99 protein-coding genes, 1 tRNA gene and 5 pseudogenes (1 of these 105 running past the window's edge) are annotated in these 115,343 nt (G+C 65.4%); 70 read left to right on the top strand and 35 right to left on the bottom strand.

Features of this window, described 5'->3' with window-relative positions:
• A protein-coding gene (locus tag DIE15_RS03725; RefSeq protein ID WP_124832418.1) for an LLM class oxidoreductase crosses the window boundary here: on the bottom strand, positions 1-63 show its start. 897 nt of this gene lie to the left of the window's left edge; the window shows 63 of its 960 coding nt (coding positions 1-63); the start codon lies at positions 61-63; its stop codon lies off the left edge, out of view.
• A 1,200-nt stretch (positions 64-1,263) separates the two neighbouring features.
• Here DIE15_RS03725 and DIE15_RS03715 point away from each other — a divergent pair.
• The 4 genes from DIE15_RS03715 (at position 1,264) to DIE15_RS03700 (ending at position 4,853) form a co-directional block, all read left to right on the top strand.
• Positions 1,264-2,160 (top strand): NAD-dependent protein deacetylase, encoded by an 897-nt coding sequence (locus DIE15_RS03715; RefSeq protein ID WP_124832417.1) that lies wholly within the window; start codon positions 1,264-1,266, stop codon positions 2,158-2,160.
• Positions 2,157-2,798 (top strand): DUF938 domain-containing protein, encoded by a 642-nt coding sequence (locus tag DIE15_RS03710; protein ID WP_124832416.1) that lies wholly within the window; start codon positions 2,157-2,159, stop codon positions 2,796-2,798. The genes DIE15_RS03715 and DIE15_RS03710 overlap by 4 nt, the downstream gene beginning before the upstream one ends.
• A 97-nt stretch (positions 2,799-2,895) precedes the next feature.
• Positions 2,896-4,308, top strand: coding sequence for an NADP-dependent phosphogluconate dehydrogenase (gndA, locus tag DIE15_RS03705; RefSeq protein ID WP_124832415.1), 1,413 nt, complete (start codon positions 2,896-2,898; stop codon positions 4,306-4,308).
• Between the two features lie 200 nt (positions 4,309-4,508).
• A complete protein-coding gene (locus DIE15_RS03700; RefSeq protein ID WP_057923968.1) occupies positions 4,509-4,853 on the top strand; it encodes a DUF4148 domain-containing protein in 345 nt (114 codons plus the stop codon).
• A 114-nt stretch (positions 4,854-4,967) separates the two neighbouring features.
• Here DIE15_RS03700 and DIE15_RS03695 read toward each other — a convergent pair whose 3' ends face one another.
• Entirely contained in the window at positions 4,968-5,288 is a 321-nt protein-coding gene (locus DIE15_RS03695; RefSeq protein WP_124832414.1) for a hypothetical protein, read from the bottom strand.
• A 424-nt stretch (positions 5,289-5,712) separates the two neighbouring features.
• On the opposite strand from DIE15_RS03695, the gene DIE15_RS03690 reads away from it, so the two are divergent.
• A complete protein-coding gene (locus tag DIE15_RS03690; protein WP_124832413.1) occupies positions 5,713-6,447 on the top strand; it encodes a peptidoglycan DD-metalloendopeptidase family protein in 735 nt (244 codons plus the stop codon).
• Between the two features lie 51 nt (positions 6,448-6,498).
• Here the strand turns inward: DIE15_RS03690 and DIE15_RS03685 are convergent, their stop codons facing one another.
• Complete coding sequence (locus tag DIE15_RS03685; RefSeq protein ID WP_057924147.1) at positions 6,499-7,137, bottom strand: Pr6Pr family membrane protein; 639 nt, start codon at positions 7,135-7,137, stop codon at positions 6,499-6,501.
• A gap of 226 nt (positions 7,138-7,363) precedes the next feature.
• Between DIE15_RS03685 and DIE15_RS03680 the strand changes: the two genes are divergently transcribed.
• From DIE15_RS03680 to DIE15_RS03655, 5 genes are all read left to right on the top strand, one after another.
• Complete coding sequence (locus DIE15_RS03680; RefSeq protein WP_057923965.1) at positions 7,364-7,900, top strand: cytochrome b; 537 nt, start codon at positions 7,364-7,366, stop codon at positions 7,898-7,900.
• A gap of 156 nt (positions 7,901-8,056) precedes the next feature.
• Positions 8,057-8,425 (top strand): DUF2946 domain-containing protein, encoded by a 369-nt coding sequence (locus tag DIE15_RS03675; protein WP_057923964.1) that lies wholly within the window; start codon positions 8,057-8,059, stop codon positions 8,423-8,425.
• Between the two features lie 83 nt (positions 8,426-8,508).
• Positions 8,509-10,641 carry a TonB-dependent copper receptor gene (locus DIE15_RS03665; protein WP_124832412.1) on the top strand — a complete coding sequence of 711 codons (2,133 nt, stop codon included), beginning with the start codon at positions 8,509-8,511 and terminating at the stop codon, positions 10,639-10,641.
• 230 nt (positions 10,642-10,871) lie between these two features.
• Positions 10,872-11,966 (top strand): triacylglycerol lipase, encoded by a 1,095-nt coding sequence (locus DIE15_RS03660; protein WP_124832411.1) that lies wholly within the window; start codon positions 10,872-10,874, stop codon positions 11,964-11,966.
• 3 nt (positions 11,967-11,969) lie between these two features.
• On the top strand, positions 11,970-13,004 hold the full coding sequence (locus DIE15_RS03655; RefSeq protein WP_124832410.1) for a lipase secretion chaperone: 1,035 nt from the start codon (positions 11,970-11,972) through the stop codon (positions 13,002-13,004).
• A gap of 9 nt (positions 13,005-13,013) precedes the next feature.
• Here the strand turns inward: DIE15_RS03655 and DIE15_RS03650 are convergent, their stop codons facing one another.
• Positions 13,014-14,537: a PLP-dependent aminotransferase family protein gene (locus DIE15_RS03650; protein WP_124832409.1), complete on the bottom strand. Its 1,524-nt coding sequence runs from the start codon at positions 14,535-14,537 to the stop codon at positions 13,014-13,016.
• A 108-nt stretch (positions 14,538-14,645) separates the two neighbouring features.
• Between DIE15_RS03650 and DIE15_RS03645 the strand changes: the two genes are divergently transcribed.
• From DIE15_RS03645 to DIE15_RS03630, 4 genes are all read left to right on the top strand, one after another.
• The gene (locus DIE15_RS03645) at positions 14,646-15,737 is read left to right on the top strand and encodes an ABC transporter ATP-binding protein (RefSeq protein WP_057923959.1); all 1,092 of its coding nucleotides are present in this window, start codon (positions 14,646-14,648) and stop codon (positions 15,735-15,737) included.
• Positions 15,738-15,813: 76 nt separating this feature from the next.
• Complete coding sequence (locus DIE15_RS03640; protein WP_057923958.1) at positions 15,814-16,860, top strand: ABC transporter substrate-binding protein; 1,047 nt, start codon at positions 15,814-15,816, stop codon at positions 16,858-16,860.
• 102 nt (positions 16,861-16,962) lie between these two features.
• Positions 16,963-18,222 (top strand): ABC transporter permease, encoded by a 1,260-nt coding sequence (locus tag DIE15_RS03635; RefSeq protein WP_185734373.1) that lies wholly within the window; start codon positions 16,963-16,965, stop codon positions 18,220-18,222.
• Between the two features lie 46 nt (positions 18,223-18,268).
• On the top strand, positions 18,269-19,105 hold the full coding sequence (locus DIE15_RS03630; protein ID WP_124832407.1) for an ABC transporter permease: 837 nt from the start codon (positions 18,269-18,271) through the stop codon (positions 19,103-19,105).
• A 90-nt stretch (positions 19,106-19,195) separates the two neighbouring features.
• Here the strand turns inward: DIE15_RS03630 and DIE15_RS03625 are convergent, their stop codons facing one another.
• Positions 19,196-20,935 carry a protease pro-enzyme activation domain-containing protein gene (locus DIE15_RS03625; RefSeq protein WP_124832406.1) on the bottom strand — a complete coding sequence of 580 codons (1,740 nt, stop codon included), beginning with the start codon at positions 20,933-20,935 and terminating at the stop codon, positions 19,196-19,198.
• Positions 20,936-21,814: 879 nt separating this feature from the next.
• Here DIE15_RS03625 and DIE15_RS03615 point away from each other — a divergent pair.
• From DIE15_RS03615 to DIE15_RS03575, 9 genes are all read left to right on the top strand, one after another.
• On the top strand, positions 21,815-24,328 hold the full coding sequence (locus DIE15_RS03615; RefSeq protein WP_260428175.1) for a type VI secretion system Vgr family protein: 2,514 nt from the start codon (positions 21,815-21,817) through the stop codon (positions 24,326-24,328).
• 3 nt (positions 24,329-24,331) lie between these two features.
• Entirely contained in the window at positions 24,332-26,278 is a 1,947-nt protein-coding gene (locus tag DIE15_RS03610) for a DUF3274 domain-containing protein (RefSeq protein ID WP_124832405.1), read from the top strand.
• Entirely contained in the window at positions 26,278-27,000 is a 723-nt protein-coding gene (locus DIE15_RS03605) for a hypothetical protein (RefSeq protein ID WP_124832544.1), read from the top strand. The genes DIE15_RS03610 and DIE15_RS03605 overlap by 1 nt, the downstream gene beginning before the upstream one ends.
• Before the next feature lies 1 nt (position 27,001).
• On the top strand, positions 27,002-27,424 hold the full coding sequence (locus tag DIE15_RS37460; RefSeq protein WP_260428174.1) for a hypothetical protein: 423 nt from the start codon (positions 27,002-27,004) through the stop codon (positions 27,422-27,424).
• Between the two features lie 369 nt (positions 27,425-27,793).
• On the top strand, positions 27,794-28,051 hold the full coding sequence (locus DIE15_RS03595; RefSeq protein ID WP_124832404.1) for a PAAR domain-containing protein: 258 nt from the start codon (positions 27,794-27,796) through the stop codon (positions 28,049-28,051).
• On the top strand, positions 28,048-29,454 hold the full coding sequence (locus tag DIE15_RS03590) for a hypothetical protein (RefSeq protein ID WP_124832403.1): 1,407 nt from the start codon (positions 28,048-28,050) through the stop codon (positions 29,452-29,454). The genes DIE15_RS03595 and DIE15_RS03590 overlap by 4 nt, the downstream gene beginning before the upstream one ends.
• Before the next feature lie 216 nt (positions 29,455-29,670).
• Positions 29,671-29,994 (top strand): helix-turn-helix transcriptional regulator, encoded by a 324-nt coding sequence (locus DIE15_RS03585; protein ID WP_124832402.1) that lies wholly within the window; start codon positions 29,671-29,673, stop codon positions 29,992-29,994.
• Positions 29,994-30,425: an SRPBCC domain-containing protein gene (locus DIE15_RS03580; protein ID WP_057923956.1), complete on the top strand. Its 432-nt coding sequence runs from the start codon at positions 29,994-29,996 to the stop codon at positions 30,423-30,425. The genes DIE15_RS03585 and DIE15_RS03580 overlap by 1 nt, the downstream gene beginning before the upstream one ends.
• A complete protein-coding gene (locus DIE15_RS03575) occupies positions 30,422-30,862 on the top strand; it encodes a DUF1801 domain-containing protein (RefSeq protein WP_057923955.1) in 441 nt (146 codons plus the stop codon). Before DIE15_RS03580 ends, DIE15_RS03575 begins: the two co-directional genes overlap by 4 nt.
• 169 nt (positions 30,863-31,031) lie before the next feature.
• Here the strand turns inward: DIE15_RS03575 and acnA are convergent, their stop codons facing one another.
• From acnA to DIE15_RS03550, 5 genes are all read right to left on the bottom strand, one after another.
• Positions 31,032-33,749, bottom strand: coding sequence for an aconitate hydratase AcnA (gene acnA / locus DIE15_RS03570; RefSeq protein ID WP_057923954.1), 2,718 nt, complete (start codon positions 33,747-33,749; stop codon positions 31,032-31,034).
• A 52-nt stretch (positions 33,750-33,801) separates the two neighbouring features.
• Positions 33,802-35,253, bottom strand: coding sequence for a bifunctional 2-methylcitrate dehydratase/aconitate hydratase (locus DIE15_RS03565; RefSeq protein ID WP_124832401.1), 1,452 nt, complete (start codon positions 35,251-35,253; stop codon positions 33,802-33,804).
• Positions 35,254-35,277: 24 nt separating this feature from the next.
• Positions 35,278-35,790, bottom strand: a complete 513-nt coding sequence (locus DIE15_RS03560) for a hypothetical protein (RefSeq protein WP_057923952.1) — start codon at positions 35,788-35,790, stop codon at positions 35,278-35,280.
• Positions 35,791-36,020: 230 nt separating this feature from the next.
• The gene (locus DIE15_RS03555) at positions 36,021-37,028 is read right to left on the bottom strand and encodes a CoA ester lyase (RefSeq protein ID WP_057923951.1); all 1,008 of its coding nucleotides are present in this window, start codon (positions 37,026-37,028) and stop codon (positions 36,021-36,023) included.
• A gap of 182 nt (positions 37,029-37,210) precedes the next feature.
• Entirely contained in the window at positions 37,211-38,197 is a 987-nt protein-coding gene (locus tag DIE15_RS03550) for a malate dehydrogenase (protein ID WP_014899969.1), read from the bottom strand.
• Between the two features lie 288 nt (positions 38,198-38,485).
• Here DIE15_RS03550 and DIE15_RS03545 point away from each other — a divergent pair, with 288 nt between their 5' ends.
• The 7 genes from DIE15_RS03545 to gltA all read left to right on the top strand — a co-directional run bounded on the left by DIE15_RS03545 (position 38,486) and on the right by gltA (position 44,407).
• Positions 38,486-39,310, top strand: coding sequence for a GntR family transcriptional regulator (locus DIE15_RS03545; RefSeq protein WP_082664540.1), 825 nt, complete (start codon positions 38,486-38,488; stop codon positions 39,308-39,310).
• 170 nt (positions 39,311-39,480) lie between these two features.
• Entirely contained in the window at positions 39,481-39,897 is a 417-nt protein-coding gene (gene sdhC, locus DIE15_RS03540; protein ID WP_012365678.1) for a succinate dehydrogenase, cytochrome b556 subunit, read from the top strand.
• A gap of 4 nt (positions 39,898-39,901) precedes the next feature.
• Complete coding sequence (gene sdhD, locus DIE15_RS03535) at positions 39,902-40,270, top strand: succinate dehydrogenase, hydrophobic membrane anchor protein (protein ID WP_006399546.1); 369 nt, start codon at positions 39,902-39,904, stop codon at positions 40,268-40,270.
• Between the two features lie 3 nt (positions 40,271-40,273).
• The gene (sdhA, locus tag DIE15_RS03530) at positions 40,274-42,049 is read left to right on the top strand and encodes a succinate dehydrogenase flavoprotein subunit (protein ID WP_124832400.1); all 1,776 of its coding nucleotides are present in this window, start codon (positions 40,274-40,276) and stop codon (positions 42,047-42,049) included.
• A 21-nt stretch (positions 42,050-42,070) separates the two neighbouring features.
• Positions 42,071-42,772: a succinate dehydrogenase iron-sulfur subunit gene (locus tag DIE15_RS03525; RefSeq protein ID WP_038570896.1), complete on the top strand. Its 702-nt coding sequence runs from the start codon at positions 42,071-42,073 to the stop codon at positions 42,770-42,772.
• A 7-nt stretch (positions 42,773-42,779) separates the two neighbouring features.
• Positions 42,780-43,052: a succinate dehydrogenase assembly factor 2 gene (locus DIE15_RS03520; RefSeq protein ID WP_057923949.1), complete on the top strand. Its 273-nt coding sequence runs from the start codon at positions 42,780-42,782 to the stop codon at positions 43,050-43,052.
• Between the two features lie 53 nt (positions 43,053-43,105).
• Entirely contained in the window at positions 43,106-44,407 is a 1,302-nt protein-coding gene (gene gltA / locus DIE15_RS03515) for a citrate synthase (RefSeq protein ID WP_050011289.1), read from the top strand.
• Between the two features lie 90 nt (positions 44,408-44,497).
• Here the strand turns inward: gltA and DIE15_RS03510 are convergent, their stop codons facing one another.
• The gene (locus DIE15_RS03510) at positions 44,498-45,475 is read right to left on the bottom strand and encodes an AraC family transcriptional regulator (protein WP_124832399.1); all 978 of its coding nucleotides are present in this window, start codon (positions 45,473-45,475) and stop codon (positions 44,498-44,500) included.
• 74 nt (positions 45,476-45,549) lie between these two features.
• Between DIE15_RS03510 and DIE15_RS03505 the strand changes: the two genes are divergently transcribed.
• The 5 genes from DIE15_RS03505 (at position 45,550) to DIE15_RS03485 (ending at position 50,527) form a co-directional block, all read left to right on the top strand.
• Positions 45,550-45,939, top strand: a complete 390-nt coding sequence (locus DIE15_RS03505) for a VOC family protein (RefSeq protein WP_057923948.1) — start codon at positions 45,550-45,552, stop codon at positions 45,937-45,939.
• Positions 45,940-46,049: 110 nt separating this feature from the next.
• Positions 46,050-47,303, top strand: a complete 1,254-nt coding sequence (locus tag DIE15_RS03500) for a DUF1479 domain-containing protein (protein ID WP_124832398.1) — start codon at positions 46,050-46,052, stop codon at positions 47,301-47,303.
• 227 nt (positions 47,304-47,530) lie between these two features.
• Complete coding sequence (locus DIE15_RS03495) at positions 47,531-48,289, top strand: dimethylarginine dimethylaminohydrolase family protein (RefSeq protein ID WP_124832397.1); 759 nt, start codon at positions 47,531-47,533, stop codon at positions 48,287-48,289.
• Positions 48,290-48,390: 101 nt separating this feature from the next.
• Positions 48,391-48,855 carry an Lrp/AsnC family transcriptional regulator gene (locus DIE15_RS03490; protein WP_124659964.1) on the top strand — a complete coding sequence of 155 codons (465 nt, stop codon included), beginning with the start codon at positions 48,391-48,393 and terminating at the stop codon, positions 48,853-48,855.
• 139 nt (positions 48,856-48,994) lie between these two features.
• The gene (locus DIE15_RS03485; protein ID WP_124832396.1) at positions 48,995-50,527 is read left to right on the top strand and encodes an amino acid permease; all 1,533 of its coding nucleotides are present in this window, start codon (positions 48,995-48,997) and stop codon (positions 50,525-50,527) included.
• Between the two features lie 197 nt (positions 50,528-50,724).
• On the opposite strand, the gene DIE15_RS03475 is transcribed toward DIE15_RS03485, so the two are convergent.
• Positions 50,725-51,450, bottom strand: a complete 726-nt coding sequence (locus DIE15_RS03475) for a glutathione S-transferase (RefSeq protein WP_124832395.1) — start codon at positions 51,448-51,450, stop codon at positions 50,725-50,727.
• A 129-nt stretch (positions 51,451-51,579) separates the two neighbouring features.
• Positions 51,580-51,912 carry a cupin domain-containing protein gene (locus DIE15_RS03470; RefSeq protein WP_124832543.1) on the bottom strand — a complete coding sequence of 111 codons (333 nt, stop codon included), beginning with the start codon at positions 51,910-51,912 and terminating at the stop codon, positions 51,580-51,582.
• A gap of 277 nt (positions 51,913-52,189) precedes the next feature.
• Between DIE15_RS03470 and leuC the strand changes: the two genes are divergently transcribed.
• The 18 genes from leuC to DIE15_RS03375 all read left to right on the top strand — a co-directional run bounded on the left by leuC (position 52,190) and on the right by DIE15_RS03375 (position 70,945).
• Positions 52,190-53,599, top strand: a complete 1,410-nt coding sequence (gene leuC, locus DIE15_RS03465) for a 3-isopropylmalate dehydratase large subunit (protein ID WP_057923944.1) — start codon at positions 52,190-52,192, stop codon at positions 53,597-53,599.
• A 3-nt stretch (positions 53,600-53,602) separates the two neighbouring features.
• The gene (locus tag DIE15_RS03460) at positions 53,603-53,749 is read left to right on the top strand and encodes an entericidin A/B family lipoprotein (protein WP_057923943.1); all 147 of its coding nucleotides are present in this window, start codon (positions 53,603-53,605) and stop codon (positions 53,747-53,749) included.
• A gap of 65 nt (positions 53,750-53,814) precedes the next feature.
• Positions 53,815-54,465, top strand: a complete 651-nt coding sequence (gene leuD / locus DIE15_RS03455) for a 3-isopropylmalate dehydratase small subunit (RefSeq protein ID WP_057923942.1) — start codon at positions 53,815-53,817, stop codon at positions 54,463-54,465.
• Between the two features lie 78 nt (positions 54,466-54,543).
• Entirely contained in the window at positions 54,544-55,611 is a 1,068-nt protein-coding gene (gene leuB / locus DIE15_RS03450) for a 3-isopropylmalate dehydrogenase (protein ID WP_057923941.1), read from the top strand.
• Between the two features lie 120 nt (positions 55,612-55,731).
• Complete coding sequence (locus DIE15_RS37455; RefSeq protein ID WP_124628490.1) at positions 55,732-55,851, top strand: 3-isopropylmalate dehydrogenase; 120 nt, start codon at positions 55,732-55,734, stop codon at positions 55,849-55,851.
• An 82-nt stretch (positions 55,852-55,933) separates the two neighbouring features.
• A complete protein-coding gene (gene asd / locus DIE15_RS03440) occupies positions 55,934-57,055 on the top strand; it encodes an aspartate-semialdehyde dehydrogenase (RefSeq protein WP_057923940.1) in 1,122 nt (373 codons plus the stop codon).
• A 549-nt stretch (positions 57,056-57,604) separates the two neighbouring features.
• Complete coding sequence (locus DIE15_RS03435; protein WP_124832394.1) at positions 57,605-59,653, top strand: FimV/HubP family polar landmark protein; 2,049 nt, start codon at positions 57,605-57,607, stop codon at positions 59,651-59,653.
• The gene (gene truA, locus DIE15_RS03430; RefSeq protein ID WP_185734358.1) at positions 59,653-60,465 is read left to right on the top strand and encodes a tRNA pseudouridine(38-40) synthase TruA; all 813 of its coding nucleotides are present in this window, start codon (positions 59,653-59,655) and stop codon (positions 60,463-60,465) included. Before DIE15_RS03435 ends, truA begins: the two co-directional genes overlap by 1 nt.
• The gene (locus tag DIE15_RS03425) at positions 60,462-61,163 is read left to right on the top strand and encodes a phosphoribosylanthranilate isomerase (RefSeq protein ID WP_124832392.1); all 702 of its coding nucleotides are present in this window, start codon (positions 60,462-60,464) and stop codon (positions 61,161-61,163) included. The genes truA and DIE15_RS03425 overlap by 4 nt, the downstream gene beginning before the upstream one ends.
• A 55-nt stretch (positions 61,164-61,218) precedes the next feature.
• A complete protein-coding gene (gene trpB / locus DIE15_RS03420; protein WP_124832391.1) occupies positions 61,219-62,412 on the top strand; it encodes a tryptophan synthase subunit beta in 1,194 nt (397 codons plus the stop codon).
• Positions 62,413-62,421: 9 nt separating this feature from the next.
• Positions 62,422-63,273, top strand: a complete 852-nt coding sequence (locus DIE15_RS03415; RefSeq protein WP_124832390.1) for a site-specific DNA-methyltransferase — start codon at positions 62,422-62,424, stop codon at positions 63,271-63,273.
• An 85-nt stretch (positions 63,274-63,358) separates the two neighbouring features.
• Positions 63,359-64,174: a tryptophan synthase subunit alpha gene (trpA, locus tag DIE15_RS03410; protein ID WP_057923934.1), complete on the top strand. Its 816-nt coding sequence runs from the start codon at positions 63,359-63,361 to the stop codon at positions 64,172-64,174.
• A gap of 64 nt (positions 64,175-64,238) precedes the next feature.
• On the top strand, positions 64,239-65,111 hold the full coding sequence (gene accD / locus DIE15_RS03405; protein WP_057923933.1) for an acetyl-CoA carboxylase, carboxyltransferase subunit beta: 873 nt from the start codon (positions 64,239-64,241) through the stop codon (positions 65,109-65,111).
• Between the two features lie 101 nt (positions 65,112-65,212).
• Complete coding sequence (folC, locus tag DIE15_RS03400; protein WP_124832389.1) at positions 65,213-66,523, top strand: bifunctional tetrahydrofolate synthase/dihydrofolate synthase; 1,311 nt, start codon at positions 65,213-65,215, stop codon at positions 66,521-66,523.
• A gap of 29 nt (positions 66,524-66,552) precedes the next feature.
• Positions 66,553-67,410 (top strand): SPOR domain-containing protein, encoded by an 858-nt coding sequence (locus DIE15_RS03395; RefSeq protein ID WP_124832388.1) that lies wholly within the window; start codon positions 66,553-66,555, stop codon positions 67,408-67,410.
• Positions 67,411-67,416: 6 nt separating this feature from the next.
• Positions 67,417-67,911 carry a CvpA family protein gene (locus DIE15_RS03390; protein ID WP_057923930.1) on the top strand — a complete coding sequence of 165 codons (495 nt, stop codon included), beginning with the start codon at positions 67,417-67,419 and terminating at the stop codon, positions 67,909-67,911.
• Between the two features lie 52 nt (positions 67,912-67,963).
• Complete coding sequence (gene purF / locus DIE15_RS03385) at positions 67,964-69,496, top strand: amidophosphoribosyltransferase (RefSeq protein ID WP_057923929.1); 1,533 nt, start codon at positions 67,964-67,966, stop codon at positions 69,494-69,496.
• Between the two features lie 255 nt (positions 69,497-69,751).
• Entirely contained in the window at positions 69,752-70,945 is a 1,194-nt protein-coding gene (locus tag DIE15_RS03375) for an O-succinylhomoserine sulfhydrylase (protein ID WP_124832387.1), read from the top strand.
• 97 nt (positions 70,946-71,042) lie between these two features.
• On the opposite strand, the gene DIE15_RS03370 is transcribed toward DIE15_RS03375, so the two are convergent.
• The 3 genes from DIE15_RS03370 to DIE15_RS03360 are packed head-to-tail and all read right to left on the bottom strand — an operon-like array spanning position 71,043 to position 74,144.
• Complete coding sequence (locus DIE15_RS03370; protein ID WP_057923928.1) at positions 71,043-72,011, bottom strand: NAD-dependent epimerase/dehydratase family protein; 969 nt, start codon at positions 72,009-72,011, stop codon at positions 71,043-71,045.
• Positions 71,998-73,044 carry a GDP-mannose 4,6-dehydratase gene (gene gmd, locus DIE15_RS03365; protein WP_057923927.1) on the bottom strand — a complete coding sequence of 349 codons (1,047 nt, stop codon included), beginning with the start codon at positions 73,042-73,044 and terminating at the stop codon, positions 71,998-72,000. Before gmd ends, DIE15_RS03370 begins: the two co-directional genes overlap by 14 nt.
• 35 nt (positions 73,045-73,079) lie before the next feature.
• Positions 73,080-74,144: an acyltransferase gene (locus DIE15_RS03360; RefSeq protein ID WP_124832386.1), complete on the bottom strand. Its 1,065-nt coding sequence runs from the start codon at positions 74,142-74,144 to the stop codon at positions 73,080-73,082.
• Positions 74,145-74,636: 492 nt separating this feature from the next.
• Between DIE15_RS03360 and DIE15_RS03355 the strand changes: the two genes are divergently transcribed.
• From DIE15_RS03355 to DIE15_RS03345, 3 genes are read left to right on the top strand one after another with little or no spacing between them, the layout of a single operon-like run.
• A complete protein-coding gene (locus tag DIE15_RS03355) occupies positions 74,637-76,829 on the top strand; it encodes a hypothetical protein (RefSeq protein ID WP_185734371.1) in 2,193 nt (730 codons plus the stop codon).
• 19 nt (positions 76,830-76,848) lie between these two features.
• Positions 76,849-78,315, top strand: a complete 1,467-nt coding sequence (locus tag DIE15_RS03350; RefSeq protein WP_057924139.1) for a flippase — start codon at positions 76,849-76,851, stop codon at positions 78,313-78,315.
• Positions 78,312-80,777 (top strand): glycosyltransferase family 4 protein, encoded by a 2,466-nt coding sequence (locus DIE15_RS03345; protein ID WP_185734356.1) that lies wholly within the window; start codon positions 78,312-78,314, stop codon positions 80,775-80,777. Before DIE15_RS03350 ends, DIE15_RS03345 begins: the two co-directional genes overlap by 4 nt.
• Before the next feature lie 513 nt (positions 80,778-81,290).
• On the opposite strand, the gene DIE15_RS03340 is transcribed toward DIE15_RS03345, so the two are convergent.
• Positions 81,291-82,466: an acyltransferase gene (locus DIE15_RS03340; protein WP_124832383.1), complete on the bottom strand. Its 1,176-nt coding sequence runs from the start codon at positions 82,464-82,466 to the stop codon at positions 81,291-81,293.
• 214 nt (positions 82,467-82,680) lie between these two features.
• Between DIE15_RS03340 and DIE15_RS36845 the strand changes: the two genes are divergently transcribed.
• Together DIE15_RS36845 and galU are read left to right on the top strand one after the other, a co-directional pair.
• Positions 82,681-82,824 (top strand): hypothetical protein, encoded by a 144-nt coding sequence (locus DIE15_RS36845; RefSeq protein WP_006479318.1) that lies wholly within the window; start codon positions 82,681-82,683, stop codon positions 82,822-82,824.
• Positions 82,825-83,053: 229 nt separating this feature from the next.
• Complete coding sequence (gene galU / locus DIE15_RS03335; protein WP_011548079.1) at positions 83,054-83,941, top strand: UTP--glucose-1-phosphate uridylyltransferase GalU; 888 nt, start codon at positions 83,054-83,056, stop codon at positions 83,939-83,941.
• Between the two features lie 519 nt (positions 83,942-84,460).
• Here the strand turns inward: galU and DIE15_RS03330 are convergent.
• Positions 84,461-85,579, bottom strand: a complete 1,119-nt coding sequence (locus DIE15_RS03330; protein ID WP_057923921.1) for an acyltransferase — start codon at positions 85,577-85,579, stop codon at positions 84,461-84,463.
• 258 nt (positions 85,580-85,837) lie between these two features.
• Between DIE15_RS03330 and DIE15_RS03320 the strand changes: the two genes are divergently transcribed.
• Positions 85,838-86,287: an HU family DNA-binding protein gene (locus tag DIE15_RS03320; RefSeq protein ID WP_011548077.1), complete on the top strand. Its 450-nt coding sequence runs from the start codon at positions 85,838-85,840 to the stop codon at positions 86,285-86,287.
• Positions 86,288-86,543: 256 nt separating this feature from the next.
• Positions 86,544-87,347 (top strand): aminoglycoside adenylyltransferase family protein, encoded by an 804-nt coding sequence (locus DIE15_RS03315; RefSeq protein ID WP_124832382.1) that lies wholly within the window; start codon positions 86,544-86,546, stop codon positions 87,345-87,347.
• 137 nt (positions 87,348-87,484) lie between these two features.
• On the opposite strand, the gene DIE15_RS03310 is transcribed toward DIE15_RS03315, so the two are convergent.
• The 4 genes from DIE15_RS03310 to DIE15_RS03295 all read right to left on the bottom strand — a co-directional run bounded on the left by DIE15_RS03310 (position 87,485) and on the right by DIE15_RS03295 (position 90,839).
• On the bottom strand, positions 87,485-87,958 hold the full coding sequence (locus tag DIE15_RS03310) for a VOC family protein (RefSeq protein WP_057923919.1): 474 nt from the start codon (positions 87,956-87,958) through the stop codon (positions 87,485-87,487).
• Between the two features lie 371 nt (positions 87,959-88,329).
• Positions 88,330-89,487: a porin gene (locus DIE15_RS03305; protein WP_057923918.1), complete on the bottom strand. Its 1,158-nt coding sequence runs from the start codon at positions 89,485-89,487 to the stop codon at positions 88,330-88,332.
• Between the two features lie 85 nt (positions 89,488-89,572).
• Complete coding sequence (locus DIE15_RS03300) at positions 89,573-89,815, bottom strand: hypothetical protein (protein ID WP_124832381.1); 243 nt, start codon at positions 89,813-89,815, stop codon at positions 89,573-89,575.
• Positions 89,816-89,906: 91 nt separating this feature from the next.
• Entirely contained in the window at positions 89,907-90,839 is a 933-nt protein-coding gene (locus tag DIE15_RS03295; RefSeq protein WP_124832380.1) for a YihY/virulence factor BrkB family protein, read from the bottom strand.
• Between the two features lie 138 nt (positions 90,840-90,977).
• Here DIE15_RS03295 and fdnG point away from each other — a divergent pair, with 138 nt between their 5' ends.
• The 8 genes from fdnG (at position 90,978) to DIE15_RS03250 (ending at position 101,201) form a co-directional block, all read left to right on the top strand.
• Positions 90,978-94,049 (top strand): formate dehydrogenase-N subunit alpha, encoded by a 3,072-nt coding sequence (gene fdnG / locus DIE15_RS03285; RefSeq protein WP_148095684.1) that lies wholly within the window; start codon positions 90,978-90,980, stop codon positions 94,047-94,049.
• A 10-nt stretch (positions 94,050-94,059) separates the two neighbouring features.
• Positions 94,060-94,974: a formate dehydrogenase subunit beta gene (gene fdxH / locus DIE15_RS03280; RefSeq protein WP_057923914.1), complete on the top strand. Its 915-nt coding sequence runs from the start codon at positions 94,060-94,062 to the stop codon at positions 94,972-94,974.
• A complete protein-coding gene (locus tag DIE15_RS03275; protein ID WP_057923913.1) occupies positions 94,971-95,597 on the top strand; it encodes a formate dehydrogenase subunit gamma in 627 nt (208 codons plus the stop codon). Before fdxH ends, DIE15_RS03275 begins: the two co-directional genes overlap by 4 nt.
• Positions 95,598-95,707: 110 nt before the next feature.
• Complete coding sequence (fdhE, locus tag DIE15_RS03270) at positions 95,708-96,643, top strand: formate dehydrogenase accessory protein FdhE (protein WP_173938472.1); 936 nt, start codon at positions 95,708-95,710, stop codon at positions 96,641-96,643.
• 75 nt (positions 96,644-96,718) lie between these two features.
• Positions 96,719-98,158 carry an L-seryl-tRNA(Sec) selenium transferase gene (gene selA, locus DIE15_RS03265; RefSeq protein WP_124832378.1) on the top strand — a complete coding sequence of 480 codons (1,440 nt, stop codon included), beginning with the start codon at positions 96,719-96,721 and terminating at the stop codon, positions 98,156-98,158.
• Positions 98,155-100,080: a selenocysteine-specific translation elongation factor gene (gene selB, locus DIE15_RS03260; protein WP_124832377.1), complete on the top strand. Its 1,926-nt coding sequence runs from the start codon at positions 98,155-98,157 to the stop codon at positions 100,078-100,080. Before selA ends, selB begins: the two co-directional genes overlap by 4 nt.
• Positions 100,081-100,120: 40 nt before the next feature.
• Positions 100,121-100,216, top strand: a tRNA-Sec gene (locus DIE15_RS03255).
• A 127-nt stretch (positions 100,217-100,343) separates the two neighbouring features.
• On the top strand, positions 100,344-101,201 hold the full coding sequence (locus DIE15_RS03250; RefSeq protein WP_311771958.1) for a phage integrase central domain-containing protein: 858 nt from the start codon (positions 100,344-100,346) through the stop codon (positions 101,199-101,201).
• On the opposite strand, the pseudogene DIE15_RS03245 reads toward DIE15_RS03250, so the two are convergent.
• A pseudogene (locus DIE15_RS03245) lies at positions 101,119-101,553 on the bottom strand (ParB/Srx family N-terminal domain-containing protein); the annotation flags it as partial. The gene DIE15_RS03250 and the pseudogene DIE15_RS03245 sit on opposite strands and share 83 nt — an antisense overlap.
• Positions 101,554-101,682: 129 nt before the next feature.
• Entirely contained in the window at positions 101,683-102,516 is an 834-nt protein-coding gene (locus tag DIE15_RS03240; protein WP_124832376.1) for a DUF932 domain-containing protein, read from the bottom strand.
• A 451-nt stretch (positions 102,517-102,967) separates the two neighbouring features.
• Between DIE15_RS03240 and DIE15_RS03235 the strand changes: the two genes are divergently transcribed.
• On the top strand, positions 102,968-103,246 hold the full coding sequence (locus DIE15_RS03235) for an HU family DNA-binding protein (RefSeq protein WP_124832375.1): 279 nt from the start codon (positions 102,968-102,970) through the stop codon (positions 103,244-103,246).
• 403 nt (positions 103,247-103,649) lie between these two features.
• Here the strand turns inward: DIE15_RS03235 and DIE15_RS03230 are convergent, their stop codons facing one another.
• A complete protein-coding gene (locus tag DIE15_RS03230) occupies positions 103,650-105,263 on the bottom strand; it encodes an ATP-binding protein (RefSeq protein ID WP_124606204.1) in 1,614 nt (537 codons plus the stop codon).
• Between the two features lie 496 nt (positions 105,264-105,759).
• On the opposite strand from DIE15_RS03230, the gene DIE15_RS03225 reads away from it, so the two are divergent.
• Positions 105,760-105,972, top strand: coding sequence for a hypothetical protein (locus tag DIE15_RS03225; RefSeq protein ID WP_124606205.1), 213 nt, complete (start codon positions 105,760-105,762; stop codon positions 105,970-105,972).
• Here the strand turns inward: DIE15_RS03225 and DIE15_RS03220 are convergent.
• The 10 genes and pseudogenes from DIE15_RS03220 to DIE15_RS03175 all read right to left on the bottom strand — a co-directional run.
• Positions 105,963-106,265, bottom strand: a complete 303-nt coding sequence (locus tag DIE15_RS03220; protein ID WP_124606206.1) for a hydrogenase maturation factor — start codon at positions 106,263-106,265, stop codon at positions 105,963-105,965. The two genes, DIE15_RS03225 and DIE15_RS03220, sit on opposite strands and share 10 nt — an antisense overlap.
• 87 nt (positions 106,266-106,352) lie before the next feature.
• The gene (locus DIE15_RS03215; protein WP_124606207.1) at positions 106,353-106,754 is read right to left on the bottom strand and encodes an NUDIX hydrolase; all 402 of its coding nucleotides are present in this window, start codon (positions 106,752-106,754) and stop codon (positions 106,353-106,355) included.
• A gap of 101 nt (positions 106,755-106,855) precedes the next feature.
• Positions 106,856-108,772 (bottom strand): hypothetical protein, encoded by a 1,917-nt coding sequence (locus tag DIE15_RS03210; protein WP_124606208.1) that lies wholly within the window; start codon positions 108,770-108,772, stop codon positions 106,856-106,858.
• Entirely contained in the window at positions 108,765-109,805 is a 1,041-nt protein-coding gene (locus tag DIE15_RS03205) for an ATP-binding protein (RefSeq protein WP_124832374.1), read from the bottom strand. Before DIE15_RS03205 ends, DIE15_RS03210 begins: the two co-directional genes overlap by 8 nt.
• Positions 109,799-111,799, bottom strand: coding sequence for a hypothetical protein (locus DIE15_RS37450; protein WP_260426742.1), 2,001 nt, complete (start codon positions 111,797-111,799; stop codon positions 109,799-109,801). Before DIE15_RS37450 ends, DIE15_RS03205 begins: the two co-directional genes overlap by 7 nt.
• A 663-nt stretch (positions 111,800-112,462) precedes the next feature.
• Positions 112,463-112,936, bottom strand: a pseudogene (locus DIE15_RS03195) (PDDEXK nuclease domain-containing protein); the annotation flags it as partial.
• A 117-nt stretch (positions 112,937-113,053) separates the two neighbouring features.
• Positions 113,054-113,419, bottom strand: a pseudogene (locus DIE15_RS03190) (DUF4917 family protein); the annotation flags it as partial.
• A 364-nt stretch (positions 113,420-113,783) separates the two neighbouring features.
• Positions 113,784-114,124: pseudogene (locus tag DIE15_RS03185) on the bottom strand (transposase); the annotation flags it as partial.
• Positions 114,125-114,338: 214 nt separating this feature from the next.
• Complete coding sequence (locus tag DIE15_RS03180) at positions 114,339-115,073, bottom strand: ABC transporter substrate-binding protein (RefSeq protein WP_124606210.1); 735 nt, start codon at positions 115,071-115,073, stop codon at positions 114,339-114,341.
• A gap of 44 nt (positions 115,074-115,117) precedes the next feature.
• Positions 115,118-115,343: pseudogene (locus DIE15_RS03175) on the bottom strand (GntR family transcriptional regulator); the annotation flags it as partial.

The following is a 115,343-nucleotide window of genomic DNA, read 5'->3' as shown; positions in this document are numbered from 1 at the left end:
CAGTCGCTCGGCCGAGAAGACGCGATGCGCGACGTCGGCGTGGTCGGAGGTGGGCAGGGTCATGTCCATTCCTTGAAGACGGGGCGAAGCGGGCGGGCGCCGTACCGTGTCCGGATGCTAACGTGTCTGCGCGATGCTTGCGGCGCACGGCAAGCAATGGACGGCAAAATCGGCGGGCCGGCATGATCGGCGTCCTCCGCCATCGGGCAAGGCACGAGACGGCGCTCGAGATGTGCGGGCAGCACGCGCAGGCTCGACGAGCGCGTTCGAACTGCATGCTTGCACGGCCAGCGTCGGGCGATTGTAAGCGGATCGTCGGCGTCGAGCATGCGCCAACGTACCGCCGCCGCACGCGTCACATTCGTGCAACACCGGCGTCGCGGCCAGCCGCCGTCGATCGCGCGAGCCGTTTCCCGTCGTTTCACTTTCGAAACATTCACGCGGGTCCTTCGCCGCGCGATTCGGGTCAGGGCCGTTTCCCGGCCCGTGTGGCCTTGCCCTGCGAAGCATGGTGCGCTCCTTGCATGTCTGTATGCGCCGTGAGCGCGATCGCCGCCGCAGCAGGAATCAGGCAATCGCTTCAGTGGGTCGGACGCATCGAGGACGGGGACAAGAGAATGAGAACAGACCGAATCGCAACGTATCGTGTTGCAAATATGAATCGCCGACCTGCCTGTGAATTCGCTTCGCCGCTGATTGCGGTGACATGAGTGCGCGGCTTTCCGTTCCATCCGAACAAAGCGGGTTCGTTCTGAACGACGACGTGCAGGCGTGACGCACGAGGCCGGCCGGTGTCGGTCGGCCGTCGGGGATGAACTGCAGGTGCACGCAGATTGACAACCATGACTTCCGGATCGTCAGGCCGACGCGCGAAGCGCGCGCACGCCGCACGCGACGCGTGCGTGTGCGTGCCGCACGCGGTGCAGCGCGGCGCTCGGACGAACCTTGGCCGGCCCGGACGGGCAGGCCGGCGGCGCGGCGATCCGCGCGATCCCCGCAATTCGAAGGTGTAGTCCAGGGGAAAGGTCCGCCGGCCGCGCCGCGGCGGATCCGACGACATTGTGCTGTCAGTTGATCCACTACCCCGATGGATCAATTGTTGAAGCGCCCATCGCCATGTGGTCGATGGGCGTCTTTTTTTGCTGCGCCGATATCGCGTGCGGACCGCCGGCTCGATCGCCCGGCGTTCTGTATCATGTGCTGGCGCGCTGGCCGCCCGTGTGGCCGCACGACTGCCACCGCGCCCGATCACACGCCGCCAACATGAACGACACCGCCTTGCACGACTCCTCATCCGCCGGCATCGATCCGGCCGCGCTCGATGCGCTGCACACGTTCGTCGAGCGCCATCCGCGGCTGCTCGTGCTGACCGGTGCGGGCATCAGCACCGATTCCGGCATTCCCGGCTATCGCGACCGCAACGGCCAATGGATGCGCTCGCCGCCGATCCAGCTGCACGAATTCCTCGGCTCCGACGCGGCGCGCCGACGCTACTGGGCGCGCAGCATGATCGGCTGGCCCGTGGTCGGCCATGCGCAGCCGAACCGCTCGCACGTCGCGCTTGCGCGGCTCGGCGGCACCGGCCGGATCGAGCGCCTCGTCACGCAGAACGTCGACGGCCTGCATCAGCGCGCGGGCAGCGACGACGTGATCGAACTGCATGGCGGCATCAACGGCGTCACGTGCCTCGATTGCGGCGCGCATCACGCACGCGCGACGATCCAGGCCGTGCTCGAAACGGATAACCCCGAACTGCTGGGCGCGCAGGCGGAGCCGGCCGCCGACGGCGACGCGCATCTCGAATGGGCCGCGCTCGACACGTTCCGCATTCCGGCCTGCCCGGCCTGCGGCGGGCTGCTGAAGCCGGCCGTGGTGTTCTTCGGCGAGAACGTGCCGCGCGAACGCGTCGCGCTGGCGTCGCAGGCGCTCGATGCGGCCGATGCGCTGCTGGTCGTCGGCTCGTCGCTGATGGTGTATTCCGGCTACCGTTTCTGCGTGTGGGCCCAGGCGCAGCACAAGCCGGTCGCGGCACTCAATCTCGGCCATACGCGCGCCGATCCGATGCTGACGCTGAAGGTCGAGGCGCCGTGCGCACCCGCGCTCGATGCGCTCACCGCACGGCTGGGTCTTCGCGGCAACACGACGGAGCTTGCATCTTGACCGGCACGACACCTTCGCCCGATCCGTCCGCGCGGCTGTCGGCGCCTGCGGCCGAGTGCAATCGCGGACCGATCCTCGACGTGCTGCGCCGCGTGCTGCCGGCCAGCGGCAGCGTGCTCGAGATCGCGAGCGGCACCGGGCAGCACGCGGTCCATTTCGCGCAGGCGCTGCCGGGCCTGCACTGGCAGCCGAGCGATCCCGACGCGCATGCACGCCGCTCGATTTCCGCGTGGGTCGCGCATGCCGGCCTCGCGAACCTGGCCGAGCCGCTGGCGTTCGACGTGCGCGACGCATCGTGGCCGGCCGCGGCACTCGATGCGATCGTCTGCATCAACATGATTCATATCTCGCCGTGGGCATGCACCGACGCGCTGTTCGACGGCGCGTCGCGCGTGCTGCGACCGGGCGGCGTGCTGTTCCTGTACGGCCCGTACCGCCGCGCAGGCCGGCACACGGCGCCGTCCAACGAAGCCTTCGACCAGCAATTGCGCAGCCGCGACCCGTCATGGGGCGTGCGCGATCTCGAAGCGGTCGTCGCGCTGGGCCTCGACTGCGGGCTCGACTGCATCGAAGTGGTCGAGATGCCTGCCAACAACCTGAGCGTCGTGTTCCGGCGCCTGCCGCACGCGGAGCAATGACACGCCCGCGCGCATCGCGGCCGGGTTTCCACTATCCTTTCGCCTGTGCGCGCGGCCCGGCTCGGGTCGCGCCCTGTTTTTTCCGGAGAATTGACTAATGGGCAAACAAGCAATCGGTGTGATCGGGCTCGCGGTGATGGGCCGCAATCTCGCACTCAATATCGAGAGCCGCGGTTACGCGGTGTCGGTGTACAACCGCAGCCGCGAGAAAACCGACGAACTGATCGCCGAATTCCCCGGCCGCAATCTGGTGCCGACCTATACGCTCGAGGAGTTCGTCGCGTCGCTCGAAACGCCGCGCCGGATCCTGATGATGGTGAAGGCCGGCGAAGCGACCGATGCGACGATCGCATCGCTCAAGCCGCTGCTCGAGAAGGGCGACGTGCTGATCGACGGCGGCAATACGCATTTCACCGACACGATCCGCCGCAACCAGGAACTCGCGCAATCGGGCCTGCACTTCATCGGCACCGGCGTGTCGGGCGGCGAAGAGGGCGCGTTGCGCGGCCCGTCGATCATGCCCGGCGGCCAGCGTGACGCGTACGACCTGGTCGAGCCGATCCTCAAGCAGATCGCCGCGAAGGCGCCGTCGGACGGCGAGCCGTGCGTCGCGTACATGGGCCCCGACGGTGCCGGCCACTACGTGAAGATGGTCCACAACGGGATCGAATACGGCGACATGCAGCTGATCGCCGAGAGCTATGCGGTGCTGAAGGACGTCGCGGGCCTGACCAACGACGAACTCGGCGCGGTATACACCGAGTGGAATCAGGGCGAGCTCGACAGCTACCTGATCGAGATCACGTCGAAGATCTTCGGCAAGAAGGACGACGAGACCGGCAAGCACCTCGTCGACGTGATCCTCGATCGCGCCGCGCAGAAGGGCACCGGCAAGTGGACGAGCCAGAACGCGCTGGATCTGGGCGTGCCGCTGCCGCTCATCACCGAGTCGGTGTTCGCACGCGTGCTGTCGTCGCTGAAGACCGAGCGCGTCGCGGCCAGCAAGATCCTGTCGGGCCCGGCCGCCGCGCCGTTCGACGGCGATCGTGCCGCGTTCATCGAAGCGGTGCGCCGCGCGCTGTACCTGAGCAAGGTGATCTCGTACGCGCAGGGCTTCGCGCAGTTGCGCATGGCGTCCGAAGAGTACGGCTGGAGTCTCGATCTCGGGACGATCGCGAAGATCTTCCGCGCGGGCTGCATCATCCGCGCGCGTTTCCTGCAGAAGATCACGGACGCGTACGCGAAGGATCCAGCGCTCGCAAACCTGCTGCTCGACCCGTACTTCAAGGACATCGCCGCGAACTACCAGGCATCGCTGCGCGACGTCGTGGTGGCCGCGGTGAAGGCAGGCGTGCCGGTGCCGGCGTTCGCGTCGGCGGTCGCATACTTCGACAGCTACCGTTCCGAGCGTCTGCCGGCGAACCTCGTGCAGGCGCAGCGAGACTTCTTCGGCGCGCACACGTTCGAGCGTACCGACAAGCCGGGCAGCTTCCACGCGAACTGGTCGTAACCGGCCGGCGAGGCGGCATTGTTGCGAAATTCTATTCTTTAAGTAGGGTTTTTCGTTTCCGGATTCCGGAATTGTTGGCTCCGCGGAAACAGTGTTTTCGTTCTTTCATGGTTTTCCCTAGGTGATCTCGGGACTAAACTTTGTTCCATCGCTGCAGACATGGTGTGTGCGGCGGAGCAAAAAAAATCCCGGAGGTAATCATGAAATCGCTGATCGCAACGTTCGCTGCAGCTGCCGTTCTCGCCGTTCCCGCCGTGTCGTTTGCCCAACAGAACGCGCCCGTCACCCGTGCGCAGGTGAAGGCCGAACTGGCCACCCTGCAACAGGCTGGCTACAAGCTGGGCAGCGACCGTACCGACTACCCGGCAGGCATCCAGGCAGCTGAAGCCCGTGTGAACCCGCAACAAAACCTCGCCGCTGCCGACACGAGCGGCTACGGTGCGCAACCGGTCGCCCAGCAAGAGTCGGGTGCCCCGGCAGTCGCCAAGACCGGCTGGCAAGTGAAGCGCGTGTCGGATGGCGCACCGATCTACAAGGGTCGTTAATCGTTCTCGATCACGGGCCGCATACGCGGCCTGATCCGACCCCGCGCAGTACACGCAGCCCGTCGTTCCGCATCACGGCACGACGGGCTGTTTTCATTGGCGGCTTCCGCCGCGTCAATGCAGCGGCCGCGGGCCGCGGCCGATGTCCCGGAACAGCGCGTCGGTCGGCTCCAGCGCCTGCAGCCACGCCTCGTCGTAGCCGCTCAGCGTGTCGAGCGCGTCGCGCAGCCGTTCGATCGCGAGCACCGGCAGCTCGACGCTGTGCCGGGTAGCGCCGCTCAGGTGCGCGATGCTCGCGAGCTGGACGAGGGCGTCCGCGGCTTCGGCGACGTCGGTCGCGAACAGCAGGTGCCGGTTGAGCAACTCGACGAGGCCGCTGGAACCGGCGAAATCCTCGGCGTTGAGCTGCACGGAAAGAAAGGTCGCATTGTTCATTTTTTATCTCCTCGTTATCGCTGGATCGTGCGGTGCTTCTTCGAGTATAGGAGGCGGCTGGCAGCAGGGCGGTCGTTGGCGCGATACGGCCGGCTGCAGCGGTACGGCCGGCCGGAAGTCGGCCGGACGCCCGCGCGGCGCGGCTTGCGGCCCGCCGGCACCCGTCAGCGGCACCGCAAGATTGTTGCGGGATCGGGCGCCTGTCGCGGCCCTGACCGCGACAAATGGTATCTTTGACGACCGGGACGACGTGAAAAAGGTGCGAAAAAGGGGCCGGTGAGCCCGTTCGCATCGACGTTCCGCTATGGAAACTGACGGCCGCGAGAGCGGTCGGATACTGGTTGGTCCGGCCGTCCGGCCGGACATCGTGCGTCGCGCGCCGGAGGGCGGTGGGCGGCGCGACGACGCAAATCCGGGAGGACCCTTGAGAAAAACGATTCCGATCCACGAGGCGCTCGCGCGCTGGTTGCCGCAGGCGGCGTTCGTCGTCGCGGCCGCCGCGCTGACGGGCTGTACGATGACGCCGTGGACCGACAGCTGGCAGCCGGTGCGCCCGTCGACGCCAAGGTCGGCCGCGACGCCCGGCGTGATCGCCGGCTATTACCGCGTGAATCCGGGCGACACGCTCGCCGGCATCGCCGCCGCCTACGGGCAGCGCGTGCAGGACGTGGCCAGCTGGAACCACATGTCACCCAATGACGCCGTGTCGCCCGGCCAGGTGCTGCGCGTCGCGCCGCCGCCTGCCGCGACGTCGCTCGGGCAGCCGTCCGCCGCGGCCGCGCAACCCGGCTCGCTCGCATGGCCGGCCACGGGCATCGTCGCGACGCCGTTTTCGGCCGGCAAGACGCGCGGCATCGTGATCGCCGCGTCGGGCCCCGACCATTCGGTGCGGGCAGCGGCAAACGGGCGGGTGGTCTACGCCGGGGCCGGCGTCAAGGCGTACGGCCCGCTCGTGATCCTGAAGCACGACAACGGGCTCATCACGGCTTACGGGCACAACGGCAAACTGCTCGTCAACGAAGGCGATGCGGTGCGTGCGGGCCAGCCGGTCGCCGAGATGGGCACCGACGCGAGCGGCCGCGCGACGTTCGAGTTCGAAGTCCGTCAGAACGGCAAGGTCGTCGATCCGCTGAACTTCCTGCCGCGCAACGGCGGCTGACGCACCGCCGCGTCACGGCGTGTGCGCCTGATGGCGCACACGTTCCCGCCTTCAACCTTCCTTGAGCGCCGCGGTGCCGGACTGCCTCGCATGATTGCCGAGCCAGCGAATGCCGAGCGCGAGCCCTGCCGCGCCGAGCGCGATCAGCGAACACTGGATCGCGACCGGCAGGTACCCGTGCGGCCGCGGATCGACGAATGGATAGGGATACCAGTTCTCCACCGCGCCGCGTACGAGCGTATAGCCGAGATAGACGACCGGAAAGCCCAGCCACGCGAACGCGCTGCGCCACGGGATCGGCGAGCGCGGCTCCACGTACAGCCAGTCGCACAGCACCACGAGCGGCACGATCCGGTGCAGGACCCAGTTGTTGAGGGCCGGCGTGATGTGGCGCAGCGCATCGAGCCGTGCGAGCAGCAGTTCGTAGACGATCGCGGTGATCAGTACGTAGAGCACGGCGGCGCCGCGCATCGATTCGTAGCGGGCCGAGCCGGGGCGCGTGATGCGCGACAGCCCCGCGACCAGCATCGCAGCCGCATAAAGGCTGCTCAATTGCGTGAAGTAGCTGAGATAGTTGCCGAGATGAAAGGTCGGCATGCCCCAGTAGTCGGCGACGCTGTGCAGCGTGGTGGATACCGCGAGCAACGCGGCGATCAGCCGGTAGGCCGCAACGAAGAACGCTTTGCTCATGATGCCCGCGCAACGTCGCACCAAAGCTTCATCGTGCCACAGCCGCCGGCGCACGCGATGCGGATTTTCCATATGACGGCGCCGTGGTGCAGGGCTGTGCGGATTCTTCGGATATTTGATCCGGTCGCGCAATGCCGACCGCACGTGAAGCTACAATCGGGGCAGCCGCCGGGTACCGGCCAGCCGCGGCTGCCCCGCATACCACACGAGAAACACGAGACACCGCATGAAAAACATCCTCGCGAAACAGACGCGCTACAGCTCGCCTGCGATCTTCTTCCACTGGGCCGTCTTCCTGCTGGTGGCGCTGGCTTACCTGGCCATCGAGATTCGCGGACCGAAAGGCAGCGACAGTCGCGTGTTGTGGTCGAACGTCCACTACCTGGCAGGCACGTTCGTGCTGGTGCTCTCAGTGCTGCGCGTGTTGTGGCGGATGATCAGCCGCGTGCCGGAGCCCATTCCGCAGGCGACCATCCTGAAGTGGCTGTCGAAGCTCGCGCATTTCGCGCTGTATGTATTCATCATCGCCCAGCCGCTGCTCGGTATCATGATGATCAACATGGGCGGCAAGCCCGTGTCGCTCGACTGGATCGGCGTGTCGTTCACGTTGTTCGGCCCGGACACGGCGCTGCGACCGACGATCAAGGAAGCGCACGAACTGATCGGCAACGCGTTCTACTTCGTGATCGGCCTGCATGCGCTGGCCGCGCTTTACCACCACTTCGTCCGGCGCGACGACGTGCTGCGACGCATGGCGCCATGATCGCCGCGCACTGAAGGCGCGAAGCTGCCGGGGGCGCATGGTTGCGTTGACAACCATGCGCCCCCGGTCCGTTTACCGCGATACGCGACTGGCCATCGCGGCGAACATTCTGTACCATTTCGGCTGTTTTTACATTCCGCTTACGCGTCGCCGCGCATGCTGCACCGACATCGTCACCTGACCGCCTGGCTCGGCGTGTTCGCGATCTGGCTCGCGATCGCGGCGCCGCTGGTGTCGCAGTGGCGCATCGCACACGCGGCAACGCCCGACGCGATTGTCTGCAGTACCGAGCATGGCGCGCATCGTGCGCCCGATGCCGGCCATGCGCACGATCTCGCACTGCATCTCGATGCGTGCGGCTATTGCGGCTTTTTCGCGCATAGTCCCGCGATCGGCGGCGCGGTCGCCGCATCGTTCACCCCCGTCCCGGTCCATGACGTTTCCGCCGCCGCGCCGCATGTCGTCGCGGCGCGCGCCGACCGCTATCCGCGCGCGTATCCACGCGCACCGCCCGAGCGCGCCTGACGCGCTGTCTTCCGTTTCATTCATCGCCGATATCCGTGCGGCCTATCGAGGCCGCGCGGAGGGCGTCACTCGGGCTTTCGATCATGACCATTCTCTCTTTGCGCACGCCGAGGGCGTCGCGCCATTCCCGTGTGCGGCGCGTGCCGCGCATGCTGAAACTCACCGTTCCCGCGCTGGCCGTCAGCGCGATGACCGCGGCGGCTGCCTCGGCCGAATCCGCGCGGGCGGCCGGTGCGCCGACGGACGACGCGGCCGCGCTGCGGCCGCCCGTCGAAGTCGTCGCATCGCCGCTGACGACGCCGCTCGTCGTCGTCACGGATCCGAAGACGCCGCGCCAGCCGCTGCCGGCGAGCGACGGCGCGGACTACCTGAAGACGATTCCCGGCTTCACGTCGATCCGCAGCGGCGGGACGAACGGCGACCCCGTGCTGCGCGGGATGTTCGGATCACGGTTGAACATTCTCGCGAACGGGATGCCGACGCTCGGCGCGTGCCCGAACCGGATGGACGCGCCGACCTCGTATATCGCGCCGGAAAGCTACGACAAGGTCACGGTCGTGAAGGGCCCGCAGACCGTGCTGTACGGCCCCGGCGCATCCGCCGGCACCGTGCTGTTCGAGCGCGTGACGCCACGTTTCGAGCGCCCCGGCATGCGTTTCGACGGCAGCGTGGTCGGCGGGTCGTACGGCCGCAACGACCAGAACGTCGACGTGACGGCCGGCACGCCGGACGTCTATGGCCGTGTGATCGCGAACCACGCGCATGCACAGGACTACAAGGACGGCAACGGCAATACCGTGCCGTCGCAATGGGACAAGTGGAACGCCGACGCGGCGCTCGGCTGGACGCCCGACGATCACACGCGCGTCGAACTGACGGCGGGCGCCGGTGACGGTTATGCGCGCTACGCCGGGCGTGGGATGGACGGCGCGCATTTTCGCCGCGAGACGTTCGGCCTGTCGTTCGACAAGCGGCATCTCGGCGACGTGCTCGACCGGATCGAGGCGCGCGTGTACTACAACGAAGCCGATCACGTGATGGACAACTATACGTTGCGGCAGCCCGACCCGACCGGCCGCATGCCGATGCGGATGGCATCCGAGGTGCGGCGCCGCACGCTCGGCGCGCGGGCGGCCGCGACGTTCCGCTTCGGCGACGACTTCAAGCTCGTCACCGGTGTCGACACGCAGTCGAACCGGCTCGACGCGCGCTCGGCGATGGGGCGGCAGAACTACGGCGACCAGCCGTGGAACGCGCAGGCGACGATGTGGAATGCAGGCGCGTTCGGCGAGCTGACGTGGTACGCGAGCGATGCGTCGCGCGTGATCGGCGGCGCGCGGGTCGATTACGCAAGTGCCCGCGACAAGCGTGCGACGACGAGCGGGATGATGGCGAGCAAGCCGAATCCGACTTTCGACGACGATCGCGCGCGCGTGCTGCCGAGCGGCTTCGTGCGCTACGAGCGCGATCTCGCGTCGCTGCCGGTCACGTGGTACGCGGGGATCGGTCATGCGCAACGCTATCCGGACTACTGGGAGCTGTTCTCCGCGAAGCGCGGGCCGGCAGGGTCGATCAACGCGTTCTCGGCGGTGCAGCCGGAGAGGACCACGCAGCTCGACATTGGCGCGCAGTACAGGAGCGATCGGTTCGATGCATGGGTGTCGGCCTACGCAGGCTATGTGCAGGACTACATCCTGTTCGACTACGCGGCCGGGATGATGGGCCCGACCACGCAGGCGACCAACGTCAACGCGCAGGTCATGGGCGGCGAAGCCGGCGTGTCGTGGCGGCTGGTCGCGCCGCTGCGCGTCGAGACGTCGCTCGCCTATGCGTGGGGGCGCAACGCGACGAGCGGCGATCCGTTGCCGCAGATGCCGCCGCTCGAGGCGCGCTTCGGACTCGAATACACGCGCGGCGCATGGTCGGCCGGCGGCTTGTGGCGGGTCGTTGCGCCGCAGCATCGCTATGCACTGAACGAGGGCAACGTGGTCGGCAAGGACTTCGGCCCGAGCGCCGGGTTCGGCGTGCTGTCGCTGCATGCGCAGTACAACGTTGGCAAGAAAGTGCAGATCTCGGTCGGCGTCGACAACGTGCTGGACAAGGCCTATGCCGAGCACCTGAACCTCGCTGGCAACGCGGGCTTCGGTTATCCGGCGAACGCGCCGGTGATGGAGCCCGGCCGAACGGCATGGGTGCGCGTGAGCACGAAGCTGTAACGCGCGGCGCGTGTGCGATGCAGCATGCGCGCGCCCGAACGCGGCCCCCGCTCGAATGGGCGGGGCGCGTCAACCGATTAGAGAACCGTATCTAGTCAGGGCGCAAACGTTCGCGACTCGTGCTTCACTCCCGCATTCGACGCACACGGTGCTTGCGGCTGTCAGCGCCATACCGTGCGCGTCGATCCGATCTCATTCGCACCGGCAGCACAATAATCAGGAGAACATGCATGGCCAGATCGATGCGTTCCAGGGTGGTGGCAGGGGCAGTGGCATGCGCGATGAGCGTCGCGCCGTTCGCGGGGGCGACCGCGGTGATGACGCTCGCGACGACGCACGCGGCGATGGCGGCAACCGCGCCGGCGGACAACTACGCGGCGACGCGTTATCCGATCATCCTCGTGCACGGGCTCACCGGCACCGACAAGTACGCCGGCGTGCTCGAGTACTGGTACGGCATCCAGGAGGACCTTCAGCAGCACGGTGCGACGGTCTACGTCGCGAACCTGTCGGGGTTCCAGAGCGACGACGGCCCCAACGGACGCGGCGAACAGCTGCTCGCTTACGTGAAGACGGTGCTCGCCGCGACCGGTGCGACCAAGGTCAACCTGGTCGGTCACAGCCAGGGTGGCCTCACGTCGCGCTATGTCGCGGCCGTCGCGCCCGATCTCGTCGCATCGGTGACGACGATCGGCACGCCGCATCGCGGCTCGGAGTTCGCCGATTTCGTGCAGAGCGTGCTCGCCTACGACCCGACCGGCCTGTCGTCGTCCGTGATCGCTGCGTTCGTCCATGTGTTCGGCATCCTGACGAGCAGCAACAACAACACGAACCAGGACGCACTTGCCGCACTGAAGACGCTGACGACTTCCCAGGCCGCCACGTACAACCAGAACTATCCGAGTGCGGGCCTCGGCGCGCCGGGCAGTTGCCAGACGGGCGCGCCGACGGAGACCGTCGGCGGCAATACGCACCTGCTGTATTCGTGGGCCGGCATGGCGATCCAGCCGACTGTTTCCGCATTCGGCGTCACCGGTGCCGCGGACACCAGCACGCTTCCGCTGATCGACCCGGCGAACGCGCTCGACCTGTCGACGCTCGCGTTGCTAGGCACCGGCACGGTGATGATCAATCGCGGCTCGGGCCAGAACGACGGGCTCGTGTCGAAGTGCAGCGCACTGTACGGGAAGGTACTGAGCACGAACTACAAGTGGAACCATCTCGACGAGATCAACCAGTTGCTCGGCGTGCGTGGTGCGTATGCTGAAGACCCGGTCGCGGTGATCCGCACGCATGCGAACCGGCTGAAGCTCGCGGGCGTGTGATCGATGACGGCACGTGAAGGACGCGCGCCGCTCGCGCGGCGCGTCGCGATCTACGGTGCGGCAGGGCTGGCGGCGATCGCCGGCGTCGCGATCTGGAGCGGTGCGGCGTCGCATCGCGGTGCCGACGCGGCGCCCACGTCGACCGACGCTGCGGCGCTCGGCGGCGTGAGCGCCGCACCGCCGCCGGCCGCGTTGCCGGCGAGCGCGGGTTTACCGTCGTCGCTTGCCGGTTCCAGCGCACCGCGGCTGCCGCTCGATACCGGCAGCCATCTCGCGAAGTCGCGCGCGGTGCGCGATTTCTTCGACTACTGCCTGGCCGCGCAGAGCGACCTGAGCGCGACCGCGCTCGATGCGCTCGTCGTGCACGAGATCGCCGCGCAGCTCGACGGCACGGTGGCGCAGCCCGAGGCACTCGACGTCTGGCATCGATACCGTGCGTATCTCGACGCGCTCGCGAAGCTGCCGAACGCGGGCGCGGTCGACAAGTCCGACGTCGGCGCGCTGCAACTCGCGCTCGACCAGCGCGCGTCGATCGCGTACCGGACGCTCGGCGACTGGAGCCAGCCGTTCTTCGGCGCCGAGCAGTGGCGGCAGCGCTACGATCTTGCAAGGCTGAAGATTGCGCAGGACCGAACGCTGACGGATGCGCAGAAGGCGGAGCGGCTCGCGGCGCTCGCGCAGCAGATGCCGGCCGACGAACGCGCGGCACGGGAGAAGGCCGACCGGCAGCAGGCCGCGATCGACGAGATCGCGCAGTTGCAGAAGAGCAGGGCGATGCCCGACGCGATGCGCGCGCAACTGGCCCAGACACTGGGCCCCGAAGCCGCCGCGCGCGTCGCGCAGATGCAGCAGGACGACGCGTCGTGGCAGAGCCGCTACGCCGACTATGCGGCGCAGCGCGCGCAGATCGACGCGGCGGGGCTGTCGCCGCAGGATCGCGATGCGCAGATCGCCGCGCTGCGGCAGCGCATGTTCACGAAGCCCGGCGAAGCGGTGCGCGCGGCGTCGCTCGATCGCGGCGCGGGTGCCGCGCAATGACGCAAGCGGTCATGCCGCGCGCGTGAAGTGCCGTGGCAGATGCCGTTCGATGGTGGCTGCGAGCGTGTTGAACGCGGGGCTGATGCCTTCGTGCGCGACGCACGCATAGCCGAGCAGCAGCCCGCGCTGCGCGGTGTCCGGGCTGCTGTAGTAGCTGGTCAGCGGGCGCACGATCACGCCTGCGTCGAATGCGCTTTGCGTGACCGCGTGATCGTCGCACGTGTCGGGCAGGCCGAGCACCAGATGCAGGCCGGCCTCGTCGCCCATCACGGGCAGCGCGTCGCCGAAGCGCGCATGGATCGCGTCGATCAGCAGTTGCCGGCGCTCGCAATACAGCGTGCGCATCCGCCTGACGTGCGAAGTCAGGTGCCCGTCCATGATGAATTCGGCGAGCACGGCCTGCTGCATCAGCTGACCCTCCCGATACAGCTCCGACAGCCCGGTGCGGAACGTGTCGACCAGATGCTCGGGCACGACCATGTAGCCCATCCGCAGGCCCGGGAACAGCATCTTGCCGAGGCTGCCGACATAGATCACGCGGCCGCTGTCGTCGAGCCCCTGCAGCGACGCGAGCGGGCGGCTGCCGTAGCGAAATTCGCTGTCGTAGTCGTCTTCGATGATCCAGCAGCGGTGTTGCCGCGCGTACTCGAGCAGCATCCGGCGTCTCGCGAGGCTCATCACCATCCCGAGCGGATACTGGTGCGACGGCGTGACGAGCACGAGCCGCGGCGGATGCCGCATGTCGCTCGCACGCGGATCGAGCCCTTCCTGGTCGACCGGCACCGGCATGAGCGTGAGGCCGGTCGCCTGCAGTACGCTGCGCACACCCCAGTAGCACGGTTCCTCGACCCACGCGCGATCGCCGATGTCGGACAGCAGGCGCACCGCGAGATCGATCGACTGATGGATGCCGGTCGTGATGATCACCTGGTCCGGCGAGCATTTGACCGAGCGCGCGACGCGCAGGTAATCGGCGAGCGCGCGGCGCAGCGGCCGGTAGCCGCCGCCCGGCGCATAGGTCAGCAACTCCGGATTCGCTTCCTTCCACAGCCGCGCCTGCAGGCGGCTCCAGGTGCGGCTCGGGAATTCCGACACGTCCGGCACGCCCGGCATGAACGCGCCCCACTGGCGCCGCGACACGCCCGCATGCTCGATCAGTTGCCGTCCGCGCATCGACAGGCCGCCCTGCGCGTCCGCCAGCAGTGCCGCACCGACATCGGACGGCGGCGGCGCGACGCCCGGCACGCGGATCGCGGCGGCGTCCGGCCGGGTGTCGGCCACATAGGTGCCGCTGCCCGTCGTCGTCAGTACGTAGCCCTCAGCCGTCAGCTGGTCGTACACGTGCAGCACGGTATTGCGCGCGATCGACAGGTCGGCCGCCAGCGTGCGCGAGCTCGGCAGCTTTGTACCTGGCCCCAATTCCCCGGTGAGAATGGCTTGCTGCATCAGTTGCAGCAGTTGCCGGTACATCGGCTCGGACGAGCTGCGATCGAGACGGGCCGAGAGCCAGTCGGCGAGGATCACGGTATCCAAAGTGGTTCTACTTGGAATATTGAAATGGTTCCCTAGTATAGAACCGTGGGCGCCGTATAGTGGCTCGCATCTCAAAAACATTTGTCGCGCAGCAAGGGGACAGCCACGATGAAGTCCGATGATGTGATCGTCAGCTTTCGCGGCGTGCGGAAGACCTACGACGGCGAGACGCTGGTCGTCAAATCGCTCGACCTCGATATCCACCGAGGGGAATTCCTGACGCTGCTCGGGCCGTCCGGCTCGGGCAAGACCACCTGCCTGATGATGCTGGCGGGCTTCGAGTTTCCGACGGGCGGCGAGATCCGCCTCGACGGCGAGTTGCTGAATACCGTGCCGCCGCACAAGCGCAACATCGGCATGGTGTTCCAGAACTACGCGCTGTTTCCGCACCTGACGGTCGAGCAGAACGTCGCGTATCCGCTGACGGTGCGCAAGCTGTCGGCCGCCGAGCGCGCGGAGCGCGTCGCGCATGCGCTGAAGATGGTGCAGATGGAACGCTTCGCGAAGCGCTATCCGGCGCAGTTGTCGGGCGGCCAGCAGCAGCGTATCGCGCTCGCGCGTGCGCTTGTGTTCGAGCCGAAGCTCGTGCTGATGGACGAGCCGCTCGGCGCGCTCGACAAGCAGTTGCGCGAACACATGCAATACGAACTGAAGGCGCTGCACGAGAAGCTCGGCGTGACCTTCGTCTACGTGACGCACGACCAGGGCGAGGCGCTGACGATGTCCGATCGCGTCGCCGTGTTCGACAAGGGCATCGTGCAGCAGCTCGATACCGTCGACCGCCTGTACGAATCGCCGTGCAACGAATTCGTCGCGAACTTCATCGGCGACAGCAACCGGCTGCGCGGCACCATTGCGCGCGTCGACGGCGAATTCTGCGAATTCCGGCTCGACGACGGCACGCAGCTCGTCGGGCGCCGCATCGGCGACGTGGCCGAAGGCGCGCCGGCCGTCGCGTGCATCCGCCCCGAACGCATGAGTCTGGCGAACGGTCACGCAAACGGCACCGCCAACCGCGTGACCGGCGAGGCGCGCAGCCTGATCTATTTCGGCGATCACGTGCGCATGCGCTGCGCGCTGCCGGGCCAGGACGAATGCTTCGTGAAGGTGCCGCTCGGCACGGGCGCGCTCGACGCGTTCTCGCCCGGCGCACCGGTGTCGCTCGCATTCGCGCCCGAGCACCTGCGCGTGTTCGCCTGACGCAGGTTTTCCTGTTTTTCCGCAGCACGTCGTCAACAACAAAGCCCACTTCCACCACGAGAGGAGAGGAACCATCATGAACGGAGCAAGCTTTACCGCGCGTCGCACCGCGCTCGCACTGGCACTTGCAGTCGTCGGCGCATCGGCCTCGGCGGCCGAACTCACGGTCGTCAACTTCGGCGGCGCGAACGGCGACGCGCAGAAGGCCGCATTCAACCAGCCGTTCGAGAAGGCGACCGGCAACAAGGTCACGGCCGTCGAGTACAACGGCGAGCAGGCGAAAGTGAAGGCGATGGTCGAGGCGAAGCACGTCAACTGGGACGTGGTCGAAGTCGAATCGGGCGACCTCAACCGCGGCTGCGACGAAGGGCTGTACGAGAAGCTCGACTGGTCGAAGATCGCGAAGAAGTCCGACCTGATTCCCGAAGCGCCGCAGGTGTGCGGCGTCGGCTTCTTCGTGTGGTCGACCGCGCTGTCCTACAACGCGGACAAGCTGAAGACCGCGCCGACCGGCTGGGCCGACTTCTGGAACGTGAAGAAATTCCCGGGCAAGCGCGGGATGCGCAAGGGCGCGCGCTACAACCTCGAGTTCGCGCTGATGGCCGACGGCGTCCCGACGAAGGACGTGTACAAGGTGCTCGGCACGAAGGCCGGCCAGGATCGCGCGTTCAAGAAGCTCGACGAACTGAAGCCGTACATCCAGTGGTGGGAAGCGGGCGCGCAGCCGCCGCAGTTCCTGGTCGCCGGCGACGTCGTGATGTCGACCGCGTACAACGGCCGCATCGATGCCGCGCAGAAGGAAGGCAAGAACCTGAAGGTGGTGTGGAACGGCAGCATCTACGACCTCGACTACTGGGCCATTCCGAAGGGCTCGCCGAACAAGGCGCTGGCCGAGCAGTACATCGCGTACACGCTGACGCCGAAGCCGCAACAAGGGTATGCACAGCACATCGCGTACGGCCCGGCGAACGTCGCGGCGATCAAGTCGCTCGACGCGAAGACGCTCGCGAACCTGCCGAACTCGCCGGCGAACGGCAAGAACGCGGTGCTGGAGGACATCGGCTTCTGGACCGACCACAGCGACGAGCTCGAGCAGCGCTTCGCCGCGTGGGCGACGAAGTAATAGTCCGTCAGATGTCCTGATGCAACCTGCCGCGCGGCGCGTCGAACGCGTCGCGCGGCATTCCGCCGGATCGAGCCCGGCCGGAGAGAACCGTTGAACACGATGACGATCGCTCCTTCCTCGCCGTCGACAGCCGCGCTCAAGCGCGAACTGAAGGCTGCCGAGGCCCGCAAGCGCACGATGGCGTTGCTGTTGATCGCGCCGCTCGCGATCTTCCTGTTGCTCATTTTCGTCGTGCCGATCGGCACGCTGCTCACGCGCGCGGTGCAGAACCCCGAGATCGCGACCGCGCTGCCGAACACGATCGCCGCGCTGTCGGGCTGGGACCACAAGGCGCCCCCGGCCGACGCCGCGTATGTCGCGCTTGCGGCCGACATGACGAAGGTCGCCGACAGCGAGGCGATGGGCGCGCTCGCACGGCGCCTGAACACCGAGATTCCCGGCTACCGCTCGCTCGTCGCGAAGACGGCGCGTGCGATGCCGCTGAAGGGCGAGGACGGCGCCGCGGCGCTGACACCCGCGCAGACACGCACGAAACTGCTCGACCTCGATTCGCGCTGGGGCGACGTTGCGTACTGGCAGGCGATCGCGAAGAACGGCAGCCACGTGTCGCCGTTCTACCTGCTCGCCGCGCTCGACCACAAGCAGGACGGCTTCGGCCAGATCGTGCCGGCCGATCCAGACCAGTCGATCTATCTCGCGATCTTCGGCCGTACGTTCGTGATCGGCGTCGCGGTCACGCTGTTCGCGCTGCTGCTCGGTTACCCGCTCGCGTACTGGATCTCGACGCTGTCGGAGCGTCGCGCGAACCTCGTGATGATCCTGGTGCTGATCCCGTTCTGGACGTCGGTGCTGGTGCGCGTGGCCGCGTGGATCGTGCTCCTGCAAAGCGAGGGGCTGATCAACACGGCGCTGATCGGCAGCGGGCTGATCTCGCATCCGCTGACGCTGCTGTTCAACCGCGTCGGCGTGTACATCTCGATGACGCACATCCTGCTGCCGTTCATGATCCTGCCGCTCTACAGCGTGATGAAGTCGATCCCGCCGACCTACCAGCGTGCGGCCGTATCGCTCGGCAGCCATCCGTTCGCCGCGTTCTGGCGCGTGTACGTGCCGCAGACCTATCCGGGCGTCGGCGCGGGCGCGCTGCTCGTGTTCATCCTCGCGATCGGCTACTACATCACGCCCGCGCTGCTCGGCGGGCCGAACGACCAGATGGTCAGCTACTACGTCGCGTACTTCACGAACGTGACGATCAACTGGGGCATGGCGTGCGCGCTCGGCGGGCTGCTGCTCGCGGCGACGCTCGTGCTGTATGCGGTGTACGGGCGCTTCACGCGCACCAACGTGAGCCTCGGCTGAGCGCCCGGGCAGGAATACGCAACGAAACGGGAAGGGGATGCCGACCATGAAACTCGCCAGGCCGCTGTTCGCGCCGCACATGTCGTTCGTCGAACGCGCGTGGTATGTCGCGCTGCGCGTGCTCGTCGTGCTGACGCTGCTGTACCTGATCCTGCCGGTGCTCGCGATCGTGCCGCTGTCGTTTTCTTCGAGCACGTTCCTCGTCTATCCGATCCCGGGCTTCTCGACGCGCTGGTACGAGAACCTGATCGCGTCCGACGAGTGGCGGATGGCCGCGAAGAACAGCTTCATCGTCGCGCCGTCGGCGACGATCGTCGCGACCGTATTCGGCACGCTCGCCGCGATCGGCCTCACGAAGGCGGACTTCCGCGGCAAGGGCCTCCTGATGGCCGTGCTGCTGTCGCCGATGATCGTGCCCGTCGTCGTGGTCGGGGTCGGCATGTACCTGTTCTTCGCGCCGCTCGGGCTCGCGAACACCTACACGGGGCTGATCGCCGCGCATGCGGCGCTCGGCGTGCCGTTCGTCGTGACGACGGTCGCCGCGACGCTGCAGGGCTTCAACCAGAACCTGGTGCGTGCGAGCCTGTCGCTCGGCGCGAATCCCGTCACGACGTTCTTCCGCGTGACGCTGCCGGTGATCGCGCCGGGCGTGATGTCGGGCGCGCTGTTCGCGTTCGCGACGTCGTTCGACGAAGTCGTCGTCACGCTGTTCCTCGCGGGCGCGGACCAGACGACGCTGCCGCGCCAGATGTTCACCGGCATCCGCGAGAACATCAGCCCGACGATCGCCGCGCTCGCGACGATCCTGATCATCTTCTCGACGAGCCTGCTGCTCGCGCTCGAATGGCTGCGCGGACGCAACGCGCGACGCGCGGTGTCGTGACGCGGCACGGGCGGGACAGCCGTGCGGTATCCGATGCGCAAGCCGGCGCGCGCGAGGCCGTTGCCGCGCGCACCGGCGTTCACATCACGCTCAGAAGTCGCCCGTCTGGATCAGCTTGTTGAGGTTCGCGATGTTCAGGCTGCCGAAGCCGGTCGTCAGATCCCAGCCGGTGCCTGCGGTATAGCCATACCCCTGATAGCCGTTGTTTCCCGACACGACGTCATGGCGCACGAGCGACGGGTTCGACGGAATGTCGGCGTAGAACTTGCCGGCCGGGAAGCCGAGGCCCGTGCCGTTCGCCGCGAGCAGCCGTGCCCAGAAGCCCGTGAAGATCGGCGCGGCGAGGCTCGTGCCGCCGATCTGCTGCAACTGGCCGTAGTTGTAGATGTACGCGCCCGTGCTTTGCGCGGCATCGAACGACACGTCGGGCAACTGACGGTTGCTGCCCGACTGCCACGACGGCGCCGGCAGGATCGTGCTGACGCCGCCGCCCGTCGCCCACAGCTTGCCGTTGCCGTCGAGGCCTTCGTTCCATACCGTTTCGTTCGAGAACGCGCCCGCAGACGTGGTGTACAGCGTCGTGCCGCCGATCGCGAGCACGTGCGGCGAAGCGGCTGGCCACGACACTGTGTAGTTCGCACCGTCCGGATAGCCGCGGTTGTTGCACTCGTATACACCTTCGTCGCCGGACGACACCGAGAACGTCTGGCCTTGCGCGGCGGCCGTCGTGAAGATCTGCTCTTCGGCATCGATCGTGCCGTCCGTGTTCGCGTCGGTCTCGCACCAGCCGAGCGAAACGTTGATCACTTTAGCGGTGTTGTCCGACACCGCGCGGTTGAACGCCTGCGTGAGCCCGGTATTGCCGGCCGCGTTCAGGTCCGCCATGTAGAACATCAGCTTGCCGACCTGGCCGCCGGCCGAGCCGACGATCGACTGGCTGTCGAGATCCCATTCGCCCTGGCCGCTCTGGTCGTCGCTGTAGCTGCCGGTCGTGCCGGTGCCGTTGGTTTTCACGGTCTGGGTCGAGACCGTGCCGTAGCCGTTAGCCGACGTGAACTGCTTCAGGTCCTGCAGCGTCTGCGACACGCCGCCGATCGTGATGATGCCGACGGTCACGCCGGCAGCGGTCGGCACGCCGGTCGCGTTGTAGAGGCCCGGGAATTCCTTCGGATAGTGGCCCGTGGCCGTGCCGGCTGCGAGCGCCTGCGGCTTCGCGACGTTGCCGATGCGCAGCATCGGCCGTGCGTGCGCGACGTTCTGCAGCCCCAGCACCGAGCCGACGACGCCGCCGAGCGCATGCGGCACCTGCGCGGTCGATGCGTTCGCGAAGCCCGAGCGGCCCGCGTACTGGAAGTGCACGAGTGACGTGTTGAAGGCGGTCTTCACCGTGCCGGCCGTGCCGCGCGCGGACACCAGCAGACGGTTCGGCGCGACCTCGATGTTCACGAAGCCGCTCTTGCGCAGATAGTCGACGACCGAATTCACCTGCGCTTCGGTTGGCGCGTAGCTGGCGAGGAACTGCTCGTGCGTGAGGTACTGGCGGTAATGCGCGTTGCCGGGCCGGTTCACGTCGTGTGCGAGCTGCTTGAGCTGTGCGGCGTTGCGCAGCTTCAGGCTGATGACGACGTCGGTCGTCTCGCCGGCCGCGAGTTCGAGCGACGGCGCCGCGCTGCGCGCCATCAATTGCGGGCCGGTCAGAAAGGCCTTCGTGTGGGTGTCGACCCAGTCCGTCGTCGCATGCGCCGCGCCAGCGGCGAACACGAACGGGACCGCGCACGCAAGGCGGCGAGGCGACGGAAGGGGGAGGGCAAACCAGGCGTTCCTTTTCATCGGGAGTCCTTTTTAGGAGAGACGACGTTGCTGGAGCCCCCGGCCCTTGTGGGGCCGCGAGCGCAGACGAGCGTAGGGCGTCGGTGCCGTTCAGGCAGCTGCCAGTTTCCATAGCTGTCAGTTCTGACATGGGCGTGCGGCCAGGCGTGTAGCACGTGGCGCGCTGCGGCAGGCGGCGCGAATCCGCAAGGGAACCGGTTCGCGGCACGGTGGCAATGCGACGCTTACCGTTCGTATACGTGAGTCGCTCGTCGCTGCGACGGGAGGTGCGCGGAGACGGCTTGGACGATTGCGTACGCGCATGATTTGCGATCGGCCGCCGCCACATGCGGTGTCGCACTATGTGGTCAAACGAAGTGAGGTGGCCGGGGCGGGTGCGTGGATGCACGAAAAAGGCGCCGGCGGAGCCCGCGTGTTTCCCGAATTGTGGAACAGCGCGTCGTGCAGTCTTGCGGACGGCTTTCGATCACAAGTACGACGCCGCAAATTAGAGTAAATGCTCGAGTCAGAAGGGTGGGACGATCGCTGTCCGGGAGGGAAGCGAAGCTGCCGTGACGTGGCTACTCCTGCCTGGTGCGGCCGCAATGAAATGCGGTAGCGATCGGCTACGTCCGCTTTCCGCCATCGCTCAATTTGGATTGGACCGTCGGGCGCATCGGGCATGTCGCGCGGCGAAGAGCTATGCGACAGCAGCGTGGATTTAATCGAGCGAATCGGTAGCAGGGAAACGCCAAATCCATTTTTGCTCGATCGGGACGCGTTAGCGGATTCGGCTTCAAATCCCGGTTCCTGCCAATTTCAGATTCGTCCTATGGCGGCTTCGCCCCTTACCCGGTTAAAGTCGCGCGGCCTATTCCGCAAACGTTTTCGGAGGATTGATTGATCCCGAGCACGGCCAATTTCGATACACCCGCACGCGCGGGCATCAACATCCATCAGTTCTACAGCCTTGATCTCAAGGGCATGCCTGCCGCCGCGCTAGCGGATGTCTACGAGTTCGATGGGGTACGCGGGATCGGAGAGCCGACGAAGTACACGATCCAGTTCACGCATCCTCGTCATGACCTGTCACGCAGCGAATTCCTGAACCGGATAGGTGCGTTTGTGATCCAGCCGCCGCCGCGTGACCGATGGAGCCAGCCTGAAAGCGCACGTCGCGTGCAAGGCGTGGTAACTGGGTTCGCCCTCAAAGCGACCAACCGCGACCAGTCGTTGTACGAGATCGTGCTGGAATCGCGTCTGGCGCTGTTGCGCAATGCGGCCAAATGCCGGTTCTTTCTGGACAAGACCGTTCCCGAGATCATCGAGCAGATTCTGCGCGAGCATGAGTTCAACCAGATCTTCGCGCGCTTCGAATTTCAGCTGCACCGCACCTATCGCAAGCGCAGCTTCGTGATGCAATGGGGCGAGGACGACCTGGTGTTCATTACGCGCTTATGCAGACGCTCGGGTATCTGGTTCGTGTGCGAGGAAGGCGAGCATTGCGAGCAGGTGCGCTTCGGCGACGACTATGCGCACTACCGCCGCGATCCAGAGCGCCTGACGGTTGCGTACCGGCCGCACAGCGGGCTGGAAACTGGAGGCGTCGAGTCGGTCAGCGCGCTCGAAATGCACGCGAAGACGGTGCCCGCGACCTACGTCGTACGCATGTTCAACACCGAAACGGCGATTTCGGATCCGATCGAGGCGGTCAGCCCCATCCGGGATGACCGCACCACGTATGGTGAAGCATATATCTGGGGGATGCCGAACCAGAACGAGAGCGAGGCGAAGGAGGAGGCGCAACTGCGCCGCGAGGCCGCGCTGGCCGCACAGGTCGAGTATCGCGGCGAGTGCGACATGCTGGATCTCACGCCCGGCTCGGTGCTGAAACTGTCTAACCGGGAGTTGTCCGATGCAAGGCACGGGCTGGTTGTGGTGCGGGTGACGAGTAGCGCGACCCGGAAGAAGGCATATCACGTCAAGTTCGACGCGATTCCGTCCGATCGCCAGTATCGAATGCCGTTGATGGAAGAAACGTGGCCCAGGATCGACGGAGTCATCACCGGGACGATCGCGTCGTCGGGCGGCTGGAAAGACCCGTATCTGGATGGGCAGGGCGAATACATCGTCGATCTCCATATGGATCGCGACACGCGGGCGCCCGGTTTGCAAAGCTGTCCGATGCGGCTGGCGAAGCCATTCGCGGGTCCGAACCAAACCGGCTTTCACTTCGGGCTCGTCGAGGGGACGGTCGTTGGCGTGAGCTTCCTGTGGGGTTGCGTGGATCTGCCGTTCATCAGCCATGTGCTGCATACCGCTCAACACACGGATCCGATTGTCGCGGGCGACCCCTGGGGCACGCGCAACACGATCCGCACGCGCTCGAACAACACCGTCGAGTTGGACGACCGGGAGGGCAAGGAACACGTCAAGGTCGCGACCGAGCACGGCAAGACGCAACTCAATCTCGGCTATACGGTGGACCGGGACCAGCGACTGCGTGGCGACGGCTTCGAACTGCGCACCGACGATCGGGGGCACGTGCGTGCGGGTGGTGGCCTGCTGGTGTCGTCCGACAGGCAGGAGAAGGCAATCGGACCGTCGTCCGACATGCGGCCGATGACGAACCAGTTTGCGTTGACGCAGGCGCAGGCTCGGGGATTGACCGATGCCGCGGCCGTTGCGCATGCGGAGATCGCGGACCTGAAGTCGGAAAACGCGTGGCTGAAGGACGAACTCGCTAGCTTGAAGACCGCCGTGATTGCGCTGTCCGCGCCGAACGGCATAGGCCTGGCAACGCCGGATCGGGTGATGGTGTCGGCGGGTAAGGACGTGAGCGTCGGCACGTCGTCGCGGTTCAACGTGAATGCGCTTCGGAATGTCGCTATCGCAGCAGGCGAGGTGCTGTCGCTGTTTGCGCACAAGTTCGGCATCAAGCTCTATGCCGCGCGCGGCAAGGTTCAAATCCAGGCGCAGTCGGACGTGATGGAAATGGTTGCGCAAAAAGACATGCGAATCACCAGTGCCGACGGCACCACGACGGTCAATGCCGCCAACGGGGTCGTGCTCGGCGGTGGCGGCACCGCCTACATCAAGGTGCAGGGCGATAACGTCGAGATTGGCGGGGCCGGCTGCCTGATCCTCAAGATCATCGAAATTCAGAAGGAAGGGCCGGGTGCGCTGTCGCTGCCGCTACCGAAGTTCAACCAGATCGATGTCGCGAATGACGAGCGGTTCATTCTCAGCGACGACGTTACCGGTCGACCAGTCGCGAACCGACCGTACAAGATTCAGCTCGCTAGTGGACAGATTATCGAGGGCGTTACCAGCGACAAGGGGGAGACCTCGTTGAGCCGGCAGGATGTTGCGCGGGGGCTCAAGCTACTGCTCCAGAACAATAAGGATGCCTGATTCATGACCGACCAATCAAACCAACCGGACGGTATGGACGGCGAGGCAGATGCGCAGAAACCCTATCAGCACGACACCGCAACGCGCATCGTGCCGATGAAGCGCGATCATCTGGGGCAACCGTATTGGGAGTCGTATCACACTCCGAGCAGTTTCCAGGTGCGGGCGGAATGCAGGATCCCACCGCATATGCCCGGCGTCATCATTTTTGTGCATGGCGTTAATTCCACGGGGGAGTGGTATGACGCGGCGGAGCAGGCGTTGTGTGCCGGATTGAATGATCGTTTGCGCCGCACGGAAGAAACGAAGCTCGAAGCGAACTCGTATATCGTTGAAGGTTCCGATGGCCGTCCGATTCCTCGTCAGATTGATCCCACAAAGCCTGGGCATTCCCCGGTGATCCGCTTTTACTGGGGATATCGTGCGGCAAAAGGCGACGAGTACATATGGCGCATCCCAATGCGCAATCCGCGCGGCATTGATCTATGGGCGTGGGGGCCAGACTGCACGAACAGAGAAGACGGTCCCTGGTATTGGGGGGGCGGTCCTTTCCAGAACGGCACCAACAATCTGCAGCAATTGTGGAGCTACGAGGGATTTAGGCGTCACGTGCTCAAGTTCGACATGGAGTCGTTGAATACAGAGGCTGATCGCCAATTGCAAGACGCCCCTCCGCGCACATATTACGCGCACGCGGCTCAACGCCTGGCAGATTTGATTGACCGGATTCGCAACGAGTGTTCACGCGATACGGTGTCAGTGATGTCGCATAGCCAAGGGACGATGATCGCGCTGGCGGCGACCGCCTTATGCAAGACACGCGCGCCCGATGCAGTGTTCGTAATGAATTCGCCGTATGCCCTTGATGACAAGGTCACGGATGCCCTGGCCTGCGGCTCGGAGCGTCCGACTCCCGACGCGCGCGTCAACACCTTCCGGAATATTGCCAATCGGATCAAGCAGGACAAGCGCGAGATGGACGAGGAGCGAATGATGCAGCTTCAGTGCGGAGCGTCGGAAGATATGGATTTCTGGCGACCCGACAACCAGCGCAAGTCTGGCGTGCATGAGCGCGACAATCACGGTCGTCTTTATGTGTATTTCACGCCGCATGATCGCGTGATGGGCGCGGTGCCGCTGCAAAGTATCGGCTGGCAGGGCGTGGATGACAAATTGCTTCGTGAGTTGGGTGATACCGTGAAGCAGCGCATGCTGGCGCGCGGTACGCCGGTGGGCGACGCGCCGGGCGAGAAGAAGTTCGGTACGCTGCCGCCGACTCCCGACGACATGCTTGTGCCCGGAGCGAAGTCGACCGATTTTTGGAACGGCAACCGGAAAATTTTTACGCCCCTCGTGAAGCTGTGGGCGGTACCGCATCCCGACAAAACCGTGACGATCAATGCCGAGCAGGTGCCGAATCCGATCTCGCCGGAAGAAATGAAGTACTTCGAGATGTCTCGCCGGATTGCGCCTGAGATGGGAAAGTGGGACAAGAATCTGACCGATCCGAATCAAGGGCAATACGCTGATTCTGAATACCGCTACATGCGCTCTATTTTTCAGCCGTCGAAGACAGTTACTTCCGAGGAAATTTACACATCCAAGCGTACGACGCGAGTGGAAAATCAGGAAGAAATGCTGCAACGACTCGATACTTATCGCGCCGAGCCGACCAATCACAGCACGTTACCTGGGAATCAGGCATTCATGCGCCGAGTAGCAGCCTACGATCTGCCGATCGGCTTTTGTGATGCATATGAGAGACCGGCGTTCTGGACTGGTCTGATGAAATTTGCCGACTGGACGCAGGGTTATGACGATTACTTTGAAATTTGCGCTCTCCAAAGCATTGTAAAGCCGGCCTATATCGATTGGAACACGGTGGCTGAGGAGCAAAGCAAAGCCGAAGCTGAACAACTTCGGCAACAGCAATGGAAGGGGGGAACGTGATGAGGTACTCGATTATCATCATCGTGCTGGTAACCCTAATGTCAGGGTGCGTGGTGCAACAACGACAAGTATTTTCATTGGGTGATTTCCTTAGTGCGAAGGTGCTACCTTATGATTCGCCACCGCAGGTCATCTACAGAGTTGATAATCATCGTTTTGTGACGCTTGAGAACTATCGTGACTGTAACTATGGTCAAGCGTATTACAACGATACACATGCTGGTATAAAAACGGGTTTGGGCAGAGCAAGTATCGAAGATTACCAGGGGCGATTGATTAACGCCGATCCAACCGGGCAAAATCTGGCCTTTCCATCTGGTGCGCCCCCCCATCTTGGAACATCAGATCGTGGTGTTGACGTTGGATTGTTGTATTCCACGGACAGGGGGAGGACTTTCGCTGCCTTCGCCTATATGAGGCATAGTTTTGATCCGTTCGAGGATTCGAAGCGATATACAGTCGCGGTAACGAGGGATAAATTATTTGTTGCCCGGGTCGACTATGGCAATGAAACCGGCAGCGCTTATGTGAAAGAGTATCCGCTGGTTCATGAGATCGATTTGAGCAAGCCGTATCCATCAGGGATATACGGATCAACCTTTTCTACATCTAAACAACCGAATTACTTATATGGCGTCGTTACGCCCTCTGGCCAGGATCGAATCACGTGCGACACATCGATCAAGCCGACCAACCCAGATGCGCCGTTGGTGCCTCGGTGAAATGCAGACGCTGATGATAAACGCCATGACCATAATCGCACTGCTCGCCCTGATGCAAGGGTGCACCGCGCAGAGTCCGCAGCGTCCGGCCTTCGGGCTTGGAGATTTCATGAGTTCAGCACTCAAGGAGTTGCCGTATGACTCGCAGCCCCAAGTGATCTATCGGATTGACAATCACCGCTTTGTCACATTGGAGCGTTACCGCGATTGTTATCACGGGGAGTCGCACTACAATGACACTCGTGCCGGAATTCGAAAATTTTTAGGGCGAGGCATGTTTGAAAATTTCCAGGGGAGAATCATTAATGCCGATCCAGCCGGTGAGAATATTGTTTTACCTCTGGCCTATCCGGATGGATTGGTTTGTGGAAATGGTGAAAAAGGGTTGTGTGGTGCCGTTTTGGTATTCGACAGACGGTGGTAAGACTTTCGCCACGAAGGTCTACGCGGATCATAGTTTTATTCATTTGAAGACTCGAGGCGGTATACGTTCGCTTCAACGAAAGATAAGCTGTTTTTTGCTCAGGTCGATTATGGTAATGAAAATGGTAGCGCTTATGTGAAGGAATATCCGCTGATTCCGGGGGTTGATTTGAGTAGGCCGTATCCACCCGGGGTGCGCGGCTCAACGTTTTCTACATCTAAACGACCGAATTACTTATCTGGTGTCGTTACGCCCTCCGGCCAGGATCGAATCACCTGCGATGCATCGATCAAACCGACCAACCCGGATGCGCCTCTGGTGCCTCAATGAGGCGCGCCATTCATATCACCGTACATGCACCACACCATCATGAAGAACCCAATTTGTGTAGGCGATGCGACGACACACGGCGGCATCGTAAAGACCGCTTCATCGACGTTCGATCTTGACGGCCGCAAGGTGGCGCTGCTGCATGACGTCGTCTCGTGCCCGGAGCACGGTGACAACCCGATCATCGAATGCGCCGAGGGTTACAGTGAAGGCGGCCGAAAATGGGCTGTACACATGTGCCGATCGCAGTGCGGCAGCCAGGTGATCGCCAGCAGCATGGGGATGAAAATCGCATGAGCAGAGCATGGACCCTCTCGGGCGTCGAGGAGTATCAGTACGGCAAGCCGCCCTCGATCTGGTGGTGTGTGCTTGCCGTAGTGATCATTCAGACTGCGGGCATGCTCATCACGGTATTCAACTGGGAGCAGGGCAAACCGGTGATGTCCGAACCCTTCTTCGTGCGCGCGTTGTTGTTGCCTCTGCTGGTATCGGGGGTCGTATGCTCAGCGATCTATTCCGGCTATGAGGATTGGATCGAGCGGGTTGATTGGTGGAACTTCCTGTGTCGCAGCGAGCGGGCTGCATGGCGGCAATGGGCACAAGCTCACATGGTGATCGTCGATAGCATTGCGTTGACGCCCGAGCCCGAGTTGGGCGAACGTCTGCTGGGCCTGGAGGGGAGCGCGCCGATGAACCCCGGCAAAATCCTGCCTTTGCCGGATACGGAAGGTTCGACAGGTGTATCGCGGCTCGCGGTGGTATTGGAGCAATTGGTGAGCCCGTTCGCGGCGCGCCTCGCGCGTCATGCGTCGAGCGAGACGGTCGACGTGATCCTGCAATCCGCCGACAAGGACGATCTGACCGAGCTCCGAGCGGTCTGGAAGAAACTGAACCTGCCCGATCTCGTGCAGTTCGGATGGATGCCGTTCGATGCGAAGCAGGCGAATATCGAGACGTGGTTCGACGAGGAGTGCACGTCCGATTTCCGGCTATTGCTGGCCTGCCAGCTGCATGCGGATGGCATGGAGCCGGCCTGGTCGGAGGCCGCCGTGGCGATGTTGCTCACCTCGCCATGCGTAGCCGCGAGCCTCAAGGAAACGGTCCGGCCCCAGGCGCGCTTATTCCGCCCGATTGCGATGCCGTCCGATTCCGTGGCGGACGCGCTGGAAACGCTGCTGGCCTCGGAGCAGACGCCGCGCCGGCGCATCCGGCACGCATGGATGAGTGATCTTCCGTCCCGGGGCCGTCATGCAACGCTGGGCGCCATCAAGGATGTAGGGCTGGAGCTGCCGGCGCATGATGTCGATCGCGCGATCGGCAAACCAGGGCCGGTAAATGCGCTCTTGCTTCAGGCGCTCGCGGCGCAGATGGTGACGCATGGCCAGGGCGCGCAACTGGTTGCTTCAGCTGGCGCCCAAAAGGTGCGGCTGAACCTGGTTGGAACCGAGCTTGTGCCTGTGCCTCGTGTCGATGCGGGCTATGGGCGTGTGCTTAGCTTGTCTGTCACCGTGGGCGGGAGTTGTTGCCTGGGCGTGGTCATCGTCGCGTTGAGTGCCCTCAACGCATCCCAAGGATGGTTCTGGGCCTGTCTGGGCGGGTCCGTCTTGCTGTTTCTGATGCAGATGGGCGGCTCGTACTTGAGGCGTAACTTGGTGGAAGATGACTTTTTCCGACAACTGCGACGCATGGAAGCTCGATGATGAGGTCGCTTGATGCATGGCGTGGGATCGAGCGCGCGGCGATTGAATAAGAATTAGAACAAGTAGTGGATTCCCGATGGGCGGTGTGGGGTTTCTCTCAACCTTGCTGCAACCGGCTCCATCGCCACGATAGTGAACATCCGCGAAATTCCTCCTTGACGCGTGCCGCTCAGCCACTATCCTTCAATCCATAACCATCGGGTTATGAATTCAACCATGCAAAACGCTCACGACATGTTGTTCAGGACGCTTGCCGATCCGACGCGCCGCGCGCTCTTCGAGCGGCTATGCGAGGAGGGCGAGCTGACGGTTGCCGCGCTGACGACCCATGCAGGCGTGTCGCAGCCGGCGGTATCGAAGCATCTGGGCGTACTGAAGCAGGCCGGGCTCGTGAGCGATCGCCACGAAGGCCGGCAGACGCACTACAGCGCGCAGCCGCAGGCGCTGACTCCGTTGATCGACTGGACCAGCCAGATGGCCGGCTTCTGGCAGAACCGGTTCGACGCTCTCGAAGATCTGCTCAAAAGGATGGATCAGTAATGAACCAAGCCACCTCCGAAACGCGTACCGTCGTCGTCGAACGGGAACTGCCTCATCCGCCAGAGAAGATCTGGCGCGCGCTCACGCAACCGCACCTGATCGAGGCGTGGCTGATGAAGAGCGACTTCGAGCCCGTCGCGGGCCGCACATTCAGTTTCCGTGCGGACTGGGGTTCGGTCGACTGCGCGGTGCTGACGATCGAGCCGCAGCGCGTGCTGTCCTATACGTGGGCCGCTTATGGCCTGGAAAGCGTCGTCACCTGGACGCTCACGCCGACGCCGCGCGGCACGCTGTTGCGGATGGAGCAGGCCGGCTTCCGCGCGGATCAGGAACAGGCATACCGCGGTGCGCAGCACGGGTGGGCGCGGTTCTTCGAGTCGCTCGAACAGGTGCTGGCGCGGTCCGATGAAGACCAGGAGGGCCGGGCATGAGCGCATCCGGCCTGGAGCTGGCGCCGTCGGCCCGCATCGACGCGCTGATCGCGGGGATCGCCGACTGGCGCGGCAAGACGTTCGCCGAGCTGCGCGAGACGATCCTCGCCGTCGACGACGGCATCGTCGAGGAATGGAAATGGATGGGCAGCCCGGTGTGGGCATGTGACGGAATGATCGCGGTCGCGAACGCACACAAGGGCAAGGTGAAGTTGACGTTCATGCACGGCGCGAAGCTGCCCGATCCCGACCAACTGTTCAACGACGGTCTCGACGGCAACGCGCGGCGCGCGATCGATTTTTTCGAAGGCGACCGGATCGACAAGCGGGCGCTGAAGAGCCTCGTACGCGCGGCGATCGAATACAACCGCACGCATCTGAAGAAGAATGCGCGATCCGGTGCCGGCGCGAAGGCGCGCAGCAGCAAGGCGGTGTGACGCGCGAGCCGGAAGCCGGCGGATGACGTCCCACGCAAGCGGGGTGCCGCCGTGTGATCGGCACAACTACGCCCGCTAGGCAGGCAAAAAAAAGCCCGACACGAGGTCGGGCATCCAAATCGGCCGCAACCGCCGCGAGGCGGCTGCGGCACCTGCAAAAGCCGCGCGCTTACGCTGCGAGCAGCGAGCGCAGCACGAACGGCAGGATACCGCCGTGCTTGTAGTAGTCGACTTCGATCGGCGTATCGATGCGCAGCAGCACCGGCACGCGGGTCGTTTCGCCGTTCTTGCGGTTGATCACGAGCGTGACGTCCTGCTGCGGCTTGAAGTCGTCGCCGAGGCCTTCGATGTCGTAGGTCTCTTCGCCGGTGATGTCGAGCGACTGGATGCTGTCCGAGCCCTTGAACTGCAGCGGCAGCACGCCCATGCCGACCAGGTTCGAACGGTGGATCCGCTCGAAGCTGCGTGCGATCACGGCCTTCACGCCGAGCAGTTGCGTGCCCTTCGCGGCCCAGTCGCGCGACGAGCCCGTGCCGTACTCTTCGCCCGCGAACACGACGGTCGGCGTGTCGGCTGCGACGTACTGCATGGCCGCGTCGTAGATCGACTGCTGCTCGCCGCTCGGCTGGTGGATCGTCAGGCCGCCTTCGACGCGCGTGCCGTCTGCCTTCGCCGGGATCATCAGGTTCTTGATCCGGACGTTCGCGAACGTGCCGCGCATCATCACGTCGTGGTTGCCGCGGCGCGAGCCGTAGCTGTTGAAGTCGGCCTTCTGCACGCCGTTCTCCTTCAGCCACTTGCCAGCCGGCGAGTCTTCCTTGATCGAGCCTGCCGGGCTGATGTGGTCGGTCGTGACCGAGTCGCCGAAGATGCCGAGTGCGCGCGCGCCCTTGACGGTCGGGATTGCAGCGGCCGGCTCCATCGAGAAGTCGTTGCCGAAGAACGGCGGCTCCGCGATGTAGGTCGACTTCGGCCAGTCGTAGACCTGGCCCGTTTCGCCCTCGATCTTGCTCCAGAGGTCGCCCTTCTTGGTCAGCTTCGAGTAGTTGTCCTCGAACTTCTTCGGGTCCAGCGCGAACTTGAGCAGCGCGTGGATTTCCTCGCTCGTCGGCCAGATGTCGCCGAGGTAGATGTCGTAACCGTCCTTGCCCTTGCCGACCGGCTCGGTCATCAGGTCGCGCGTGATGTTGCCGGCGATCGCGTAGGCGACGACGAGCGGCGGCGACGCGAGGAAGTTCGCGCGGATGTTCGGGTGGATACGCGCTTCGAAGTTACGGTTGCCCGACAGCACGGCTGCAGCGACGATGTCGTTCTTCGTGATCGCTTCGTTCAGTTCCGGCGTCAGGTCGCCCGCGTTGCCGATACAGGTCGTGCAGCCGTAGGCGGCGACTTCGAAGCCGAGCTTCGCGAGGTAGGGCAGCAGGCCCGTCTTCGTCAGGTACTCGGTGACGATGCGCGATCCCGGCGCGAGCGACGTCTTGATGTGCGGCGCGACGGTCAGGCCGGCTTCGACGGCCTTCTTCGCGAGCAGGCCGGCGGCCAGCAGCACGCTCGGGTTCGACGTGTTCGTGCACGACGTGATCGCGGCGATCAGCACGTCGCCGTTCTTCACGTCGACGCCGTTGGTCGTCGTGTATTGCGTGCCCAGATCTTCCGCCTTCTTCGCGAAGCCGTTTTCCGCGACCGGCTTCGAGAACAGGTCGGTGAACGTCGACTTGACGTTGCCGATCTCGATGCGGTCCTGCGGGCGCTTCGGGCCGGCCAGCGACGGGGCGACCGTTGCCAGGTCGAGCGTCACCGTCTTCGTGTAGTCGATGTCGCCGGCCTTCGGAATGCCGAACAGCTTCTGTGCCTTGAAGTAGTTCTCGAATGCGGCGATTTCCGCCTTCGTGCGGCCCGTGCCTTCGAAGTAGTCGATCGTCTTTTCGTCGACCGGGAAGAAGCCCATCGTCGCGCCGTATTCCGGCGCCATGTTGCCGATCGTCGCGCGATCAGGCAGCGACAGCGACTTCGTGCCTTCGCCGAAGAATTCGACGAACTTGCCGACGACCTTTTCCTTGCGCAGCATTTCGGTGATCGTCAGCACCAGGTCGGTGGCCGTCACGCCTTCGCGCAGCTTGCCCTTCAGCTCGACGCCGACGACGTCCGGCGTCAGGAAGTACACCGGCTGGCCGAGCATGCCGGCTTCAGCCTCGATGCCGCCCACGCCCCAGCCGACCACGCCGATGCCGTTGATCATCGTCGTGTGGCTGTCCGTGCCGACGAGCGTATCCGGGTAGTACACCGTATCGCCGCCGTCCGCCTTCTTGTGGACGCCGCGCGCGAGATACTCGAGGTTCACCTGGTGGACGATGCCGACGCCCGGCGGCACGACCTTGAACGTGTCGAACGCCTGCATGCCCCACTTCATGAACTGGTAGCGTTCGTTGTTGCGCTGGAATTCCAGCTTCATGTTCAGGTCGAGCGCATCTTTCTGGCGGAAGTAGTCGATCTGGACCGAGTGGTCGACGACGAGATCGACCGGGACCAGCGGCTCGATCTTCTTCGGATTCTTGCCCGAACGCTCCGCGACACCGCGCATGGCCGCGATGTCGGCGAGCAGCGGCACGCCCGTGAAGTCCTGCAGCACGACGCGCGACACGACGAACGGAATCTCGTCGACGCGCTTGGCGGTCGGCTTCCAGTTCGCGAGCTGCTCGATGTGTTCTTCGGTGATCTTCTTGCCGTCGTAGTTGCGCAGGACGGACTCGAGCACGATACGGATCGACACCGGCAGGCGCTCGATCTTCGTCTTCAGTTCCTTGCCGAGCTGCGGCAGCGAGTAGAACTTGCCTTTGCCGGAACCGCTGTCGAATTCCTTGAGGGTCTTGTGGAGATTGTGGGCCATGGTGATTTTCCTGGGTTTAAGGCTAGGAAACAAAGAGTCCTGTATCTGACGGCTATATCACATACAGATCGACGTACTCATCGACCGGCATCGCTTCGAGCTTTGCCTGGTCCAGCGACACGTCGAGAATCGCTTGTTGCTGCTTGGCCGGAAAACGGCGGGCAAGGTTGGTCCGGAACTTGTCGACCAGGAGCGGGATGCCGTCCGCACGGCGTCGCTGATGGCCGATCGGGTATTCGACCGCCACTTCGGCAAGCTTCGACCCGTCCGCGAATTCGATCGTCAGCGCATTCGCGATCGATCGCCTGGCCGGGTCATGGTAATCCTTCGTGAACTGCGGATCCTCGACGCACACGGTTTTCGCGCGTAACGCGTCGATGCGCGGATCGGCGGCGATCGCGTCTTCGTAATCGGCCGCGGTCAGCCGGCCGAACAGCAGCGGCACGGCGACCATGTACTGGATGCAGTGGTCGCGGTCGGCCGGATTGGCGAGCGGGCCCTGCTTGTCGATGATGCGGATCGCGGCCGCGTGCGTGCGGATCGTGATCCGGCTGATGTCGTCGGCCGTGCGGCCCGCCGCGGCGAGCTGCGCGTGCAGCTGCAGCGCGGCCTCGGCGGCCGTCTGCGCATGGAATTCGGCGGGGAACGCGATCTTGAACAGCACGTTCTCCATCACGTACGTGCCGTACGGGCGCTGGAAGCGGAACGGCTGCCCGTTGAACAGCACGTCGTAGAAGCCCCAGGTTTTCGCGGTGAGCGCCGACGGGTAGCCCATTTCACCCGTTTTCGCGATCAGCGCGAGGCGCACCGCGCGGGACGTCGCGTCGCCTGCCGCCCACGACTTGCGCGAACCGGTGTTCGGCGCGTGGCGGTAGGTGCGCAGTGCGTGGCCGTCGACGAATGCGTTGGACACCGCGTTGATCAGTTCGTCGCGCGTGAGCCCGAGCAGGCGGCCGACGACGGCCGTCGATGCGACCTTCACGAGCAGCACGTGGTCGAGCCCGACCGCATTGAACGAATTCTCGAGCGCGAGGCAGCCCTGGATCTCGTGGGCCTGGATCATCGCGACGAGCACGTCGCGCATCGTGAGCGGCTTCCGGCCGGCCGCGACGGCCGTGCGAGAGAGCCAGTCGGCCGTCGCCAGGATCCCGCCGAGGTTGTCGGACGGATGCCCCCATTCGGCGGCGAGCCAGGTGTCGTTGAAGTCCAGCCAGCGGATCATCGCGCCGATGTCGAAGGCAGCCTGGACGGGATCGAGCTGGAAGGACGTGCCGGGCACCTTCGCACCGTTCGGCACGATCGTGCCGGACACGACGGGGCCGAGCAGCTTGGTGCAGGCAGGGTAGGACAGCGCCTCGAGTCCGCATCCGAGCGTGTCGATCAGGCAATGACGCGCCGTCTCCAGCGCAAGCGCGCTGTCGATGCCGGCGTTCAGCACGTAGTCGACGATATCGACGAGTACCGAATCCGGGGCAGGGCGGACGTTGGAGACCGGGGCGGACATCGAGGGGCCGAGGGGAACGGGCTTTTAGTTCGTTGCCGGCTTCAGTTCGTTCGATTGCGTCGGCGCTGCCGTGCCTTGTGCCATTTCCGTCGTCACGCATTCGTCCGCGAGGCGCTCGCCGCCGTTGGCGTCGGAGAACAGCATCGCCTTGCTCGGGATCACGACCAGCTTGAAGCCTGCTGCCGGATCGTAGAACGTGTCGGCACCCGTCGTCGTGGCCTGACGCGGCAGCTTGTAGTTCTTCTTCGCCCAGTGAACCGTGACGACCTGGTCGCGCTTCATGTCGCCGGCGAGGTCGAACGACAGGCCTTCCTTACAGGACCACTTGACCGCGCCGTCCGGTACCGGATCGACCTTGGCCGCTGCGCGTGCCTGCGCCTTCTTGCTGCGCGGGATGATGCGCTTGGCCGGCGCCGGGCGCTTGGCCGTCTTCTTCGCGGTCGTCGTGGCCGTACCCTGGGCAAACGCGCTCGGAGCCGACACCAGCATCGTGGCGGACAACGCGCCGATGGCGGTAGCGATCAGGAGTTTCTTCATGGAGTCAGAACCTTTCGATAATCAGTTGACAAGGGCCGGCAATCGAGCCTGCCGGCCGGTTTGAAACTGCACGCGCCCCGAAAGCGCGCAGCGGCCGCTATTTTCACCTATTTGGCCGCGTCCATATCAGGTTTTCAGGCTCCGTTACGTTTTTTGTCGTTTCGCAAACCTCTATCCGGTTCGCGCGTCGTCGAATGCATGAAACTCGTGTATCGGCCGGCGGCGCGCGCTTACGGCGCGCTGCCCGCGGTGTCCGGCCCGAACAGCGGCGCGGCCTCGGCTGGCACCGGCTGGCCGGTCGCCCGCGCGCGGCGCAGGACGGACCAGTAATAGCGGTAGCTCGCGCGGTCATGCAGTGTATCGCCGTGGCGCGTCGGGCCCCAGTCGGCGGCCTGCGCGGCCAGCAGGATCTCGGCGGCCAGTGCGACTTCATCGGTGCGCGGCGCGAATGCGTCGACGATCGGGCGGATCTGCGCGGGGTGGATGCTCCACATCCGCGTGAACGCGAACTCGTCGCGCGCACGGCGTGCGTCGCCGGCGACGACCGCCATGTCGCGCACCTCGGTCGTCACGTTGTGCGACGGCGTCTTGCCGTGCGCGTGGCAGGCCGCGGCGATTTCCAGCTTCGCGCGGCGCACGAGCGGGTGGTCGAACTGGCCGGGCGAGCGCATCGCCGCATCGGGAATCGCGCCGTGATGCGCGGACACGAAATCCATCAGCCCGAAGCTCAGCGTGCCGACCAGCGGCAGCGCGGCGAGGGCGGCCGCCTGTGCGAGCGCGCCGTGCGTCTCGACCAGCACGTCGACCGGGATCGGCTGCGCGAGGCCGAGCTCGCGGCGCGTGCCTTCGATGAACGCGACCATCTCGGCCGCGTCGGCGGCGCTCGCGATCTTCGGCAGCGTGACGTAGGCCGGTGCGCGCGCGGCGCGCAGCACGATGCGCACGTCGTCGCGCCAGTGGGGATGGGAAAAGTCGTGGATGCGGACGCCGACCCGCCCGAAGCGGTTTTCGGCGCTGCCGAGGAAGTCGGCGACGAGCTGCGCGTGCGCGGCTTCGTGGCCGACGGCCGCGCCGTCCTCGCAGTCGAGCGTGATGTCGAACACGGGGCCGAGTTCGGCCTGGAGCGCGAGCGACTTGCGCATCAGCTTTTCGCTGCCCGCGTAGTGATCGCAGCAGGGCAGGATCGCGGGCGGGGACGCCCCGTCGTACAGCACTTGTGCAGGAGTGAGCGCGGACATCTCTTCTACGTCAGGGAAGCGGGCAACGTGGAGAAAATCGGATTCGGGCGCGTTCTGGGCCGGCGCGCGACGGGCGCGGGGCGGCAAAACGTGCGCGGATCGGATCGGTCGGCCGGGCCGGCGGCATGCCGGCCCGGGCCGAAACCGGGCTGCGCGAGGGCCGCCCGGCAAGTGCGTGATGCTTAGTTCTTCAGCAGGTGGGCGACGCCGTCGCGCTCTTCGAGCAGCTCGGCCAGCGTGCCGTCCATCTTCTCGCGCGAGAACGCGTCGATTTCCAGGCCTTCGATGCGCTTGTACTCGCCGTTTTCGCACACGACCGGCACGCCGTAGATGATGTCTTCGGGGATGCCGTACGAGCCGTCCGACGGGATGCCCATCGTGACCCACTTGCCGTTCGTGCCGAGGACCCAGTCACGGACGTGGTCGATCGCCGCGTTGGCTGCCGACGCCGCCGACGACAGGCCGCGCGCTTCGATGATCGCCGCGCCGCGCTTGCCGACGGTCGGGATGAACGTGTCGCGGTTCCACACGTCGTCGTTGATCAGCTTCAGCAACGACTCGCCTTCGACGGTCGCGAAGCGGAAGTCGGGGTACATCGTCGGCGAGTGGTTGCCCCACACGGCGAGCTTCTCGATCGATGCGACCGGCTTGCCCGACTTTGCCGCGAGTTGCGACAGCGCGCGGTTGTGGTCGAGGCGCAGCATGGCCGTGAAGTTCTTCTTCGGCAGGTCCGGTGCCGACTTCATCGCGATGTACGCGTTGGTGTTCGCCGGGTTGCCGACGACCAGCACCTTCACGTCGCGGCTTGCGACTTCGTTCAGCGCAGCGCCCTGGACCGTGAAGATCTCTGCGTTCGCCGACAGCAGGTCCTTGCGCTCCATGCCCTTCGAGCGCGGACGTGCGCCGACCAGCAGTGCGACGTCTGCATCCTTGAATGCGACCTTCGGATCGTCGGTGATCACGACGCCCGCGAGCAGCGGGAACGCGCAATCGTCGAGTTCCATCACGACGCCTTTGACGGCGGCTTGGGCTTGCGGGAGGTCGAGCAGTTGCAGGATGACCGGCTGGTCCTTGCCGAGCAGGTCGCCGTTCGCGATGCGGAACAGCAGGGAGTAAGCGATTTGACCTGCGGCGCCGGTGACGGCAACGCGCTTTGCGGGCTTAGCCATTGAAAATCTCCAGGACGGGTGAAGCGGTGGACGCTAGGCAAAACGCCATTCTATGCGCGTTACGCGTAGCGTTGCATTGAAGCAGGGCGGAGGACTCGCGAAAGGCAGACGCGGTGAACCTGGAGACGGCCGTGGCACGTAGCCGGGGACGCGTTTTGCACCCGCGAACCCTTGCTCGCCCCGGAGTGTAGGAGCCGGCGGGCCCAAAGTCAAACGGTATCATATGTCTTATATAAGACAGATGTTTTGCTGAATTTGAGTGGACGGAAAAGCGCGGTTTGTGATGAAATGCGCGCCATGACATCGAACCAGGCGAACAACGCGAATCCGACCGGCGCAGGCGGCCCAGGGCAGCCGGGCGCGGGCGATTCCGCGCCGGCGCCTGCCGCTTCGCCGTCGCCGACCTTCAGTCCTTTATACCAGCAGATCAAGTCATTGATCACGCAGAGTCTCGAATCCGGTGAATGGAAGCCGGGCGAGATCATCCCGAGCGAAGTGGAGCTCGCGGCCCGTTACAAGGTCAGCCAGGGCACCGTTCGTAAGGCGATCGACGAACTGGCCGCCGAAAACCTCGTGGTCCGGCGGCAGGGCAAGGGTACGTTTGTTGCGACGCACAACGAGGATCGCGCGCAGTTCCGCTTCCTGCGCCTGCTGGCCGACGACGGTGCCGAGCATCCGCACGTGAGCCGCCTGCTCGAATGCCGGCGCCTGCGCGCGCCGGCCGAGATCGCGCGGCAGCTCGACCTGAAGCCGGCCGATCCGGTCGTGCAGGTGCGCCGCCTGCTGGAGTTCGAGAACGAAGTGACGGTGCTCGACGAGATCTGGCTGCCGGGCGCGATGTTCCGCGGGCTCACGTTCGAGCGGCTCAGCGAGTACAAGGGGCCGCTCTACGCGATGTTCGAGACGGAGTTCGGCACGCGGATGATCCGCGCGACGGAAAAGATTCGCGCGGTGGCGGCAGAGCCGGCGGTGGCCGACCTGCTGCACGTGCCGGCGGGTTTTCCGTTGCTGTCGGTCGAGCGCGTGTCCTATACATACGGAGACCGGCCGGTGGAAGTGCGACGCGGCTGGTATGTCACAACCGGGTATTACTATCAGAATGACTTGAGCTGACGACGTATCGGCACAAGCAGCGTGCATGCGCGTTTCACGCGTTCGCATAGCACGTATCGGGCCGCCTTTATTCTCGTTCGCGTAACGATCCAGAGCAGACTTTCGCTGCAGCGCGATATAAAAAGGCGCTAAAATTGCGGATTAGTGTGACAACATAGTAGGGGTCTAGCATGACTGACGCAGTAAGAAAGCCGAGGCCGGAATACCGGAACATCGGAATCGGCGACATCACGTTGAAATATCGCATGCCGCTGGCGGCGATATTGTCGATTCTCCACCGAGTCAGCGGCGCGCTGCTGTTCCTATTCCTGCCGTTCCTGCTGTTCCTCTTCGACCAGAGTCTCACCTCCGAGCTCAGCTTCGAAGTCTTCAAGGCTTTCCTCTCCAACATCGTCGTCAAGCTGATCGTCCTCGCGCTGTCCTGGGCGTTCCTCCACCATTTCTGCGCCGGCATTCGCCACCTGCTGATGGACGTCAACCACGACGCCGTCTCGAAGGAAGGCGGCAAGCGGACGGCCGTCGTCGTCTTTGTCGTCTCGATCGCGCTGACGATCGCCATGGCACTCAAACTGTTCGGAGCATTCTAAGAAAATGGCAGCCAACAACCGAATCGGCTCGAAGCGTCTCGTCGTCGGCGCTCACTACGGCCTGCGCGACTGGCTCGCGCAGCGCGTCACCGCCACGATCATGGCGGTCTACACGGTCATTCTGCTCGTCCTGTTCTTCGGCGCGCATGACTTCTCGTACGAAGGCTGGGCATCGATCTTCTCCGCGCAATGGATGAAGCTCGCAACCTTCGTGACGCTGCTTTCCCTCTTCTACCACGCATGGGTCGGCGTGCGCGACATCTGGATGGACTACGTGAAGCCCGTCGGTGTGCGCCTGCTGCTGCAATCGCTGACCATCGTCTGGCTGCTCGCATGTGCGGGCTACGCCGCGCAGATTCTCTGGAGAGTGTAAAGAATGGCTGCAATCAAAACTTCCCTGCCGCGCCGCAAGTTCGACGTGGTGATCGTCGGCGCGGGCGGCTCGGGCTTGCGCGCAGCGCTGCAACTGTCGCGTGCGGGCCTGTCGGTCGGCGTGCTGTCGAAGGTGTTCCCGACCCGTTCGCACACGGTGGCCGCACAGGGCGGCATCGGTGCATCGCTCGGCAACATGAGCGAAGACAACTGGCACTTCCACTTCTACGACACGATCAAGGGTTCCGACTGGCTCGGCGACCAGGACGCGATCGAGTTCATGTGCCGCGAAGCACCGAACGTCGTGTACGAACTGGAACACTTCGGCATGCCGTTCGACCGTAATGCGGACGGCACGATCTACCAGCGTCCGTTCGGCGGCCACACCGCGAACTACGGCGAGAAGCCGGTCCAGCGCGCTTGCGCGGCCGCCGACCGTACCGGTCACGCGCTGCTGCACACGCTGTACCAGCAGAACGTCGAAGCGAAGACGCAGTTCTTCGTCGAATGGATGGCGCTCGACCTGATCCGCGACGCGGAAGGCGACGTGCTCGGCGTGACGGCCCTCGAGATGGAGACGGGCGACGTCTACATCATGGAAGGCAAGACGACGCTGTTCGCGACGGGCGGTGCAGGCCGGATCTTCGCGGCATCGACCAACGCGTTCATCAACACCGGCGACGGCCTCGGCATGGCTGCGCGCTCGGGCATCGCGCTGCAGGACATGGAGTTCTGGCAGTTCCACCCGACCGGCGTGGCCGGCGCGGGTGTGCTGATCACCGAAGGCGTGCGCGGCGAAGGCGGTATCCTGCGCAACGCGAACGGCGAGCGCTTCATGGAACGCTACGCACCGACGCTGAAGGATCTGGCGCCGCGTGACTTCGTGTCGCGTTCGATGGACCAGGAAATCAAGGAAGGCCGCGGCGTGGGTCCGAACAAGGATCACGTGCTGCTCGACCTGTCGCACATCGGCGCCGAGACGATCATGAAGCGTCTGCCGTCGATCCGCGAAATCGCGCTGAAGTTCGCGAACGTCGACGCGATCAAGGAACCGATCCCGGTCGTCCCGACGATCCACTACCAGATGGGCGGCATCCCGACCAACATCCACGGTCAGGTCGTCGGCACGTCGCGCGGTCACAAGGATCCGGTCAACGGCTTCTACGCAGTGGGCGAATGCTCGTGCGTGTCCGTGCACGGCGCGAACCGCCTCGGCACGAACTCGCTGCTGGACCTCGTGGTGTTCGGCCGCGCAGCCGGCAACCACATCGTCGAGCACGTGAAGAACCAGAAGGAACACAAGCCGCTGCCGGCCGATGCAGGCGAATTCTCGCTGGCGCGCCTGGCGAAGCTCGAGAAGTCGAGCTCGGGCGAGTACACGCAGGACGTCGCGAACGACATCCGCTTGACGATGCAGAAGCACGCAGGCGTGTTCCGCACGTCGGCACTGCTGAAGGAAGGCGTCGACGAGATGGCCGGCCTGAAGGCCCGCGTGGAAAACATCCACCTGAAGGACAAGTCGAAGGTGTTCAACACCGCGCGCGTCGAAGCGCTCGAGCTGGAGAACCTGATCGAAGTGGCCCGCGCGACGATGGTGTCGGCGGAAGCGCGCAAGGAAAGCCGTGGCGCGCACGCCCACAGCGACTACGAACACCGCGACGACGACAACTGGCTGCGCCACACGCTGTGGTACAGCGAAGGCGATCGCCTCGACTACAAGCCGGTTCAAATGAAGCCGCTGACGGTCGACTCCGTGCCGCCGAAGCCGCGCACGTTCTAAGCCGAGTCAAAGGAATCCGAAATGGCAAAACGCATTTTTGAAGTCTACCGCTACGATCCGGACAAGGACGCGGCACCGCGCATGCAGACGTACGAGCTCGAGATCAAGCATGAACGCATGCTGCTCGACGCGCTGGTCAAGCTGAAGGCCGTGGACGAGACGCTGTCGTTCCGCCGTTCGTGCCGTGAAGGCGTGTGCGGTTCGGACGCGATGAACATCAACGGCAAGAACGGTCTCGCGTGCCTGACGAACCTGAACGACCTGCCGCAGAAGATCGTGCTGCGCCCGCTGCCGGGCCTGCCCGTCGTGCGCGACCTGATCGTCGACATGACGCACTTCTTCAACCAGTATCACTCGATCAAGCCGTACCTGATCAACGACGCGCCGCCGCCGGAGAAGGAACGCCTCCAGTCGCCGGAAGAGCGCGACGAGCTCGACGGCGTGTACGAGTGCATTCTGTGCGCGAGCTGCTCGACGTCGTGCCCGAGCTTCTGGTGGAACCCGGACAAGTTCGTCGGCCCGGCCGGCCTGCTGCAGGCTTACCGCTTCATCGCGGATAGCCGTGACACCGCCACCGGCGAGCGCCTCGACAACCTGGAAGACCCGTACCGTCTGTTCCGTTGCCATACGATCATGAACTGCGTCGACGTTTGCCCGAAGGGCCTGAACCCGACGAAGGCGATCGGCAAGATCAAGGAACTGATGGTTCGCCGCGCGGTTTAAAGTTCTGATGAGCGACGATTCGCATCAATCCGACCCGCACCGTCGCGCGCGCCTTCGCTGGCGCGCGCGGCGGGGTCTGCTGGAGAACGACATCGTATTCGAGCGTTTCTTCAGCAGATACGAGCATGACCTCACCGATGCAGACGTAGGCGCGTTGTCGCGCCTGCTCGATCTGAGCGACAACGACCTGATGGACTTGCTCCTCGCGCGCAAGGAACCAGAGGGCGACCTAGACAGCCCGGACATTCACCGGCTGTTGGAGATGCTGCGCAACGTGTAACGCGTTACGCCCGTTATCGAATCCCGTTTCTTTATTTCGATTGAGGATGTGCCATGACTCCGTCTGATGTTAAAGCCACGCTATCGTTCAGCGACAACTCGCCGAGCGTCGAAATGCCGATCTACAAGGGGACGATGGGCCCGGACGTGATCGACATCCGCAAGCTGTACGGCCAAACCGGCAAGTTCACTTACGACCCGGGCTTCATGTCGACGGCAGCTTGTAATTCGGCGATCACGTACATCGACGGCGACAAGGGCGAACTGCTGTACCGCGGCTATCCGATCGACAACCTCGCGCAGAACGCCGACTTCCTCGAGTCCTGCTACCTGCTGCTGAAGGGCGAGCTGCCGAATGCAGCGCAGAAGAAGGAATTCGTCGACACCGTCACGAAGCATACGATGGTGCACGAGCAGATGCACTTCTTCTTCCGCGGCTTCCGCCGCGACGCGCACCCGATGGCGGTGCTGGTGGCGGCCGTCGGCGCGCTGTCGGCGTTCTATCACGACTCGCTCGACATCAACGACCCGCGTCACCGCGAAGTGTCGGCGATCCGCATGATCGCGAAGCTGCCGACGCTCGTCGCGATGGCATACAAGTTCAGCATCGGCCAGCCGTTCGTTTATCCGAAGAACGAACTGTCGTACAGCGCGAACTTCATGCACATGATGTTCTCGAACCCGTGCGAAGAGTACAAGGTCAACGACGTGCTCGTCCGCGCACTCGACCGCATTCTGATCCTGCACGCCGACCACGAGCAGAACGCATCGACGTCGACGGTCCGCCTGGCCGGCTCGTCGGGCGCGAACCCGTTCGCGTGTATCGCTGCCGGTATCGCATGTCTGTGGGGCCCGGCGCACGGTGGTGCGAACGAAGCCGCGCTGAACATGCTCGAGCAGATCGGTTCGCCGGACAACATCCCCGAATTCATCAAGCAGGTGAAGGACAAGAATTCGGGCGTGAAGCTGATGGGCTTCGGTCACCGCGTGTACAAGAACTACGACCCGCGTGCGAAGCTGATGCGCGAAACGTGCTACGAAGTGCTGAACGAGCTGGGCCTGCACGACGACCCGCTGTTCAAGCTCGCGATGCAGCTCGAGAAGATCGCGCTGGAAGACGAATACTTCGTGTCGCGCAAGCTGTACCCGAACGTCGACTTCTACTCGGGTATCGTTCAGCGCGCGCTGGGCATCCCGACGTCGATGTTCACATGTATCTTCGCGATGGCACGTACGGTCGGCTGGATCGCACAGTGGAACGAAATGATTGCGGATCCGGAGCAGAAGATCGGCCGTCCGCGTCAGCTGTTCATCGGCGACACGCCGCGCGAAGCGAAGCCGCTCAACGCACGTTAAGTCGTGCGCGGCACGAGCGGCCGTCAGGCCGCTCGCGTCCGGCAATCGCAACGCCTCGACACCCCGGTGGGTTATCCCGCCGGGGTGTTTTCATTTGCGCGGCCCGGATTCGCCCGATCCGATGCGGCGTTCCAGCGACGGCGGCCGCGTATCGAGCGGCGGCGCGTCGGCATCGGGTGCGCGGCCGTGTTGCGCGAAGAACTGCCGGTATGCGCCGGGCGTCATCCCGCGCGCGGCGAGGAATTGGCGGTTGAAGTTCGCGGCGTTCGGAATGCCGCAGCGCGCGGCCACCGTCGCAATCGGCCAGTCGGTGCCGACCAGGTGGCGGCACGCATGCGCGAGCCGCAGCCGCTGCACGTAGCGGCCGACGCTTTCGCCGAGGTGCCGCACGAACAGCCGCTGCAGCGTGCGTTCGGACATGTGCGCGACGGCAGCGAGCGCGTCGATGCGCAGCGGCTCGTGGAAGTGCCGGTCGATCGCGTCGAGCACGCGATCGAGGCGCTCGGCCTCAGGCGCGACCGAGTCGGCCGATGGCGGCGTTGCGTCGGGCCGATCGTAGGCCTGCGCGGTCGCAAGCGGCTCGCCGCCGGCTTCCGCGAGATCGGCGAGCGTGTCGAGTGCGGCCGCGAGGCGCACGCGCGGCGATGAGTCGAGCAACTGCGGCAGTCGCGCGCGCATCGCGCGGGCCGTGTCCGCATCGAAGTGCAGGCCCGGCGCCGCGCGCCGCAGCAGCGAGCGCAACGATGCATACTCGGGGCAGCAGTCGGCCACGCGTCGCGCCCAGTCGCCATCGAACCAGACGACGAGCGCCACTTCGGGCGCCTCGCGATCGATGCGTGCGTTCGACGACCACGTATGCGGCAGGTTGGGCGGCACGAGCACCAGATCGTCGTCCGCGTAGCGGGCGACATGATCGCCGATGAAGCGCTGGCCGCGGCTGTTCAGCGTCAGCGTCAGTTCGTACTCGGGATGGCGATGCCATTCGAACGGAATGCGCGCGAGCTGGCGGTGGTACACGCGGATCGAACAGCCGGAGGCGAACGTCACGTGCTCGTACTGCGGTTTCATCGCTTGGCCTCCCGGTCCAGCGCGGCACCGCGCCGTGGCATGATCGTGATCGATCGTCACGACGGAGCGATGCCATGTTTTCACATGTTTGCGTAGGCGTCAGCGATACCGCGCGCGCGTACGACTTCTATGCGCCGCTGTTCGCGGAACTCGGACTGCGTCTGAAGTTCAGCGAACCGGACGGCTGGTCGGGCTGGATGCCTGCCGATACTGACCGACCGCTGTTTTTCTTCGGACGGCCGCTCGACGGCCGCGCGCCGGAACCGGGCAATGGCCATACGATCGCATTCGCCGCGCTGACGCGCGCGCAGGTCGACCGCTGCCATGCGCTTGCACGGCGGCAAGGCGGCACCTGTGAAGGGCCGCCGGGCCTGCGGCCTCACTATCATCCCGACTACTACGGCGCGTATTTTCGCGACCCGGACGGCAACAAGCTGTGCGTGGTCTGCCATCGTCCCGAGTAGCGAGTGGTTGTCAGGATTGTATCGATTCTTGACCGGATAGTGTCGATGGTAGCCGGGCGTCGGCCGTACGCTGAGTGCTCGTCACGACACGATTCAACGAGGAGACAGCGATGCACCTGACGATTGACGATCTGCCGGCCGCGATTTGCACGGCGAAAAGGGCGCTGCGCGCCGATCTGCCCGGTTACACGGCCACGTTTCGCGAGCTGGAGGGCGATATCGCGCGGCAGGTCGACGCGATCCGCCGCGCGCACGCGCACGGCCATGACGTGATTCCGGTGCTGCGGTTCGCGGATATTGCGAACGGCACCGTCGATCCGCAGGCGATGGCCTCGATCCGCACGCACGGTGCGGCGGTGATCCGCGGCGTGTTCGACGCGCAGCAGGCGCGCGACTGGAACGACGAGATCGGCGTCTACCTGGATACGAACCGCTTCGCCGAGCGGCTGGATGCGCGCGCCGAGGACCGCTACTTCGGCAACCTTGTGTCGGGCAAGCCGCAGATCTACGGCGTCTACTGGTCGAAGCCGCAGGTGGCCGCACGCCAGTCGCCGGCACTCACGCAGGCGCGCGTGTTCCTGAACCGTCTGTGGCGCCATGCGGACGGCGCGCGCAGGCATTTCGATCCGGACCAGGTGCCAGCCTACGCGGACCGGATCCGCCGCCGGCCGCCGGGCTCGACGTCGCTCGGGTTGTCGCCGCATGTGGACGGCGGTTCGGTCGAGCGCTGGCTCGGCGCGAATTTCCGGCAGGTCTATCGTCACGTGCTGGCCGGTCGCTGGCGCGATTACGACCCGTTCGACGCCGCGTTCCGCCCCGACGTCGAGGAAATTCCGTCGCCGGCTGTATGCTCGATGTTCCGCACGTTCCAGGGCTGGACCGCGCTGACGCCGCAAGGGCCCGGCGACGGCACGCTGCAGCTGATCCCGGTCGCGAACGCGATGGCGTACGTCGTGCTGCGCGCGCTGCAGGACGATGTCGCCGACGACGACCTGTGTGGCGCGCGCCCGGGCCGTGCGCTGTCGATCCTGCCCGAATGGCATGCGCTGCTGCTCGACGCGCTGGTGCCGATTCCGCACATGGAGCCGGGCGACGCGGTGTTCTGGCACGGCGACGTCGTGCACGCGGTCGAGGATGTGCATCGCGGCAGCGGCGACAGCAATGTGATGTACATCGCGGCCGCGCCCGGTTGCGCGAAGAACGGCGCATACCTGCAGCGCCAGCGGCTCGCGTTCCTGCGCGGCGACAGCCCGCCCGATTTCCCGGCCGATCATTTCGAGGTCGAATTCGACGGACGTGGAGGCGAGGGCGATCTCACGGCGCCTGGCCGGGCGCAAATGGGGTTCGAGCCCGTCGCTGCATGACGGTTGCCGCGGCCGTGTCGGCCGCTCCGGCACCCCGGGAGCGGCCGTTTGCAGCGCTTGCGCCGGCCGTTTGCCGAATCCGCTGCGTATCGCCTGCAATTCGACGCGATCGGCTGCGGGCGTGCCCGAAATCGACGCGAATTGCGCAATTTGGCTTCCGATAATGGTCCGGACACAACGCAGCTGGCCCGTGCACCGCGCGGGGCAGCGTGACCATGGAGGAGTCGATGCAATTCACGCAAGCGATCGTTCGCCGTCCCGCGCCGTCCTGCGGCGCGGGTCTCACCACCGCCACGCTCGGCGCGCCCGACTACGACAAGACGCTCACGCAGTTCCACGCATACTGCGGCGCGCTGCGCGGGCTCGGCGTCGAGCTGACCGAACTGCCGCCGCTGGACGCGTTCCCCGATTCGCATTTCGTCGAGGACGTCGCCGTCGTCACGCCCGAATTCGCGGTGATCACGCGCCCCGGAGCGCCCGCGCGGCGCGGCGAGACGGTGCACATCGAAGCGGCGCTCGGCGCGCATCGCGACCTGCTGCCGATGCAGGACGGCCGTCTCGACGGCGGCGACGTGATGCTGGTCGGCAAGCGCTTCTATATCGGCCTGACGGGCCGCACCGACGCCGAGGGCATCGCCGCGTTCGAATCGCTGGTGTCGCGCTACGGCTATTCGGTCGTGGCAGTGCCGGTGGGTGCCGGCCTGCATCTCAAGTCGGTCGTCAACGCGCTCGGCGACGACACGCTGCTCGTGACCGAGGCGCTGGCCGCGCATCCGGCGTTCGCCGACTATCGCCGGATCGCGATTTCGGCCGCCGACGAATACGCGGGCAACACGCTGCGCGTGAACGGTACGCTGATCACGCCGGCCGGCTATCCGCGCGTGCACGACGCGATCGGCACGCTCGGGCTGCCGCTGCACGTGATCGACACGAGCGAGTTCCGCAAGATGGACGGCGGCCTGACCTGCCTGTCGCTGCGGTTCTAGCCGATTGGCGCGCGGCCGCTTCGGCCGGATAATGTGGCCCCCGCGCGGAAAGGGACGAAACGCTCCGCGCACCAGCTACGACCCGACCGGAGCGAACGCGGATGACCGACAAGAAGATGCAGCTCGACAAGATCGATCTCCGGATCCTCGACATCCTGCGCACCGACGGACGGATTTCGTACCGGAAACTGTCGGAGCTTGTGAACCTCACGCCGCGCCCGTGCCAGGCGCGCGTGGAGCGGCTCGAGGCGCTCGGCGTGATCGAAGGCTACCGCGCGGTGATCAAGGCGCCGCGCGCGACCAAGCCGATCGTCGTGATCGCGCAGATCGTGCTGGCCGATCACGGGCGTTCGCAGGCGCCGTTCGAAGACGAGATGCGGACCAATCCGGCCGTGCTCGATTGCTGGCTCGTCAGCGGCACGTTCGATTTTCTCGTGCGGCTCGCGTGCGAGGATCTCGACGAATATCGGCGGATCGCGAACGTGTGGCTGGAAAGCCCGCGGTTCCGGATCGAGAAGATCGTGACGACGGCCGAGCTCCAGGCGATCAAGCGTAGCGTCGTCTGACGCCGCAGTGTGCGTCCGGGCCGCAGGCATCGAACGCGCGACCCGGCGGGCAGGACCGGTTTTCGATGCGAATAACCGGGCCGATCGATTGGTATTCCGAATCAATTCGAGCGGCCCGAATCCAATCAGGGTGAACACTATGGATGCTTTGCAAGCGGCAGGGGAGACACCCGCGCCGTCCGGGACGGCGCTCAAGCGCCGGCTGCAGAGCCGCCACATCGCGATGATCGCGATCGGCGGTTCGATCGGCACGGGGCTGTTCGTTGCATCGGGGGCGTCGGTCGCGCAGGCGGGGCCGGGTGGCGCGATCGCCGCGTATATCGCGATCGGGCTGATGGTCTATTTCGTCGTCACCGGGCTCGGCGAGATGGCCGCGCTGATGCCGGTGTCGGGTTCGTTCGCGATCTACGGCGAGAAATACGTCGACGCGGGCTTCGGTGTCGCGCTCGGCTGGACCTACTGGTACAGCTGGGCCGTGACGATCGCGATCGAACTGGTCGCCGGGCAGATCGTGATGCGCTACTGGTTCCCGACCGTGCCTGGCATCTGGTGGGGCGCGGGCTTCCTCGTGCTGATCTTCCTGCTGAATACGCTGTCGGTGCGCGGCTTTGGCGAATCGGAGTACTGGTTCTCGCTGATCAAGGTCGTCACCGTGGTCGCGTTCATCGCGGCCGGGCTGCTGATCGCGGCCGGCCTGATCGGGAACGGGCATCCGGTCGGCTTGCGCAACTTCAGGACCGACGACGCGCCGTTCGTCGGCGGCGTGCACGCGATGATGAGCGTCGCGCTGATCGCGGGCTTCTCGTTTCTCGGCACCGAGCTGGTCGGGATCACGGCCGGCGAATCGGAAAACCCGCGCAAGACGATCCCGCGTGCGGTGAAGCAGATCTTCTGGCGGATCATGCTGTTCTACGTGCTCGCGATCTTCGTGATCGGCCTGCTGGTGCCGTACACCGATCCGAACCTGCTCAAGAGCGACGTGACCGACATCGGCGTGAGCCCGTTTACGCTCGTGTTCAGTCATGCCGGCTTTCGACTCGCGGCCGACGCGATGAACCTGGTGATCCTGACGGCCGTGCTGTCGGCCGGCAATTCCGGTACGTATGCGGCCACGCGGATGCTGCACAACCTCGCGGCGGAAGGCCGTGCGCCCGCGATGTTCGCGACGCTGTCGCCGGGCGGCGTGCCGCGCAATGCGCTGTACGCGACGATGGCGGTGGGCGGGCTGTGCTTTCTCACGTCGCTGACCAACAACCAGCGCATCTATCTGTGGCTGCTCAATACGGTCGGCATCACGGGCTTCATCGCGTGGCTCGGCATCGCGGTCTGTCATTACCGGTTCCGCAAGGGCTTCCTGAAGCAGGGCTACCGGCTCGAGCAACTGCCGTACCGCGCGAAGTGGTTCCCGTTCGGGCCGCTGTTCGCGATCGCGATCTGTATCGTGATTTCGCTCGGGCAGGACTACCAGGCGTTCTTCGCGACACGTATCGACTGGATGGAAGTGCTGTCGATCTATGTGTGGATCCCGCTGTTCGTCGCGATCTGGTGGGCGTATCGCCGCGCGCGCAAGAGCCGGCTCGTGCGGTACGAGGAGATGGATATCGGGCCGTGGCTGACGCGGTCGGTCGAGGCCGTCGACGCGACGGCCACGCGGCACGGGCAGCCGCGCTGAGCGTCGGGTGGTGAAAGCGCGGTGATGGGGCCGGCTCGCGCAACGCAGCCGGCTGTGCTGAAGCGGGCGCGAGTCGGGCGAGGTCACGCGGTCCGACCTCGCGGCGCGGCGCTCGACGGCCGTGTTTCGGCGCGAGGCGGATGGCCTGATCGTATGGCGCCAACTGCACGAGACGCCGGACGGCGCCTGAACCGCCGCTACTTGTCCAGCTCCGGATAGTGCCGGAAGATTCCCATGTCGTTGAACGGAATGCGGCGCTCGGACTCGAGATAACGCGCGACGCTCGGATGTTCTGCTACGCGATCGTGCAGGTCGACGAGCCCGGCGACCTTGCGCTCCGCGCGCTTCGTCGCCTTCGGAAACGCGTAGCGCAGGCCTTCGATCAGTTGGAATATCGACAGGTCCGCGTAACTGAGCGCGCTGCCGGCGATATAACCGCTCTTGTGCGGATTCTGTGCGAGCACGCGATCGAAGTAGCCGAGAAATTTCGGCAGCCGGTGCGCGAGGAAATCGGCCGCGCGCTCGGCGGCCTCCGCCTTCTGGTCCTCGTAGTAGAGGCCGCTGCCGATCGGGTGGTGCGTGTCGTGGATCTCGGTGACGAAATCGGCGACGGTCAGCTGGAGCTGATGTACCCACAGCCGCCCGGCTTCGTCGTCGGGCGCGAGCCCCAGCCGCGCGCCGAGAAACAGCAGGATGTTCGCGGTGTGCCCGACGACGACGTCGCCGGCCTTCAGGAACGGCGGCGCGAACGGCACGCACTCGGCTTTCGTGCTGTCCATCATGTGCATCATCGCCGACACGCCCATGCCGCGCCCCGATTCGCGCGCGACGTCGACATAGTCGGCCTCGGCCGCCTCGAGCGCGAGCCGCACGTATTCGCCGCGGCCCTGGATCTCGGGCCAGTAATAGAGTTCATATCGCATGCTGTTCTCCAGTCCGGTCGATGCGGCGAACGATACGCGCATCGCGATGGCGGGGAGGGCGGCCGTGCGCCGCCCGTTGCGAATAGACAGTCTAGGGGATCGTGCTGGAAGTGCGGTGCCTGCCGCGCGTCATGTGCCGCGCTCGCCGCGTTCGCCGCCTTCCGGGCCGTAGAAGAACACCCAGGTCGAGAAGTCGTCGGAGAAGCCGACGAAGCGGTGCGCCGCGAACGCGGGCACGAACAGCACGTCGCCGGCCGCGACGCCGCATTCGCGCCCGTCGACGACGAACCGCGACGTGCCCGCGGCGATCACGTAGACCTCGTCGCGGGTATGCGGCGTTTGGAGATCCTCGCCGCGCGGCCGGTACAACTCGATGTCGAGCGTGCCGTGGCGAAACAGCGTCGTGAACAGCGTGCCTTCGTCGTCGAGGTGGGCGAGCGATTCGTTGATGCCGAGCTTCATCGTCATGGGCTCCGGGTCCGGATCGTGGGGATGTTCAGACGTGCGTCGTCCCATCGTATGCCGGAATCCGGCCCGGTGTGAACCTCGCGATCGCGAGGGCGTCGCCGCGCCCGGTGCGTCCCGTTTGCCGGGTAATGCCGATACAGGTATTGGCACTACCTGCCAAACCACTGTTTTTAATGGGTTTTTTCGAGCGGGGCCTGCGCCATGGCGCATTCTGCGTGGCATAATCGACCGCATCCCGCAAGGCTTGTAGTCACAACGACCCCGCATACCCATGGCACAGACTCTCTACGACAAACTGTGGAACACCCACGTGGTCCACACCGAGGACGACGGCACGGCATTGCTCTACATCGACCGTCAACTGCTGCACGAAGTCACGAGCCCGCAGGCATTCGAAGGGCTGAACGTCGCGCACCGTCCGGTGTGGCGCATCAGCGCGAACCTGGCCGTGTCGGACCACAACGTGCCGACCACGGATCGCAGCCACGGCATTGCCGATCCGGTCTCGAAGCTGCAGGTCGACACGCTCGACGCGAACTGCGATGCGTTCGGCATCACGCAGTTCAAGATGAACGACGTGCGCCAGGGCATCGTGCACATCATCGGGCCGGAGCAGGGCGCGACGCTGCCGGGCATGACGATCGTCTGCGGCGATTCGCACACGTCGACGCACGGCGCGTTCGGCGCGCTCGCGCACGGCATCGGCACGTCGGAAGTCGAGCACGTGCTCGCGACGCAAACGCTGCTGCAGAAAAAGAGCAAGAACATGCTCGTGAAGGTCGAGGGCGCACTGCCGCGCGGCTGTACCGCGAAGGACATCGTGCTCGCGATCATCGGCAAGATCGGCACGGCCGGCGGCACGGGTTACGCGATCGAATTCGGCGGCTCGACGATCCGCGCGCTGACGATGGAAGGCCGGATGACCGTCTGCAACATGGCGATCGAAGCCGGCGCGCGCGCGGGCATGGTTGCCGTCGACGATACGACGATCGACTACCTGAAGGGCCGTCCGTTCGTGCCGACCGGCGCGGAATGGGATCAGGCCGTCGAGTACTGGCGCGAATTCAAGTCCGACGAAGGCGCGCAGTTCGACCGCGTCGTCGAGCTGAACGCGGCCGAGATCGTCCCGCAGGTCACGTGGGGTACGTCGCCGGAAATGGTCACGTCGATCGACGGTCGCGTGCCGGATCCCGAGCGCGAGAAGGATCCGGTCAAGCGCGATGCGATGGAGCGCGCGCTGGCCTACATGGCGCTCGAGCCGAACACGCCGATCGAGTCGATCAAGGTCGACAAGATCTTCATCGGTTCGTGCACGAATGCTCGCATCGAGGACATCCGCGCGGCTGCGTATGTCGTGAAGAAGCTGAACCGTCGCATCGCATCGAACGTGCGGCTCGCGATGGTCGTGCCGGGCTCGGGCCTCGTGAAGGCGCAGGCCGAGCGCGAAGGGCTCGACAAGGTGTTCACGGATGCCGGTTTCGAATGGCGCGAGCCGGGCTGCTCGATGTGCCTCGCGATGAACGCCGACCGGCTCGATCCGGGCGAGCGCTGCGCATCGACGTCGAACCGCAACTTCGAAGGCCGGCAGGGCGCGGGCGGTCGCACGCACCTCGTGAGCCCCGCGATGGCGGCGGCGGCGGCGATCGAAGGCCACTTCGTCGACATTCGCAAGCTGGGGTAACGCGTGACGGCAGCGAAGCTCATCGCGCGGCTGGTTGCCGCGCTGGCGCTCGCGGGGCTGGGCTTCGGCCTTGCGGGCTGCAATACCGTCCGAGGCTTCGGCGAGGACGTCAATGCCGCCGGCAACGCACTGCAGCGCGCCGCGGACTGACGCCCGCCGAGAATTTGTCGATGTGCGCCGGCTGAATGCCGGCCCTTCAACCGGATAGACGGATCATGGAAAAATTCACTGTGCATACCGGCGTCGTGGCGCCGCTCGATCGCGAGAACGTCGACACCGACGCGATCATCCCGAAGCAGTTCCTGAAGTCGATCAAGCGCACGGGCTTCGGTCCGAACGCGTTCGACGAATGGCGTTACCTCGACCACGGCGAGCCGGGCCAGGACAACTCGAAGCGCCCGCTGAACCCGGACTTCGTGCTGAACCAGCCGCGCTACCAGGGCGCATCGGTGCTGCTCGCACGCAAGAACTTCGGCTGCGGCAGCTCGCGCGAGCACGCGCCGTGGGCGCTGCAGCAGTACGGCTTCCGCGCGATCATCGCGCCGAGCTTTGCCGACATCTTCTTCAACAACTGCTACAAGAACGGGCTGCTGCCGATCGTGCTGACCGAGCAGCAGGTCGATCATCTGTTCAATGAAACGGTCGCGTTCAACGGCTTCGAGGTAACGATCGATCTCGACACGCAGGTCGTGCGCACGGGCGACGGCCGCGAGTATCCGTTCGAGATCACCGCGTTCCGCAAGTACTGCCTGCTGAACGGCTTCGACGACATCGGCCTGACGCTGCGTCACGCGGACAAGATCCGCCAGTTCGAAGCCGAGCGGCTCGCGAAGCAGCCGTGGCTCAACAACAAGCTGGTCGGCTGAGATTGCCTTTCGGGCGGGCGCGCCAGGGGCGCGCTCGCCGGCCTGCCTCCATAAAACCTACCCAGTCAGGAATAACGCATGAAGATTGCAGTGCTGCCCGGCGACGGCATCGGTCCGGAAATCGTCAACGAAGCGGTCAAGGTGCTGAACGCCCTCGACGAGAAGTTCGAACTCGAGCAGGCGCCGGTCGGCGGCGCGGGTTACGAGGCGAGCGGTCATCCGCTGCCGGACGCGACGCTGAAACTCGCGAAGGAAGCGGACGCGATCCTGTTCGGCGCGGTCGGCGACTGGAAATACGACTCGCTCGAGCGCGCGCTGCGCCCCGAGCAGGCGATCCTCGGGCTGCGCAAGCACCTGGAGCTGTTCGCGAACTTCCGCCCGGCGATCTGCTATCCGCAGCTCGTCGATGCGTCGCCGCTTAAAGCCGAACTCGTCGCGGGCCTCGACATCCTGATCGTGCGCGAACTGAACGGCGACATCTACTTCGGCCAGCCGCGCGGCGTGCGTGCCGCGCCGGACGGCCTGTTTGCCGGCGAACGCGAAGGTTTCGACACGATGCGCTATTCGGAACCGGAAGTGCGCCGTATCGCGCACGTCGCATTCCAGGCGGCCCGCAAGCGCGCGAAGAAGCTGCTGTCGGTCGACAAGGCGAACGTGCTCGAAACGTCGCAATTCTGGCGCGACATCATGATCGACGTGTCGAAGGAATACGCGGACGTCGAGCTGTCGCACATGTATGTCGACAACGCGGCGATGCAGCTTGCGAAGGCGCCGAAGCAGTTCGACGTGATCGTGACCGGCAACATGTTCGGCGACATCCTGTCGGATGAAGCATCGATGCTGACGGGCTCGATCGGCATGCTGCCGTCGGCGTCGCTCGACAAGAACAACAAGGGCCTGTACGAGCCGTCGCACGGTTCGGCGCCGGACATCGCGGGCAAGGGCATCGCGAACCCGCTCGCGACGATCCTGTCGGCCGCGATGATGCTGCGCTATTCGCTGAATCGCGCGGAGCAGGCCGATCGCATCGAGCGCGCGGTGAAAACGGTGCTCGAACAAGGCTACCGCACCGGCGACATCGCGACGCCGGGCTGCCAGCAGGTCGGCACGGTGGCGATGGGCGACGCGGTGATCGCCGCGCTGTAACGCGCAACGGCGATGAAGTACGGCAGTTAATGTAGAAAGGGCGCGAACGGGCCGCGAAATTGGCCGGTTCGCGCATGGTTGGCCGTTGTGCGGGCAACCGGCTTTGTGTAGACTCGAACGATGGCGCTGATTTCCCTGATCTCCCCGGTCCTGAAACTCCACGGCAACACTGCCCGTGTGGGTACGCGCGCCATCGTCATCACGAAAACCATTACCACGAAAACGATCATTAAACGCTGATCGTCCGTCGTGCCCGCCTGTTTCCCCGCGCGGTCACGCCGGGGGCGGAAATGGCGGGGAAGCTCCATTCAAAGGGTTAGTCATGAACGTAGGTCTCGTAGGTTGGCGCGGCATGGTCGGCAGCGTGCTGATGCAGCGCATGCAGGAAGAAGGTGATTTCGACCTGATCGAACCGGTGTTTTTCAGCACCAGCAACACGGGCGGCAAGGCGCCGTCGTTCGCGAAAAACGAGACTACGCTCAAGGACGCGACCAACGTCGACGAGCTGAAGAAGTGCGACGTGATCATCACGTGCCAGGGCGGCGACTACACGAACGACGTGTTCCCGAAGCTGCGCGCGGCCGGCTGGAACGGCTACTGGATCGACGCGGCTTCGTCGCTGCGGATGAACGACGACGCGGTCATCATCCTCGATCCGGTCAACCTCGACGTGATCAAGGACGCGCTGGTCAAGGGCACGAAGAACTTCGTCGGCGGCAACTGCACGGTCAGCCTGATGCTGATGGCGCTCGGCGGCCTGTTCCGCGAGAACCTCGTCGACTGGATGACGGCGATGACCTACCAGGCCGCATCGGGCGCGGGCGCGCAGAACATGCGCGAATTGCTGTCGCAGATGGGCACGCTGCACGGTTCGGTGCAGGAACAGCTCGCCGATCCGGCGTCGGCGATTCTCGACATCGACCGCCGCGTGCTGGCGACGATGAACAGCGATGCGATGCCGACGAGCCACTTCGGCGTGCCGCTCGCCGGTTCGCTGATTCCGTGGATCGACAAGGATCTCGGCAACGGGATGTCGAAGGAAGAGTGGAAGGGCGGCGCGGAAACCAACAAGATCCTCGGCAAGCCGGCGATGGGCGAGCCGGGTTCGATCCCGGTCGACGGTCTGTGCGTGCGGATCGGGGCGATGCGCTGCCACTCGCAGGCGCTCACGATCAAGCTGAAGAAGGACGTCCCGCTCGACGAAATCAACGGTATCCTCGCGTCGGCGAACGACTGGGTTAAGGTCGTGCCGAACGAGCGTGAAGCGTCGATGCGCGATCTGTCGCCGGCGAAGATCACCGGCACGCTGACGGTCCCGGTCGGTCGCCTGCGCAAGCTCGCGATGGGCGGTGAATACCTGTCGGCGTTCACGGTCGGCGACCAGCTGCTGTGGGGCGCGGCCGAGCCGCTGCGCCGCATGCTGCGCATCCTGCTCGACAAGTAAGGATCGGACCGCGCCGCGCGCCGTCGGCGCGCGAGGCGAAACGCCTGCCAGTCCCTTTGGGGGCGGCAGGCGTTTTTTATTGGCCGGCGTTGGCCGCACGCGCGCGAAAGCCCCGAATCGTTTTGCGCGGCCGGGCTTTCCTGTAGCAATTCCATTGACACGAGGAAATGATGCGACGTGCAGTATCGGGGCCGAATTCATTCTGAGGAGCGATGCTGTCGTCCGGATTTTCGTCGGTTGATGCCCATTTCTTGATAGATCCGTTGTGCACGGTTCGTTGTGGGGCGGCGGTGCGGTAGTCGTGCGATTCGCACACCGGGCGGCCCGGCGCGGTTAGCGGTCGTGCCGATGCATGGAAGCGGACGGCGCGCATGTGTCGGCGACGAATTCGGCCGGAACCCGATCGTGTGAAGTAAACTATGCGGTTACGACGCGCAGAGCCGCCAAAAGCGTCGCGTTCCGCGCGACGCTTTTGCATTTCTGCGGCGACTTTATTGACGCTTCCCTATGCGATTCGAGCTGCGCCCGCGCGCGGCGATAGAGCCTACGATGTCCCGAATTTCCTTGTTTCCGCGTCAGTCCCGTCTGTCGCGCGCCGTGCGTGGCGCGCTGGCGATCCTGGCGCTCGGCGCAGCCGCGTCGGCCTGGGCGGCCGGCACCGGCGACCTGCCGGCGTCCGCTGCCGGCGGCCCCGCGCCGTTCAACGTGACGGTTCAGCCAGGCCAGTCGTTGAACGACCTCGCGAAAGCGGCCACGCAGTCGCATGACCCGGGCGTGCTCGCGCGCGCCGGCCGTGCGCTGTTCGACGCCAATCCGCAGGCGTTCATGAAGCATGACCCGAGCCGTCTGAAAGTCGGCGCGACGCTGACGGTGCCGGCGCTCGACGCGACGGGCGCGGCGCTCGTGCCGGCCGGGGTATCCGGGGCATCGGCAGCATCTGCGCCGGCCGCCGCGTTGGGCACGACTGCAGCCGCGCAGCATGGCGCGTCCGCGCCGCACCCGGGGTCAGTCGGGCAAACGGCGCCGGCTGCATCGGCTACGCATACGGCGCCGGTCAGCGGCGCGAGCGTCGCGGCGGCGGCTTCGGCTTCGATCGTCGCGTCCGCCGCGCATGGCGCGTCTACGGTCGAGCCCGTTCAGCCGGAAGCGACTGCGGCCGGCGCAAGCGGGCCGCACGTGTGGAGCGGCGCGATCCAGTCCGCACCGTCGTCCGCAAGCGAAGCCGCTGCCCAGTCCGCACAGGGCGGCTCTGTTCAAGGCATGCATGAATCATCCGCTGCGGCACCCGTCGCGGGCGCGTCGCAGCCGCGGCCGTCGAGTCTGCAGCAACTGCTTGCGCTGAAGAACCGCGTGCTGATGGAGCTGCAGAAACACGGGATCGGCAAGCCGGCCGAGACGAGCAACGTTACGCCCGTGCCCACGCCGGCTCCGACACCCGCTGCGCCGCGCCCCGCGGCGAATGACGCAGGCGCATCGGCTGCCGCGTCGTCTCCGGCTGCGAGCGAAGCGGCGTCCGGCGTGGCCGCCAGCGCGGTTCAGCCTGCATCGGCGCCCGTGCAGCCAGCCGTGCCGGTGACGACTGCCGCGCCCGCACGCGGTTCGGACCAGATCGACTGGCGTCCGGCTGCAGTGGCCGGCGCGGCCGTGGTCGTTCTCGCGGCCGGCTTCGCGTGGCGCAAGCGCCGGAAGGCACGAACTGCCGACGCGGTCACCCCGGAATCCGGCGGGACGGCTGCCGCCGACGCTGGCGCGTCGTCGTCGCCTGTCGAACCGTTGCCGCCGATCCTCCCCGAGACGCCGGTTGCCCGCGATGCGGCCGCCGATGTGAATCTGATCGCGACTGCCGCGGCAGCGGCGGAGGCGGTCGATACGCACGAAGCCGATGCCGCGTCGCCGCCGGAAGCGGTGAAGCCGCAAGCGGATCAAGCGGAAGCGCCGTTCGCACACGCCGCGCCGGTGCACGACACACCGCCGGCTTCGTACGACGTGAAGCCTGTCGCGGAAACGGCCGCGGACGAGCCGCGTCAGTCGCCCGCAGCGCCTTCGGCAAACGACACCCAGCATGCGGCGCTGATGCAGAACGCGATCAGCGCGCTCAACAGCCTCGACATGCCGCTGCCGCCGCGTAAGGCGAATGAATCGGCTGCATGGGAAGGGCAAGCCGAAAGCGATAAAATCGCAACTAACGGTCAATCTGCGCTGCATCCGCGCGTTGGCGCGGGTGAAATGTCACGGGAACACCGTGCCGACCAGGACGACGAGTTCGACTGGGATCCGGATGCGGCTACACCCGCATCGCACGCAGTCGGCGCGTCCGCGCCGTCGTCGCTGCCGCCGCTCGGCGGCCCGCAGTTCGGCGCGTTGAAGCTGGATTTCGATCTCGACCTGCCGTCCGCGCCGGGTGCCGTGTTGCCCGCGCTGACGCCGGAAGAACTCGCGCGCATTGCCCGCAACAAGCTGGATCTCGCGTCCGAGTACGTCGAACTGGGCGACGTGTCCGGCGCGCGTACGCTGCTGCAGGAAGTGATCGACGCGAACGACGCCGCGACGCGCGACGATGCGCGTGCGCTGCTCGCGAAACTGGCGGAAGAGGCGTGATGCGGATCGCGCTGGGGATTCAGTACGACGGCGCGGCGTTCTGCGGCTGGCAGGCGCAGCCGCACGGCAAGACCGTGCAGGATGCGCTCGAGCACGCGCTTGGCGAATTCGCGTGCGTGCCGCTGCACACGACGGTCGCGGGGCGGACCGACACGGGTGTGCACGGGCTCGGGCAGGTCGTGCACTTCGACACGGAGCTCGACCGCGCGGATTTCTCGTGGGTGCGCGGCACCAACGCGTTCCTGCCGCCGACGGTTTCCGTGCAGTGGGCGAAGCCGATGCCTGACACGTTCCACGCGCGTTTCTCGGCGTTCGAGCGCACGTACTACTATGCGCTGTACGTGCATCCGGTGCGCTCGCCGATGCTGGCCGGCCGTGCGGGCTGGATCCACACCCCGCTCGACGACGACGCGATGCGCGCGGCCGCCGCGCACCTGATCGGCGAGCACGACTTCTCGTCGTTCCGGTCGTCGGAATGCCAGTCGAAGACGCCGGTCAAACACCTGTACCAGATCGACGTGCGGCGCGCGGGCAACTTCATTCATTTCCGCTTCCGCGCGAACGCGTTCCTGCACCACATGGTGCGCAACCTGATGGGCTGCCTCGTCGCGGTCGGGCGCGGCCGCCATCCGGCGGACTGGCTCGTCGACGTGCTGGCCGGACGCGACCGCAATCTCGCCGCGCCCACGTTCATGGCCGACGGGCTGTATCTGGCCCACGTCGGCTACCCGGCGGAATTCGCCGTCCCGCCCGCGCAGCTCGGCAGCGTGCCGTGGAGCAGCGTCTGGGCCGATCTGGACCCACAATCATGACGGATCACCCCGTGTCTCCTTCGACTTCCGCCGCGCCCGGCCTCCCGCCGCGCACGCGCATCAAGCTGTGCGGCCTGTCGCGCCCCGAGGACGTGCTGCATGCCGCGGCACTCGGCGCCGACGCGATCGGCCTCGTGTTCTACCCGAAGAGCCCGCGCGCGGTGTCGATCGCGCAGGCGGCCGAACTCGCGCGCCTCGCGCCGCCGTTCGTGTCGGTGGTCGGGCTGTTCGTGAACGCAACCGAAGCCGAGATCGAGGCGGTCGTGCGCGACGTGCCGCTCACGGTGCTGCAATTCCACGGCGACGAGACGCCCGAGCAGTGCGATGCGCTCGGTCGCGCGGCCCGCCTGCCGTGGTTGCGCGCGGTGCGCGTCGGCCCCTCGACGCAGCCGTCCGATTTGGTAGAATCGGCTCTTCATTATTCGAAAGCGCGCGGCCTCCTGTTCGACACCCTGGTGCCGGACTACGGCGGTAGCGGCAAGGTCTTCGATTGGTCACTTATTCCCGCAGAGCTCGCGCATCGGGCCGTTTTGAGTGGTGGCTTGAACGCGCAAAACGTCGGTGATGCGATTCGCCAGTTGCGCCCGTTTGCTGTCGATGTCTCGAGTGGCATCGAAGTAGAGGGCGCGAAGGGCGTGAAGGATCATGCCCGAATGGCGGCGTTCGTACGCGCGGTGCGCGAAGCGGACGCCGGGTGATGCAAGCCGGTGCGGCCCCGACAGCGGGGCGCGCCGACCGATCGAGAGTGACGCCATGTACAACCTTCCTGATGATCGCGGCCACTTCGGCCCGTATGGCGGCGTGTTCGTCGCCGAAACGCTCATTCACGCGCTGGACGAACTGCGCGCCGCGTATGAAAAATTCCGGAACGACCCCGATTTCGTCGCCGAATACGAGCGCGAACTGAAGTATTTCGTCGGCCGTCCGTCGCCGATCTATCACGCGCAGCGCTGGAGCGAGACGCTCGGCGGCGCGCAGATCTACCTGAAGCGCGAGGACCTGAACCACACCGGCGCGCACAAGATCAACAACGTGATCGGCCAGGCGCTGCTCGCGAAGCGCATGGGCAAGAAGCGCGTGATCGCCGAGACGGGCGCCGGCCAGCACGGCGTCGCGACGGCGACGATCTGCGCCCGCTTCGGGATGGAGTGCATCGTCTACATGGGCGCCGAGGACGTGCGCCGCCAGGCCGCGAACGTCTATCGGATGAAGCTGCTCGGCGCGACGGTCGTGCCGGTCGAATCGGGTTCGCGCACGCTGAAGGACGCGCTGAACGAAGCGATGCGCGACTGGGTCACGAACATCGAAAGCACGTTCTACATCATCGGCACGGTCGCGGGCCCGCACCCGTATCCGGCGATGGTGCGCGACTTCCAGCGCGTGATCGGCGACGAGTGCAAGGTGCAGATGCCGGAACTCGCCGGCCGGCAGCCGGACGCGGTGATTGCGTGCGTCGGCGGCGGCTCGAACGCGATGGGCATCTTCTATCCGTACATCGACGATACCTCCGTGCAGCTGATCGGCGTCGAAGCGGCCGGCGACGGCCTCGACACCGGCCGTCACGCGGCCTCGCTGATCGCCGGCAGCCCAGGCGTGCTGCACGGCAACCGCACCTATCTGCTGCAGGACGACAACGGCCAGATCATCGAGACGCATTCGGTGTCGGCGGGCCTCGACTATCCGGGCGTCGGCCCCGAGCACGCATGGCTGAAGGACAGCGGCCGCGCGCAGTACGTGCCGATCACCGACGACGAGGCGCTGAAGGCATTCCACGACTGCTGCCGGATCGAGGGGATCATCCCCGCGCTCGAGTCGAGCCACGCGATCGCGTATGGCGTGAAGCTCGCGCCGACGTTGCCGAAGGACAAGATCCTGCTCGTCAACCTGTCGGGCCGCGGCGACAAGGACATGCACACGGTCGCCGAGCGATCGGGCATCGCGCTCTGACCCCGACCGATGCGTGATCTGATCGAACAACCGGGCGGCGGCGCCGCGAGCGAAGCGGAAGCGGGGCAGCCCGCCGTCGCCGTGTCGCGCGCACTGCCGTCCGGGATCGAACTGCACAACCGCGATTTCATGACCGAAGCCGCGCGCCTGCCGGATGCGTCGATCGACCTGATCGTCGCCGATCCGCCGTACGGGCTCGGCAAGGACTACGGCAACGACTCGGACAAGCGTTCGGGCGACGATTTCCTCGCGTGGACGCGCGAGTGGCTCGAGCTCGCGATTCCGAAGCTCAAGCCGAGCGGGTCGATGTATATCTTCTGCACGTGGCAGTACGCGCCGGAAATCTTCAGTTTCCTGAAGACGAAGCTCACGATGGTCAACGAGATCATCTGGGACCGGCGCGTGCCGAGCATGGGCGGCACGACGCGCCGTTTCACGTCGGTGCACGACAACATCGGCTTTTTCGCGGTTTCCAAAGCGTATTACTTCGATCTCGATCCGGTCCGCATCCCGTACGACGCCGACACGAAGAAGGCCCGCTCGCGCAAGCTGTTCGAAGGCAGCAAGTGGCTGGAGATGGGCTACAACCCGAAGGACGTCTGGTCGGTCTCGCGCCTGCATCGGCAGCACGCGGAGCGCGTCGATCATCCGACCCAGAAGCCGCTGGAAATCATCGAGCGGATGGTGCTCGCAAGCTGCCCGCCGGGCGGCCGCGTGCTCGATCCGTTCATGGGCAGCGGCACGACCGCGGTGGCCTGCGCACGGCAGGGGCGCGACTTCGTCGGCTACGAGATCAACGAAAGTTATTGCGCGATCGCGCACGAGCGCGTGAACGTGCTCGCCGCGCAGACGTGCGCGTGAATCGCGCCGCAGCGCCGATCGCTGCTTTGCATGGGACCGGAGTAAGCGCTAAAGCGCTAACTCCGGTCGACAAAGGAAAATTGCCATGAATCGTATCCAGCAGACCTTCGCCGCACTCGCCGAACAAGGCCGCAAGGGCCTGATCCCGTTCATCACGGCCGGCGACCCCGATCCGGCGAAGACCGTCGAATTCATGCACGCGCTCGCCGAAGGCGGCGCCGACGTGATCGAGCTCGGTGTGCCGTTCTCGGACCCGATGGCCGACGGCCCCGTGATCCAGCGCTCGTCGGAGCGCGCGCTCGCCCGCGGCGTCACGCTGAAGAGCGTGCTCGCCGACGTGAAGCGTTTCCGCGAAACCGACCAGAAAACCCCTGTCGTGCTGATGGGCTATGCGAACCCGATCGAGCGGATGGGCGTCGACACGTTCGCGACCGAAGCGCAGGCGGCGGGTGTCGACGGTGTGCTCGTCGTCGACTATCCGCCCGAGGAAGCCGGCGTGTTCGCCGAGAAAATGCGTGCCGCGCAGATCGATCCGATCTTCCTGCTCGCGCCGACGTCGACCGACGAACGCATCGCCGACGTGGGCAAGATCGCGAGCGGCTACGTGTACTACGTGTCGCTCAAGGGCGTGACCGGCGCCGGAAATCTGGATGTTTCGAGCATTGCGGGTAAAATCCCGGCCATCAAGTCGCGCGTGCCGGTTCCGGTGGGCGTCGGCTTCGGCATCCGCGACGCCGAAACGGCGCGCGCGGTGGCCGAAGTGTCGGACGCCGTCGTGATCGGCAGCCGCCTGGTGCAGCTGCTCGAGAGCGCCGCGCCGGAAGGCGCCGCCGCCGCGCTGAAGACGTTCATCGCCGAGCTGCGCGCTGCCCTGGACGGCGCCGGCAAGGCGGCGCGATAAACACAACACAGGAAGCGGGAACGGGCCGATTGGCCCGCCCCGCCACGGAACAGGAAACCATACGATGAGCTGGCTCGACAAACTGTTGCCGCCGAAGATCAAGCAGACCGACCCGAAAAGCCGCAAGGGCATTCCGGAAGGCCTGTGGGTCAAGTGCCCGTCCTGCGAAGCCGTGCTGTACCGCAACGACGTGGACGCGAACCTGCACGTATGCCCGAAGTGCGATCACCACATGCGCATCGGCGCGCGTGAGCGTCTCGACGGGCTGCTCGATCCGGAAGGCCGCTATGAAATCGGCCAGGAAATCGTGCCGGTCGACTCGCTGAAGTTCAAGGACAGCCGCAAGTATCCCGATCGTCTGAAGGAAGCGATGGACGAGACGGGCGAGACCGACGCGATGGTCGTGATGGGCGGGGCGATCCACACGCTGCCCGTCGTCGCGGCCTGCTTCGAGTTCTCGTTCATGGGCGGCTCGATGGGTTCGGTCGTCGGCGAGCGCTTCGCGCGCGGCGCGCAGAATGCGCTGGAACAGCACGTGCCGTTCATCTGCTTTACCGCATCGGGCGGCGCACGGATGCAGGAAAGCCTGCTGTCGCTGATGCAGATGGCGAAGACCACCGCGATGCTGACCAAGCTGGCCGAAGCCAAGCTGCCGTTCATCTCGGTGCTGACCGACCCGACGATGGGTGGCGTGTCGGCAAGCTTCGCGTTCCTCGGCGACGTCGTGATTGCCGAGCCGAAGGCGCTGATCGGCTTCGCCGGCCCGCGCGTGATCGAGCAGACGGTGCGCGAGAAGCTGCCGGAAGGCTTCCAGCGCGCGGAATTCCTGCTGAAGACGGGCGCGATCGACATGATCGTCGACCGCCGCAGGATGCGCGACGAGATCGCGCAGCTGCTCGCGCTGCTGCAGCGACAGCCGGCCGACGCGCTGGCCTGATTGGCGCGGCGTGGTGAACTGCGCGCGTCGCCCGGCTGAAGCGCCGGGCGGCGCGTTTCGTTTTTTTGGCGTAGTGGCGGTACCGATTCAGATTTGATCCGATGAGCACTTTTCCCACTCTCGACGCGTGGCTTTCGCATCTCGAACGCGCGCACCCGGTCGGCATCGACATGGGCCTCACCCGCATCGGGCAGGTCAAGGCGGCGCTGCAGCTCGAATTCGCGTGCCCCGTGATCACGGTCGGCGGCACGAACGGCAAGGGCTCCACCTGCGCGTTCCTCGAGGCGATCCTCGTTCACGCGGGCTACAAGGTCGGTTGCCACACGTCGCCGCACCTGCTCGAATTCGGCGAGCGCGCGCGCGTGAACGGGCAGCAGGTCAGCGATGCCGAACTGCTGCCGCACTTCGAAGCCGTGGAAGCGGCGCGCACGTCGCTGCCCGAGCCGGTGTCGCTCACGTACTTCGAATTTACGACGCTCGCGATCCTGCACCTGTTCGCATCGCGTGGGCTCGACGCCGTGATCCTCGAAGTCGGCCTCGGCGGCCGGCTCGACGCGGTCAACATTATCGATACCGATTGCGCGATCGTCACGAGCATCGACATCGATCACACCGAATATCTCGGCCACACGCGCGAGAAGATCGCGTTCGAGAAGGCGGGGATCTTCCGCGCGGGCAAGCCGGCGATCTGCGGCGATCCCGCCGTGCCGAACACGCTGGTCGACCATGCCGACGCGATCGGCGCCGACCTGTGGCTGGTCGGTCGCGATTTCCGCTACGAAGCTCAGCCGGGCGCGGAGCGCCAGCAATGGAGTTACCTCGGCCGCGAAAAGCGCTATCCGGCGCTCGCGTATCCGGCGCTGCGCGGCGCGAATCAACTGATCAATGCGTCGGCCGCGCTGGCCGCGCTCGAGGCGCTGCGCCCGGTGCTCCCGGTGTCCGCGCAGGACATCCGGCTCGGGCTCGCGAACGTCGAGCTGCCGGGGCGCTTCCAGGTGCTGCCGGGCAAGCCGGCGATCGTGCTGGACGTCGCGCACAACCCGCATGCGGCTGCCGTGCTCGAGCAGAATCTCGGCAACATGGGCTTCTTCCCGTACACGTACGCGGTGTTCGGCGCGATGCACGACAAGGACATCGACGGCGTGCTGCGGCGCCTGTTGGGCGAGATCGACCACTGGTGCGTGACCGATCTGCCGCTGCCGCGCGCGGCGAGCGCCGAGCAGCTCGAGGCCGCGTTGCGCAAGGCGGGCGTGGAGGAGGGGGCCGATTCGAGCGTGACGCGGTTCGCGTCGCCCGCGGAAGCGTTTCGCGATGCACTAAAAAGAGCATCCGAGAATGATAGAATCGTGGTTTTCGGCAGTTTCCATACGGTGGCAGGTGTGATGGCCTACCGGAAATCGCAGCAACACTGACTGACGGGCAGTTTCGGACTCAGCCATTCATGGGAATTTTCTCGTTCGGCAAGAAAGACGACGACGCGCCCCCGCGGCGCGGCGGTCGTACCGGGGCCTCCCGGAACGTGCGCACGGAGCGCACTGAACGCGTCGAGCGACGCACACGCCGCACCGAGCGTCCGGAATCGGACGCACTGCTCCTCGATCCGACCCTTCCTGAAAAGCAACGCGCCCGCCGGCGGCTCGTCGGCGCGATCGCGCTCGTCGTCGCCGCGGTGATCGTGCTGCCGATGGTGCTCGATTCGCACCCGAAGCCGGTCACGGACGACATCGCGATCGATATCCCGAACCGGCCCGCGCACCAGGCGGTCGCGCCGCGTGATGACGACGCATCCGACGTGCAGGCGGGTGTCGCGCACGACGAGCCGCCGGCCTCCGATGTTGCCGTGGCGGCCGTTCCCGCGCCTGCGGCGAAGGATGCGGCGAAGCCGGCCGCGAAGCCCGATACCACGACCTCGACGACCTCGACGACCACGGCAAGTGCGCCGCCGCCGAAGCCTGCTGCAAAGCCGGCCGCGGCCGCTCCCGCGGCGAAGCCGGTCGCGCCGAAGCCGGCGCCCGCGACGGTCGCGAACGCTGACGCGGCGGCCGACAGCGGCGACGCGTCGTCGCCGGCATCGCCGGCCGGTGCGCGCTTCGCGGTGCAGCTCGGCTCGTTCAAGGACGACGCGACGGCCCGTTCGTGGGCCACCAAGTTGAAATCGGCGGGCGTGCCCGCATATGTCGAGCATAGCAAGCAGGCGGACGGCAGCACGGCTACACTGCTGCGTGCCGGCCCGTTTGCGGATCGCGCGGCGGCGTCCGCCGCGATCGCGAAGGTGCGCGAAGCCGGACTCACGCAGTAACGTGCGATGCTGACGGCTTTCGACTACGCTGTATTGGCGGTGATCGCGTTGTCTGCGCTGCGTGGCGCATGGCGCGGTTTCGTCTCGGAGATTTTCGGGCTGATCGGCTGGATCGCGGCGGTCGTGATCGCGGCCCGCTATGTCGGACTGGTCGTGCCGTATATTCCGGCGAACTGGCCGGGCGGTGCGCTGACACAGTGGGTGCTCGCGTTCGCGCTGATCGTGATCGGCGTCGTGTTCGTCGCGGGTGTCGGGAACGCGCTGTTGTCGCGGATCGCGCAGGCGACGGGCCTCGGCGGGGTCGATCGCTCGCTGGGCATGATGTTCGGGCTCGTCCGCGGCTGCGTGCTGGTGGTGCTGCTGGTCGCGGCGGCCGGGCTGACCGAATTGCCCAAACAGGATTTCTGGCGCAATGCGCTATTGCGTCCTATCGCCGAACAGGGCGTGCACGAGCTGAAGCAGCTCCTGCCCGACGGCATGGCCCAGTACGTGCGCGTGTGACGACGCGTACCGGGCTGGACGGAACCGATTTTGTCATCTTGAAGGACATGCCATGTGCGGCATCGTAGGTGTTATCTCCCAATCCCCGGTCAATCAGCTGATCTATGACAGCCTGCTGCTGCTGCAGCATCGCGGTCAGGATGCAGCGGGCATCGCGACGGCGGACGGCAGCAATTTCCACATGTACAAGGCGAACGGCATGGTGCGCGACGTGTTCCGCACGCGCAACATGCGCAGCCTGCCCGGCACCTTCGGCATCGGCCAGGTCCGCTATCCGACGGCCGGCTCGGCGTCGAGCGAAGCCGAGGCGCAACCGTTCTACGTGAACGCGCCGTTCGGGATCATCCTCGCGCACAACGGCAACCTGACGAACTGGGAACAGCTGAAGGATGAGATGTTCCGGATCGACCGCCGGCACATCAACACCAATTCCGACAGCGAAGTGCTGCTCAACGTGTTCGCGCACGAGCTGCAACTGGCGACGACGGGCCTCGAACTCGATCCGGCCGCCGTGTTCAAGGCGGTCGCGGGCGTGCATCGTCGCCTGCAGGGCTCGTACGCGATCGTGTCGCTGATCGCCGGCTACGGCCTGCTCGCCTTCCGCGATCCGTTCGGCATTCGCCCGCTTTGCATCGGCAAGCTCGAGACCGAACACGGCACTGAATGGATGGTCGCGTCGGAGTCGGTGGCGGTCGAAGGCATCGGTTTCGAATTCGTGCGCGACGTGCAGCCGGGCGAAGCGATTTTTATCGACAAGGCCGGCAACTTCCACAGCCAGCAGTGCGCGGAGAACCCGACGCTGAATCCGTGCATGTTCGAATACGTGTACCTCGCGCGTCCGGATTCGTGCCTGGACGGCGTGCCGGTCTACAACGTGCGCCTGCGCATGGGCGACTACCTCGCCGAGAAGATCAAGCGCGAGCTGCCGAACGTGCCGATCGACGTCGTGATGCCGATTCCCGATTCGTCGCGTCCGGCCGCGATGCAGGTCGCAGCGAAGCTCGGCGTCGAGTATCGCGAAGGCTTCTTCAAGAACCGCTACGTCGGCCGCACCTTCATCATGCCGGGCCAGGCCGTGCGCAAGAAGTCGGTGCGCCAGAAGCTCAATGCGATGAGCATCGAGTTCAAGGACAAGAACGTGCTGATCGTCGACGACTCGATCGTGCGCGGCACGACCTCGCACGAGATCGTGCAGATGGCACGCGATGCGGGCGCGAAGTCGGTGATCTTCGCGTCGGCGGCGCCGCCCGTGAAGTTCCCGAACGTGTACGGCATCGACATGCCGACGCGCGGCGAGCTGGTCGCACACGGCCGCACCGACGAGGAAGTCGCGAAGATCATCGGCGCCGACCACCTGATCTATCAGGACGTCGACGACCTGCGCCGCGCGGTGCGCGACATCAACCCGAAGCTCGAGCGCTTCGAGGCGTCGTGCTTCGACGGCAACTACATCACCGGCGCCGTGACGCCCGAGTACCTCGATGCGATCGAGCGTGCGCGTCTCGCACCGGCGTCGCAGGCCGATCGCGACACGGCGGGCGATACCGCGCGTTCGCAGATGAACCTGCAACTGTCGGTCGAGTGATGCCGGCGCGCTTCCGATGAAGCGTGATAGGATGTGGCCTTGCGTCGATTTGATTCAGCTTGCGGACGCGGGGCGACTTCCCAAAACAGCTAAAGCGAAGGCCGGCGACAGCCGGCCCGAGTCGATCGCTGTCGTACCGCACCGAAGCCCGCTGATGCCGACGCATAGCGGGCTTTTTGTTTTGGCCTGATTTGTGGCTGGGTGCGCGCCCGATGCATGATCCTCGGCGCGGCCCTCGAATACGGAAAACGGAACATGGACGACTCCCTCAATTTCGACACGCTCGCCGTGCGCGCGGGCACGCTGCGCAGCAGCGACTTCAACGAGCATTCGGAAGCGCTGTTCCTCACGTCGAGCTTCTGCTTCACGAGCGCGGCCGAGGCAGCCGAGCGCTTTGCGAATTCGGAAGACTATTTCACCTATTCGCGCTTCACGAACCCGACCGTTACCATGTTCCAGGATCGTCTCGCCGCGCTCGAAGGCGGCGAGGCCTGTATCGCGACGGCGTCGGGCATGGCCGCGATCATGTCGGTCGTGATGTCGGCACTGCAGGCGGGCGATCACCTCGTCAGCTCGCGCAGCCTGTTCGGCTCGACGCTCGGGATGTTCTCGCAGATCTTCAGCAAGTTCGGCATCACGACGACCTTCGTCGATCCGACCGACCTGAACGCGTGGCAGGAAGCGGTGCGGCCCGAAACGAAGATGTTCTTCCTCGAAACGCCGTCGAACCCGCTGACCGAACTCGCCGACATCGAGGCGATCGGCAAGATCGCGAAGGCCGCGAACGCGCTGTTCGTCGTCGACAACTGTTTCTGCAGCCCGGTGCTGCAGCAGCCGCTGAAGCTCGGCGCCGACGTCGTGATGCACTCGGCGACGAAGTTCCTCGACGGCCAGGGTCGCGTGCTTGGCGGCGCGCTGGTCGGCTCGAAGGAGTTCATCATGGGCAAGGTGTTCCCGTTCGTGCGCAGCGCGGGCCCGACGCTGTCGGCGTTCAACGCGTGGGTGCTGCTGAAGGGGATGGAGACGCTGTCGCTGCGCGTCGAGAAGCAGTCGGCGAACGCACTGGAGATCGCGCGCTGGCTGGATTCGCATCCGGCCGTCGCCCGTGTGTTCTATCCGGGGCTCGAATCGCATCCGCAGCATGCGCTCGCGAAGCGCCAGCAGAAGGCGGGCGGCGCGATCGTGTCGTTCGAGCTGAAGGGTGACACGCCCGAGCAGCAGCGCGCGAACGCGTGGCGCATGATCGACAGCACGAAGCTGATCTCGATCACCGGCAACCTTGGCGACACGCGCACGACGATCACGCATCCGGCGACGACGACGCACGCGCGCATCACGCCGGAAGCGCGTGCGGCCGCGGGGATCACCGAAGGGCTGATCCGCCTCGCGGTCGGCCTGGAAAACGCGGGCGACCTGCGCAACGATCTCGCGCGCGGCCTCGAGGGCTGAGCACGGCGGCTGGTTTTTTCACGGCCGACATGACGACGGGCCGCTCGACCGGGCGGCCCGTCGTCTTTTGGCGGGCAACGAACGCGCGTTGCCGGAATCAGCCGGCCTGCGCGAGCCGCTCCGGCGACGCGCGCATTGCTTCCATCATCCAGCGCAGCGTGTCGTCGAGCGGCGTCACGGGCAGTTCGCCCACCGCGCGCCGCAGCTTGTCGCGCGACCCGCTCAGGCTCTTTACTTCGTTGTGCCGCACGAAGCGCGGATCGATCGTCACGTCGATCACGTAGCCGGCGATCCGCGACAGCATCGCGAGCACTTCCTTCAGCGAATACGCGCGCTCCGAGCAGACGTTGAACGTCTCGCCGGCCGGTGCCGCTTCGAGCAGCTTCAGGTAGGCGGCCGTCACGTCGCGGACGTCGGAGAAGTCGCGGCTCACGTCGAGATTGCCGAGCGAGATGCGCGGCGCGTTGCGCGCATAGTGCGACACGAGCTTCGGCAGCAGATACGCGTCGTCCTGGCCGACGCCGGTGTAGTTGAACGGCCGCGCGATCACGATCGGCAGCCGGTCGGCCCACAGTTTCGCCGCGTATTCCATTGCGAGCTTGCTGACCGCGTAGTCGTTCGCGGGCGCGGGCGCGACGGTCTCGTCGAGCACGCCGGCCGTCGAGTTGCCGTAGATGTTCGCGCTGCTGGCGAGCAGTACCGCCGACGGCCGGCGATCGAGGCCCGCGAGTGCAGCCAGCAGGTTGCGCGTGCCGACGATGTTGACCGCGTAGGTTTGCGACGGTTCGTCCTGCGCGACATGTGCGCGCGCGGCGAGATGCACGACCGCATCGGGCCGCGCATCGGCGGCTGCCGCACGCATCGCGTTCGTGTCGAGCAGGTCGACCGGCAGCAGCGTGCAGTTCGCGAACGCCGGATCGTCCGGCCGCGCCGCGCCGGGTGCGATGGTGCCCCACACGTCGTAGCCGGCCGCTTCGAGGCGCTGCGCCATGTAGCGGCCGGTGAAGCCCGTCAGGCCCGTGACGAATGCACGGCGCGACGGACGTCCGGCTTCAGTACGTGTCATGGTGTCGATTCCGCGTCAGATCCGCTTCGACCATCATCTGGCAGAGCTGTTCGAGCGTCGTCTCCGGCGCCCAGCCCAGCTTGGATTTGGCCTTGTCGGCGCAGCCGATCAGCAGGTCGACTTCGGCGGGGCGGTAGAACTTCGGGTTCACTTCGACGAGCACGTTGCCGGTCGACGCATCGAGGCCGCGTTCCTGCTCGCCCTTGCCGGTCCACTCGATCTGGTAGCCGGCGGCCGCGAACGCCATCCGCACGAAGTCGCGCACGGTCTCGGTGCGGTTGGTCGCGAGCACGTAGGTGTCGGGCTCGTCGACCTGCAGCATCCGCCACATCCCTTCGACGTATTCGAGCGCGAAGCCCCAGTCGCGCTTCGCGTCGAGGTTGCCGAGCTCGAGCTTGGTCGCCTTGCCGAGCTTGATCTTCGCGACGGTGTCGGTGATCTTGCGCGTGACGAACTCGCGGCCGCGCAGTGGCGACTCGTGGTTGAACAGGATGCCGCTGCAGCCGAACAGGTCGTAGGACTCGCGGTAGTTCACGGTCATCCAGTGCGCGTACAGCTTCGCGACGCCGTACGGGCTGCGCGGGTAGAACGCGGTCGTTTCCGTCTGCGGGATCGCCTGCACCTTGCCGAACATCTCGGACGTCGACGCCTGGTAGAAGCGCGTCTTCGGGCTCACGACGCGGATCGCCTCGAGCAGGTTCAGCGGGCCGATGCCCGTGACTTCGGCGGTCGTCGCCGGCTGGTCGAACGACACGCCGACGAAGCTCTGCGCGGCCAGGTTGTACAGCTCGTCGGGCTGGGTGCGTTCGAGCAGCCGCAGGCTGGAGCCGGCATCCGTCAGGTCGTGCTCGACGAGCGACAGGTTCGGGTGCGTGTCGACGCCGAGTTCGGCGATGCGCCAGAAGTTCACCGAGCTGGTGCGGCGGTAGGTGCCCGTGACCTCGTAGCCCTTGTCGAGCAGCAGCTTGGTCAGGTAGGCGCCGTCCTGCCCCGTGATCCCCGTGATGATGGCCTTCTTGCGGTTTTGGCTCATGGCAATGTCCTGGTCGAAACGATGGATTGAGAAAGTCAGGCGGTCGTGCGCGCGGCGGCGGGCACCGTGCTGCGTGCGGGGCCGCGTGTCAGGCGCCGCTCGAAGCCGTACCAGCTCAGGGTGGCGTACACGAGCGTGATGGCGAGTGCGAGCGCGGCCGTGACGAAGCGGTTCAGGTGCAACGGCCACAGCGCGTACAGCACGCTCAGGTGAATCAGGTAGACGGTGTAGCTGACGGTGCCGACGTACACGAGCAGCGGGTTCGTCAGCACGCGCTGCACGAGGCCGCGTCCGCGCAGTGCGATCACGACGATCGACGTGCACAGCAGCAGCGAGATGCTGTAGAGCGCGGCATTCGACAGCGGCGTGTTCGCCGCGCGGAAGCGCGGGAACGACAGGTGCAGCCAGCCGAGGATCGCGAGCGACACGAGCGCGCCGACGATCGCGAGCGGATAGAACGGCTCGAGCGCGCGCCGGTCGCGGCGCAGCACGATCGCGAGCAGCGCGCCCGCGGCGAGCAGGTCCATCCGGAACGGCGTCAGGTAGTAGATCGGCCAGAACGAATCGAACCACGGCGTCGCGATCGCGCGCAGCACGGGCGCGGCGACGATCAGCGCGGCGGCGACCCACAGCAGCACGCGCTCCGAGCACCACAGCACGACGAACGGCCAGAAGATGTAGAACTGCTCCTCGACGGCGAGCGACCACAGCACGTTCAGGCTGTCGTGACCGATGCTGCCGAGCGACAGCCCGATGTTGGTCGAGAAGAACGCGAACCACGGCCAGTGCGGCAGCCAGCTCGCGCCGAACAGCAGCGTCGACACGACGAGCAGCAGCACGTACGGCGGCAGGATCCGGCGCACGCGGCGCGCGTAGAAGTGGCTGAAGTACGACTGCCCGCGCGCCTTGCGATCGAGCAGGATGCCGGTGATCAGCAGGCCGCTGAGCACGAAGAACAGGTCGACACCCATCCACAGCGGCGCCTTCAGCGCGTGCTGCAGGAACACGGCGCCGACGGCGATCGCGCGCAGCCCGTCGAGCTGCACGATGCGGCCGTGTTGCGGCGGGGCGAGGTCGGCGGTGCGCGAGATGCCCGTCATCGCGCCGCTCCTTCGCGACGCACGGCCGATGCCGTGGCGCGCCGCGCATCCGATGCGTGAACGTAATGCATGCGTTTAAAGGGAAATATTGAGTCGAAATCGATTCTAGGGAAAAGAAATCGGCAAAAAAACGCATGTCATTTATCCGGCTGAAAACATTCAAATGCCGGTCGTTTCAATCACGACATGAAAGGTTTGCAGGCCAGATGCCCGTCGGGCGGGCCGGAGCGGCATTTTCTACGGATCGTCGCGTGAAAAGTGGTCGTTATTTCCGCTTCGCCCGACCTATTTTCTGCTGTTCCGGTTCGATATTTCAAGCAGAAACATCCCCAAATATTTCCAAATTTCTTGTGATTATTTTTGCTTGTAACCTGCCTCGCGACGTTTGAAACCCACACGCGACAGGTCACCCGGGCAGGCAGCACGCCGCGGTGCAGGTCGCTTCCGCATCGAGTCTGGAGAGCGCATTTGCGACGTCTGATTCTGGTTGGCATGACGGTATGCGCGGCGCTGTCCGCGAGCGCCGCTCTGGCTGAAACCGTGTTGCCCGCGACCACATCGTGGATTGGCAACACGTTCGGCTATGGCGACGGCAGCTGGACGCAGATCGACATCCGCGCGATCGCGGTGACGCCCGACGGCAAGGTGTATACGAACGCGCCGTGGGACGAGAGCGGCGCCGAGGCGAGCGTCTACCAGGACGGGAAGATGCTCGGCTTCGCCGGCGGCACGCACGGCTGGGGCAACCTCGGCGGCAACGCGGTCGCGGTGAACAGCAAATATGCGTACGTCGCGATCGGCGTCGGCAACGAGCGCGGCCATCTGCAGTCGCCCGGCATCTGGCCGGACAAGGGCAAGCAGTGGTACGGCATCTCGCGGCGCACGATCGGCGACATGAAGCAGCCGGCGCCGTTTCGCGCGGCGCCGCAGGTCGCGCCCGGCGGGCGTGCCGATGCCGGCCGTGCGCGGATGGCCGCGAGCTTCATGATGATGAACGAGGTGGCAGCGCCCGCGCGGTCGGAGGTGGGCGCGCTGAAGGCGGAAGTGGGCGGCCTCGCGGCCGACGACAAGACGCTGTTCGCGACGAATCCGGCGCATGACGAAGTCGACGTGTACGACGCCGAGACGATGCAGAAGAAGGGCACGTGGAATGCGCACGAGCCGGGCCGCATCGCGCTCGCCGGCGACGGCACGCTGTGGCTGCTCATCGATACGATCAACGGGCCCGCGCATCTCGTGCACGTGCGCGCTGACGGCCGCAAGCTCGACGACGCGCCCGCGTTGCCCGACGGCACCGAAGCGGTGGACGTGGCAGTCGATGCGAAAGGACGCGTGCTGGTGGCGGACAACGGTCCGCGCCAGCAGGTGCTGATCTTCTCGAAAGGCGGCAAGGGCTATGCGCCGTCCGGCACGCTCGGCGAGCGCGGCGGCATTTTCGCGGGTCCGGTGCCGGGCCGCCCCGGGCCGCAGCGCTTCAACGGGCTGACGGGCGTGGGCGTCGATCGCGCGGGCAACGTGTACGTGTCGATGAACGGCATCGGACCGCGTCACGACACGATCGGCGCGGGGCTTGGCGCGGTGCTCGAGAGCTATACGCCGGACGGCAAGCTGCGCTGGCAGGTGCAGGGGCTCTTGTTCGTCGACGGCGCATGGCTCGACCCCGCGCGGCCGAACAGCGTGTACACGGGCAACAAGCGCTTCGAGCTCGACCTGTCGAAGCCGCCCGGCCAGGACTGGAAATACGCCGGCTTCCTGTCGAACCGCTTCAAGTATCCGGACGATCCCGTGTTCCACACGGACCAGTATCCCGGCATGCCGTTCGCGCGGCGTGTCGACGGCCGCACGTTCCTGTACCTGACCGACATGTACGCCGATCACCTGAAGATCTACCGCTTCGACGCGAAGCGCGACGGCGAGGTCGCGATTCCGTCGGGCCTGATCGCGGGCCGCGCGCGGCCGGTCGACAAGGTGCCGAACAAGCCGCCAGGCGGCGACTGGATCTGGCGCGACGCGAACGGCAACGGCCGGCTCGACGCGGACGAATTCACGATCAACACGACCGGCAAGGCAAAAGCGGGCGGCTGGGGCTGGTGGGTCGACACGAAGGGGGACATCTGGCGCACGAGCGACGTGCGCGGGATCCATCGCTTCGGCTACGGCGGCGTCGACAAGGCCGGCAACCCGATCTACTCGTACGACAAGGTCACGACCTATCCGATGCCGCAGCCGTTCACGCAGCTGCGCCGCGCGATCTACGAACCGCAGACGGACACGCTGTACGTGACGGGCTACACGGCCGACGCGCCTCCGCAGCCGGGCATCAACAAGGAAGTCGGACGCGTGCTGGTGCGCTTCGACAAGTGGTCGACCGGCTCGCCGGTGGTCCGCTACAAGGTCGCGCTGCCGTGGCAGCTCGACGCGAAGCCGATCCTCGACCTCATCGGGATCACGGTCGAGGGCCGCTACATCTTCACGGTGGAGCCGGTCGGCAAGATCCACGTGTACGACAAGGAATCCGGCAAGGAAGTCGGCGTAATGAGCCCGGGCGCGGAGGTCGGCAAGGCGTCGGGCTGGGTCGACGTGCCGTTCGGCATCAGCGCGTTCCGGCGCGAGAACGGCGAATACCTGGTGTTCGTCGAGGAAGACGCACGCGGCAAGGTGCTCATGTACCGCTGGAAACCGTAACAGGCCCATGGGCAAAAGCATGGACAAAGGCATACTCAAGAACGTTTCGATCAACTTCATCGGGCTAATCCTGCCGACCTTCGTGTCGCTGGTCACGGTGCCCGCGTATATCCACGCGCTGGGCGTCGAACGCTACGGTGTCGTCAGTCTCGTGTGGACGCTGATCGGCTATTTCGGGATCCTCGATCTCGGGATGAGCATGGCCGCGCAGAACCACATCTCGAAGGCGCTCGCGAGCGGCGACGCGGACGAAAGCGCGCGTGTCTTCTGGAGCGCGTTCTGGCTGAACCTCGGCACCGGCATCGCAGGCGGCCTGCTGATCTATTTCGGCGCGTTCGTCTACACCGCGTATTTCACGAAGGTGTCGGCGGCGATGCAGCACGAGGTGTATCTCGCGCTGCCGTGGCTCGCGCTCGCGATTCCGCTCGCGAACGTGTCGTGGGTGTTCGCCGGCGCGATCAACGGCGCCGAACGGTTCGGCGTGTTCAACACGAACCAGACGATCGGCACGTTCCTGTTCCAGCTGCTGCCGCTTGGCGCCGCGTGGTGGATCGCGCCGAACCTGCAGACGGTGCTGGCCGCGGCGGTCGTCGCGCGGCTGATCGCGGCGGTGATGCTCGGTCACGCGAGCATCAAGGTGCTCGGGATCCGGCACATCGACCCGCCGCAATGGGGCACCGCGAAAGGGCTGTTCAACTTCGGCGGCTGGATGCTGATCGCGAGCACGGCGAGCATGATCGCCGACACGCTCGATCGCGTGATGCTCGGCGCCGGCATGGGCGCGAAGTTCGTCACCTACTACACGGTGCCGCAGAACCTCGTCACGCGCCTGAACATGCTGCCGAACGCGCTGGTGCGCACGCTGTTCCCGCGCCTGTCGGCGGTCGGCCGCGATCACGCGGATACGCTCGCGCGCCAGTCGCTCGAATTCCTGAACGGCGTGTTCACGCCGGTCGGCATCGTCGCGATCTTCGCGCTCGCGCCGTTCCTCACGCTGTGGGTCGGCCCCGATCTCGCCGCGCATTCGGCGCCGGTCGGCCGCGTGCTGGTGATCAGCGTGTGGCTCGTCGGCCAGGCGAGCGTCACGCGGATCCTGATCCAGTCGCAGGTCAACCCGGCCCGCGCGGCGTTCGCCGGGCTCATCGAGATGCCGTTCTTCGTCGGCGGCCTGTGGTTCGGCATCCATCACTTCGGGCTGATCGGCGCGGCCGTGGTCGTCGCGACGCGCGCGCTGGTCGACTACGGCGTGCTGCTTTACCTGTCGGCGATCCGGATGCGCGCGATCGTGCTCGACATGCTCGCGCATCTCGCCTTCCTGCTCGCGAGCCTGTTTCTCGCGCAAGCGTGGTCGGGGCTCGGCGAGTCGATCGGCCTTTGTGCGGTCGTGCTGGTGCTGAACCTTGCGTGGTCGCTCACGATGACGCCGGGACTGCGCGCGCTCGTGCGCGACCTGTTCGTCCGTCTCAATGCGAGGAAAACGATATGAATCGCGATCTGGCGGAACACGCCATCCTGAACATCGCCACGGCCGATGCCGCCGTGGCCGAAGCCGACGCCGCCGCCGCGCTGCGCCGGACCGAATCGGCCGGGCAGGCGGGTGCGCGCGATGCGGCGCGCCCGCTGCGCGTGGCGATCGTCCACGACTGGCTTGTCACGTACGCGGGCGCCGAGCGCGTGCTCGAACAGATCGTCGCGTGCTTTCCCGACGCGGACCTGTTCAGCCTCGTCGATTTTCTCGACGATCGCGCGTTCGTACGCGGCAAGCCGGTGACGACCTCGTTCATCCAGAAACTGCCGTTCGCGCGCACCAAGTACCGCAGCTACCTGCCGCTGATGCCGCTCGCGATCGAGCAGCTCGACGTGTCGGACTACGACCTCGTGATCTCCAGCAGCCATGCCGTTGCGAAAGGCGTGCTGACGGGGCCGGACCAGATGCACATCAGCTACGTGCATTCGCCGATCCGCTATGCATGGGACCTGCAACACCAGTATCTGGAACAGTCGAACCTCACGCACGGGCCGAAATCGTTGCTCGCGCGGATGATCCTGCACTACATCCGCAACTGGGACACGCGCACCGCGAACGCGGTGGACGGCTTCGTCGCGAACTCCGCGTTCATCGCGCGACGCATCCGCAAGGTGTATCACCGCGACGCGGCGGTGATCTTCCCGCCGGTCGACGTGGACGGCTTCTCGCTGAACGAGATGAAGGACGATTTCTACCTGACCGCGTCGCGGATGGTGCCGTACAAGAAGATCGACCTGATCGTCGAGGCGTTCTCGCGCACGCCGGAGCGCAAGCTCGTCGTGATCGGCGACGGCCCGGAGATGCAGAAGATCCGCGCGAAGGCCGGCCCGAACGTCGAGATCATGGGCTACCAGCCGTTTGCGGTGCTGCACGACCGGATGCGCCGCGCTAAGGCGTTCGTGTTTGCGGCCGAGGAGGATTTCGGGATTTCGGTGGTCGAGGCGCAGGCGTGCGGCACGCCCGTGATCGCGTACGGCAAGGGCGGCGCGCTCGAGACCGTGCTCGAGCCGCACTCGCACGCGAACCCGACCGGGCTGTTCTTCGAAGAACAGACGCCGCACGCGATCGTCGCGGCGGTCGACGATTTCGAGCGCGCGCCGCAGCGCTTCACGCCGCACGCGTGCCGCGCGAACGCGGAGCGCTTCTCCGCCGACACGTTCCGGCGGCGCTTTCTCGACTATGTGGAGGCGGCACTGCCCGGCTCGACCGCGCAGCGCGGCACGGCCGTCGCGCCGATGCCGGCCGCGCGCGGCCCGGCGACGCTCGTGCTGGACCAGAGCGGCGTGCTCGGCGGCGCGGAACTGTCGCTGCTGGAAATCATGAAGCACATGCGTGCGAACGCCGACGTGCTGCTGTTCGACGACGGCCCGTTTCGCGCGGCGCTCGACGAGATCGGCGCGCGCGTCGACGTGCTCGACCAGGGCGAGCTCGCCGGCGTGCGCAAGCAGGGCGGCGTGTCGGCCGGCGCATTGAAGCGGCTCGTTGGCATGGTGCGCGACGTCGCACGGCGTGCACGCCGCGCCGAGGTGATCTACGCGAATACGCAGCGTGCGATGGTGGTCGCGGCGCTGGCCGGGCGGCTCGCGCGCAAGCCGGTGGTCTGGCACCTGCGCGACATCGTCAGCGGCGACCACTTCGGCAGCAAGCAGCTGATGGCGATCAAGTACTGCGCGCGGTTCGGCGTCACGCGCGTGATCGCGAACTCGGATGCATCCGCGCAGGCGTTCCGCGCGCTGACGGGCTTCACGCCGCAGCACGTCGACGTCGTGTTCAACGGCATTTCGGCCGAACCGTTCGACGCGCTGGACAATGCCAGCCAGGCCGCGCTGCGCGCGCGCTTCGGGTTGCCCGAGCAGGGATGGCTGGTCGGGTCGTTCAGCCGCCTCGCGCACTGGAAGGGGCAGCACCTGCTGCTGGAGGCAGCGGCACGCCATCCGGACATGCACGTGGTGCTGGTCGGCGCGCCGCTGTTCGGCGAGGATGAATACGCGGCGCAGCTGCACGAGATCGTTGCGCGTCACGGGATGGACGACCGAGTCCATTTCCTCGGGTTCCAGCGCGACGTGGCAGCGTGCATGAAGGCGGTCGACGTGGTCGCGCATACGTCGATCACGCCCGAGCCGTTCGGGCGGGTGATCGTCGAGGGGATGCTCGCGCGGCGGCCGGTGGTTGCGGCCCGCGCGGGCGGGGTCGTCGAGATCATCGAGGACGGTGACAACGGGCTGCTCTGCGAGCCGGGCGACGCGGCCGCGCTGGCCGATGCGCTGGGCAGGTTGAAGCACGACGCGGCGCTGCGCGAGCGGCTCGTCGCGAGCGGGCGGGCGACCGCGGTGCGCCGGTTCGGCACCGAAACCTATGTGGAGCGGGTCGAGAAGATCCTCGCGGATACGGCGAAGGCTGCAAAGGTGAAGAAACGGTAGGCGCGGCGCGAACCGACGCGCCATGCGCCGGGAAACGAGCCCTCATGCGGTGTTGTGCTGCATGAGGGCTTTGCTTTTGGATGGGCGGGCGCCAAGTCGCGCGGTCGGGCGAGGGGCGTCTGGATGGGCCGATGATGCGTTGGGGCACGGAGCACGGAGCACGGAGCACGGCGCACGAAGCACGAAGCACGAAGCACGAAGCACGAAGCACGAAGCACGAAGCACGAAGCACGAAGCACGAAGCACGAAGCGTGGCCGCCGACCGGGCCGGAATTGCTCGACGGAACGCCATGAGCGGAGCCGTGCGGTCATGCCGTGAGCTGGCGAGGGGGCGGGCGATGCCGACGATAGAGCCGCCGCCGGGACGGCCGCTACGCCCGACTTGCCTGCTGCCGTACCGGGTGCCTGCCGCCTCGCGGCACGCAAACGGATCCCCGCGCCCGTCCCGCCCATGAAAATGCCCCCGCGCAGCGTGACGCCGGGCGGGGGCAGGGAGCGCGGGAACGGTGCCGCTCAGACAGCCCGTTCGGGTGCCGGTGCGACGACGCGAGCGGTGCGCGTCGGTTTCAGGCTCGCCGACCACATCATCGCGGGGCGTTCGAACAGCCGGTAGAACACGTAGGCGACCGGAATCGCGGCGGCCATGAACGCGAACGACGGCCAGATCGACAGTTGCAGCTCGGAATGGAACAGCACCGAGCCGAGGCAGACGAACAGCGGCAGGTGGACGAGGTACAGCGAATAGCTGAAGTCGCCGAACCAGCCGAGCACGCGCAGCAGCGGCGTCGGGCGCGGCGGGCAGGCGAGCGCACGGTACAGGAAGCACGCGAAGCCGGCCGCCCACAGCTGGAACGCGCCGTACTGGCCGAAATGGAACGCGCCGCAGCCCGCGGCCAGCAGCACGGCGGCCGCGAGGTACCACGCGCGCGACGGCACGGCGGCCGGGTCGCGCGCCGGCTGCGCGCGCACGTCGGCGATCCACGCGCCGATCGTCCAGGACAGCCAGTACGACGTGAAGAACTGCAGATCGTGCCGTTCGAGCAGCCAGGCCGACGCGACGTTGACGAGCGCGACGGCCGCGACGATCGCCGGCATCCCGATGCGCCGGCGCAACGCGAACAGCAGCGGGTAGACCGCATAGAACTGCACTTCGAGCGACAGCGTCCACAGTGCGCCGTTCGACCCGTACGTGTAGCCGGCGACGCCCTGCAGCGAGAACAGGTTCACGAGGAACGCGGTGAGGCCGACATCGCGGATCTTGTGGCTGACGGGCGCGATCTGCAGGCTGACCGCGTCCATCGCGAGCGTGAACAGCAGCGCAGCGAGCAGCACCGGGTAGATGCGGGCAAAGCGGCGCGCCCAGAAGTTCGGCGCGTCGAGCCGGTACGCGGGGTTGGCCGCAAGCTTGAGCGCCGCGTTGCGGTGGATGCAATAGCCGCTGATCACGAAGAAGATCGGCACGCCCGCAGACCCCCACGCGAACGGGAAGGTCAGATAGCCGACGATCGCGCTCGGGTCGAGCGCATGACCGTAAGCGCGATGGAAGCTCTGCATGCCGACCCAGACGACCTGGCGGCAATGGAAATAGGCGACGAGCAGCGCCGCGAACCCGCGCATCGCGTCGATCACGTGTTCCTTGTGGTCGGCGACGGGCGGCGCGGTCAAAGACGATCCGCTGAAAGCTTGCATGCGATTCGATTCCTTGCGACGGATGAAGGGGATGGTCCAATCGTAATGCGCAAGAATTCGATCGAATGAATAAAAAAATCTGACCGCGAAATAATGATATTTCAGATAGTGGTTTTATTCCGGCGTGAAAGCGGTTTCGCAGGTACCGAAATTATTTGCCGATTTTTTTCTGATAGCTTGAGGCTTCCAGTTGATTGATGCAAGGAGCGGCAAGATGGACATGCATTGGATCGCGAGCGCGGCAGTACTGCTGGTCATGGCCGTGCTGTCGGCGTACCGCGAGGCGCTGAAGAACGAGCCGATTCGCCCGGGTCTCGAACGGGGCGGCGTCCCGTATATCGAGGAATTCGAATCGTAAGAATTTGTATCTGGAAAATCGGTAATTTGTTTCTGTTTCGGTAATCGGCTCGGCAATATCGACCGGTTTCGCGGATTATCTATTTTCCGGAAACATGGGCAATCGGTCCATATCGAAAAATGAGCGGAGTGGAATTGGCCGTACCGTCGATTCTCGATATGCCGTTCGGAAAACAATCGCGCCGGGTCGCAGGACGACGCGGCGCAGTCAACGCAATCAGGATGCGAACATGTTGAAAGTCACCAAGGCCGTGTTCCCCGTTGCCGGTCTCGGCACGCGGTTCCTCCCGGCAACGAAGGCGAGCCCGAAGGAAATGCTGCCCGTCGTCGACAAGCCGCTGATCCAGTACGCGGTCGAGGAAGCGATCAACGCCGGTATCACCGAGATGATCTTCGTGACCGGGCGCAGCAAGCGCGCGATCGAGGATCACTTCGACAAGTCGTACGAGATCGAGGCCGAACTCGAGGCGCGCGGCAAGGAAAAGCTGCTCGAGCTCGTGCGCGGCATCAAGCCGAGCCACGTGAACTGCTTCTACGTGCGCCAGCCGGAAGCGCTCGGCCTTGGCCATGCGGTGCTGTGCGCGGAGAAGCTCGTGCACGGCGAGCCGTTCGCGGTGATCCTCGCCGACGACCTGCTGCACGGCGAACAGCCGGTGCTCAAGCAGCTCGTCGACGTGTTCGACCACTATCACAGCTCGGTGATCGGGGTCGAGACGATCCCGCGCGAGGACAGCCGCTCGTATGGCGTCGTCGAAGGCCGCGAGTGGGAAGAGGACATCATCAAGCTGTCGGGCATCATCGAGAAGCCGGCGCCGGAAGACGCGCCGTCGAATCTCGGCGTGGTCGGCCGCTACGTGTTCATGCCGACGATCTTCGATCACCTGCGCAAGCTCAAGCCGGGTGCCGGCGGCGAACTGCAGCTGACCGACGCGGTCCAGTCGCTGCTCGCGAATGAGCAGGTGCTCGCGTATCGCTACTACGGCACGCGTTTCGATTGCGGCAGCAAGATCGGCTATCTCAAGGCGACCGTCGAGCTCGCGCTCCAGCATCCGGAAGTGAGTCGCGAATTCGAGGCGTACCTGCGTACCTGCCTGCCCGCGCTGGCTGCTGTCGCATAAGCAGACGCGCTGCTCCGCTGTTTCAGGTGGTGGTTGTTCCGTTGGCCCCGGCTGCCTTGTGCGCCGGGGCTTTTTTGCGTGTGGTCGAAGCCGCGGCGCGGGACGCCGGGTGATCAACGGCGTTGCATCCGGCGGGATCGAGCCGGTACGTGCGCGGCGAATCGGGCAGGCCACCACGCGGTGATGCGGTTTTCAGGTGCATCAACGCGGTGCGCGGGATGCCTGGCACCGTGGCGATGAAACCGGTGCCGGCGTGCCGGTTGCGTGCGGCACGATGAACGACGGTTGCGGTTGCGGTTGCGGTTGCGGTTGCGATAGCCGCCGTCGATGCCTGGTCAGCGTGTCGATTCGCAATGGACGTCGACGCGGCGCCACGATGCCGCAGCCGCACGTTCGTCCGCCGACGCGATGCGTGTTTCCGATGGACGAACGAGGCCGGCGGCCGCGTCGTTTCGGCACCGGGATTGCCGGCGCCAGCGCACGTTGTTCGGTGGCGTCGCGCCCGTGCCGATGTTCCGCTCAGCGCGGGGACGTGCTCGGCCGCGCGACGAAGTACCGCGCCAGCATCGCGGCGATCGGCTTCTTGAAGTCGAGCAGGCGTCTTTCCAGATAGCGCCACGACAGATGCGCAAGCAGCACGGCAAGTGCGAACTGCAGCAGTTCGGGCAGCGCTTCGCGCACGATTCCGGGCATCGGCACGTGCGCGAACAGCGCGGGCATCTCGCCGAAACGTGCGGGAATCAGGTTGTGGAACAGGTAGAAGCCGTAGCTGATCGTGCCGAGATAGACGAGCGGTGCCCAGTCGAGCAGCGCCACGGCCGGATGGTCGGGCTCGGTGACGATCCACAGCATCAGCGTGCCGAGCGACGCGGACAACCCGAGATCCGCGAGCCCCGTGACGACGTCCGGCAGCGTCGTGAACGCGGGCAGCGCGAGGAAGAACACGACGCCGGCGGCGCCGAGCCAGCCGGGCGGAATGCGGCGGACGACGGCCGGGCCGCGATCGGCCAGCGCCATCGCACCGACGCCGCCCAGCGCGATCAGTGCGAAGTTCCACGGGGAAAACGCGTAGATCAGCACCGGCGATGCGTCGGCCGCGTAGAGCACGAGATGCGCGAGCGCGCACAGCGCGACGGCCGCGACGCCGAGCGCGACGTGGCGTGCGGCCGGCACCGCTAGCAGCGTGAGCGGTGCAATCAGATAGAACTGCTGCTCAACCGCGAGGCTCCAGAAGTGCGACGTGGAGCCCGGCCAGCCGTCCTTGACGACGCCGATCCAGTAGTTCGACAGGAACGCGGCGTGCCACGCGAGCCCGAGATTGACGCCGCGCTGGTAGAACAGCGCGTGCGCGATCGCGAGCGCGGCGAGCAGCAGGTAGTAGACGGGAAAGATCCGCAGCGCGCGCTTCGCGAGGAACAGCGCCAGCGCGTGACGGCGCGTCATCGTGCCGCGCTCGATCGCCTGACGGTTGCGATGCAGCTCGCCGACGATCAGGAATCCGCTGATGAAGAAAAACGTCCACACACCGAGCTTGCCCACGTCGACAGCGAGGACGTGGCCCTTGTGGGACAGGAAAACGAGGATGACGGCGATGGCTCGCAGGCCGTCGAGTCCTTTGACGTATCTGACTTCGCGCATGGAGGCATCCGGGGCACTGAGCGAGGTCAGTATAGGTGCGCAAATATCGAACGTAATTCGCGTTCGGACGTATACGTAAAGGCGTTTTTCGATGCTCGCGCGTCGGTGAAGTCGGTCGTGCGCAACAAAACCTGCGGGAAACCCCGCGAAAACGCATAAAAGTACTGCACGAAGCGTCACGGCGCTTGTAGAATCCGGCGTTGAAGCGCGCGCGTTGCACGCTTCGTGTATCCAACGACCACACCTGGTAGGAGAAACATGGCGACTTCCGCAAAAAAGGTGGCCAAGAAGGCTGCCGCACCGGCCACCAAGAAAGTGGCTGCCAAAAAGGCTGCGCCCGCGAAGAAAGTAGTGGCCAAGAAAGCTGTCGCGAAGGCAGCACCGGCCGCTCCGACGCCGCTGAAGGACAAGTTCACGAAGGCATCGCTCGCAACGCACATCGCTGAGCGTGCAGCTGTCGAAGTGAAGGCGGTCAAGGCAGTGCTCGTCGCACTCGAGAACGTCGTGCTGGGCTCGGTTCACAAGAAGGGCGCAGGCGAGTTCACGCTGCCGGGTCTGCTGAAGATCACGGCACAAGTCGTGCCGGCGAAGAAGAAGCGCTTCGGCAAGGATCCGTTCACGGGCGAAGAGCGCTGGTTCCCGGCAAAGCCGGCCAGCGTGCGCGTGAAGGCACGTGCGCTGAAGAAGCTGAAGGACGCGGCTGCGTAATGCCGCGCAACGGTTGCCGAATGCAAGTCGGCGACCGTTGCGATGTCCGACGATCCCCGTACGCGAAAGCGTACGGGGATTTTTATTGCGCTGCGCAAATCGCGCGGCGACGATGTTGTGCAGCGAGCAGGCGGCATGATGTGATGCGCATCCGGTGTCGCGGGCCAAACGTGCGAACGGCCGGGTCGCCGCGTTCGATCCGGCGCGAGACCTTGCAACGCAGCGCGTCGCGCATTCGTCGCGTGGGTCTCGTGTCATGAACGCAGCGATCGTTCCCGGCGAGATCGCCGACCAGGTGAGCGCCGCGTGCGCCGTGATCGAACGGCATCTCGGCGCAACGCTGCAGGCGATGCATCTGTTCGGCTCGGCGCTCGACGGCGGGCTGAAACCGCGCAGCGATATCGACCTGCTGGTGACGGTTGCCGCATTGCCGGGCGACGCGGTGCGGCGTGCGCTGATGCTCGACTTGCTCGACTTGCTCGACGTGTCGGCGCCGCCGGGGAGCGCGGCGCACATGCGCGCGCTGGAAGTGACGGTCGTCGTGCGCGGCGACGTGGTTCCATGGTGTCATCCGACCCGGCGCGCGCTGCAGTTCGGCGAATGGCTGCGCGGCGATTTGCGCGTGGGCATCGTCGAGCCGCCATGCATCGATCACGATCTGGCGATTCTGTTGACGAAGGTGCGGCCGCACGACGTTGCGCTGCTCGGGCCGCGCGCGACCGAGTGGTTCGAGCCGGTGTCCGCGCGCGATTTCGTCGCCGCGCTTTTGGCCGCCGTTGCGCAGTGGCATGCCGAGCCGGACTGGCGCGGCGACGAATGCAACGTCGTGCTGGCGCTCGCACGCATCTGGTACAGCGCCGCGACCGGCAGGATCGCGCCGAAGGACGTCGCCGCGACGTGGGTAATGGCGCGCCTGCCCGACGCGTACCAACCCGTCCTGTCGGCTGCGCGTACCGTCTATCTGCGCGGTGACGGCGACGATGCGCTGCTCTCCGGCGAACCGGTCGCCGCGTTCGTGCGCTACGCGCGACGAATCGTCGAAGCGATGCTGTCGGCGTAGCGGCGCGCGAACGGTCGCCGCCCGCGGTTGCGTAGTGGCGCGACGCAATCCCGTCGATGGATGCGGTCATGCGTGGACTGCACGCGCGCCACGAACGTGCCGCGGCGCCCCGCGAAGGACGTGCCGCCGTGGCTTCGTCAGCCCGCCGTGCCGTCGTACGCGGCCTTCAGCGCGGCGACGTCGAACTTCGTCATCTGCATCATGGCCGCGGCCACCCGCGCCGCCTTGACCTCGTCGCGGTCGGCCATCATCGGGATCAGTGCGTCCGGAACGATCTGCCACGACACGCCGTAGCGGTCCCGCAGCCAGCCGCAGCCGTCGGCCGTGCCGCCGTTGTCGAGCAGCGCGCTCCAGTAACGGTCGAGTTCGGCCTGGTCGGCGCAACTGATCATCAGCGAGATCGCGTGGTTGAACGTCTCGGTGCGCGGGTGGCTCATCGCGATGAACGGCTGCCCGAACAGTTCGAACTCGACCATCCGGGTGCCGTTGGTGCCGGACACCGCCGTGACGCGCACGACGCGCGAGTTCGGGAAAATGCCCGCATAGAAGGCTGCGGCTTCTTCGGCTTCCGTCGAGTACCAGAGGAACGGCGTGATCTTCTGAATCGTCATGGAGCGTCTCCTGTCAGCTGTCGGTGAGGGAGGGGCAATCTGCATGCCGCCATCGATACGACGGACGAGGGGCGTCGAAATCGACATGTCGAAGCATACGTGCTTCACATGGGAGGGGCGCCGGATTCATCGACAGGGCGAGGCGCCCGACATGCCTGCAAACGTGCTTTCTGCGCGCGATAGGCGGCTCAGGCGCCGCTCCCGGCCGACTGCCGTATCTGAGAGTCCCGGCGCGGTCGTCGTCCGCCACGGCGCTGGCGGCCGCCGCCGGCAACGGACGAAAAAAAACCAGCCATGGCCGAAGCCGATGACTGGTTTTGCAGTTCGGCGGCATGGCGTCGAAGACGCCATGCACACCGGAAACGTACTTCTTAGAACTTGTGGCGGATACCGACCGCGACCATTTCGGCCGAGCTCTTGCCAGCGAAGCCGTACGAAGCGATCGACGCTTGCGCGGTTTGCTGCACGCCGTCGACGAGCTGCGTGCCGCTTGCGTGCTGGTATGCGCCAACCAGGTAGAGGTCCGTGCGCTTCGACAGCGAGTAGTCCGCGCCGACACCGACCTGATGGTACTTCGCGGCCGTGTCGCCGCTTGCCTTCGTGTACGAATAGCCGAGGCCCAGCAGCAGCGGCGGCGTGACCTGGTACGTCACGAACGCGCGGCCCGTGTTGTACTTTTCGGTCGAACCGAAGCCCGAGAATGCGTCCGGCTTGTACTGTGCGTTGCTGTAGCCGAGACCGACCGTCACCGGGCCGATTGCGTACTGGCCTGCGACTTGCGCGATGGCGATCGACTTCGCCGTGTCGTAACCCGAGTTGATCGGGCCGTCGAAGATCGCGTCGGACGTCGTCGAACCCCAGCCTGCGCGGCCGACAGCCGTCGTCGGCGACGGGTTGGCTGCGTAGAAGTAGCCTGCTGCAACGCCGACCGGGCCGTTGTTGTATGCAGCTGCGACCGACCACGTCTGGCCCGAGCCCGTCTTGCCTGCGACGCCGCCGAGGGCGTACATGCCTTCGACCTGGAAGCCTGCCCAGACCGGCGACGTGTACTTGATTGCGTTGCTGACGCGCAGCGAGTTGTCGTTGTTGTCGACGTCGCCCGGCGTGGCCATCACGCTGCCGAAGTAGTTGTCAGCCGTGACTGCCTGGACCAGGTCGACCAGCGGGTCGTACTGGCGGCCGAGCGTCAGCGTACCGTACTGGTTGCTCTGGAGGCCGACGTATGCCTGGCGACCGAACATGCGACCACCTTGGTTCAGGTGACCCGTGCCCGGATCAAAACCGTTTTCCAACTGGAAGATCGCCTTCAGGCCACCGCCGAGGTCTTCAGCGCCTTTCAGGCCCCAACGGCTGCCTTGCAGGTTGCCCGACAGCATTTGCCACGAGTTGTTGGCCTGGCCGTCGTTGCCGTGAACCCATGCGATCGACGTGTCGATCACGCCGTACAGCGTCACGCTCGACTGAGCGTGAGCAGCACCGGCGGCGCCCAGCAGGGCGAGCGAGAGGGTCGAGAGAGCGAGTTTCTTCATCGTTGAGTATCTCCACGCAAATGATTCGTCATTCGTTATTTGTTGCGGAATGGAGAATAGCTCAGTGCCATACAGGCAAGAAAGCTTAAAAAATAAAGTGTCTCGAAAAGGTAACAGCGAGAAAAAGTTCATATAGATCAAGCACATCAAGAACTGTTCCTGTTTTTGAAATAGTTGACAATTGCTGCGCTGCGATTGTTGCGGTGGTTGTGGTGTTTGGCAACAGAAGGGCGGATTTCGCCGGTTGGAGCACGGAAATCGACGATGGCAAACGTTTGCCGTTGCGGCTTGCATCGCGTGGTGATGCAAGCAAAGCATCACCACGCATGAACGCGAGACGGGGCGGGGTGGTTGCGAAAAGAAGCGCGGTCGCGTAGGACGACGATGCGGCACGCGCAATGCGCGGCCGCGCGAGGCAATCAGCTGTCGCGTGCGCGATCGGCGGCGTGATCCGTCTGCGCGGACACGGCTGCAACGTTGCCGGTGCGGCGATGTGCATCGCCGCGCGCAGCCGCGAATTCCGCGCCGAGCAGCAGCACGGCCGCCGAGAAGTACAGCCACATCAGCAGGACCGCGAACGATCCGGCCGCGCCGAACGCACTTGCCGTGCCCGCGTGCGCGAGATACAGCGCGAACAGCTTCTTGCCGCCGGAGAACAGGATCGCGGACACGATCCCGCCGATCACCGCGTCGTGCCATGCGACGCGCGCGTCCGGCAGGAACTTCATCAGCGCGGCGAACGCGCCTGCGAGCACCGCGATGCCGACGAAGAACTGCAGCAGGTTGGTGATCACGACGTACGGTGAATTGCCGAGCAGCCACGTGCCGATGAACGTGATCGCGGTGTCGAGCACGAGCGACACGATCAGCAGGAACGCGACGCCGAGCACGAGCCCGAACGAAATCAGCCGCACGCGCACGAGCCCGAGCATGCTCGACCAGCGGTTTTCCGTGCTCGGCCAGATCACGCTCAGCGCCGTGTTCAGCGACGCGAACGTCGCCGATGCGCCGAGTGCGAGCGCGGCGAACGAGATCAGCGTCGCGATGCCGCCGCGCTCGCCCGCGCGATGCGCGTTCTGCACGATCGTCTGGATGCTGGCCGCTGCGTCGTCGCCGATCAGCTGGTGTGCCTGCTCGAACACCTGGCCGCGCGCGGCGTCGTCGCCGTAGAACCAGCCGGCCACGGCGATCACCATCACGAGCGTCGGCGCGAGCGAGAACGCCGAGAAGAACGCGATGCTCGCGGCCATCGCCGAGCATCGGTCGGAGGAGAAACGCTTGAACGCGTTGAGTGCCCAGTTGGCCTGTTGTTGCGCGAGACGGGTAGCTTCGGACGTGATCTGTCGTTTCATGACGGTTCGGTTGCGTGCCGATCGCGGGATATCGGTGGATCGGGCAAATCAGTATTGATCAGAAGATTTCATCATAGTTGCGCTGGCTGTCTATAATCCTTTCAGTTTCACCTCACCCCACAAGCAGCCGAGACCATCATGCTACAAATGTCCCGGCGCCAGTTCCTGAAGGTGACGGCCACGTCGCTTGCCGGATCGAGTCTTGCCCTGATGGGCTTTTCTCCGACGGAAGCGCTCGCCGAAGTCCGACAGTACAAGCTGGCGCGCACAGTCGAAACGCGCAACACCTGTCCTTATTGTTCAGTGGGTTGCGGCATCCTGATGTACAGCCTCGGCGACGGTGCGAAGAATGCGCAGCCGAGCATCATCCATATCGAAGGCGATCCCGACCATCCCGTCAATCGCGGCACGCTGTGCCCGAAGGGCGCGAGCCTGATCGACTTCATCCACAGCCCGAACCGCCTGACGCATCCCGAATACCGGGCGCCGGGCTCGGACAAGTGGGAGCGTATCTCATGGGGCGATGCGCTCGACCGGATCGCGAAGCTGATGAAGGCCGACCGCGACGCGAACTTCGTCGAGACGGCGGAAGACGGCGCCAAGGTCAACCGCTGGCTGACCACCGGCATGCTGGCCGCGTCGGCGGGCAGCAACGAAGTCGGCTACCTGACGCACAAGGCTGTCCGCAGCCTCGGGATGCTCGCATTCGACAATCAGGCGCGTGTCTGACATGGCCCGACGGTGGCAGGTCTTGCCCCGACGTTTGGCCGTGGAGCGATGACGAACCATTGGGTCGACATCAAGAACGCGGACGTGATTCTCGTGATGGGCGGCAACGCAGCCGAGGCCCATCCGTGCGGTTTCAAGTGGGTAACGGAGGCGAAGGCGCACCGCAAGGCGCGGCTGATTGTCGTCGACCCGCGCTTCACGCGTACGGCCTCGGTGGCCGACTACTACGCGCCGATCCGCACCGGCACCGACATCGTCTTCCTGGGCGGCGTCATCAACTATCTGCTGACGAACGACAAGATCCAGCATGAGTACGTGAAGAACTACACGGACTTCTCGTTCATCGTGCGCGAGGATTTCGCGTTCAACGACGGCATTTATTCCGGCTACGACGCCGAGAAGCACGCGTACCCGGACAAATCGAGCTGGGACTACGAGCGCGGCGACGACGGCTTCGTGAAGGTCGACCCGACGCTGCAGCATCCGCGTTGCGTGTACAACCTGCTGAAGCAGCACTACGCGCGCTATACGCCGGACATTGTCCAGCAGACGTGCGGCACGCCGAAGGAGAAATTCCTGAAGGTGTGCGAGATGCTCGCGACCACCGCCGTTCCCGGCCGCGCCGGCACGATCCTGTACGCGCTCGGCTGGACGCACCACTCGGTCGGCGCGCAGATGATCCGCACCGGCGCGATGGTGCAACTGCTGCTCGGCAACATCGGCATCGCCGGCGGCGGGATGAACGCGCTGCGCGGCCACTCGAACATCCAGGGGTTGACCGACCTCGGGCTGATGTCGAACCTGCTGCCGGGCTACATGACGCTGCCGATGCAGGCCGAACAGGATTTCGACGGCTACATCAAGAAGCGCGTGCAACTGCCGCTGCGGCCGAACCAACTGAGCTACTGGAAGAACTACAAGGCCTTCCACGTCAGCTTCATGAAGTCGTGGTGGGGCGACGCGGCGACCGCCGAGAACAACTGGGCGTACGACTACCTGCCGAAGCTCGACAAGCAGTACGACCTGCTGCAGGCGATCGAGCTGATGAATGCCGGCAAGATGAACGGCTACATCTGCCAGGGCTTCAACCCGCTCGCGGCGGCACCGTCGAAGGTGAAGACGGCAGCCGGCCTCGCGAAGCTGAAGTGGCTCGTGATCATGGATCCGCTCGCGACCGAGACGTCCGAGTTCTGGAAGCATCACGGCGACTTCAACGATGTCGATGCGTCGAAGATCCAGACCGAGGTGTTCCGGCTGCCGACCACGTGTTTCGCGGAGGAAAACGGTTCGCTCGTCAGTTCGAGCCGCGTGCTGCAGTGGCACTGGAAGGGCGCGGAGCCGCCGGGCGAGGCGCGGAGCGATCTCGAGATCATGTCGGGGCTGTTCCTGCGCATGCGCAAGATGTACCAGACGGACGGCGGCAAGTATCCGGATCCGATCGTGAACCTGACGTGGCCGTACGCGAACCCGGAAAGCCCGACGCCCGAAGAACTCGCGATGGAGTTCAACGGGAAGGCGCTCGCCGACCTGCCCGATCCGAAGGATCCGACGAAGACGCTCGTGAAGAAGGGCGAGCAACTCGCCGCGTTCGCGCAACTGAAGGACGACGGCACGACCGCGAGCGGCTGCTGGATCTTCTGCGGCGCGTGGACGCAGGCGGGCAACCAGATGGGGCGGCGCGACAACTCCGACCCGACCGGCATCGGCCAGACGCTGAATTGGGCGTGGGCGTGGCCGGCCAATCGTCGGATCCTGTACAACCGCGCATCGTGCGACGTCGCCGGCAAGCCGTTCGACCCGACCCGCAAGCTGGTCGGCTGGAACGGCAGTGCGTGGAAGGGCGTCGACGTGCCGGATTTCAAGGTGGACGAACCGCCGGAGAATGGGATGGGGCCGTTCATCATGAACCCGGAAGGCGTCGCGCGCTTCTTCGCCCGCGCGGGGATGAACGAAGGCCCGTTCCCCGAGCACTACGAGCCGTTCGAGACGCCGCTTGCGGCGAACCCGCTGCACCCTGACAACCCGCAGGCGCTGAACAACCCGGCCGCCCGCGTGTTCCCGGACGACCGCGCGTCGTTCGGCAAGGTGTCGGAGTTCCCGCACGTCGCGACGACGTACCGGCTGACCGAGCATTTCCACTACTGGACCAAGCACGCGCGGCTGAACTCGATCATCCAGCCCGAGCAATTCGTCGAGATCGGCGAAGACCTCGCGAAGGAAGTCGGCGTCGCGCATGGCGAGCGCGTGAAGGTGTCGTCCAAGCGCGGCTACATCATCGCGGTCGCCCTCGTCACGAAGCGGATCAAGCCGCTGACGATCGAGGGCAAGAAGGTCCAGACGGTCGGCGTCCCGTTGCACTGGGGCTTCAAGGGTCTGACGAAGCCCGGCTATCTCGCCAACACCCTGACTCCGTCCGTCGGCGACGGCAACTCGTACACACCGGAATTCAAGTCGTTCCTGGTGAAGGTCGAAAAGGCGTAAGGGGGAAGAGATGGCATTGCAATCGCTGGATATCAAGCGCGTCTCGGCCACCACGACGCCGCCGCCCACGGCGCGCGAACCGGTGACCGGGAGCGTCGCGAAGCTGATCGACGTATCGAAGTGCATCGGCTGCAAGGCGTGCCAGACGGCGTGCATGGAGTGGAACGACCTGCGCGACGAAGTCGGCACCAACGTCGGCGTGTACGACAATCCGGCCGACCTGACCGAGCACTCGTGGACGGTGATGCGGTTCTCCGAATACGAGAACCCGGCCGGCGACCTCGAATGGCTGATCCGCAAGGACGGCTGCATGCACTGCGAGGATCCGGGCTGCCTGAAGGCGTGTCCGTCGCCGGGCGCGATCGTGCAGTACAACAACGGGATCGTCGATTTCCACGAGGAGAACTGCATCGGTTGCGGCTACTGCGTGACCGGCTGTCCGTTCAACATCCCGCGGATCTCGAAGACGGATCATCGCGCGTACAAGTGCACGCTCTGTTCCGACCGTGTCGCGGTCGGTCAGGAACCGGCCTGCGTGAAGACCTGCCCGACCGGCGCGATCGTGTTCGGCACCAAGGAGGACATGAAGCAGCACGCGGCCGAGCGGATCGAGGACCTGAAGGAGCGCGGCTTCGAGCATGCGGGGCTGTACGACCCGCAGGGCGTCGGCGGCACGCACGTGATGTATGTGCTGCACCACGCGGATAAACCGTCGCTGTATCACGGGCTGCCCGACAATCCGTCGATCAGTCCGATGGTGAAGCTGTGGAAGGGGATCGCGAAACCGCTCGCGGTCGCCGGCCTCGCGCTGACCGCGCTGGCCGGGTTCTTCCACTACACGCGGGTCGGTCCGAACGAGGTCAGCGAGGACGAGGAAGCCGCCGCGCGCGACGAGGCGCGACGCATCAAGGAGGACGCGAAATGAAACACGACGACCCCAACCTGATCGTCCGCTACACGCCGAACGAGCGCACGAACCACTGGATCACCGCGATCACGTTCGTGCTGCTCGCGCTGTCCGGGCTCGCGCTGTTCCATCCGTCGATGTTCTGGCTCACCGCGCTGTTCGGCGGCGGCCAGTGGACGCGGATCCTGCATCCGTTCGTCGGCCTCGTGATGTTCGTGTCGTTCGCGATCCTGGTGGTGCGCTTCTGGCACCACAATACGCTCGACGCGGACGATCGGCAGTGGCTGAAGCAGATCGGCGACGTGCTGACCAACCAGGAAGACAAGCTGCCGCCCGTCGGCCGATATAACGCCGGACAGAAGCTGCTATTCTTCACGTTGGTGGCGTGCCTGCTGTTGCTCCTGCTGTCGGGAGTCGTGATCTGGCGGCGCTACTTCTCGTTCTACTTCCCGATCGGGGTGATCCGCGCGGCGGCCGTCGTGCATGCCGTGGCGGCCTTCGTGCTGATCGCGAGCATCATCGTGCACATTTACGCGGCGTTGTGGGTGAAGGGCTCGATCGGGGCGATGGTGCGCGGCACCGTCACGCTGGGCTGGGCCCGCAAGCATCACCCGAAGTGGTTCCGTGAAAGCGTGAAGTAACGCACCGGAGCGGGACGGTACGCCGATTGTTGCGTACCGTTCCGCCAACCGTCGGAATCGCCTGAAAAGCGCCGATCTGTCGGCGCTTGTTTTTTTTGGAAGACATTTTCGTGACACAACGCATTCTCGAACCGACCGAGATTTCGGCGCTCGATCATTCGGCCATTCCGCGCTTTCGCCTGCCGGAGCGCGCGACCGCGTTTGCCGCGCGCGCCGCGCGGCTGCGCAAGCTTGCCGACCTGAACCCGATCAGCGGCTACCTGCGGCTGATGGCCACCGTCGCCGATGCGCAGCACGCGACGCTGCAGACGCTGGAACTGCCGCTGCCGTCGAAGGAAGCGATCGCGCGCGCGCAGCAGCATTCGATGCCGCTCGTGCCGGCGCTCGACGGCGAGCGCAACCCGCAGTGGCGGGCCGTGCTGTACGAACTGCTCGACCGCGTCGAAGGCGCCGGTCTCGTCAATCCGTCGCTCGCGAAACTGCTCGACCGGCTGCGCCTGATGGCGCCCGCCGAACTCGACACGCAGGCCGATGCGATTCTCGGGCTGCGCTTTGCCGAGGTCGACCCGGCCACCGCGCCGTTCCTGATGGCTGCGCTGCAGGTCGTCTGGACCGATCTCGCGAGCCGCGTCGCGCCGGCCGACGTCCCGTATCTCGACCAGCCGGGGCTGTGCCCGGTGTGCGGCACGCATCCGGTCGCGAGCGTCGTGCGCGTCGGGGGCCAGTTCCAGGGCTACCGTTTCCTGCAGTGCGGGCTGTGCACGACCGAGTGGCACATGGTGCGCACGAAATGTTCGCACTGCGACTCGACCAAGGGCATCGCTTACCATGGGATCGAGGGCGGCAGCGAAGCCGTCAAGGCCGAGTCGTGCGACGAGTGCAAGACTTATCGCAAGATCGGCTATCAGGAGAAGGACTTCGAGTTCGAGCCGCTGGCGGACGACCTTGCGAGCCTCACGCTCGACCTGCTGATGAACGAAGCCGGCTACCAGCGCAGTTCGCCGAACCCGCTGCTATGGCCGGACATGACGCGCGAAGCGGATTGACGGCAGGCGGCCGGGGCCGGTGCGCGAGCGCCGGCGCCGGTTGTCGGCCGTGCTTGGAAATGGAGCCACCATTACGTGACCGAACCGGGTTTGAATGAACTGAATGCCGTCCTCGCGCGCGTGCCGTCGGTCGAGCGCGTGCTGTCGTCGGCACCGCTGCAACCGCTGCTCGCCGACTACGGCCGCACGCGCGTGCTGAATGCGGTGCGCGCGGAACTCGAACGCTGGCGCACCGCCGCGCAGCAGGATCCGTCGGCGGCCGAGCCGCTCGACGAACCGCGCATCGCGGCCGCCGTCGCCCGCACGCTGGCCGCGCGAAGCGCGAGCGCCGTGCGCGCGGTGTTCAACCTGACCGGCACCGTGCTGCACACCAATCTCGGGCGCGCGCTGTTGCCCGACGACGCGGTGCGCGCGGTGGTCGACGCGCTGACCCAACCCGTCAACCTCGAATTCGATCTCGCCACCGGCCGCCGCGGCGACCGCGACGACCTGATCGACGATCTGCTGTGCGAACTGACGGGCGCGGAAGCCGCGACCGTCGTCAACAACAATGCCGCGGCCGTGCTGCTGACGCTGTCGGCGCTGGCAACGAAGAAGGAAGTCGTCGTGTCGCGCGGCGAGCTGGTCGAGATCGGCGGCGCATTCCGCATTCCCGACATCATGAGCCGTGCGGGCGCGAAGCTGCGCGAAGTCGGGACGACCAACCGCACCCATTTGCGTGACTATGCGGACGCGATCGGCCCGCGCACCGCGCTGCTGATGAAGGTGCACTGCAGCAACTACGCGATCAGCGGCTTCACGAAGGAAGTGACGCTGACCGAACTTGCGCCGCTTGCCCGCGAGCACGGTCTGCCGGTGGCGGTCGATCTCGGCAGCGGCACGCTCGCCGACCTGTCGCAATGGGGGCTGCCGCACGAGGCGACCGTGCAGGAAACCGTCGCGGCCGGCGCGAACCTCGTCACGTTCAGCGGCGACAAGCTGCTCGGCGGGCCGCAGGCCGGCCTGATCGTCGGCGATCGCGCGCTCGTCGCGAAGATCAAGAAACATCCGCTCAAGCGCGCGCTGCGCGTCGGCAAGCTGACGCTCGCCGCGCTCGAACCCGTGCTGCGGCTCTACGAGGCACCGGAATTTCTGTGTGAGCGGCTCACGACGTTGCGGCTGCTGACGCGGCCGCAGCGCGACATCGCCGAGGCCGCCGAGCGCGTGGGTCCGGCGTTGCAGGCCGCGCTCGGCAGCGGCTTCGACGTGCGCGTCGAGCCGATGTTCAGCCAGATCGGCAGCGGCGCGCTGCCGGTCGACCAGTTGCCGAGCGCCGGGCTCGTCGTGCGTACGCCGGACGGCAAGCGCGGCGGTCGCGCGCTCGCGCAGCTCGAAAAGCGACTGCGAGAATGGCCGCGCCCGGTGATCGGCCGCGTCGCCGACAATGCGCTGCGGCTCGACCTGCGCTGCCTCGAAGCAGCCGACGAAGCGGCATTCGTCGCGCAATGCGTGCAGATCGCGGGGCCCGCTGCATGATCGTCGGTACCGCAGGACATATCGATCACGGCAAGACGACGCTCGTGCGGGCGCTGACGGGCGTCGACACCGACCGGTTGAAGGAAGAGAAGGCGCGCGGCATCTCGATCGAGCTCGGCTATGCGTATACGCCGCTCGAGAACGGCGACGTGCTTGGCCTGATCGACGTGCCGGGCCACGAGAAGCTGATTCATACGATGGCGGCCGGCGCGTGCGGAATCGACTTCGCGCTGCTCGTGATCGCCGCCGCCGACGGCGTGATGCCGCAGACCCGCGAGCATCTCGCGATCCTGCAGCTGCTCGGCGTCGCACATGGCGCGGTTGCGCTGACGAAGTGCGATCGCGTCGACGCCGCACGCCTGTCGGCCGTGCGCGACGAGATCGCCGCGTGGCTGCACGGCTCGACGCTCGATGGCGTGCCGATCTTCGAAACCTGTGCGACGCGCGCGGACGATCCGGGCGTCGGCGCATTGAAGCGGCACCTCGCCGACGCGGCGCTCGCGTGGCGCGCGCGCCGCGCCGACGGCCTGTTCCGGCTCGCGGTCGATCGGGTGTTTACGCTTGCCGGGCAGGGCACCATCGTGACGGGCACCGCGTTCGCGGGTCGCGTCGCGACCGGCGACACGCTCGCGATCGTGCGCACCGGCGGCGCGGCGCGCGTGCGCAGCATCCATGCGCAGAACCGGCCGGTCGATGCGGGCCGCGCGGGCGAGCGTTGTGCGCTGAACCTGGCCGGCGTCGACAAGGCGGACGTCGAGCGCGGCGATACCGTCGCGGATGCGCGGCTCGTCGCGACGTCGCCGCGGCTCGACGTCGAACTGACGCTGCTGGCCGATGCGGGGCTCACGCTGACGCACTGGGCGCCGCTGCACGTGCATCTCGGCACGCTGCATCGCGTCGCACACGTTGCGCTGCTCGACGGCGATACGCTCGCGGCCGGCCAGAAGATGCGCGTGCAACTGGTGTTCGACGAACCCGTGTTCGCGCTGCCGGGCGATCGCTTCATCGTTCGCAATCCGCAGGCGACGCGCACCGTCGGCGGCGGCCGTGTGCTGGACCCGTTCGGTCCCGCTCGCAAGCGTCGCACGCCCGCGCGCCACGCATGGCTCGACGCGCTGGCGGCGTGGCTCGATGAAGGGCGGCTCGATGCGCTGCTCGCGCAGGCGCCGCTCGGTATCGCACGCGCGATGCTCACGCACCTGACCGGGTTTGCGCCCGACGCGCTCGCGTTGCCGGACGATGCGCTGGCGATCGGCCAGCGCGACGTCGCGTCGAACGAGGGCACGGTGATGGCGCGGGCGCACTGGCTTGCGCTGCAGGCACGCGCGATCGACACGCTGCGCGCGTATCACGAGCGCGTGCCGGACGAGCAGGGGCTCGACGCGGCGCGCCTGCGGCGGATGGCGGCGCCGCTCGTCGGCGATGCGCTGTGGCGTGCGCTCGTCGAAGCGCTGGTGGAAGGCGGCGAAGTCGCGCGAAGCGGGCCGTGGCTGCATCTGCCGTCGCATTCGGTGAGTTTCGATGCGCGCGAGGAAGCGCTGGCGCAGCAACTGCTGCCGCTGATTCATGCGGGGCGCTTCGATCCGCCGTGGGTTCGCGATCTGGCGCGCGACACGGGCGCGGCCGAGGAGGCCGTACGCACGCTGCTGCGCAAGCTCGCACGGCGCGGCGACGTGCATCAGATCGTGCGCGACCTGTTCTATCACGCGGATATCGTGCGCGAGCTGGCCGGGCTGGTGGCGCATCTCGCGCCGACACGTGGCGGCGGGCTCGATGCGGCGACGTTTCGCGACGCGACCGGGCTTGGCCGCAAGCGGGCGATCCAGATTCTCGAGTTCTTCGACCGGGTTGGGTATACTCGCTTCCACCGCGATCTTCACTTCCTGCGGCCTGACAGCGGTTGGGTGGGTATTCAGGCGTAGGCGCTTGTTGTTCTTCCCGCTCTTTTGGTTCTTTTCCCACGGAAGGCATTCGTATCCGGTGGTACGGCTGGACTTCAAATCCAGTTGGGGGTGTCAGACACTCCCGGGTCGGTTCGACTCCGGCTGCCTTCCGCCAGTCAAGGCTTCCCGGGTATTCCGACAGCTTCCGAAGACGTCCTTTAGATCCTTGATTTCAAAGCGATTTATGGGTAACGGCGTGCTTGCGGCTACCGTTGACGTCCCGCACAATTTCCTCACGAAGTATGGGTAGCGATGTGGGTAGGGAGGGCGACATGGCTGGACGATCGTTGCATCGACTCAGCGCACTGCGGGTTGCGAAAGAGGTGACGCCGGGCCATTACTCGGATGGCGGTGGTCTATATATGCAGATCGCGGACAGCGGGGCGCGGTCGTGGGTGTTCCGGTTTAAGTTGAACGGCCGCAAGCGTGAGATGGGGCTGGGCCCGCTCTCGCGAGTTTCTCTCGGCGAGGCGCGGAAACTGGCCGCCGGGTACCGTGACATGGTCAGTGACCTGATCGATCCCATCCTCGCGCGGCGCGAACAGCAGCGCAGGAAGTTGCTCGATATATCGCCGGACGCCAACGTAACGTTTCGTGAAGCAACGGAAGCATTTATCCGCGCCCACGAGCCACAGTGGCGAAATCGCAAGCATGTCCAGCAGTGGGGGAATACGCTCAAAATTTATGCGTATCCGGTGATCGGTGACGTCCGGGTGCGCGATATCGACACGGCGATGATCGTGCGGATCCTTCAGCCGATCTGGACAAAAAAGGCGGAGACGGCGCGGCGTGTGCGCGGCCGTATCAAGGCGATCCTCGACGCAGAGGCGGTGTTGGGGCATCGCCTTGGCAGCAACCCCGCACGATACGCGGATCATCTGCAACTGGTGTTGCCGCGCTCAAAGAAGCGCTCACAGGTAAAGCATCATCCAGCCCTTCCTTGGGAAGACCTCCCGGTGTTTATCCGTGAACTGGAACTCCGTCCGCGGCGCGCGGCGCGGGTGCTGCACCTGCTTAGGCACGCAGCACGTCGAACGGATCGAGTCCTTCGCGTTCGCTGTTCTCGATCAGCGAAATGGCGAGCGCTTCACCTTCGCTGACGATGCGCACCGGGACTGGATAGTCGGCGGCGATGTGTTTCTGCTCGAACAGCAGGTCGAGCGCGGCTTCGCGCCGCTGGCCCGCGCAGACGCCATATTTGCGGTGTTTTCCGCGCGTCCCCTTGATCTCGTGGACCACAAGATTCTGCAGCAACCCTTTGGCGCGGACATTGGCCGCGAGTCCGGCGATGCCGGATGGCGGCTTCGTGCGCACGTTCAGCGGCGAGCGTTGCAGGCTGGCATACGGCACGGTCACGATCGGTCGTTCGTTGCCGAAGTTCGTTTCGAGCATGGCGGCAGGTTCCGTAGCGCTAACGATGACGGTGGAGGTCTCAACAGATTGGGCTTGCATGATCGACTCCTGAGAATAGGAAAGAAGATGCCGGGCCAGTAAGGTACGGATGCGTCAGGACGTGACCCGACGGGCGTCATGGCGCAAAGCCGGACAGCAGGGCGACGCAAGCGCGTCGCCCCGAAGCCGTCACACCTTCAACTGGCGCATGGCATCCGCGAGCATCCACAGCGCGCGGTTGAGCTTCACGTTCTGGTTGATGCCGGTGATGGGGCGCGTAGACATCGCGCGGCCCGAGCGGGAACGGCCGTGCAGGCCACCCTTGGTCAGGTTCTCCTGCACGCGATTGAAGATGGTCCAGAGGTCGTCGCGGCGGTCCTCGAAGCGGCGTGGGGCCAGCAACTGGCTTTCGCTGATGGGAGCCGGGGCGTCGGCCTCGGTCGGGTCGTAGCGCAGTGCGAGCGCGGAGCGGGCGAACGCCTGTTGTTCCTCGCGGTCGAGCGTCACCGCACGCATGCCGTCCTTCTGTTCGCGGATCAGATCGAAACCGTCGAGCACGTCGAACGCGCCGTTGATCACGTTCTGCACCACGTTGCCTTTATGCGGCACACGGATATCGGCGATGTTCTCGCCGGCGACCATGCCGTTTTGGCAAACGAACCGGAACGTGCCGGCCAGCATCTGGTAGCTGCTGGTGCCGTCGTGGGAGTTCAGCAGCACGATTTCGTCGGCTTCCTCGCCGGTGATCTGGTCGGCATGGCGTAGCCGGAGCATGTGCTTGGTGAATTCGCGTTTGCTGGAATCGCGCACGCGGGTCTGGCAGATCATGAACGGCTGAAAGCCTTCGTTCCGAAGGCCGCGCAGCACGTCGATGGTGGGAATGTAGGTGTAGCGTTCCGAACGGCTTTCGTGCTTGCCGTCTGCGAAGATTGAGGGGGCGACGCGGCGAATCTGATCATCCGAAAGCGGCGAGTCCGCGCGCAGCATCGGGGCGCTGTAGTGGAATGAGGAAGCGAGTTGCATGGCGTTCTCCAGTCAAGGTTGAGGACCTGAACCGGGCGAGAAGGTGTGCCTTGCCGTTGCGGCTGGCCACCTTCCGGTGGAACTCGGGGTTGGCTTTGCTGCCGCCAGGCTCCCGGGTTCCCGCCCGTGCGACTGAAGGAGCCGATAGCGGGCAGGCGTCAAGGAAAAAGGCGAGGGAGGGGTGCGGGCAACACGGTCCCGAGCCCCTTGATGCCTGCCCGCTATCGGCTACGGTCGCGGGTCAAGGGCGGGAAGCTGGGAGACGGATGCATGCCATGCCGCGAGTTGACCGGGGCTCTGAGGAGCGGCGTGCGAGGGATATCGCTCAAAGAATGTTCAGCGGAAACTGCCGATCCGCACGCAGCGCTAACTTCGACTAAGCGTGCCTGATTTGCCGGGTGTGGCTTAATGCGATAGGGTGCAAGCTCGATTCATCGAACAAGGTTGACTCATGAACAAGCAGGAACTCATTGACGCTGTCGCGGCTGATGCCGGTATTAGCAAAGTCGCCGCGAGCGAAGCCATCCAGGCCGTACTCGACGTCATCACGCATGCGGTTAGCGCCGGCGATAGCGTGCAACTCGTCGGTTTCGGCTCGTTCTCGCAAGGAGAGCGTGCGGCTCGGACCGGTAGAAATCCGACTACCGGGGCGGAGATTGCGATTGCTGCAGCGAAGACGGTGAAGTTCAGTGCCGGAAAGGCATTCAAGGATGCAGTGAACGCGTCCTGAGGCAGTTTAAGGGGAGCCCAGGTGGGGAAAGCGGATTTTCGGGCGGAAAGTGCGGACGTCTGCGCAATTGCGCGATCGGTTGGCCGTTAGTGGGGTGCCGCAGTCGTTGGACATGTCAGAATATCTGGACACGTCGGCGTGCGTGGTGACGTTACTGCGCGGACCAGAATTTTCGCTTTGGCCGCCTGCGCGAAAGTATCCCGCTCATTGACGTCGCGTTCCGAAGCGCAAGAACTGAAGGGGAACATATTAAGGGCTATGTTACCCTTCATTTCGGGACATGGACGAAGCCGCGGCGTGCGCCGCTCGCGCAACTAAAGTTGTGGCTATGTTTCAACTAAAGTTGTGTCGAACCGCGCCGGACGCTCTGCGAGCGCTGGATTCTCGCCACCGGTTGTGCCGCTCAGCGACGCGGCGTCTTCGCCGCGCGCAGCAGGACTTGCTCGAGCGCGCGCATCTCGACCGGTTTCGCGAGGTGGGCATCGAAGCCGGCGTGTTCGGTGCGCTCGCGATCGGCCGGACGGATGTAGCCCGACACCGCGACGAAATGGGTGCGGGCAAGGCCCGCGGCCGACCTCAACTTGCGAAGTAACTCGAATCCGTCGACGTGGGGCATCGACAGGTCGATCAACATCAGGTGCGGCCGGTAGGCGCGCGCCAGCCGCAGGGCGTCATGCGCATCATAGGCGACTCGGGGGGCGTGCCCCTCCAGCTGAAGCAGCATGCTGAGCGTATCGGCCGATTCGTGGTCGTCATCGACCACGACAATCCGCAGCGGCATCATCGCCGTATCGGTGTCCGCGCTGAACGGTGCGGCTTCTGAAATTGCTTCGCTCGTGGTCGGCAGCCGCACGACGAATGTCGCTCCTTGGCCGCGGCCCGGGCTTTCCGCAAAGATCGAGCCGCCGTGCAAGCGGACAAATGACCGACAAAGCGCCAGGCCGAGTCCGAGCCCGACGGGGGGCGAGGTGCTCACCGCGCCTTGTTGGTCGAACAGATCGAAGATCGACACGAGCGCACTCGGAGCGATGCCCGGGCCGCGGTCGGTCACACGGATCTCAATGGTGCCGCCCTCGGCCAGCGCTGCCACGTCGATCTGGCTACCCCGCGGAGCAAACTTGGATGCGTTATCGAGCAGGTTATGCAGTACCTGAACCAGTCGGGCCCGGTCGCCGCGGAGGTTGATGTCGCCGGCCGGGAGCGCGACGGCGATACGCTGCCCACGTGCATTCGTTTTTGCCTGAACACTGTCGACCGCACGCGTCACGATATCGCCTGCCGTGACCACGCGGATGTCCAGCCTCACCTTGCCGGCCGCGATGTGGCCGAGGTCCAGCAGGTCGTCTGCCAATCGTGCGAGCTGCCCGAGCTGCCGATCGATCGCGTCGCGACACTGGGCCATGTCAGGCGCGAGATCGGGCGCCGTCTGTAAGATGCCGACCGAGTTGCGCAATGGCGCGAGGTGATTGCGTAGCTCGTGGCCCAGCGTTGCGATGAACTGTTGGAGCCGGTGAGTCGATGCCGCCAGTTCGGCCACGCGCTTGCGTTCCGTGATGTCGCGCATGATTTTGATGAATCCGCAAAGCTGCCCGGCAGGGTCACGAACAGCGGTGATGGTGACGTGCGCCCAGAAGCGCGACCCGTCCTTACGCACCCGCCATCCTTCTTCCTCGAAGCGGGGCGAGCTGGTCGCCCCGTCAAGACCGCGCATCGGCCGATCCGCCTCGATGGCTTCGGCCGGATATAGGCACGAGAAATGGCGGCCGATGACCTCGTCGGCGTGATACCCGGTCGTCAATTCCGCGCCAGCGTTCCACGTCACGACGGTGCCATGGCGGTCGAGCAGGCAAATCGCGCAATCGGTAATGGACTCGACGACGGCTTGAAACCGCAATTCGCCGAGTTGATGGTGCAGGATAGCGGTCGCGCCTACGGCGAGGCTGGGTGATGCCGCTGGTGTCGATTCGGGTTGCTGAATCACTGCGAGTCTCCATGGTCCGGTGCATGCCGAGCGCATGCACCAAGGGGGCCTGTCGGGGGGGCACTGTCGCAAGAGATACCGCGCGAAATCGCGAGCCACGAGCTTAGACGCTGTTTTCTCAGCTCGCAATCAGGGGTTGTTGAAGGAATAGGAATCGATATCACTTCACCCGGAAGGATATGGTTGCGCTGACACCGGGCCGACGTGATGAGGGGTAATCGCGCGGTTCATCAAGCTCGGTTGCCGAGCAGAACACGCCCATAGTGATAACAAGGTTATCTTGCCGACGTCGGCTGGCGCACACGATTGCACGCTTTTTGAGGTTGGTACCACCGGTTCGTCACAACCCCATCGAAGCCCCTTGAACGCGCTTGTGCCAGCGGCAGTGTCCGTTTCTCTGCCTCGGCCGCACCGTTCCCCCGATGGGGCTTTTGCACGCAGGATGCGGCCGTGGAAGCAGCTTTGCTGGCGCCCTGATATTGATCAGCTATATTGAAATTGCCTCGGGGATCGAACAAGGGACGGGCATAACATGAAATACACGAACGACGAGAATGCCGGGCCCATCTGGGGCGTGGTCGCGGGTCTTATTCTGGCCGCCGTTGGCCTAGCGATGGGTGTGTTTCCCAAGTCTCTGCATAGCACCGACACGCTGAACGATTTTGTCGCGTCCGGCGTTACGATGATCGGAATTTTCCTGGTCGTGTACGCCATCCACGAGCTGCGTCGGGCGCGTCAACGCTGAACGCCGGAGCCCTCGTCGCCGGTGTCCACGAGAAGGTCATCGACGATGATTTCGCCAGCGGAGCGGCCCGCGCGCAAGGCATCGAGACCGTCGACAAACGGCTTGCCTTTTTCATCCGCCAAGCGAATTGGCGCTAGGCAGAAGGACCGTGGGTGCGCCGCGCGCACCTGGACGATTGCGACGAAGCCGACGAATGGGTCTTCGCAGGAGATCGCGTTACTGCGAGACGCGTCGACCTTGTGTTCGCAGCGAACGTCGATCGTATAGCCACGGTAAGTGTATGCGCTGGTCATGTTCGCCTCGCTGCGAGTGGGGCAAATGCCGAAAGTTGGCACGGGGAAGTATAGCCATGTGCCCCCCGATTGCGAGATGAATCTTGCCTATGCGGACCAGTCGCTGCTGTAGGCCAACTCGATGATCTTCTTCGTAGGAATACTTGCCCGCAGTTTGGCGATCGCGTCGTGACGAACCAATTTGCATCGCGCGATCTCATTACTCGCTTGCGGCTTCAGGTCGGCTCCGAGTTCACCGATAAACACGTGGTGCATTTTTGAGAGGCCGCCGAAGTGCATTGCGTAGGTGAGGTCCAAGCCGACCAGACCAGTTTCTTCCAACAGCTCGCGGTGTGCCGCTTCGAGCGGCGTCTCGCCGGTCTTAATGGTGCCGCCCGGCAACGCCCATCGCGACGCCGCACGGGCGACCAGCAAGACCCGTTGACCCTGAAGGCACACAACAGTTGCGCGTTCTTTGACGGGCAAATCGATAGTTTCTTGGCTGCTCATGAGGATGACGCTCGAGTACTTTTCGGCATTTTAAGGTCGCCGGGCTGGATGTCGGTCGTCGGAGATGTTGTGGTGCTCCTGGCGGCCCACTGGACGAAGGCTTATCCACCCATCCGCTTCCAGCCGCCCCTCTGGCGTCCCCATTCGACCCACGGCGAATCGCCCGGCGGCCCGTTGCGCAATGCCTGAGCCCGCTGGTGGTAGCGGGCCGCGTCCGCTAGAACCGCGGCTTCTCGCCAAAATCCCTTTTGGTAACGAATGACCGCCACAAAATACCGGTAGTCCGCCGCCACTCGGGCGTCCATCGGTTCGGGGGCGACCAGAGGGATGGGGCGGCCAACGGGCAGATCGACCTGACAAATCCGCCGGTAATCGCTGGCGCAACGCCGTAGCGCGGCCATGGCAGCCTTGGGCGTGACGTCCAGCACCTGCAGGCGCGCCTGATCCCAGCGCGCGACAATTCGGCCGTCTGCAGCACGGTAGAGCCAACACCACGGACGTCCCTCCTTCACGCCCAGCAGGCGCCGCCGCCGCAAGTCGCCGTCCGCGGGCGCAATCGCGTCGATCACATGCCAGCCGGCTTCCTCCGACCAGCTCAAGCACGCGCCGTGGCAGGCCGCCCACATCGCCGCTTCACGTGCTTGCCTGCGCGCGGTGTCCCGGGCTTGGCGGGCAATCTTGTCGAGGCGCGCGATCGCCGACCAGCCTTGGGTCGCCGGCGCCGCGAAGTGCAATCCATCCTCTGCGACGCGCGCCAACCAAAGACGCTCGCAGTCGCTCGCATCCCGCGTCATCGGGTCCCATGCAGCGACGCCCGAACAAGCAACTGCCGTCGCCCGGGCTTCCGCAGCCTGCCAGACCGCCGCAAGATTGACACGCGCCGCATGTCCCTCGAGCCAGTCCCGTGCAGATGTCGCAAGGGCGCGGGCGCCGCGGACCTCACTGCCGGCCACCACGTGCGGTGTAAAGCGAACAACCTCACCAATTGGCGGCCGTCGATCCGGCCAGCGTCGGCGCTCGACTTCGGCCTCGATCGTATGAGCCCAGAGCATGTCGGCAAATGCCCGTCGCGCTCGGTCGCTGGCGCGCACCTGCTCACCGATCAGAATCGGATCACTGGAGTCGACGAAGCGGGCGACCCAGCGACAGCCGTCGCGGGCGAGGTGTCGACGAATGTGACGCGCGAGCGCGCGGTACACCGTGGTAGTCGCCGAGGCCCGCCAGTACGATCGCCGGTCGCCTTCCCGCGGCTGCTGCGGCGACTTCCGATCCGCATGGCCGCAGGAGTCCGCACTGTACCGAACCACCACGACGGGAGCCGTGGGCGTCACGTGTCGCAGGCACGGAGGATATGCGACGCCGAGCGTGCACGCAGTGGTCACCAGCCATCGGACGCTGTCGGGCGCCCGTCGGAGCAACGCGTCGTCCAGCCGTGCCGGCCGGATCAGTGTTGACATGGCCTCCAGCCAGGCGACAATCGGCTCGAACGCACGCGTCGTCTCGGGCGCCAGAGTCGGTCGGCGGCACGTTTCACGCGTGAAGAAGTGCAATCGGCCGCACCGACAGCTACCGGCCGTCCCGAAGTCGGCGATCGAGCGCAGCGTGGTGTGAAACGGCGCGCCACAGTGGCAACAATCAACCAACGGCAGGCCGTGAATCGGACAGGTCTCCAGCAGACCGACGGAAAACAGCGCCGCATGGTATCCCGCTGACAGGCACGCCAAGCACAGGCGCGGCCGAGCCACGGCGAGCGCGGTCCGCAGTGGCGTCGGCAACGCTTCGAGCGTGGCCCACCGAAAGGCTGCCAGCGACTCGCCAAGTTCATTGGCAAATGCGCGGATATCGAGGTTGCCGTCGTGATTGTCTAGGAGGTGCACCGCTCTGGGCGAAGGCGTTTGGGTCGACGGCAGATCGCGCGGGTGTAGCGAGTTGAGTGCGCAGGCACGCAGGACCGTGTGCCAGAGCGATGCGTAGGGCAGCACGCTGCCGGCGTGCCAGGTCAGACGAGGTTCAGGCATGGGAGCCGTGCTCGCGCGCATGCGCGCCCCGAAGCGCCGCCGTGGCGGAGATGAGCGCCATCAGTTCTCGGTGCCCGCACTCGCCGACGGTCGTGCTCCACACGTCCGCAGTCGTCACGGCGTCAACGTCGGCGCCGCCGGCGATACGCAGCAGTACGTGGCGGCATGCCTGGGCGACGGTCTTCATGGGCAAGTCGATCGGCCCCGCGTAGCGCGGCGGCAGCTGGTCGAGCATCGCCTGCATCAGCGCGTCGGCCTGGTGCTCCATTCGAAACCCACCGGCCCATGGGCGTGGCGCCAAGCCCGCCGTGAATGAGCGCCCCGACCCGGGTGGCCATTCGCTGCCGTCGTCGTACCCGCGCATCACGTAGGCGAGCTCGTCGGTCGTGCGCACGCCGTGAAACGGTTCGGCGGCCAGCATGAAGCGCGCCGCGACGTGAGCGCTGCCCGCAAGCGCCAGACCGAACGGTTCGTCATAGAACTGCAGTGATGCGATCGAGAACACGCACAATCGAATGCGCTGCTTCTCAAGCAAGCTGTGCAATTCGACCAGCCACAACCACTCGCGCTGGCTCATGCCCTGCGCTTCGTCGATCACCAGCACCAAGAAGCGTCCGCCGCCCTGCGCGGCGAGCTCGATCCAGCGCTCGACAAGCATGGTTTGCCGTTCCAGCGGGCTGCGCCGCGCCTGAGCAAGCCGGTGACCGCTCGCATCGAGCAGGTGGGCGTAAAAGCTGCCGACGGCCTGGCTGCTGCCGGAATCCGTGTGGCTCCAGATCACCAACGGCACAAACCCACCATGGCGCTCGGACAGCAAGCGCTGCAGCCAGTGGTCGACTGCGCTCGACTTACCGAAGCGCGAGGGCCCGAAGATCGTCGCGCCATCGACTTGATCGTCCAGCCAACTGCCGATGCGTTCGACCATGTCGTGAATCGCGATCGTGAACAACGAGTAGTCACGCGTCACGACCGGATGATCGCGGGGGATGTGCGCCGCGACGAGCGGGTCGGGGGGCGCAGGCGACGTCACCATTGCTGGGCTCGGCGCATCGGTGGCAAGGGCGTGTCGCTGCGTGCCGCCGTCGGCGCTTCAATGTTCGCCGCCGGCGTGCTGGGGCGCTTGGCAAGGCTCACCATCGACTGTCCAGATAGTCGCTCTGCCTGCTGCTGCAGGATGCGTCGCGCCTCGAGATAGGCCGGGTGAACCGGCAATTTGCCGTCGGGCGAGGCCTCGGCGTAGCGGATCAGGGCTTCGACCGCGTCGCCGTGGGTCGCCAGATGCAGGAGCCGGCGCTTTTCGAGTGCGCGGATCGCCGCGCGCACGTACAGCGAGTGGGGCGTCAGGTGCCACGGAGGGGCGGCCCGGACCATACCGAGGAACAGGCCGCGCTGCGTCGAGACCGTGACGTAGCGCGCATCGTCTTCATTGTCGAGTTGCAGCCAGAAGGCCTGACCGAGCAGATCCGTGCGCACGCACAGCCATTCGGCCGAGTAGCGCGCATTGGAGAAATGGAAATGTGGGCGGCGGCCCGTCTTGATTCCGCCCAGCAACGTACACAGCTTGCGCGTGCCGACCAGGCGGCGCACCGCGGCAGGCTCAGCCAGGCGGGGCGTCCATGTGCGGTCGGCCATCATGTGCTCCAGCTGCTCGAGCGGGCTGCGGTAGCCCAGTCCCGAATGCGGCGTCGCGTTGTAATTGGCGATCAGCGTGTCGAGCAATTCGTGCGCGTACTCGACCTGAAAATGCGTCGCCATGGCCACGGCGTTGGGATCAGTGCCGCGCCTGTCGGCCGGCGAGCTGCCGGTCGTCGTCGCTAGCTGATGAAAGCCGCCGGCGGCCAAGTGCCCGAAAAACGACTCGACGAACGGCCGGTCGTCCTTGCTGCGACGACAGCTATAGCTCGCCGCATCCTGCGGCTTGACGATCCTGGCGTCGACCACGTCGCGTAGGACGCTTTCGACGCGGCCGCAGATATTGGCCAGTGCGCCGTCGACGCTGAATTCGTTCCAGCAGGCACCCGCGAGCTGCGGAAAGCGATATGACGGCAAACCGGCCCCTGGCACGTAGGCGGCGTCGCTGAACTGCAAATCGCGCGGCATCCATGGCATCAGGGCGCAGCGCACCGCGCGCAACACGTCTTCGGCCGCGCACTCGCGCCGGAAGCTGAGGTGATAGCCCAGCACCGCACGCGACGTGACCTCGACCAGCACCACAACCCACAGGCGATGAATCGTGCGCGGCTCAGTGCCGCCGTGTGGCGACGGCACCAGCACAACCATGCGGGCGTCAAGCTTGTGCGCATCGCATTCGACGCGCTCGAACGGCGCCAGGGGTGGCCGATGCGTGCCGTCTCCGGCGCGGGCCTTGCGCACAGCCTCTTGCCCGCCGACCAACGCGCGAGCACGCGCTGGATGCTCGGCGAGGACGCGATCAATGTAGCGGGCCAGCGTGACGTAGCCGCGTCTTTCGACGGTGAACGGCCATTCGCCGCGGCGCTCGAAGCCACGTTCGCGCAATTCGGCAAGAAACCAGCGAAACACGACCATGCGCGGCCGGCGCGACGCCTCAAGGTCGGCGCGTTTGCCAAGGATACGCTCGCGCAACTTGTCTTCGAATCCCCGCCCTGCTGGCGACTCGAACACCCATTGCAGGGCGCCGACGGCTCCGCCGCTCCACGCATTGAGTGCCAGCGGCGCCGTCCGTTCGTAGGCTTTCACGCGGACATGCGGCAACAGGCCACGCCACCCCTGGATACGTCCGTCAGGATGCGGTCTGAGGCAACGTTCGGTCAGTAGCCGATAAGCCTGGCCGCGCCCCATGCCGCAAGCCGCTTTGATCTGGGCGCTGGTCGCGCCTTCGAGATACAGGCGAATCGCGCGCTCACGCCTGAGATACAGCGCACGGCGCTCGGTAGGTAGCGCCAGCGGGTCGATGGCCGGCCAGCGGTTCAGGTCGACCTCGCCCTGCAACTCGGCGTCGCCATCCTGTGCTTCACCACTCGCCCGCAACCGTGAGCGCCGTGTCATCCTGAGCCTCCGCCATCGCGTCGACCATTACGACACAAGATTAGATGAAATCGCCGATCGGGTTACAACTTTAGTTGACGCAGAGGGGCACGATAGACACAACTTTAGTTGACGTGGAAAATCGTGTCCTGCCCTTGATGGAAAAGGGTTTGCCGGAATTACTGCGTCGCAGCAATAACCGTTGAACTTTAGTTGCGCGAGCGCTCGCGACGCGCTCCCCATAGGGAATTGAGCGCTCCACCACGGCGATCGAGAGGCGGTGTCGTCACCACTTCGGCACCCCTGTGTTTCTGACGTTGGCGACGACTGGTGAGGTGGTTTCGCCCGGGACGCGGCTGAAGCTCAATTGCGGGCGCTTACCCTCAGCGGCGAGAAAGGGGACGGCTTCGGCGGGCAGGTAGCCTAATTCCCTCCGCAGTGCGGAGAGAATTAGGGGCGTCGGCAGGGTTCCGCCGTTGCCGAGATCCCGGCAACGTGGCCCCTATTGGCGCGCCGGCCCGCCGACTCCTCCGTTCCTGACCATAAGACCGAACTCGTCCCCGCATCTTTATTGACCGACATCCGCCGGCTTGGGCACCACCACGCTCTATACCAAGGCGGACGCGGTGCGGCAGTTCCAGCTGGTGGAGACGTTTTTCAACGCAGCGCTCGACGGGGCAGAAGGCATGGGCGGGTCAGGTGGTAAAACAGTAGGTCGATGAAGAATTCATCGCCTCCTACTTCGAGCCGATACTTTCGGCCAACGAACGCGAAGCCGGCACCAAGCTCGAGCAGAAAGCGGGTGATGTGCCGTGTAAGTCCCTGCTCGATGTCACGTTCCTGCGCATCTTCGGTCAATCCGAGGAAGTCGAAGATATATGGATCTTTGAGCGCTTCACGTGCCAAATCGGATTGCGGGGGCGGCAATCGTGCGTCGAAATTGGTTACGGCCGCACCAGCCCGGGCATGTGCTTGCGTGTCAATTTGCATCGCAAGAACATTGCGGGACCGGCCGTGCTCAAGCGCTCTGCTCGCATACCAATCGCGAACCACCGGATCCTTTGCTTTGTCGAGCAAGGTGCATAGATGAACCCACGGCAATTGTGCAGCAGGCTGCTGCACAAATTCCGACGATGGCCACCGGCAACGGAAACATCTAGCCGCAGGCGCCCTTGACGTTCGCCCGCGAGGCGCTTTCTGAAAGTCTCGACCGGTGCTACATGTCGGGCAGCACTTCGGCTTTCGCTGATCGCGGAGCTGAGGCTCCCATAGACGTCAACCTTGCTCTGGAATCGGATGGATCCAGCATCCAGGGCTTTCGCAGTCGAAGAAGTCCACCTGGACCGGGCCAAGGTCATTACGAATCGTCTGGTAGGCATAGTTGCAATAGACCTGATCGTTGCGAAATACCGATACCGCAACCCGCTGAATGCCTGTGTTGCGCATGCGCTGTAGCAGATGCCGGTCATGCTCTCCTATACCCCACCCGAACAACGTCAACACCTGTCGTTGTGAGGTGAGCACTTCTCGATACACCGTCGAAAGGTAATAGCTGTTCTGGATCGACGATACCTTCTGCGATTTCGTGCCTTCGCTGACAAAGAGCGGTACGACTAGTTCGCTGCGCCACTCGGCCAAGATGCGCGGCGACAATCATTTTGGCCGGTATAGCGACAGAGGTTTTGGCCGGTGGGGAGAAGTCGGAGGCGGCGTAGCCGCCGGAGACTTCTCGACGGCTGCTATTCACGACCGGAACAGATCATCCGGCTTGCCGGGATGCGCTACCTATGCCATCGAGTCGGCCTGCAGTCGTCTGCCTCGACTGTGCGTGCTGACACCGTACTCAAAGCCCGACGCGGTGATCTGCAAGCGCAATGGGCGCGTCGCGAAACGACTGATCCGAGAAACAAGTTTTATTACGATGCGTTCAGCTTCGCGGTTGGTTTGACCTGACGACGATAGAAGTCGTGGCTGACCTGCCCCCATCAATAGGGCCATTGGGCTTCTAGCAAAGTCCCTTTAAACCAGCGCCTGGAAAGCGGCAGGAGCATCGCTTTGCCCTGTGTTTCGCAGCAAAATCTGCTGGCGACAGGTAGTTCAGCGCGCTATGCGGCCGTTCCTCGTTGTAGTCCCGACGCCACGTCGCTATGAGCACCCGAGCATGCGCGAGACTTGTGAACCAGTGCTCATTGAGGCATTCATCGCGGAACTTGCCGTTGAACGGCTCGATATACGCATTCTGCGTCGGCTTGCCCGGCTGAATCAATTTCAACATCTGCCTTTGGAGTAGGCCGATTGGTCGAGCGCTCGGCTCGCAGATTGCGGTCCCTGGTCCGTTCGCACAGAGTTGTTCGCGTCGCCTGTGGACTCAACCCGTCAATGCAACGAATTGATGAATGCGCCAGCAACATATGGAACCTTACCACTACAGCACGATTCCTTTTTTTTGGTCATTCCTTAGCTGATGTGACGTGGAGGTGGGTGATTCTGAGCGGGGCAAGGTGAGGCCACGTCGGGGTACCGTTGGGCGACCGCCACGGCGTCGCCGCCGATGTACCGGTCAGCGCAGTGGTCCCACCGAAGCTCCGGTGATTCGGTGTCGACGCAACGAATCCGCGACGAAGCCCGACGCCTTCATCTCTTCGACGAACGCACCGAGCAACGCGGCGGCCGCGTCGCCGCGGCTCTTCGGCACGCCCATCGCCTGACGGATCACCATGAAGCGCTCGTCGAGCAGGCGCAGGCCCGGCGTCTTCGCCGCATCGGCTTCGAGCTGCTGCTTCACGCCGGCCGCGACTTCGAGCTGCTGTTCGACGAACGTCGGCACGACGGCCGGCGACGTCGGCGCGCGCACGATCTGCGCCGCCTTCAGCTCGCGCGTGAGGAACAGGTCGTACGCGCTGCCCTTGCCGACGGCCACGCGGTTGTGCGGCTGGTCGACGTCCGCATTGCCTCGGATCGGCGAATCGTCGCGCACCAGGTAGAAGCCTTCGATCAGCACGTACGGTTCGGTGAACGCGACCGTTTCGCCGCGCAGCGGATCGACCGCGAAGAAGCCGAAGTCGGCGCGCTCCTCGGTCAGCGCCTGCACCGATTTACCGGCGGCGTCGAACACCACGAGTTCCAGCTCGGCCGACAGCCGCTCGGCGAACGCGCGCGCGAGGTCGATCGACACGCCGAACGGCTCGCCTGTGGCCGGGTCGCGGTTCGCAAGGATCGGGTTGCCGAGATTGATCGACGCGCGCAGCTTGCCGGTCGGGGTGAACGCGGAGAGGACCGAAGGGTCGATGGGCATGAAAGGGCTCGTGGGGGAAGCGGGTGTGCGGGTTGCGCGGGCGCTCAGGGTTTGAGAATGGCGCTGATGCGTGACAGCGCATCGAGCGTATGCAACAGGTGTTGACGCAAGGCTTCCGATGCTTCTTCGTTGCGCTCGCGCTCGAGCAGCTCGAGCACGTGCAGATGCTGCTTCGCATGTTCGACGTAGCGCTCGCGATCCTGCATCGAGCGGTACGACAGCAGCCGGCGCACGCGATTCACGCGCCGGATCGTGTCGATGAAGAAGCTG

It is taken from the genome of Burkholderia sp. Bp9031, assembly GCF_003857965.1.
Taxonomy (GTDB): domain Bacteria; phylum Pseudomonadota; class Gammaproteobacteria; order Burkholderiales; family Burkholderiaceae; genus Burkholderia; species Burkholderia ambifaria_A.
This window is presented reverse-complemented; position numbering and strand designations above follow the sequence as displayed.

Bases quoted from the DNA above. Each gene is read 5' to 3' on its own strand.
- DIE15_RS03715 (WP_124832417.1), top strand. From the start codon at position 1,264: ATGAACGACACCGCCTTGCACGACTCCTCATCCGCCGGCATCGATCCG.
- gndA (WP_124832415.1), top strand. From the start codon at position 2,896: ATGGGCAAACAAGCAATCGGTGTGATCGGGCTCGCGGTGATGGGCCGC.
- DIE15_RS03700 (WP_057923968.1), top strand. From the start codon at position 4,509: ATGAAATCGCTGATCGCAACGTTCGCTGCAGCTGCCGTTCTCGCCGTT.
- DIE15_RS03695 (WP_124832414.1), bottom strand. From the start codon at position 5,288: ATGAACAATGCGACCTTTCTTTCCGTGCAGCTCAACGCCGAGGATTTC.
- DIE15_RS03685 (WP_057924147.1), bottom strand. From the start codon at position 7,137: ATGAGCAAAGCGTTCTTCGTTGCGGCCTACCGGCTGATCGCCGCGTTG.
- DIE15_RS03680 (WP_057923965.1), top strand. From the start codon at position 7,364: ATGAAAAACATCCTCGCGAAACAGACGCGCTACAGCTCGCCTGCGATC.
- DIE15_RS03675 (WP_057923964.1), top strand. From the start codon at position 8,057: ATGCTGCACCGACATCGTCACCTGACCGCCTGGCTCGGCGTGTTCGCG.
- DIE15_RS03665 (WP_124832412.1), top strand. From the start codon at position 8,509: ATGACCATTCTCTCTTTGCGCACGCCGAGGGCGTCGCGCCATTCCCGT.
- DIE15_RS03660 (WP_124832411.1), top strand. From the start codon at position 10,872: ATGGCCAGATCGATGCGTTCCAGGGTGGTGGCAGGGGCAGTGGCATGC.
- DIE15_RS03655 (WP_124832410.1), top strand. From the start codon at position 11,970: ATGACGGCACGTGAAGGACGCGCGCCGCTCGCGCGGCGCGTCGCGATC.
- DIE15_RS03645 (WP_057923959.1), top strand. From the start codon at position 14,646: ATGAAGTCCGATGATGTGATCGTCAGCTTTCGCGGCGTGCGGAAGACC.
- DIE15_RS03640 (WP_057923958.1), top strand. From the start codon at position 15,814: ATGAACGGAGCAAGCTTTACCGCGCGTCGCACCGCGCTCGCACTGGCA.
- DIE15_RS03635 (WP_185734373.1), top strand. From the start codon at position 16,963: ATGACGATCGCTCCTTCCTCGCCGTCGACAGCCGCGCTCAAGCGCGAA.
- DIE15_RS03630 (WP_124832407.1), top strand. From the start codon at position 18,269: ATGAAACTCGCCAGGCCGCTGTTCGCGCCGCACATGTCGTTCGTCGAA.
- DIE15_RS03625 (WP_124832406.1), bottom strand. From the start codon at position 20,935: ATGAAAAGGAACGCCTGGTTTGCCCTCCCCCTTCCGTCGCCTCGCCGC.
- DIE15_RS03610 (WP_124832405.1), top strand. From the start codon at position 24,332: ATGACCGACCAATCAAACCAACCGGACGGTATGGACGGCGAGGCAGAT.
- DIE15_RS03605 (WP_124832544.1), top strand. From the start codon at position 26,278: ATGAGGTACTCGATTATCATCATCGTGCTGGTAACCCTAATGTCAGGG.
- DIE15_RS37460 (WP_260428174.1), top strand. From the start codon at position 27,002: ATGCAGACGCTGATGATAAACGCCATGACCATAATCGCACTGCTCGCC.
- DIE15_RS03595 (WP_124832404.1), top strand. From the start codon at position 27,794: ATGAAGAACCCAATTTGTGTAGGCGATGCGACGACACACGGCGGCATC.
- DIE15_RS03590 (WP_124832403.1), top strand. From the start codon at position 28,048: ATGAGCAGAGCATGGACCCTCTCGGGCGTCGAGGAGTATCAGTACGGC.
- DIE15_RS03585 (WP_124832402.1), top strand. From the start codon at position 29,671: ATGCAAAACGCTCACGACATGTTGTTCAGGACGCTTGCCGATCCGACG.
- DIE15_RS03580 (WP_057923956.1), top strand. From the start codon at position 29,994: ATGAACCAAGCCACCTCCGAAACGCGTACCGTCGTCGTCGAACGGGAA.
- DIE15_RS03575 (WP_057923955.1), top strand. From the start codon at position 30,422: ATGAGCGCATCCGGCCTGGAGCTGGCGCCGTCGGCCCGCATCGACGCG.
- acnA (WP_057923954.1), bottom strand. From the start codon at position 33,749: ATGGCCCACAATCTCCACAAGACCCTCAAGGAATTCGACAGCGGTTCC.
- DIE15_RS03565 (WP_124832401.1), bottom strand. From the start codon at position 35,253: ATGTCCGCCCCGGTCTCCAACGTCCGCCCTGCCCCGGATTCGGTACTC.
- DIE15_RS03560 (WP_057923952.1), bottom strand. From the start codon at position 35,790: ATGAAGAAACTCCTGATCGCTACCGCCATCGGCGCGTTGTCCGCCACG.
- DIE15_RS03555 (WP_057923951.1), bottom strand. From the start codon at position 37,028: ATGTCCGCGCTCACTCCTGCACAAGTGCTGTACGACGGGGCGTCCCCG.
- DIE15_RS03550 (WP_014899969.1), bottom strand. From the start codon at position 38,197: ATGGCTAAGCCCGCAAAGCGCGTTGCCGTCACCGGCGCCGCAGGTCAA.
- DIE15_RS03545 (WP_082664540.1), top strand. From the start codon at position 38,486: ATGCGCGCCATGACATCGAACCAGGCGAACAACGCGAATCCGACCGGC.
- sdhC (WP_012365678.1), top strand. From the start codon at position 39,481: ATGACTGACGCAGTAAGAAAGCCGAGGCCGGAATACCGGAACATCGGA.
- sdhD (WP_006399546.1), top strand. From the start codon at position 39,902: ATGGCAGCCAACAACCGAATCGGCTCGAAGCGTCTCGTCGTCGGCGCT.
- sdhA (WP_124832400.1), top strand. From the start codon at position 40,274: ATGGCTGCAATCAAAACTTCCCTGCCGCGCCGCAAGTTCGACGTGGTG.
- DIE15_RS03525 (WP_038570896.1), top strand. From the start codon at position 42,071: ATGGCAAAACGCATTTTTGAAGTCTACCGCTACGATCCGGACAAGGAC.
- DIE15_RS03520 (WP_057923949.1), top strand. From the start codon at position 42,780: ATGAGCGACGATTCGCATCAATCCGACCCGCACCGTCGCGCGCGCCTT.
- gltA (WP_050011289.1), top strand. From the start codon at position 43,106: ATGACTCCGTCTGATGTTAAAGCCACGCTATCGTTCAGCGACAACTCG.
- DIE15_RS03510 (WP_124832399.1), bottom strand. From the start codon at position 45,475: ATGAAACCGCAGTACGAGCACGTGACGTTCGCCTCCGGCTGTTCGATC.
- DIE15_RS03505 (WP_057923948.1), top strand. From the start codon at position 45,550: ATGTTTTCACATGTTTGCGTAGGCGTCAGCGATACCGCGCGCGCGTAC.
- DIE15_RS03500 (WP_124832398.1), top strand. From the start codon at position 46,050: ATGCACCTGACGATTGACGATCTGCCGGCCGCGATTTGCACGGCGAAA.
- DIE15_RS03495 (WP_124832397.1), top strand. From the start codon at position 47,531: ATGCAATTCACGCAAGCGATCGTTCGCCGTCCCGCGCCGTCCTGCGGC.
- DIE15_RS03490 (WP_124659964.1), top strand. From the start codon at position 48,391: ATGACCGACAAGAAGATGCAGCTCGACAAGATCGATCTCCGGATCCTC.
- DIE15_RS03485 (WP_124832396.1), top strand. From the start codon at position 48,995: ATGGATGCTTTGCAAGCGGCAGGGGAGACACCCGCGCCGTCCGGGACG.
- DIE15_RS03475 (WP_124832395.1), bottom strand. From the start codon at position 51,450: ATGCGATATGAACTCTATTACTGGCCCGAGATCCAGGGCCGCGGCGAA.
- DIE15_RS03470 (WP_124832543.1), bottom strand. From the start codon at position 51,912: ATGAAGCTCGGCATCAACGAATCGCTCGCCCACCTCGACGACGAAGGC.
- leuC (WP_057923944.1), top strand. From the start codon at position 52,190: ATGGCACAGACTCTCTACGACAAACTGTGGAACACCCACGTGGTCCAC.
- leuD (WP_057923942.1), top strand. From the start codon at position 53,815: ATGGAAAAATTCACTGTGCATACCGGCGTCGTGGCGCCGCTCGATCGC.
- leuB (WP_057923941.1), top strand. From the start codon at position 54,544: ATGAAGATTGCAGTGCTGCCCGGCGACGGCATCGGTCCGGAAATCGTC.
- DIE15_RS37455 (WP_124628490.1), top strand. From the start codon at position 55,732: ATGGCGCTGATTTCCCTGATCTCCCCGGTCCTGAAACTCCACGGCAAC.
- asd (WP_057923940.1), top strand. From the start codon at position 55,934: ATGAACGTAGGTCTCGTAGGTTGGCGCGGCATGGTCGGCAGCGTGCTG.
- DIE15_RS03435 (WP_124832394.1), top strand. From the start codon at position 57,605: ATGTCCCGAATTTCCTTGTTTCCGCGTCAGTCCCGTCTGTCGCGCGCC.
- truA (WP_185734358.1), top strand. From the start codon at position 59,653: ATGCGGATCGCGCTGGGGATTCAGTACGACGGCGCGGCGTTCTGCGGC.
- DIE15_RS03425 (WP_124832392.1), top strand. From the start codon at position 60,462: ATGACGGATCACCCCGTGTCTCCTTCGACTTCCGCCGCGCCCGGCCTC.
- trpB (WP_124832391.1), top strand. From the start codon at position 61,219: ATGTACAACCTTCCTGATGATCGCGGCCACTTCGGCCCGTATGGCGGC.
- DIE15_RS03415 (WP_124832390.1), top strand. From the start codon at position 62,422: ATGCGTGATCTGATCGAACAACCGGGCGGCGGCGCCGCGAGCGAAGCG.
- trpA (WP_057923934.1), top strand. From the start codon at position 63,359: ATGAATCGTATCCAGCAGACCTTCGCCGCACTCGCCGAACAAGGCCGC.
- accD (WP_057923933.1), top strand. From the start codon at position 64,239: ATGAGCTGGCTCGACAAACTGTTGCCGCCGAAGATCAAGCAGACCGAC.
- folC (WP_124832389.1), top strand. From the start codon at position 65,213: ATGAGCACTTTTCCCACTCTCGACGCGTGGCTTTCGCATCTCGAACGC.
- DIE15_RS03395 (WP_124832388.1), top strand. From the start codon at position 66,553: ATGGGAATTTTCTCGTTCGGCAAGAAAGACGACGACGCGCCCCCGCGG.
- DIE15_RS03390 (WP_057923930.1), top strand. From the start codon at position 67,417: ATGCTGACGGCTTTCGACTACGCTGTATTGGCGGTGATCGCGTTGTCT.
- purF (WP_057923929.1), top strand. From the start codon at position 67,964: ATGTGCGGCATCGTAGGTGTTATCTCCCAATCCCCGGTCAATCAGCTG.
- DIE15_RS03375 (WP_124832387.1), top strand. From the start codon at position 69,752: ATGGACGACTCCCTCAATTTCGACACGCTCGCCGTGCGCGCGGGCACG.
- DIE15_RS03370 (WP_057923928.1), bottom strand. From the start codon at position 72,011: ATGACACGTACTGAAGCCGGACGTCCGTCGCGCCGTGCATTCGTCACG.
- gmd (WP_057923927.1), bottom strand. From the start codon at position 73,044: ATGAGCCAAAACCGCAAGAAGGCCATCATCACGGGGATCACGGGGCAG.
- DIE15_RS03360 (WP_124832386.1), bottom strand. From the start codon at position 74,144: ATGACGGGCATCTCGCGCACCGCCGACCTCGCCCCGCCGCAACACGGC.
- DIE15_RS03355 (WP_185734371.1), top strand. From the start codon at position 74,637: ATGACGGTATGCGCGGCGCTGTCCGCGAGCGCCGCTCTGGCTGAAACC.
- DIE15_RS03350 (WP_057924139.1), top strand. From the start codon at position 76,849: ATGGACAAAGGCATACTCAAGAACGTTTCGATCAACTTCATCGGGCTA.
- DIE15_RS03345 (WP_185734356.1), top strand. From the start codon at position 78,312: ATGAATCGCGATCTGGCGGAACACGCCATCCTGAACATCGCCACGGCC.
- DIE15_RS03340 (WP_124832383.1), bottom strand. From the start codon at position 82,466: ATGCAAGCTTTCAGCGGATCGTCTTTGACCGCGCCGCCCGTCGCCGAC.
- DIE15_RS36845 (WP_006479318.1), top strand. From the start codon at position 82,681: ATGGACATGCATTGGATCGCGAGCGCGGCAGTACTGCTGGTCATGGCC.
- galU (WP_011548079.1), top strand. From the start codon at position 83,054: ATGTTGAAAGTCACCAAGGCCGTGTTCCCCGTTGCCGGTCTCGGCACG.
- DIE15_RS03330 (WP_057923921.1), bottom strand. From the start codon at position 85,579: ATGCGCGAAGTCAGATACGTCAAAGGACTCGACGGCCTGCGAGCCATC.
- DIE15_RS03320 (WP_011548077.1), top strand. From the start codon at position 85,838: ATGGCGACTTCCGCAAAAAAGGTGGCCAAGAAGGCTGCCGCACCGGCC.
- DIE15_RS03315 (WP_124832382.1), top strand. From the start codon at position 86,544: ATGAACGCAGCGATCGTTCCCGGCGAGATCGCCGACCAGGTGAGCGCC.
- DIE15_RS03310 (WP_057923919.1), bottom strand. From the start codon at position 87,958: ATGACGATTCAGAAGATCACGCCGTTCCTCTGGTACTCGACGGAAGCC.
- DIE15_RS03305 (WP_057923918.1), bottom strand. From the start codon at position 89,487: ATGAAGAAACTCGCTCTCTCGACCCTCTCGCTCGCCCTGCTGGGCGCC.
- DIE15_RS03300 (WP_124832381.1), bottom strand. From the start codon at position 89,815: ATGCGTGGTGATGCTTTGCTTGCATCACCACGCGATGCAAGCCGCAAC.
- DIE15_RS03295 (WP_124832380.1), bottom strand. From the start codon at position 90,839: ATGAAACGACAGATCACGTCCGAAGCTACCCGTCTCGCGCAACAACAG.
- fdxH (WP_057923914.1), top strand. From the start codon at position 94,060: ATGGCATTGCAATCGCTGGATATCAAGCGCGTCTCGGCCACCACGACG.
- DIE15_RS03275 (WP_057923913.1), top strand. From the start codon at position 94,971: ATGAAACACGACGACCCCAACCTGATCGTCCGCTACACGCCGAACGAG.
- selB (WP_124832377.1), top strand. From the start codon at position 98,155: ATGATCGTCGGTACCGCAGGACATATCGATCACGGCAAGACGACGCTC.
- DIE15_RS03250 (WP_311771958.1), top strand. From the start codon at position 100,344: ATGGGTAGCGATGTGGGTAGGGAGGGCGACATGGCTGGACGATCGTTG.
- DIE15_RS03240 (WP_124832376.1), bottom strand. From the start codon at position 102,516: ATGCAACTCGCTTCCTCATTCCACTACAGCGCCCCGATGCTGCGCGCG.
- DIE15_RS03235 (WP_124832375.1), top strand. From the start codon at position 102,968: ATGAACAAGCAGGAACTCATTGACGCTGTCGCGGCTGATGCCGGTATT.
- DIE15_RS03230 (WP_124606204.1), bottom strand. From the start codon at position 105,263: ATGCGCTCGGCATGCACCGGACCATGGAGACTCGCAGTGATTCAGCAA.
- DIE15_RS03225 (WP_124606205.1), top strand. From the start codon at position 105,760: ATGAAATACACGAACGACGAGAATGCCGGGCCCATCTGGGGCGTGGTC.
- DIE15_RS03220 (WP_124606206.1), bottom strand. From the start codon at position 106,265: ATGACCAGCGCATACACTTACCGTGGCTATACGATCGACGTTCGCTGC.
- DIE15_RS03215 (WP_124606207.1), bottom strand. From the start codon at position 106,754: ATGAGCAGCCAAGAAACTATCGATTTGCCCGTCAAAGAACGCGCAACT.
- DIE15_RS03210 (WP_124606208.1), bottom strand. From the start codon at position 108,772: ATGCCTGAACCTCGTCTGACCTGGCACGCCGGCAGCGTGCTGCCCTAC.
- DIE15_RS03205 (WP_124832374.1), bottom strand. From the start codon at position 109,805: ATGGTGACGTCGCCTGCGCCCCCCGACCCGCTCGTCGCGGCGCACATC.
- DIE15_RS37450 (WP_260426742.1), bottom strand. From the start codon at position 111,799: ATGACACGGCGCTCACGGTTGCGGGCGAGTGGTGAAGCACAGGATGGC.
- DIE15_RS03180 (WP_124606210.1), bottom strand. From the start codon at position 115,073: ATGCCCATCGACCCTTCGGTCCTCTCCGCGTTCACCCCGACCGGCAAG.